Origin of the sequence: Shewanella oncorhynchi (assembly GCF_012584455.1) — a bacterium.
Taxonomy (GTDB): domain Bacteria; phylum Pseudomonadota; class Gammaproteobacteria; order Enterobacterales; family Shewanellaceae; genus Shewanella; species Shewanella oncorhynchi.
This window is the reverse complement of sequence record NZ_JABAEB010000005.1, coordinates 230,685-346,027: the sequence shown is the minus strand read 5'-3', so window position 1 is coordinate 346,027 and position 115,343 is coordinate 230,685. Positions and strand designations below refer to the sequence as shown.

89 protein-coding genes and 2 riboswitches (2 of these 91 cut by a window edge) are annotated in these 115,343 nt (G+C 45.1%); of the genes, 38 read left to right on the top strand and 51 right to left on the bottom strand.

Translation table 11 applies throughout. The features are described 5' to 3' along the window. The 14 genes from bfr to HGO26_RS10155 form a co-directional block, all read right to left on the bottom strand. Positions 1-143: the 5' portion of a bacterioferritin gene (bfr, locus tag HGO26_RS10220; RefSeq protein WP_006080475.1), read on the bottom strand. Its footprint begins 331 nt before the window's first position; 143 of the gene's 474 nt are visible here — the first part of the coding sequence; its start codon is at positions 141-143; its stop codon lies beyond the left edge, outside the window. Positions 144-396: 253 nt separating this feature from the next. Further along, a complete protein-coding gene (gene nqrM, locus HGO26_RS10215; protein WP_105250019.1) occupies positions 397-621 on the bottom strand; it encodes a (Na+)-NQR maturation NqrM in 225 nt (74 codons plus the stop codon). A gap of 15 nt (positions 622-636) precedes the next feature. Next, positions 637-1,683, bottom strand: a complete 1,047-nt coding sequence (locus HGO26_RS10210) for an FAD:protein FMN transferase (RefSeq protein ID WP_105250020.1) — start codon at positions 1,681-1,683, stop codon at positions 637-639. A gap of 98 nt (positions 1,684-1,781) precedes the next feature. After that, the gene (gene nqrF / locus HGO26_RS10205) at positions 1,782-3,038 is read right to left on the bottom strand and encodes an NADH:ubiquinone reductase (Na(+)-transporting) subunit F (protein WP_028761565.1); all 1,257 of its coding nucleotides are present in this window, start codon (positions 3,036-3,038) and stop codon (positions 1,782-1,784) included. A gap of 46 nt (positions 3,039-3,084) precedes the next feature. After that, complete coding sequence (nqrE, locus tag HGO26_RS10200; RefSeq protein WP_006080469.1) at positions 3,085-3,693, bottom strand: NADH:ubiquinone reductase (Na(+)-transporting) subunit E; 609 nt, start codon at positions 3,691-3,693, stop codon at positions 3,085-3,087. Positions 3,694-3,698: 5 nt separating this feature from the next. Next, entirely contained in the window at positions 3,699-4,331 is a 633-nt protein-coding gene (locus HGO26_RS10195; RefSeq protein WP_006080467.1) for an NADH:ubiquinone reductase (Na(+)-transporting) subunit D, read from the bottom strand. Further along, positions 4,331-5,119 (bottom strand): Na(+)-translocating NADH-quinone reductase subunit C, encoded by a 789-nt coding sequence (locus tag HGO26_RS10190; protein WP_028761566.1) that lies wholly within the window; start codon positions 5,117-5,119, stop codon positions 4,331-4,333. Before HGO26_RS10190 ends, HGO26_RS10195 begins: the two co-directional genes overlap by 1 nt. Further along, positions 5,112-6,311, bottom strand: a complete 1,200-nt coding sequence (locus HGO26_RS10185; RefSeq protein WP_105250021.1) for an NADH:ubiquinone reductase (Na(+)-transporting) subunit B — start codon at positions 6,309-6,311, stop codon at positions 5,112-5,114. Before HGO26_RS10185 ends, HGO26_RS10190 begins: the two co-directional genes overlap by 8 nt. Beyond that, positions 6,311-7,645 carry a Na(+)-translocating NADH-quinone reductase subunit A gene (locus HGO26_RS10180; RefSeq protein ID WP_028761568.1) on the bottom strand — a complete coding sequence of 445 codons (1,335 nt, stop codon included), beginning with the start codon at positions 7,643-7,645 and terminating at the stop codon, positions 6,311-6,313. Before HGO26_RS10180 ends, HGO26_RS10185 begins: the two co-directional genes overlap by 1 nt. Positions 7,646-8,046: 401 nt before the next feature. Further along, complete coding sequence (locus HGO26_RS10175; RefSeq protein ID WP_168824963.1) at positions 8,047-10,101, bottom strand: TonB-dependent receptor domain-containing protein; 2,055 nt, start codon at positions 10,099-10,101, stop codon at positions 8,047-8,049. A 164-nt stretch (positions 10,102-10,265) separates the two neighbouring features. After that, positions 10,266-10,775 carry an S-ribosylhomocysteine lyase gene (gene luxS, locus HGO26_RS10170; protein ID WP_028761570.1) on the bottom strand — a complete coding sequence of 170 codons (510 nt, stop codon included), beginning with the start codon at positions 10,773-10,775 and terminating at the stop codon, positions 10,266-10,268. Positions 10,776-10,940: 165 nt separating this feature from the next. Further along, on the bottom strand, positions 10,941-12,059 hold the full coding sequence (locus HGO26_RS10165; RefSeq protein ID WP_113939872.1) for a TRAP transporter substrate-binding protein: 1,119 nt from the start codon (positions 12,057-12,059) through the stop codon (positions 10,941-10,943). Positions 12,060-12,312: 253 nt separating this feature from the next. Beyond that, on the bottom strand, positions 12,313-12,633 hold the full coding sequence (locus HGO26_RS10160) for a BolA family protein (protein ID WP_028761572.1): 321 nt from the start codon (positions 12,631-12,633) through the stop codon (positions 12,313-12,315). Between the two features lie 152 nt (positions 12,634-12,785). Then, entirely contained in the window at positions 12,786-13,400 is a 615-nt protein-coding gene (locus HGO26_RS10155) for an alpha-ketoglutarate-dependent dioxygenase AlkB family protein (protein WP_168824961.1), read from the bottom strand. A gap of 83 nt (positions 13,401-13,483) precedes the next feature. Here HGO26_RS10155 and HGO26_RS10150 point away from each other — a divergent pair, with 83 nt between their 5' ends. Further along, entirely contained in the window at positions 13,484-14,620 is a 1,137-nt protein-coding gene (locus tag HGO26_RS10150) for a methyltransferase (RefSeq protein WP_168825082.1), read from the top strand. A gap of 203 nt (positions 14,621-14,823) precedes the next feature. Further along, positions 14,824-18,054 (top strand): DUF2339 domain-containing protein, encoded by a 3,231-nt coding sequence (locus HGO26_RS10145; RefSeq protein ID WP_168824959.1) that lies wholly within the window; start codon positions 14,824-14,826, stop codon positions 18,052-18,054. A gap of 120 nt (positions 18,055-18,174) precedes the next feature. Here the strand turns inward: HGO26_RS10145 and HGO26_RS10140 are convergent, their stop codons facing one another. Continuing rightward, entirely contained in the window at positions 18,175-19,473 is a 1,299-nt protein-coding gene (locus HGO26_RS10140) for an O-acetylhomoserine aminocarboxypropyltransferase/cysteine synthase family protein (protein ID WP_168824957.1), read from the bottom strand. A gap of 123 nt (positions 19,474-19,596) precedes the next feature. Beyond that, positions 19,597-21,036: an aminotransferase-like domain-containing protein gene (locus HGO26_RS10135; protein ID WP_168824955.1), complete on the bottom strand. Its 1,440-nt coding sequence runs from the start codon at positions 21,034-21,036 to the stop codon at positions 19,597-19,599. Between the two features lie 157 nt (positions 21,037-21,193). On the opposite strand from HGO26_RS10135, the gene HGO26_RS10130 reads away from it, so the two are divergent. From HGO26_RS10130 to HGO26_RS10115, 4 genes are all read left to right on the top strand, one after another. Next, the gene (locus HGO26_RS10130; protein WP_168824953.1) at positions 21,194-22,528 is read left to right on the top strand and encodes a cytochrome ubiquinol oxidase subunit I; all 1,335 of its coding nucleotides are present in this window, start codon (positions 21,194-21,196) and stop codon (positions 22,526-22,528) included. A gap of 50 nt (positions 22,529-22,578) precedes the next feature. Continuing rightward, positions 22,579-23,586 carry a cytochrome d ubiquinol oxidase subunit II gene (gene cydB / locus HGO26_RS10125; protein ID WP_168824951.1) on the top strand — a complete coding sequence of 336 codons (1,008 nt, stop codon included), beginning with the start codon at positions 22,579-22,581 and terminating at the stop codon, positions 23,584-23,586. Between the two features lie 101 nt (positions 23,587-23,687). After that, positions 23,688-23,822: a DUF2474 domain-containing protein gene (locus HGO26_RS10120; protein ID WP_168824949.1), complete on the top strand. Its 135-nt coding sequence runs from the start codon at positions 23,688-23,690 to the stop codon at positions 23,820-23,822. Between the two features lie 623 nt (positions 23,823-24,445). Beyond that, positions 24,446-24,850, top strand: a complete 405-nt coding sequence (locus tag HGO26_RS10115; protein WP_028759523.1) for a GreA/GreB family elongation factor — start codon at positions 24,446-24,448, stop codon at positions 24,848-24,850. 774 nt (positions 24,851-25,624) lie between these two features. Here the strand turns inward: HGO26_RS10115 and HGO26_RS10110 are convergent. Beyond that, positions 25,625-26,401 carry an AraC family transcriptional regulator gene (locus HGO26_RS10110; RefSeq protein WP_168824947.1) on the bottom strand — a complete coding sequence of 259 codons (777 nt, stop codon included), beginning with the start codon at positions 26,399-26,401 and terminating at the stop codon, positions 25,625-25,627. A 213-nt stretch (positions 26,402-26,614) separates the two neighbouring features. Between HGO26_RS10110 and HGO26_RS10105 the strand changes: the two genes are divergently transcribed. Beyond that, the gene (locus HGO26_RS10105) at positions 26,615-27,505 is read left to right on the top strand and encodes a DMT family transporter (protein ID WP_168824945.1); all 891 of its coding nucleotides are present in this window, start codon (positions 26,615-26,617) and stop codon (positions 27,503-27,505) included. A 153-nt stretch (positions 27,506-27,658) separates the two neighbouring features. Then, positions 27,659-29,290, top strand: coding sequence for a methyl-accepting chemotaxis protein (locus tag HGO26_RS10100; protein ID WP_168824943.1), 1,632 nt, complete (start codon positions 27,659-27,661; stop codon positions 29,288-29,290). Positions 29,291-29,571: 281 nt separating this feature from the next. Here HGO26_RS10100 and HGO26_RS10095 read toward each other — a convergent pair whose 3' ends face one another. Further along, entirely contained in the window at positions 29,572-30,417 is an 846-nt protein-coding gene (locus tag HGO26_RS10095; protein WP_168824941.1) for an FAD:protein FMN transferase, read from the bottom strand. Between the two features lie 723 nt (positions 30,418-31,140). Here HGO26_RS10095 and HGO26_RS10090 point away from each other — a divergent pair. The 4 genes from HGO26_RS10090 (at position 31,141) to HGO26_RS10070 (ending at position 37,158) form a co-directional block, all read left to right on the top strand. After that, positions 31,141-32,472: a Na+/H+ antiporter NhaC family protein gene (locus HGO26_RS10090; RefSeq protein ID WP_113939862.1), complete on the top strand. Its 1,332-nt coding sequence runs from the start codon at positions 31,141-31,143 to the stop codon at positions 32,470-32,472. Between the two features lie 888 nt (positions 32,473-33,360). Further along, entirely contained in the window at positions 33,361-34,104 is a 744-nt protein-coding gene (locus HGO26_RS10080; RefSeq protein ID WP_168824939.1) for a 23S rRNA pseudouridine(2604) synthase RluF, read from the top strand. 275 nt (positions 34,105-34,379) lie between these two features. Next, a complete protein-coding gene (locus tag HGO26_RS10075) occupies positions 34,380-35,486 on the top strand; it encodes a carbohydrate porin (protein WP_168824937.1) in 1,107 nt (368 codons plus the stop codon). A gap of 73 nt (positions 35,487-35,559) precedes the next feature. Further along, positions 35,560-37,158, top strand: a complete 1,599-nt coding sequence (locus tag HGO26_RS10070; protein WP_168824935.1) for a methyl-accepting chemotaxis protein — start codon at positions 35,560-35,562, stop codon at positions 37,156-37,158. Positions 37,159-37,316: 158 nt separating this feature from the next. On the opposite strand, the gene HGO26_RS10065 is transcribed toward HGO26_RS10070, so the two are convergent. The 3 genes from HGO26_RS10065 to gbpA form a co-directional block, all read right to left on the bottom strand. Continuing rightward, entirely contained in the window at positions 37,317-39,473 is a 2,157-nt protein-coding gene (locus HGO26_RS10065; RefSeq protein WP_168824932.1) for a S46 family peptidase, read from the bottom strand. Between the two features lie 295 nt (positions 39,474-39,768). Continuing rightward, positions 39,769-40,944, bottom strand: coding sequence for an aromatic amino acid transport family protein (locus HGO26_RS10060; RefSeq protein WP_168825080.1), 1,176 nt, complete (start codon positions 40,942-40,944; stop codon positions 39,769-39,771). A gap of 561 nt (positions 40,945-41,505) precedes the next feature. Then, positions 41,506-42,951: an N-acetylglucosamine-binding protein GbpA gene (gbpA, locus tag HGO26_RS10055; protein ID WP_168824930.1), complete on the bottom strand. Its 1,446-nt coding sequence runs from the start codon at positions 42,949-42,951 to the stop codon at positions 41,506-41,508. A gap of 123 nt (positions 42,952-43,074) precedes the next feature. Continuing rightward, positions 43,075-43,174: riboswitch (cyclic di-GMP riboswitch) on the bottom strand. 223 nt (positions 43,175-43,397) lie between these two features. After that, positions 43,398-43,501: riboswitch (yybP-ykoY riboswitch) on the top strand. An 83-nt stretch (positions 43,502-43,584) separates the two neighbouring features. Between gbpA and HGO26_RS10050 the strand changes: the two genes are divergently transcribed. After that, complete coding sequence (locus tag HGO26_RS10050) at positions 43,585-44,139, top strand: TMEM165/GDT1 family protein (protein WP_131524629.1); 555 nt, start codon at positions 43,585-43,587, stop codon at positions 44,137-44,139. A gap of 50 nt (positions 44,140-44,189) precedes the next feature. Here HGO26_RS10050 and norR read toward each other — a convergent pair whose 3' ends face one another. Beyond that, positions 44,190-45,797: a nitric oxide reductase transcriptional regulator NorR gene (norR, locus tag HGO26_RS10045; RefSeq protein ID WP_247651524.1), complete on the bottom strand. Its 1,608-nt coding sequence runs from the start codon at positions 45,795-45,797 to the stop codon at positions 44,190-44,192. Between the two features lie 226 nt (positions 45,798-46,023). Between norR and norV the strand changes: the two genes are divergently transcribed. Beyond that, positions 46,024-47,553 (top strand): anaerobic nitric oxide reductase flavorubredoxin, encoded by a 1,530-nt coding sequence (norV, locus tag HGO26_RS10040; protein ID WP_168824926.1) that lies wholly within the window; start codon positions 46,024-46,026, stop codon positions 47,551-47,553. Next, positions 47,546-48,712, top strand: coding sequence for an NADH:flavorubredoxin reductase NorW (norW, locus tag HGO26_RS10035; protein ID WP_168824924.1), 1,167 nt, complete (start codon positions 47,546-47,548; stop codon positions 48,710-48,712). Before norV ends, norW begins: the two co-directional genes overlap by 8 nt. A 115-nt stretch (positions 48,713-48,827) precedes the next feature. Here norW and katB read toward each other — a convergent pair whose 3' ends face one another. The 6 genes from katB to fkpA form a co-directional block, all read right to left on the bottom strand. Further along, a complete protein-coding gene (gene katB / locus HGO26_RS10030; RefSeq protein ID WP_168824922.1) occupies positions 48,828-50,303 on the bottom strand; it encodes a catalase KatB in 1,476 nt (491 codons plus the stop codon). Positions 50,304-50,626: 323 nt separating this feature from the next. Continuing rightward, positions 50,627-50,869 (bottom strand): YgjV family protein, encoded by a 243-nt coding sequence (locus HGO26_RS10025; protein ID WP_028761593.1) that lies wholly within the window; start codon positions 50,867-50,869, stop codon positions 50,627-50,629. Positions 50,870-50,951: 82 nt separating this feature from the next. Next, a complete protein-coding gene (locus HGO26_RS10020; protein ID WP_028761594.1) occupies positions 50,952-51,389 on the bottom strand; it encodes a PaaI family thioesterase in 438 nt (145 codons plus the stop codon). 105 nt (positions 51,390-51,494) lie between these two features. Next, on the bottom strand, positions 51,495-51,950 hold the full coding sequence (locus tag HGO26_RS10015) for a hypothetical protein (protein ID WP_168824920.1): 456 nt from the start codon (positions 51,948-51,950) through the stop codon (positions 51,495-51,497). A gap of 110 nt (positions 51,951-52,060) precedes the next feature. Then, entirely contained in the window at positions 52,061-54,673 is a 2,613-nt protein-coding gene (exeM, locus tag HGO26_RS10010; RefSeq protein WP_168824918.1) for an extracellular exonuclease ExeM, read from the bottom strand. A 618-nt stretch (positions 54,674-55,291) separates the two neighbouring features. Further along, positions 55,292-56,059 carry an FKBP-type peptidyl-prolyl cis-trans isomerase gene (gene fkpA, locus HGO26_RS10005; RefSeq protein WP_105250047.1) on the bottom strand — a complete coding sequence of 256 codons (768 nt, stop codon included), beginning with the start codon at positions 56,057-56,059 and terminating at the stop codon, positions 55,292-55,294. Positions 56,060-56,213: 154 nt separating this feature from the next. On the opposite strand from fkpA, the gene HGO26_RS10000 reads away from it, so the two are divergent. From HGO26_RS10000 to HGO26_RS09970, 7 genes are all read left to right on the top strand, one after another. Continuing rightward, a complete protein-coding gene (locus HGO26_RS10000; protein ID WP_168824916.1) occupies positions 56,214-57,164 on the top strand; it encodes a WD40 repeat domain-containing protein in 951 nt (316 codons plus the stop codon). Positions 57,165-57,173: 9 nt separating this feature from the next. Then, positions 57,174-57,386 (top strand): SlyX family protein, encoded by a 213-nt coding sequence (locus HGO26_RS09995; RefSeq protein ID WP_006080410.1) that lies wholly within the window; start codon positions 57,174-57,176, stop codon positions 57,384-57,386. A 65-nt stretch (positions 57,387-57,451) separates the two neighbouring features. Continuing rightward, positions 57,452-58,009 carry a peptide deformylase gene (gene def, locus HGO26_RS09990; protein WP_168824914.1) on the top strand — a complete coding sequence of 186 codons (558 nt, stop codon included), beginning with the start codon at positions 57,452-57,454 and terminating at the stop codon, positions 58,007-58,009. Further along, positions 58,009-59,409 carry a COG3014 family protein gene (locus HGO26_RS09985; RefSeq protein WP_168824912.1) on the top strand — a complete coding sequence of 467 codons (1,401 nt, stop codon included), beginning with the start codon at positions 58,009-58,011 and terminating at the stop codon, positions 59,407-59,409. Before def ends, HGO26_RS09985 begins: the two co-directional genes overlap by 1 nt. Positions 59,410-59,478: 69 nt before the next feature. Further along, entirely contained in the window at positions 59,479-60,072 is a 594-nt protein-coding gene (gene lpoB / locus HGO26_RS09980) for a penicillin-binding protein activator LpoB (protein ID WP_173246506.1), read from the top strand. Between the two features lie 256 nt (positions 60,073-60,328). Beyond that, positions 60,329-62,962 carry an aminopeptidase N gene (gene pepN, locus HGO26_RS09975; RefSeq protein ID WP_168824909.1) on the top strand — a complete coding sequence of 878 codons (2,634 nt, stop codon included), beginning with the start codon at positions 60,329-60,331 and terminating at the stop codon, positions 62,960-62,962. 497 nt (positions 62,963-63,459) lie between these two features. Next, positions 63,460-65,352 carry a methyl-accepting chemotaxis protein gene (locus HGO26_RS09970; protein WP_168824907.1) on the top strand — a complete coding sequence of 631 codons (1,893 nt, stop codon included), beginning with the start codon at positions 63,460-63,462 and terminating at the stop codon, positions 65,350-65,352. A gap of 134 nt (positions 65,353-65,486) precedes the next feature. On the opposite strand, the gene HGO26_RS09965 is transcribed toward HGO26_RS09970, so the two are convergent. Beyond that, entirely contained in the window at positions 65,487-66,914 is a 1,428-nt protein-coding gene (locus HGO26_RS09965; RefSeq protein WP_168824905.1) for a sensor domain-containing protein, read from the bottom strand. Between the two features lie 291 nt (positions 66,915-67,205). Here HGO26_RS09965 and HGO26_RS09960 point away from each other — a divergent pair, with 291 nt between their 5' ends. After that, positions 67,206-68,159: a DUF72 domain-containing protein gene (locus HGO26_RS09960; protein WP_168824904.1), complete on the top strand. Its 954-nt coding sequence runs from the start codon at positions 67,206-67,208 to the stop codon at positions 68,157-68,159. Positions 68,160-68,496: 337 nt separating this feature from the next. Here the strand turns inward: HGO26_RS09960 and HGO26_RS09955 are convergent, their stop codons facing one another. The 6 genes from HGO26_RS09955 to HGO26_RS09930 all read right to left on the bottom strand — a co-directional run bounded on the left by HGO26_RS09955 (position 68,497) and on the right by HGO26_RS09930 (position 77,809). After that, on the bottom strand, positions 68,497-69,345 hold the full coding sequence (locus tag HGO26_RS09955; RefSeq protein WP_168824903.1) for an isocitrate lyase/PEP mutase family protein: 849 nt from the start codon (positions 69,343-69,345) through the stop codon (positions 68,497-68,499). Positions 69,346-69,479: 134 nt separating this feature from the next. Then, complete coding sequence (locus HGO26_RS09950; protein WP_168825078.1) at positions 69,480-70,949, bottom strand: inorganic phosphate transporter; 1,470 nt, start codon at positions 70,947-70,949, stop codon at positions 69,480-69,482. A gap of 245 nt (positions 70,950-71,194) precedes the next feature. After that, positions 71,195-72,832 carry an OpgD/OpgG family glucan biosynthesis protein gene (locus HGO26_RS09945; RefSeq protein ID WP_247651523.1) on the bottom strand — a complete coding sequence of 546 codons (1,638 nt, stop codon included), beginning with the start codon at positions 72,830-72,832 and terminating at the stop codon, positions 71,195-71,197. A gap of 421 nt (positions 72,833-73,253) precedes the next feature. After that, positions 73,254-73,688 carry a PaaI family thioesterase gene (locus HGO26_RS09940; RefSeq protein ID WP_028761608.1) on the bottom strand — a complete coding sequence of 145 codons (435 nt, stop codon included), beginning with the start codon at positions 73,686-73,688 and terminating at the stop codon, positions 73,254-73,256. Positions 73,689-73,858: 170 nt separating this feature from the next. Continuing rightward, positions 73,859-76,024: a catalase/peroxidase HPI gene (gene katG / locus HGO26_RS09935; RefSeq protein WP_168824902.1), complete on the bottom strand. Its 2,166-nt coding sequence runs from the start codon at positions 76,022-76,024 to the stop codon at positions 73,859-73,861. Positions 76,025-76,336: 312 nt separating this feature from the next. Continuing rightward, positions 76,337-77,809, bottom strand: coding sequence for a carbon starvation CstA family protein (locus tag HGO26_RS09930; protein ID WP_105250058.1), 1,473 nt, complete (start codon positions 77,807-77,809; stop codon positions 76,337-76,339). A gap of 954 nt (positions 77,810-78,763) precedes the next feature. Between HGO26_RS09930 and HGO26_RS09925 the strand changes: the two genes are divergently transcribed. Next, the gene (locus HGO26_RS09925; protein ID WP_105250059.1) at positions 78,764-79,204 is read left to right on the top strand and encodes a DUF2846 domain-containing protein; all 441 of its coding nucleotides are present in this window, start codon (positions 78,764-78,766) and stop codon (positions 79,202-79,204) included. Positions 79,205-79,447: 243 nt separating this feature from the next. Here the strand turns inward: HGO26_RS09925 and lysS are convergent, their stop codons facing one another. Both lysS and prfB read right to left on the bottom strand, forming a co-directional pair. After that, a complete protein-coding gene (lysS, locus tag HGO26_RS09920) occupies positions 79,448-80,950 on the bottom strand; it encodes a lysine--tRNA ligase (protein WP_168824901.1) in 1,503 nt (500 codons plus the stop codon). Between the two features lie 28 nt (positions 80,951-80,978). Continuing rightward, a protein-coding gene (prfB, locus tag HGO26_RS09915) for a peptide chain release factor 2 (protein ID WP_168824900.1) occupies positions 80,979-82,077 on the bottom strand; the annotation gives its coding sequence in 2 pieces (ribosomal slippage) (positions 80,979-82,001 and positions 82,003-82,077; 1,098 coding nt in all). A gap of 549 nt (positions 82,078-82,626) precedes the next feature. Here prfB and fdhF point away from each other — a divergent pair. Further along, complete coding sequence (fdhF, locus tag HGO26_RS09910) at positions 82,627-86,892, top strand: formate dehydrogenase subunit alpha (protein ID WP_168824899.1); 4,266 nt, start codon at positions 82,627-82,629, stop codon at positions 86,890-86,892. A 138-nt stretch (positions 86,893-87,030) separates the two neighbouring features. Here the strand turns inward: fdhF and HGO26_RS09905 are convergent, their stop codons facing one another. From HGO26_RS09905 to ohrR, 5 genes are all read right to left on the bottom strand, one after another. Further along, positions 87,031-88,695 carry a methyl-accepting chemotaxis protein gene (locus HGO26_RS09905; RefSeq protein WP_113939838.1) on the bottom strand — a complete coding sequence of 555 codons (1,665 nt, stop codon included), beginning with the start codon at positions 88,693-88,695 and terminating at the stop codon, positions 87,031-87,033. 127 nt (positions 88,696-88,822) lie between these two features. Next, complete coding sequence (gene chrA / locus HGO26_RS09900) at positions 88,823-89,971, bottom strand: chromate efflux transporter (protein WP_168824898.1); 1,149 nt, start codon at positions 89,969-89,971, stop codon at positions 88,823-88,825. A 200-nt stretch (positions 89,972-90,171) separates the two neighbouring features. Next, positions 90,172-91,344, bottom strand: a complete 1,173-nt coding sequence (gene rlmC / locus HGO26_RS09895; protein ID WP_168824897.1) for a 23S rRNA (uracil(747)-C(5))-methyltransferase RlmC — start codon at positions 91,342-91,344, stop codon at positions 90,172-90,174. Between the two features lie 109 nt (positions 91,345-91,453). After that, a complete protein-coding gene (locus tag HGO26_RS09890; protein WP_168824896.1) occupies positions 91,454-92,629 on the bottom strand; it encodes a glycerol-3-phosphate dehydrogenase/oxidase in 1,176 nt (391 codons plus the stop codon). A gap of 137 nt (positions 92,630-92,766) precedes the next feature. Further along, positions 92,767-93,264, bottom strand: a complete 498-nt coding sequence (ohrR, locus tag HGO26_RS09885; RefSeq protein ID WP_168824895.1) for a transcriptional regulator OhrR — start codon at positions 93,262-93,264, stop codon at positions 92,767-92,769. 139 nt (positions 93,265-93,403) lie between these two features. On the opposite strand from ohrR, the gene HGO26_RS09880 reads away from it, so the two are divergent. The 3 genes from HGO26_RS09880 (at position 93,404) to HGO26_RS09870 (ending at position 95,810) form a co-directional block, all read left to right on the top strand. Next, on the top strand, positions 93,404-93,829 hold the full coding sequence (locus tag HGO26_RS09880; RefSeq protein ID WP_131524696.1) for an organic hydroperoxide resistance protein: 426 nt from the start codon (positions 93,404-93,406) through the stop codon (positions 93,827-93,829). A 275-nt stretch (positions 93,830-94,104) separates the two neighbouring features. Next, positions 94,105-95,538 (top strand): cytochrome C biosynthesis protein, encoded by a 1,434-nt coding sequence (locus tag HGO26_RS09875; RefSeq protein WP_168824894.1) that lies wholly within the window; start codon positions 94,105-94,107, stop codon positions 95,536-95,538. Between the two features lie 86 nt (positions 95,539-95,624). After that, the gene (locus HGO26_RS09870) at positions 95,625-95,810 is read left to right on the top strand and encodes a hypothetical protein (protein WP_028759392.1); all 186 of its coding nucleotides are present in this window, start codon (positions 95,625-95,627) and stop codon (positions 95,808-95,810) included. A gap of 81 nt (positions 95,811-95,891) precedes the next feature. Here HGO26_RS09870 and HGO26_RS09865 read toward each other — a convergent pair whose 3' ends face one another. From HGO26_RS09865 to HGO26_RS09855, 3 genes are read right to left on the bottom strand one after another with little or no spacing between them, the layout of a single operon-like run. Then, the gene (locus HGO26_RS09865; protein ID WP_105250069.1) at positions 95,892-96,182 is read right to left on the bottom strand and encodes a hypothetical protein; all 291 of its coding nucleotides are present in this window, start codon (positions 96,180-96,182) and stop codon (positions 95,892-95,894) included. Positions 96,183-96,212: 30 nt separating this feature from the next. Next, complete coding sequence (locus HGO26_RS09860) at positions 96,213-96,782, bottom strand: class I SAM-dependent methyltransferase (protein WP_168824893.1); 570 nt, start codon at positions 96,780-96,782, stop codon at positions 96,213-96,215. 5 nt (positions 96,783-96,787) lie between these two features. After that, positions 96,788-97,198, bottom strand: a complete 411-nt coding sequence (locus HGO26_RS09855) for a hypothetical protein (RefSeq protein WP_105250071.1) — start codon at positions 97,196-97,198, stop codon at positions 96,788-96,790. 498 nt (positions 97,199-97,696) lie between these two features. Between HGO26_RS09855 and fccA the strand changes: the two genes are divergently transcribed. From fccA to HGO26_RS09840, 3 genes are all read left to right on the top strand, one after another. Further along, entirely contained in the window at positions 97,697-99,490 is a 1,794-nt protein-coding gene (fccA, locus tag HGO26_RS09850) for a fumarate reductase flavoprotein subunit FccA (protein ID WP_113939829.1), read from the top strand. A gap of 257 nt (positions 99,491-99,747) precedes the next feature. Next, positions 99,748-100,737: a 2-hydroxyacid dehydrogenase gene (locus HGO26_RS09845; RefSeq protein ID WP_105250073.1), complete on the top strand. Its 990-nt coding sequence runs from the start codon at positions 99,748-99,750 to the stop codon at positions 100,735-100,737. Between the two features lie 68 nt (positions 100,738-100,805). Continuing rightward, positions 100,806-101,543, top strand: coding sequence for a dienelactone hydrolase family protein (locus HGO26_RS09840; protein WP_168824891.1), 738 nt, complete (start codon positions 100,806-100,808; stop codon positions 101,541-101,543). A 174-nt stretch (positions 101,544-101,717) separates the two neighbouring features. Here the strand turns inward: HGO26_RS09840 and HGO26_RS09835 are convergent, their stop codons facing one another. Beyond that, positions 101,718-102,122, bottom strand: coding sequence for a DUF1801 domain-containing protein (locus HGO26_RS09835; RefSeq protein WP_168824889.1), 405 nt, complete (start codon positions 102,120-102,122; stop codon positions 101,718-101,720). 322 nt (positions 102,123-102,444) lie between these two features. Between HGO26_RS09835 and HGO26_RS09830 the strand changes: the two genes are divergently transcribed. The 3 genes from HGO26_RS09830 (at position 102,445) to HGO26_RS09820 (ending at position 106,728) form a co-directional block, all read left to right on the top strand. After that, on the top strand, positions 102,445-105,159 hold the full coding sequence (locus HGO26_RS09830) for a TonB-dependent receptor (protein ID WP_168824887.1): 2,715 nt from the start codon (positions 102,445-102,447) through the stop codon (positions 105,157-105,159). A 136-nt stretch (positions 105,160-105,295) separates the two neighbouring features. Then, the gene (locus tag HGO26_RS09825; protein ID WP_168825076.1) at positions 105,296-105,961 is read left to right on the top strand and encodes a peptidase; all 666 of its coding nucleotides are present in this window, start codon (positions 105,296-105,298) and stop codon (positions 105,959-105,961) included. Beyond that, a complete protein-coding gene (locus HGO26_RS09820) occupies positions 105,958-106,728 on the top strand; it encodes a PepSY domain-containing protein (RefSeq protein ID WP_168824885.1) in 771 nt (256 codons plus the stop codon). The genes HGO26_RS09825 and HGO26_RS09820 overlap by 4 nt, the downstream gene beginning before the upstream one ends. A gap of 148 nt (positions 106,729-106,876) precedes the next feature. Here the strand turns inward: HGO26_RS09820 and HGO26_RS09815 are convergent, their stop codons facing one another. Further along, entirely contained in the window at positions 106,877-107,422 is a 546-nt protein-coding gene (locus HGO26_RS09815) for a mechanosensitive ion channel family protein (RefSeq protein WP_106651494.1), read from the bottom strand. A 106-nt stretch (positions 107,423-107,528) separates the two neighbouring features. Between HGO26_RS09815 and HGO26_RS09810 the strand changes: the two genes are divergently transcribed. The 4 genes from HGO26_RS09810 (at position 107,529) to ahpF (ending at position 112,627) form a co-directional block, all read left to right on the top strand. Next, on the top strand, positions 107,529-108,272 hold the full coding sequence (locus tag HGO26_RS09810) for a spermidine synthase (RefSeq protein ID WP_168824883.1): 744 nt from the start codon (positions 107,529-107,531) through the stop codon (positions 108,270-108,272). Between the two features lie 89 nt (positions 108,273-108,361). Then, entirely contained in the window at positions 108,362-109,897 is a 1,536-nt protein-coding gene (locus HGO26_RS09805; protein ID WP_168824881.1) for a leucyl aminopeptidase, read from the top strand. Positions 109,898-110,324: 427 nt separating this feature from the next. Continuing rightward, a complete protein-coding gene (gene ahpC, locus HGO26_RS09800) occupies positions 110,325-110,894 on the top strand; it encodes an alkyl hydroperoxide reductase subunit C (RefSeq protein ID WP_105250080.1) in 570 nt (189 codons plus the stop codon). Positions 110,895-111,055: 161 nt separating this feature from the next. After that, a complete protein-coding gene (gene ahpF / locus HGO26_RS09795) occupies positions 111,056-112,627 on the top strand; it encodes an alkyl hydroperoxide reductase subunit F (protein WP_168824878.1) in 1,572 nt (523 codons plus the stop codon). A 73-nt stretch (positions 112,628-112,700) separates the two neighbouring features. Here the strand turns inward: ahpF and HGO26_RS09790 are convergent, their stop codons facing one another. From HGO26_RS09790 to dsbC, 4 genes are all read right to left on the bottom strand, one after another. Then, positions 112,701-113,141 (bottom strand): GNAT family N-acetyltransferase, encoded by a 441-nt coding sequence (locus HGO26_RS09790; RefSeq protein ID WP_113939821.1) that lies wholly within the window; start codon positions 113,139-113,141, stop codon positions 112,701-112,703. A 34-nt stretch (positions 113,142-113,175) separates the two neighbouring features. Further along, positions 113,176-113,511, bottom strand: coding sequence for a hypothetical protein (locus HGO26_RS09785; protein WP_258547618.1), 336 nt, complete (start codon positions 113,509-113,511; stop codon positions 113,176-113,178). Between the two features lie 11 nt (positions 113,512-113,522). Beyond that, positions 113,523-115,247, bottom strand: coding sequence for a single-stranded-DNA-specific exonuclease RecJ (gene recJ, locus HGO26_RS09780; protein WP_168824876.1), 1,725 nt, complete (start codon positions 115,245-115,247; stop codon positions 113,523-113,525). 94 nt (positions 115,248-115,341) lie between these two features. Further along, a protein-coding gene (gene dsbC, locus HGO26_RS09775) for a bifunctional protein-disulfide isomerase/oxidoreductase DsbC (RefSeq protein WP_105250085.1) crosses the window boundary here: on the bottom strand, positions 115,342-115,343 show a 2-nt sliver of it. 724 nt of this gene lie beyond the right edge of the window; only 2 of the gene's 726 nt are visible here; the start codon falls outside the window, past its right edge; the stop codon is cut by the window's right edge — 2 of its three bases fall inside, at positions 115,342-115,343.

Genomic DNA, 115,343 nt, shown 5'->3' with positions numbered 1-115,343 from the left:
GATTTTTTGTATTCGACGTGGTTTAACTTCTCTAAGCCCCAATGTTTAAACATGCGGGCATGGAGGAAATATTGATTGATGGCGGTCAACTCACAGGTAAGCACCCGATTCAGTTGCCCAACCACTTTAGGATGACCTTTCATAAGTTACTATCCTTGGTAAGCGTGAAAAGATTGATCTAAATCAAGCTTCTAGCCTAGTACAATTTATCGACCAACTCAAATTATCTTTATATTTCACCCACTTAATGATGAAAAGCATTCTCATTCCTGCTTAGATTAACTTGCTATCCCACTCTAATCCCAAGGATAAATCTCAAATGATTAACTCGTGTAAGAAAATACGAGGCAAAAAAATAGCCCCCTAAATCGGAGGCTATGATCGAATCAAGACTATTTAGATAATGCGGTCTTTCGTTAACTTCTCACGACGCGCTTCTTCAGCGGCCATACGACGTTTACGTTTGTCACAAGGGTCATCACAATCACACGCTTTTTCAATTCCTAGAACACCTAAACCGCCACAACTTCCTTCAACGGCTTTGCGCTTGATGAGATAACCAATCGACATGAGCAAAAAGAAGACTAACAAGATCACAAATGCCGCGATAAAAGAGGTCATGGTTTACTCCAAAAACTAAATAAGGAAAGGCTTGAAGGCGTCGCTGTAATAAACCTTAAATCCGTCGCCTTGCTTTTCGATTAGCATTATCGCCAAGTGTTCCTTCTTGGCAAGCTCCAATGATGCTTCTGTGCCCAAAACCATCATGGCCGTCGCAAAACCGTCGGCCGTCATACAATTTTGATGCAATACAGTCACGGATGCTAACTTATGATTTATCGGCAAACCAGTACGCGGATCGATTATATGCGTAAAACGTTGGCCATCTTCTTCATAATAATTACGATAGTCACCAGAGGTCGCCATCGCCATAGTACCAGGTGCGATAACCTGTTGTACGGCTTCAGAGCCATCATTGGTCGGTTGCTCTATAGCAACACGCCAAGAGCTTCCATCACCTTTGGCACCTTTGATACTCAGTTCGCCACCGATTTCAACTAAATACCCTGTCGCGTGGTATTTATCAAGAATGGAAGCGATCTTATCAACCCCAAATCCCTTCGCGATTGATGATAAATCTACATATAAATGGGTGTTGTGCTTACTTAGACGGTTGCCTTCAATGGAAAGTTCACTAATCCCTGTTTTGGCTTTAGCCGCATCAATATCAGCCTGTGTCGGAACTTTCGTCGGACGCTTATCAGGTCCAAACCCCCACAGATTAACTAAAGGACCTAAGGTAATATCAAGTGCCTTATCCGTCACTTGATATAAACGTATTCCCTCTTGCACCACTTTTATGGTATCCGGTGAGACTTCAACGCTTTGCTCCAATGGCAATTGGTTGAAACGGGATAATTCTGAATTAGGCCGATACGTCGACATCTGGTCATTGACTAGCTCAAGGGCTAAATCAATCTCCGCTTGAAGTAACTGTGCCGTCGGCATCTGCTCATTCGGGACGACTTTAATGTGATAAGTCGTGCCCATAGTGCTGCCGGCCAACGAAATGACTTCGTTTTGCTTTGAACAGGCTGAAACAAAAAAGGCCAGTCCCACGAGGACTAGCCAGTTAAATGAATACTTTAACGCTGAGGTATTGATCTTTAAGGTCTGAAACATAGTGACCTACTACTCTTATTTGGGCCCTTAAATGCAAAAGTTGCAGATGAAAGGTTAACCTCAACATCTGCAACTTTTCTATCTAGGACTAATGAACATTAGCCGCCGAAGTCATCCAACAGGATGTTTTCGTCTTCGACACCAAGATTTTTCAACATACCAATTACGGCAGCGTTCATCATTGGAGGTCCACACATGTAGAACTCACAATCTTCTGGAGCATCATGGTTTTTCAGATAGTTTTCATACAATACGTTATGAATAAAACCTGTGTAACCATCCCAGTTGTCCTCTGGTTGAGGATCTGAAAGTGCCACATGCCATACGAAGTTATCATTCTCAGCCGCTAGGCCGTCGAAATCTTCTACGTAGAACATTTCACGCTTAGAACGTGCACCGTACCAGAAGCTCATCTTACGTTTAGACTGAAGACGCTTCAGTTGGTCGAAGATATGTGAACGCATTGGCGCCATACCCGCACCACCGCCGATAAACACCATTTCTGCATCGGTATCTTTCGCGAAGAATTCACCGAATGGGCCAGAAATTGTCACTTTATCACCCGCTTTTAAGCTCCAAATGTAAGATGACATCTTACCGCAAGGCAGAGTCAAGTTACGTGGTGGAGGCGTAGCAATACGCACGTTCAGCATAATAATGCCGAACTCTTCTGGGTAGTTAGCCATTGAGTATGCACGGATAGTTTCTTCATCAACCTTAGATTCAAGATTGAAGAAACCGAAGTGTTCCCAGTCGCCACGGTATTGTGCAGGTACATCAAAATCTGCATATTTAATATGATGAGCTGGTGCTTCGATTTGAATATACCCGCCAGCACGGAATGGTACAGACTCGCCATCAGGAATTTGTAGCTTCAGTTCTTTAATGAAAGTGGCTTTGTTATCGTTAGAGATAACTTCACATTCCCATTTCTTGATACCGAAGATTTCTTCGTCAAGCTCGATTTCCATATCGTTCTTAACGTTAACCTGACAAGAAAGACGACAACCTTTACGGGCATCACCTTTGCTGATGTGGTCAAGTTCCGTTGGCAGAATATCGCCGCCGCCAGACTTAATCACCACGCGACATTGGCCACATGAGCCACCGCCACCACACGCACTCGATACGAAGATACCACTGTTAGCCAAAACGCCTAACAACTTACCGCCCGCACCGGTTGTAATCGCTTTTTCAGGATCGTCATTAATGCCGATCGTGATGTCACCACTAGCCACTAACTTAGACTTAGCGAATAAAATCACTAATACCAAGATGAGGACGATAGCAGTAAACATACTCACACCGAGGTAAACCTCGAGCGGAGTAGATTTAAAAATACCAAGAATATCCATTAACTTATCCTTAGAAGGTCCAATTCAAGAAGCCGTTATGTGTCTCTTACAGAGACACACCTGAAAACGACATGAAACCTAAGGCCATCAAACCAGCGGTGATAAAGGTAATCCCTAAACCACGTAGGCCGTTAGGCACGTCGGCATACTTCAGCTTCTCACGGATACCGGCCATCAATACGATAGCTAATGCCCAACCCACTCCTGAGCCGAAACCAAACACCACACTCTCACCCAGCTTGTAGTCACGCTCAACCATGAATGATACCGCACCGAAAATCGCGCAGTTCACTGTGATCAAAGGTAAGAAAATACCTAATGCGTTGTACAAAGGTGGAAAGTACTTGTCCAGTGCCATTTCCAGAATTTGAACCAAAGCCGCAATCACACCGATAAAGGTAATGAATTTCAAGAAGCTTAAGTCAGCTTCAGGTGCGCCAGCCCAAGCAAGTGCACCAGGAGCTAGCAGCCCTTGATAGATAACTTGGTTTGCTGGGACAGAGATAGTTAACACTACAACTACCGCAATCCCTAGGCCCATGGCTGTAGTGACTTTCTTAGACACAGCCAAGAAAGTACACATACCTAGGAAGAAGGCCAGTGCCATGTTTTCAATGAAAACAGAGCGAATTAACAGGCTAATATAATGTTCCATCGCACTTACCCTTTTGCTTCAACTTGCTCTGGCTTATAGGTACGAATAATCCAAATCAAAACACCGATCAGGAAGAACGCACTCGGAGGCAGTAGTAGCAGACCGTTTGGTTGGTACCAGCCGCCATCAGAGATCTTGTGCAGGATTTCAACACCGAACAGAGAACCGTTACCAAACAGTTCACGTACGAAGCCAACAGCTAACAGAATCGCACCGTAACCTAAACCGTTACCTATACCATCCATAAAGCTCATCATTGGCGGTGTTTTCATCGCGTAGGCTTCGGCACGACCCATTACGATACAGTTCGTAATAATCAGACCGACGAATACCGACAGCTGCTTAGAGATCTGATAAGCATAAGCCTGCAGCAATTGGTCAACCACGATTACCAAAGAGGCAATAATGGTCATCTGTACGATAATACGCACACTGCTGGGAATATGATTACGGATCATTGAGATAAACAGGTTCGAGAACGCAGTTACCGCAGTTAACGCCAACGCCATTACCAGTGCAGTTTCGAGCTTGCTCGTTACCGCTAATGCACTACATACACCAAGTACTTGTAAAGCAATCGGGTTGTTGTTGACTATAGGTCCGGTCAGAACCTGTTTCAGTTCTTTAGCGTCAGACATTAGTTGAGACCTCCATTGCGTGCTTTTTCAATGAAACTCGCAAAACCTTCTTTACCCAACCAGAATGTCAGTGAATGTTGTACACCGTTACTCGTTAAGGTTGCGCCAGATAATGCATCTACACCGTACTCAGTGCTAGCAACAGTTGGGTTTTTCGTTACGCTGATAGCGAGTTTACCTTGCTCATCAAATAACTTTTTGCCATGCCATTTCGCTTTCCACTGAGCATTTTGCACTTCGCCACCTAAGCCCGGCGTTTCGCCGTGCTCGTAGTAGACTAAGCTTTGCACTGTGTTTAGGTCAGCATCCATAGCAAGGAAGGCATACATAGTAGACCATAGGCCATAACCATGGATTGGCAGAATGACACTGGTTAATTTACCTTGGCCATCACGAACAAGATAAACCACAGCCTTATCAGCAACACGTTTCACTGAAGCGATGTCATTCTCAGGTACAAATGAGGTTTTCACATCACGAGACGCTTTACGTTGATCATAAGTGTCAGCATCAACACCCTCAACCCAAGCACCCGTTTTCAAATCGACCAGTTTAGCTTCGATGTGTTTGCCGTATGTATCCAGAATTTGCGCTTTGGTCACTTTGCCAGCTTTAGTATCGATAAGACCAGCGGCTTCCAGAATGTACTTTTGCTTATCAAGCAGTTTATTTTCTGCTTGAGTCGGTCTCAGTAACACTGCTGCAGTAGACACAAATATCGCACAAATTAGACACAGGCCAACGACGATAAATAAGGTTCTGCCGAACGAATCTTTATTACTAGCCACGGGCAATCCTCCGCTTGATATTTGCCTGAACCACGAAGTGGTCGAACAATGGCGCGAACAAGTTAGCAAACAAAATTGCCAACATCATGCCTTCAGGGAATGCAGGGTTAATCACGCGGATAAACACAGCCATTGCACCGATCAAGATACCGTATGCCCATTTAGCTTGGTTAGTAAATGACGCTGACACTGGGTCTGTCGCCATGAACATCATGCCAAACGCAAAACCACCTAACACTAAGTGCCAGTACCAAGGCATTGCAAACATTGGATTAGTGTCGCTACCGACAACGTTAAGCAGCGTAGAAATGGCAATCATGCCCACCATTACACCACCAACGATGCGCCATGAAGCGATACGCGTGTAGATGATGACCAAACCACCTAACAGAATCGCTAATGTAGACACTTCACCCACTGAACCAGGAATGAAACCGAAGAACGCATCCCACCAGTTTTGGTTAATTGCGTAATCTAAAGTGCCAGACGCCGCTTGGCTCAGTGCTGTTGCACCTGAGTAACCGTCAGCCACAACCCATGAGGTATCACCTGACATGTTCAACGGATAAGCGAAGAACAAGAAGGCACGACCCGCTAGTGCTGGGTTTAAGAAGTTACGCCCTGTACCACCGAACACTTCTTTCGCCACGACCACACCAAAGGTGATACCCAGCGCCACCATCCATAATGGGATAGTTGCTGGTAGCGTTAAAGCGAACAGGATAGAGGTAACGAAGAAACCTTCGTTGACTTCATGACCACGGATAGAGGCAAACAGCACTTCCCAGATACCACCGACGGCGAAGGTCACCGCGTAGATAGGTAGGAAGAAACAGGCGCCATACCACATCAGCGCAGGCCAGCCAGAATTTGCCGTCAGTTCGGTACCGAACATGCTGAACAAGCTCACTTGCCATACGTCAGGGGTAGCAAAACCAGCCACTAAAGCTAATTGAGCTTGTAAACCTACGTTGTACATACCCACGAACATCGCGGGGAAAGCACAAGCCCAAACCGTAATCATCATACGTTTTAGGTCGAGGTTATCGCGAACATGGGTTTTGCCCTTGTTCACTTTACCTGGGGTATAAAAAATCGTGTATGCCGCTTCGAATAGGGCATAAAACTTTTCGTATTTACCGCCTTTTTCAAAGTCGGGTTCAATACGTTCGAAAAAATCTTTCAAGCTCATTAGCCTTCCCTCTCGATCGTATCTAGACAGTCACGCAGATATGAACCGTAGTCATACTTGCCTGGACATACGAACGTACACAGTGCGAGATCTTCTTCATCTAACTCTAACGCGCCTAACGTAGCAGCACCGTCAAAGTCACCTGAAATCAAGTCACGCAACAACATAGTAGGAAGAATGTCCAATGGCATTACACGCTCATAGTTACCAATTGGCACCATAGCGCGGTCTGAACCACCTGTACTGGTCGTCATGCTGAACAGACGAGAAGGAGCAAGATGTCCTAAGAATGCACGAGTAATAGAATATTTGTCTGAGCCTGGTAATACCCAGCCTAAAAATTCTTTCTCTGTACCTTCTTCTAACAGACTTACTTGAACATGGTAACGACCTAAATACCCTTGTGGGCCAACGGCTGTACGACCATTCAGAACAGAGCCTGAAATCAGACGAACATTGCCATCTAAGGCTTCACCTGCGGTTAATTCAGTCATGCTCGCGCCCACAACAGTGCGTACGAGTCTTGGCTTAGCCGCTTTAGGGCCTGCGATCGCAATAACACGTTCGGTATTGAGTTCACCCGTCGTAAATAGCTGACCAATTGCTATTACATCTTGGTAACCAATATGCCAAACGGTACGTTTTGCAGAGGCAGACAATAAGAAGTGAATGTGAGTACCGACTAATCCTGCAGGGTGCACACCAGCAAATTCTTCAACTTGGGCGTTTGCGGCAGGAATATCAGCGCCAGGCGCTTTACAAAGGTAAACTTTACCGTCAGTAAGTCTTGCTAAGACCTTAAGACCATTAGCAAAATCTTCTTTATGCTCACGGATCACCACAACGGGATCAGCGGCAAGAGGTTGAGTATCTATTGCGGTTACAAAAATACCAGCAGCAGAAGAGTCTACAGCAGGAACTTTGCTAAAAGGACGAGTACGCAAAGCAGTCCATAAACCTGATTCAATCAGATTGTCACGGACTAACTGCGAGTCGAGCGTATCAAGTGCAGTGGCATCATATTTAGCAAAGGCAACGCTGTCGTTTCCTTCCACTTCAATGACAACAGACTGCAGAACACGCTGGGCGCCCCGGTTAATGTCTAATATAGTACCACTGGCTAAAGCCGTATATTTAACGCCTAAATTCTTCTTATCTTCAAAAAGAACTTGGCCTTTTTGTACTTTATCGCCCACTTTGATCTTCATCGTTGGACGTAAGCCAATATACTCTTCACCCAAAGTAGCTACATGTTTAATGGCTGGGCCATTATGGATAACTTGCTCTGGTCCGCCTGCTATAGGCAGTTCCAATCCTTTCTTAATTGTAATCATATCCACAAGCACTACGTTTGAAGGAAAGACAATGCGCCGCGTTCCTGCTAAATACTTAGGTTTTAAACAAAACCTACTGCATTGAGCTAGCGCAGATTTATCACAGAAATGCGATCGCAATCACGCTGGTCGCGCGCATTTTACCCCAATTGACTTGGCATCGCCACGAAAATTATAGGTGATTTCAAACCTAAAATACGGATTGAAAAGAATCATGCGCTACGGCGTTCACCTTCCGACCTAGTGACTGATCAGAAAGAGAGAATATTACGGCCACTGGGTACTATAGCATTAATAATTAAAGATTTAATTTAGCAAAAAGTCGAAACGTCCACTAAACGCAGCCGAAATCGATCTTATTTGTTTCAATTGATTTAAATTCAAACAAAATAAAACTCAATTTAAAAGCGCCATTGATAACCTAAATAGCTAATACGTCCATTTTCCGATCGAATTCCGCTATTTGATGCTGTCGTAACTAATGACTCATCTAAGAGATTTTCTACCCTAAAATAAATCTCATGGTGACGGTTAAAATGATAATTCGCCGCTAAATCTACCCGCCATTGTACTGCGATAGGCTGTAATTCAGCGCCAAATTGGCCCATTTCCCGCTCGGATTGATAAAAGACATTTGCATTCAATTCATATTCGGCATATTTCATTCCAGCACTAAAATGCAATTGCTGCTCAGGTAACCAAGCCACTCTATCACCAGCCACAACGCAACCTTGGATTTCGTTACAGCTATTGGTTTGATATTCCGAATTCGAATATTGATAATTTAAGACTAATGGTAACTGTACACTACCGATATCCCACTGGTAGCCAAGATTCAGCTCAACTCCTTTGGTCAGTACATCCACAACATTACCTTGAACCCACAAACGACTGTCGGCGCATTGCGTATACGCATCACAATTCACATGAAGATTTTCAAAATCTTGGACGTAGGTTTTGATATCAGCACTAAAATGCTCGCTGGCATATTGGGCGCTGACTTGATATTGCAGCGACACTTGCGCCTCTTGCTCAAGATTCCCCGCACTCGCGGCGGTCCATGAGCGGCGAATATCCGTACTAAAGCGCCAATCTCCAGCATCATATAAAACACCGAGTTGTGGCATCCAATCGCTGTCGGAGAAATCAGCCGCATCCAGTCCTACATAAGCTAAATCGACCTTGCGATTGACGCTCACTTGTTCATAGGCAAGCGCGAGCTTTATCTGTAATTCGTCCCAATTAAACAAAGAATCGATTGCCGAAGTAAATGCTGTTGCATCGTCGGTATAGGCTAATAATGCATTTTGTGCATCACTCACTAAACTCAAGTCCTGCTGCCATAGACTCAGTTGATCGCCAAGGCGCATCTCGGCTTTATCCGTATGATAACGGGCGCTATAGATAATTTGATGGGCACCATACTGATTCACTGATTCAGTTTGTGCCCCAAAGGAGCTGAAATCATTGTCTTGCTGTAAAGAAGCCAGTTCGACGCCATCGACTGTCGGCTGACGTTCAAATGCGGCCAACGCAGCAAGACTCTGGGCATCGAGCATTTGCCCATCAAATTGATTGAGTTGGTTTAATTGCTGCGAATAAGACTGGTAGTAAAAGTCTGTGGTGACCTTATGCCCACCATTGAGCGTAACTTGGTGAGACAGTTGGTACTTATGATGTCGCCCCTGATGTTTATCCGCCGCAGTGGCCGAATACAAACTCATAGGATCTTGTTGCCAATCGGCCTGTGTTAATCCAAGTTGAGAGCGATAGCTATCATCATCGAGAAACTGGTAAGTAAACTCAGTCACCTGTGGACTTCTGGCACCGAGTAAACTCGCAGCATTGATTTTAAATAAGATGTCTGTCGTTTGATGGTCTGTGTCTTGACCATTGAGCAAGTGATCGGCGCCGCTATTATCTGCATAATTAACCGCGAGTATCATGCCATACTCTTTTTGCTTAACTCCCCAATTCATATCGACACTGTAGTCTGAATCGGTATTGCCCTCGAGAGTCGCCTTACTATTCTCGGTCTGCTCAGCAACAGGTAAGGTTTGATAACTCACCACCCCAAACGCACCTTGCCCACCGACAGCCATATTTGCCATCGGGGTGGCAGTAACACTCTGCTGCTGCAGCAGATTAGGTAAGAGTTGTAATTGCGGTGCAGAATACGGCGCAGGGGAGAAATACACTCTATCTTGTAATACCGCAATACCTTGAGTCGCACTGCGCATGCTGATGCTCGCGGGATTTCCACTCAGATCCGCAGGCAAAACCGTCAAAGCCGTCAATTGACCTAATGCTAAACGATTAGACGTTGAATGAAATGTGTCATTGAGCTTGTTCAATTCAAGCATTTGACTGTGAAGATCATCGGCGAACGTTGTGCTAGAACAGGCAAGAAATACAGAAATTGCACAAAGTGATACAGTGAAGTAACGACTAGGCATACCAAGCTCCCAAAAACTTTGTTAGCGTACGGTGTTTTTGTTATTAACTTGTAAAATAGCTGAATTTGAATGAAAAAAAAAGCGACTCTCGTCGCTTTCTCTTATTAACTTCAGGAAACTGAATTTACTAACGAAGCACTCTCATACTATAAGAGTGCGAACAATTACAGGTTACCTAGAATTTCATCGCTTAATTTTAGATCGTCATTACGATTAACACTTACGCCTGCAGCAATAATATTACGGGCGATATCTTGTGCTTGCTCTAATGAATGCATCTCATACGTACCACATTGGTATTCGTTCAGCTCAGGGATTTCAGACTGCTCAACCACTTTAAGCACATCTTCCATCGCGGCTAACCACGCATCGGCCACTTGGCGCTCTGTGGGTTCACCAATCAAACTCATATAAAAACCGGTACGACATCCCATTGGCGAAATATCAATGATCTCAACATCGCTGCCATTTAAATGGTCACGCATAAAACCCGCGAATAAATGCTCTAGAGTATGAATACCACGCTCACTGAGGATCTCTTTATTCGGTGCGCAAAAACGTAAATCAAATACAGTAATGGCATCGCCCTTTGGCGTGCTCATATGCTTAGCGATACGAACCGCAGGGGCATTCATCCGAGTATGGTCGACGGTAAAGCTATCAAGTAATGGCATAGGGATCTCCAAATTCTCAGGGCGACATCAACGCCACTGTAACTGTCTATTTATGGCTTGCAAGCATAACACCAAATGAATTACGCCGATAACAAGATAATCTAAGATGAAATCATCTCATATAAATCAGATGCTAATGTGACAGTTTGCAGTAAAAAACATCATTTAGTGTTGACGCTGCTGACTGTAAGCATCCTCAGATATTTTATGGTACTGGCGCACGCCTTGCTCATACGCGTGATAGGCATCGTACACCTTTCGCATTAAGGGATCTTGATTCGCTTGATCTTCAATCACTTGTTTAGAGATTTTCTCAAGCTCCAACAAGACGTTCGGTGGAAACGCTTTAAGCTCCACACCTTCGTCCTTCACTAACGTTTCAAGGGCGGTCACGTTACGGGTCGTGTATTCATCGAGCATATCTTGGTTAATGGCTCTAGCAGCAACTCTGACTATGGCCTGTAAATCCTCAGGTAAACTCTCAAAGGCAGCGGTATTAATCAAGAATTCCATATTTGAACCTGGCTCATGCCAACCAGGGTAATAGTAGTACTTAGCCACTTTATGTAAACCGAAGGCAAGATCATTCACTGGCCCTACCCATTCTGCGGCATCAATCGCTCCCGTTTGCAGTGCACCATAAAGTTCACGCCCCGCCATATTTACAGGTACAGCACCAACGCGTTTCAACACTTCACCACCTAAGCCCGGCATGCGGACCTTCAATCCCTTAAAATCAGCAATAGTATTGATGGGTTTATTAAACCAGCCACCCATTTGCATCCCAGTATTGCCTCCCGCGAGGGGAATAATACCAAAGGGTTGATACACTTCAGTCCACAGCTCCATACCACCGCCATAGTGAAGCCAGCCATTTATTTCCTGCGCGGTCATACCAAAGGGGATCGATGAAAAAAACTGCGCTGCGGGCGCTTTTCCTCTCCAGTAGAAAGAAGCGGAGTGGGCCATTTGAATTTTACCCTGACTCACACCATCAAATACGGCAAAAGCGGGCATCAACTCACCCGCACCATAAACGCTAATCTTTAACCGACCGTTAGACATTTCATCGACTAAATGCGCAAAACGCTCAGGAGCCATGCCTAAACCGGGGAAGTTTTTCGGCCAAGAGGTTGCAAGACGCCATTCAATAGCAGGTAAAGCGTGGGGAACATCAGTTGCAGCATGGGAAGCGGCTACGCTTTGCGCATCACTGGAGACGGGGTTACAACCGCTCAGTCCCATCAGCAGCACTGAGATAAACAAACTCCCTAACTTACGCATTTTTAATACTCTCCCTGATGTCAAACGAGCACATGGATCCAACTAACATGGAAATGCACTCAGGATGGGTATCGACAATCACATCGCCCAACCTCTTAAAATAAAACATATTGTTAACACAGAAACTAAGGTAGGGAAACTAGAAACTAAGGTCGGCAAACTCAAAAATAGTCTTAAGTTGGCCTAAAACAAAAAGCCACTCTATGAAGAGTGGCCTTGAAATCTAAGCTAAACAATATTGCTGAACGATTAATTAACCGCGACAATTTGGCGTATTAGGTACTTGTGCATTCGCATCCCACTCATTTTGAGTGAAAGTATGAATAGACAAAGCATGCACGCCATTGGCTAACTCATGGGCTAAGTGAGTGTTGACCAATCGATGACGGGCTAATAAACGTAAGCCATCAAACTGCTCGCTCACCAGCACAACTTTAAAGTGGGTTTCTGAATTCGGTGGTACATGGTGACGATTACTTTCGTTAATCACTTCTAAATGGGTCGGCGAAAAGCATTCGGTTAATTTCTGCGAAATAGTGTTAGCCACAGTGCCCTGCACATGAGTATTGGACATATTCGAGTCTCAGAATGGGAAAATCCAGTTGCCGCAGAGTACTGCTTCAAATTGAAAAGATCAAATTCACGCTTTCAATTTGTTGATGCCCTACCACTTTATATCCAGCCATATTTCGCAGTGCTTCACCATAGGCAGTTAGCGGGAGGCAATTAACCATGGAAATTAACGATGAGTTGTCTAAAGGTATAGTTCCAACGCGGCTCTTTTACTTTCAACCGTTTAGGGAGGCTATGCAGCCAATCACTTTGCATGGGCCAATGCATGATCAGTAGATCGCCACTGTTCAAACTTATGCTGTACTTGGTTTGGCTGTGCTTATGCTTAAGCACAAAATCCCGCGTGGCGCCTAAGGTAATAGAAGCAATATGACTCCCCTGAGCAATTTCAGGTTCATCATCACTGTGGGCGCCCATACAATCTTTACCATCGGCGTAGCGATTCACTAATACCCCATTGCTCTCCAAACCATAATCCCGCGCTAACTTATCCCTCAACTTGTGAGCATATTTAGGCCAAGGTAAGGCGCGGATAAACAGTCCTGAATATAAATAGTCGCAGCCCAAATCGCCAAACCACACTTGCTGGCGAGGAATCGCGTGAAACTGACCAAAGACTTGGATTTCAGGGCGATTTAAGGGATAGGTCAGCGCTTCTTTCATTAGCGCCGCTTGCTGCTCAGCATTAAGATAACCCCGCACTAAGGTGATGGGCGGTTTAATTTGAGCCTCACCCTCTGTATCAAACCCTAACTTACCTTGCTGCATTGACGTCCTCCATGCGAGCCGTCGCACTGCGCCATGAAATCTGCGATAATCTGCGCCTTAAATTTATTGGCGCAGTGTGGCACATGACAACACAATTTTCAGTAGCGGGTGTTGAACTCGAACTCTTACGGTATCCAGCTCAGCAGGAATCTAATCTTCAAGCTTGGGATGCCGCCGATGAACACTTACTCAAAAGCATTATTGAGTCAGAGCAAGCCGCCGTGCCAACCGCCATTATCAACGACAGTTTCGGCGCCTTAAGCTGCGGTTTATCTAAATTGAATCCATGTTGGCCACTGCGTGTTGAAACCGATGCCAGAACCAGCTTTTTAGGCACAGAACAAAACCATGGCCGCAATCAGTTGCCTATGGATAATCTGCAATGGTTTACCAGCCGCGATACCTTGCCAGAAAACTTAGCCTTAGTATTGATGAAGTTGCCTAAGAACTTAAGCTACTTTGCCCACCAGCTAACGCGCTTGTCGCAAGTGTTACCCGCAGGCACTCGTGTATTAGTGGCCGCCAAATCCAAATCGATTAATGGCGCCTTACTCGACATCTTTGCTAAGCATTTAGGCCTCGCAAGCGCCAGTTTAGCGTGGAAAAATACGCGAGTGATCACCTGTGTCAGTGATGGCAAACCAAGACCATTAGCCAAAAAAGTGACTTGGGCCATACCCGAATATCAACTTGAGATCAGCAATTTAAGTAATGTGTTTGCCGCCAACAAACTCGATATTGGCGCACGTATCATGCTAGAGAATCTGCCCAAAGGGGATTTTAAGTCGATTGTCGATCTCGGCTGTGGCAATGGCGTGCTGGGGTTACGCACAGCCCAGTTATTCCCAGAGGCTGACATTCACTTTATCGACGATTCTGAAATGGCAGTCGCATCAGCCAAGGCAAACTGGGCACGCAACCAATTGCCCGCAGACAAAGGCCACTTCTATTGGGACGATTGCATGACGCATCTGCCCGATGATGTTCAACCGGATCTGGTGCTGTGTAATCCGCCGTTTCATCAAGGTGAAGCCATAACCGATCATATCGCTTGGCAGATGTTTTTAGATGCTCGCCGCCGCTTAAAAGAGGGGGGGCTCTTACATATCGTCGGCAACCGTCATCTGGCTTACCATGTAAAATTACAGCGCTTATTTAAGAACTGCACCACTATTGCCTCCAACGGTAAATTTGTGATCCTACAGGCACAGAAAAAATAACCTCATCGAAATTGACACGTTAAATGAGAGCCAGCAATGTCTGGCTCTTTTTATGCAGAGCAATGACATGTTGGAAAAATAGCAGTCGGAGATTTCCTAAAAATCAACAACAACTAGCCGAAAAATACACATACAAGTACACTTCTTGCCGACAAAGGTTTATGAGTTAAGCACTTAAACACTTAAACACTTAGGAATGAGATATGCCGTTAAAGGATGACGTTGCCCAACTAAAAGCTGAGCTGGCACAGTTACAATCGCTGCATTTATCGCAGCAATCTTCGCTCGGTCGTCAATTAGCAGAATTCTCCACTAAGCTCGAGACCTTAAGTCAGCAAATTGCGACTGAAGACGCCACTGAAACCACTCTGAATATGGCAGCGAGTGCTTCATCGATTGCATCTGTGCTCACCGCCGCCGATAACGCGCCTACATTAACCTATGCGGCACAAACACCAACCCTTGAGCCAGCTTCCGTAGAACCAGCCCCAGCAGAACCCAACCCATGGCTGCAAGGCCCTATACCAGGAGAACCTTGGCAAGAAGACCCTTGGCAAAGAAAAACGAAAAATACCTCGACAGAACAAACCGCTAAAACCGAACACCTTTCTCAAGCGCAAAATCAACAGCTGAGTGATGAAGTCAAATTGCAGGCAAGCGTGCAAGCGGCGAGTCAATTTGATGAGTTGTTATCCCAAGGACTCGCGGCCGTCATGGCACCCTTTGCGGCAGTCAACGAGCAAGTCAAATCTTTCTACCATCATTATCAGGCCAAGGGATTAGGACCTGTCTTTTTAATGACTGTCGCAGGCATTATCACCCTGACCTTAGGCTTTGGTTATTTACTGCAATATTCAATCAACCATTGGTTTTCTGAACTTGGCAAAGCACTACTCGGGTTTGCCAGCGCGAACGCTATCATAGTGGGCGGGATTTTTATTCGCCAAAAACGCGCGGGCATGGCGGATTTTGGCTCAGGTATTATCGGACTCGGACTCATACTTAATTATCTCTGCGCGTACTTTATTGGGCCGTATTTTGAGTTAATTCCCAATAGCGCGAGTTTTATCTTACTGTTATTGATCACTTTGGCGGGTTATGGCCTGTCGATGCGCTTAGATGCCAAAGTGATCGCCGTGATCGCCTTAGTCGGTGGCTCGACCGCACCTATGATGCTGTTATCCCAAAGCTATGCGCCGCTATTGTATCTGCCTTATTTACTGCTTATTGGTACCGGCGCCCTTGCCCAGAGTCGCAAACTTAAGTGGCCGCTGCTACTGGAAATCACCGCCCTGTTGCACATAGGCTGCATCGAAGCTTTTAGCCATTTCATTGAATTGCCACTCAGCGACGTTGGCGGCGTCAGTCTGCTCGCGCTTATCAGTATTAATGCGTTCTTTTATCTCTACGGCATCACAGGCCTACTATTTACCAAGCAGTTTACCCATCAGGATGAAAAACATAATGCACTAAGCCATCGCATACTCGCCCTACCGATAGCATTGCTCGCCTTTGTGTTATTAGAGTTGACGCAATTTACTGAGTTCGCAGGGGAAATCTTTGCGGCCAACGCACTGATTTGCGCAGCCCTCTATTGGAAGCGCACAGGCAACCTAGAAAAAGCCCGCAACGGCTTATTGTTAGTCTTTGCAGGGAGTTTTGCGGGATTTGCCGCACTGTATTTACTCAGCCACGATTTCCTTGGATTAGTATTACTGCTCGAAGCCTTATTACTGTTGTGGATTGGCACCAAAGAAGAACTGATTTCCGTTCGCGCCGAAGCCTATGTATTGCTGCTGATGGGATTAGGGCTCAATGCGTCTAGTGTACTGACGGGCATGAGCCTTTTAGAATCAAGCTTTATCGATGGGGCGCCAATTTCTCCCTTGTCAGCTTTTGGCTTTCCACTGTTAGCACTGGCCTTAAGTTGCGCCGCCTTAGTCTTAGTGATTCGGCTATTAACACTCCATCATACGTTACTTTCGACCCTAGAAAGTCAGCTAAACAGAGTGTTAAAAGAGCTATTAAGCGGTTTTTATGTGGCGACAATTATCCTCGCGGCTTATCTTCTGAGCAGCGATTACTACCTCGCCATCTTGCCACTGGTCAGCCTATTACTGCTGTATTTGAGCGCAAAGGACAGACTCGTTCTCAGCGAGTTTGCTGCTTGGCTCTTACTATTGCCGCTGCTGTTTAAGGTTGTTGAAGGCATAACGCTCACAGGCAGTTTTAGCTTTAGTGCCCAGCCGCTTATAGCAAAACTGGCACGGTTTGAGTTATTTATCGCCCTACTCTTGGCCCATTATTGGTATCGTCGCCACTATAAAGATGCCTTATTTGCCAAAGCCGCTTATACGATGCAAATCTTCTGCTATTTGCTGCTGCCGCTTATTCTGCTGCCCAAAGTCATCCGCAACCATTGGGAATATACCGCTATTGCACTCTGGCTGAGCACCTTTATGAGCCTAGGTTTAGCCTACTTTGTTAAACATAAGAGTTTGAACATAGAAGCCAAAATCCTCACTTGGCTAGCGGTTCTTATGACAGCCTCGCAATGCCTTATTCACGCTTGGCAAGGACTCGCGGCGCTAGCCGTTGGCGCCCTGTTTATGAGCTTCACCCTGCTCCGCTACCGCCAGTTACCCGAGACATGGCGCCCCTTGCTGCAACTACAATGGCAATTGAGCCCTTATTACTTTGCACTGGTAACGGCCGTGATCGTTTATGGCTTTAATCATTCTGAGCTAGTAGGAATAGCGATGACAGCATTAGCCTTAAGTGGTTATTTTGCATTGCTAATCCAAAGAGGTTTAAGCCTGAGAGGTTTAAGTCAGAGATCTGTAGGCCAAGCCTCATATAGCGCAAAATTCCCCCTCGCCGCCGAAATCCAAGCCGCAATAAAGGAAAGCTACCATCTCGCCTATGGTCTCACTTTAGGCTTAGCCCTGTTGCCCATCATGTTCCATTTTGAGCTAACACTCGGGCTTAATCGTGATAATGCCTCGTTCATGTTAATCGAGTTTTTATCACTGGCGCTCCTAGCAAGGCTTATCTTGCAGCACGGTGCAGCAATACGCTTGCATAGACGCATCTTACCTTTACAAGGACTTAAGTGGGGTTGGCATCTGTTACTCGCCTTAAGTTACTTCATGTGGAGTTATAGCTTCGATAACATTATTGCCGCCCCACTCAGCGCGATTTTATTGGTTATCCATGGCAGTGTGTTGATGTTTATCAGCTTAAAACCACAAAATGCCGATATGATCCGCCTCGCCGCAGGGCTATTTACCTTATCGACGCTTAAAGTGCTATTACTGGATATGGCTTCATTCGAGCTAGTGCAAAAGGTGATTGCCTTTATGCTGATCGGGGTCATTTTGCTGACTGTTTCTTACTTCTATCAGAAGGCGAGAAATCGACTGCAGCAAGATTAACATCGTTTTTAAAGCACTAAAAAAGCCGCCATCAAATTGAATCGATGGCGGCTTTTTACTGTTAACGATTTAATAAAGCGATGAGGTATCGGCTATTTAATATGGACTATTCGATACGAGCTATTTGCTCGCCAGTGCCTTATCGAGCGCCTGCGCCACATCGTTAATGATGTCGTCGATATGCTCAATCCCAACCGAGATACGGATAAGATCCTCTGACACACCCGCCCTTGCGAGTTCATCGGCATCGAGTTGTCTGTGCGTAGTGCTCGCAGGGTGGCAGGCCAAGGATTTCGCATCCCCAATGTTCACTAAACGCAGGATCATCTGCAGTGCATCGATAAAACGTCCGCCAGCAAGCTTACCTTCTTCTGCTGTGACCGCTTTAATCCCAAAGCTGATTATCCCAGAAGCTTTTCCGCCAGTGATCTTGTGGCAATTATCCTGATAAGGGCTGCTCGGCAAGGCGCCGTAGTTCACCCAACTGACCGCAGGATGCAACACTAAATACTCGGCTAATGCTAGCGCATTCGAGCAATGGCGCTCCATTCTAAGGCTTAAGGTTTCAAGGCCTTGCAACAGTAAAAATGCACTGTGCGGTGACAGTGCGGCGCCGGTATTACGCAGCGGTACCACACGGCAACGGCCAATAAATGCCGCAGGGCCAAAGGCTTCGGTGTAGACCACGCCGTGGTAGGAAGGATCGGCTTGGTTAAGTAAGGCAAATCTTTCCTTATTCGCCACCCAATCGAACTTGCCTGAATCGATAATCACGCCGCCAATCGTTGTGCCATGGCCACCAATATATTTAGTTAAAGAGTGAATAACGATATCGGCGCCATGCTCAAAGGGGCGACATAACACTGGAGTCGCGACCGTATTATCGACAATTAAAGGCACGCCATGCTTATGGGCAATCTCGGCTAAACGTTGTAAATCGACAATATTGCCGGCTGGATTACCAATCGATTCGCAGAATAAGGCCTTAGTTTTGTCATCGATCAGCTCATCGAGGCCTTCAAAATCATCGAAGGCCGCCATGCGCACTTCAACGCCTTGGCGCGGCAGCGTATGGGCAAACAGATTATAAGTGCCGCCATAGAGCTGACTGGTACTGACAATATTATCGCCAACTTGAGTCAAGGCTTGAATCGCATAGGTAATCGCCGCCATACCCGATGCCACAGCCAGCGCACCTATGCCGCCTTCAATGGCTGCCAGACGTTGCTCTAGCACGCTAGTGGTAGGATTCATTATCCGTGTATAAATATTACCAGCGACTTTTAAGTCAAATAAATCAGCACCATGCTGGGTATCATCGAAGGTATAAGAGGTCGTTTGATAGATAGGTACTGCGGCCGCCTTCGTGGTCGCTTCTGACTCATAACCATGGTGTAATGCCAGTGACTCTAATTTCATTTTCCCTTCCTTATCCGTAACAGCCCAGTATTCAATCGACATTGAGAATTGCACAAGATTTGTGCATGTTCAACAAGCTAACAGATAGACATCTAGAAGTCTAAAATTTTTTTAGACACATCTTTAACTTCGGCGCGAATAGTTACGGATAAGTTCGGCCAGCACCACGACCGCAGAGACTATCTCTGGCAAGCACTCGTATGAGGCATTCAAACGCATAAAATGGCGGAATTCGACCTGATTACTAAAGAGATTTCCGGGTGCAATACTGATCCCACGCTCAATCGCCTGATAATAAATTTGTGTAGCGTCCATGTGTGATGGCAACGCTAACCAGAGAAAATAGCCGCCCTGCGCGAAGTTGACCCCCACAGATTCGGGCAGATGCGCGCACAATAATTGATACATGGCCAATTTACGGCTGGCTAACTTTTTACGTAACTGTTTCAAATGCCGTTCATATTGCGCCGACTGAATAAAATCAGCGATGGCGAGCTGCATCGGCGCACTGGTCGATAATGTCGACATGACTTGTAAACGTTGTAACTGCGGTGCATGGCATCCCGCCGCCACCCAGCCGACACGATAACCAGCAATCAAAGACTTAGAAAATGAGCCGCAGTGCAACACCCGTCCTTCTGTATCGAAGGCTTTTACTGGCCTTGGCGCGCTCGAGTCGACATAGAGTTCTTGATAAACATCATCCTCAATCAGACTGACCTTATGCTCGTTTAGTAGCTGATAAAGCGCCTGTTTTTTAGCATCCGATAAACTGCAACCTAAGGGATTTTGATGTTGGCTCATCAACCAGCAGGCTTTCACTGGATAGGTTTTTAATACTTCTGCCAACGCCTCGAGATCAATCCCCTGTTGTGGATCGGTAGCAACCGCAATCGCCCTGAGTTTAAGCCGTTCAATGGCTTGCATCGCGCCATAAAAGGTCGGTGATTCAATGACAACCCAATCACCCGCTTGAGTCAGCGTCGCTAAGCTCAAGTTGAGCGCCTCCATGGCACCCGAGGTAATGATGATTTCGTCGGGCGAAATGCTCATGCCCAATTTGGCATAACGTTGGGAGATAGCCTTACGCAGTCCCGCATTGCCTGGCGGTAAATTATCGGCGGCAAAAGAAGGTGACATGTGCCGAGTCACCTTAACTAAAGATCGCGCCAGTGCTTGTTGCGGGAATAAACTAGGATCGGGAAATCCTGAGCCAAAGGGCACTATATCCGCCTGCTTTGAAGCCTGCAGAACATTGAATACAAACTCATTAATATCCACGCTATCGGAAAGATAAATCGGCTTTTGTCGCTCGGGATAACGAAAGGCTTCTCCCTGCCGCGCGATTAATTCCGGCTTTGGCGCCACTAAATAGCCAGACTTAGCCTGCGCCGAGATCACGCCTTGGCTTTCCAATAACTGATAGGCATTGAGCACTGTCATCAGACTCAAACCCGAATCGGCCACAGTTTGGCGCAGCGACGGCAACTTGTCCCCCGCCTGCCAGACACCTTGGGCTATTCGTGTCTTTAATTCCTGCGCTAACTGCTCGTACTTCGTCATCTGTTATAGCCAAGTCAAGATATTCTGTGTCTGTTATAGCCAGCATATCCCATGGTCTAATAGCACACAAGCTTTCACCGTGGAGCCAATTTAAGGCTTAGCGGACACTGCATTAATGAATGCCTTTGTAACGAGACTCTTATCTCTCGAGGAAATTATGTTTGATTTTGATGCCACTGTACTTGCTAGGATCCAATTTGCTTTTACCATCTCTTTTCACATTATTTTCCCCGCCATCACTATCGGCCTCGCCACTTATCTGGCGGTATTAGAAGGCTTATGGCTGAAAACGGCGAATCAGGTGTACCAACAACTCTATCAATTTTGGTCGAAGATTTTTGCCATAAACTTTGGCATGGGCGTGGTCTCAGGCATAGTGATGGCCTACCAATTTGGTACCCATTGGAGCGCTTTTTCCGCCTTCGCGGGCAGCGTAACTGGGCCGCTACTCACCTATGAAGTCCTCACCGCCTTCTTCCTCGAAGCGGGTTTTCTGGGGGTCATGCTATTTGGTCAGCAGAAGGTAGGTAAAAACCTGCATTTCTTCGCCACTTGTATGGTCGCCACGGGCACGATTATCTCGACCTTCTGGATCTTAGCTTCAAACAGCTGGATGCAGACGCCCCAAGGTTTTGAAATCGTGAACAATCGCGTTATTCCAGTGGATTGGTTTCAGATAGTGTTTAACCCTTCATTTCCCTATCGTTTAGCCCATATGACAGTGGCGGCCTTTATTTCATCGGCTTTCTTTGTGGGCGCATCGGCGGCTTGGCACTTACTCAAAGGTAACGACACGCCCGCGATCCGCAAGATGTTGTCTATGGCGATGTGGATGGCGTTAATTGTCGCACCGCTGCAAGCTGTGATTGGCGATTTTCATGGTTTAAATACCCTTGAATATCAACCTGTAAAAGTCGCGGCGATGGAAGGCCATTGGCGTAATGAGGGTGACAAACCCACACCGCTTATCTTGTTTGCGATTCCTGATATGGACGCAGAGAAAAACCACTTCAGTCTCGAAATCCCAGGGCTGGCGAGCCTGATCTTACAGCATGATTTAAGCAAACAAGTGCCAGCCTTGACTGAGTATCCCGCCGAGGACAGACCCAATGTGTTGTTAGTGTTCTGGAGTTTTAGGCTCATGGTTGGCTTAGGCTTATTGATGATTTTTGCTGGACTGTGGAGTGCTTATCTCAGGTGCAAAGGCAGCCTCTACAGCAACAAACACTTTCTGCGATTTGTATTGGTGCTCGGCCCCGCCGGATTGCTCGCCACACTAGCGGGTTGGTTTACCACCGAGCTTGGCCGTCAACCTTGGGTGATCCAAGGATTGATGCGCACGCAGGATGCCGTGTCTTCCCACAGCGTTACCCACCTAAGTATCAGCCTAGGGATTTTTATCGTCAGTTACTGTGGCATCTTTGGCGTTGGTTATCGCTATATGATGCGACTCATCCGCAAAGGGCCAGATAGCGCAGCAACAAGCCATTAATTTTAATCTAGTTTTACTTATTCAATCTTAAGCATATTTAAGGGCTCACCATGGAATTCGATCTACCCTTGATTTGGTTCGGGATCATCATTTTTGCCACCTTAATGTATATCGTGATGGATGGCTTTGATCTCGGCATCGGCATACTGTTTCCCTTCATTCACGACGAGGACGACAGGGATATTATGGTCAATACCGTCGCCCCTGTTTGGGATGGAAACGAAACTTGGTTAGTGCTTGGCGGCGCCAGCCTGCTCGGTGCATTTCCCCTCGCCTATGCCATAGTGCTCGAAGCGCTAACCATACCGCTGCTCATCATGCTGCTGGCATTGATTTTTCGCGGCGTGGCATTTGAGTTTAGATTTAAGTCGGGCGCAGAAGCTAAACCATTCTGGGATAAAGCGTTTATGTTCGGTTCTATCACGGCCACCTTTTCACAGGGCGTAGTGCTGGGGGCGTTTATCTCCGGCATTTCGGTGAGTAACCAACAATTTAGCGGCGGTAGTTTCGATTGGTTAACGCCCTTCTCACTTTTCTGCGGTTTTGGCCTTATGCTGGCCTATGCTCTGCTCGGCGCAACTTGGTTAGTAAAAAAATGCCAAGGCGAGCTTAAAACGACCATGCAACAACTCGGCAGAGCACTGACCTTATGCCTGTTGATGACCATAGGTTTAGTCAGTTTATGGACGCCTTTTGTGCAACCCAATATTGCCCTGCGCTGGTTTAGTTTACCGAATTTATTCTACTTCGCCCCAGTGCCAATACTGGTATTAGCCTGCAGTTGGGCCTTGATAAAATCCCTAAATCGTGATGATAACTATCAGCCATTTCTACTCACTCTAGGGCTGATTTTCTTAGGATTTAGTGGCTTAGGGATCAGCATCTGGCCACACATTATTCCACCCAACATCAGCCTTTGGCAGGCAGCAGCCCCCGACAGCAGTCTAAGCTTTATGCTCGTCGGCGCCCTGATGATCATCCCGCTGATTTTGGTTTATACCTTTTGGAGCTACTACGTGTTCCGCGGCAAAGTAACCAAGGATGCTGGCTATCACTAGCCATGACTCAGGTAAAAGAGGCTTCCCACAACACGACTGAAGCTAACTTGGCTTAGGTCGCTGATTCACTTTAGATGACTTTACATATGCAGGAGATCAACATGACGACCCAAACGAAATCCCTCGCCCATCGACTCGGCTGGTTAGTGCTGATTTGGTGTACAAGCGTAAGCTGTCTGTTCCTCGTCTCTATGTGTATCAAAATACTTTTAAAAGGTGCGGGCTTAACAACCTAAGTAAATATTGACTTTAGAAGCTTATATTAAGGCTTAATTCAGTTAGTGCCCATAGCATCTAGCGACATTGCACTAGAACATTCAATGGTTGAATTAATTTGGCTTTCAGTTCCGCCAAATTAACAAGTGCTCAGTTTACTTTACGAGTGCTAGCATTAAATTGACGAAGACTAGCCTCAATGTAGCAAAGTTAAAACTATGTTAAATCTAGCTTTGCTGTTATCAGTATATTCAGCAAGATTAGCTTAGTTAGGCTTGCTTTATATTTTTACTTGACCTATGGTATCAGCCAAGCAATTACTTATTTAGTTAATGGCAAGATTTAGTTAACAGCAAGGCCGATATACTAAATCGATATACAAAAAATAAATAATCAATCGAATATCAACTTTTGACTGGAGATGTAACACTATGTTTAGCACTGCATTTTCATCACTATTTTCCCATGTGTTAGCTAACACATCTAGTTCAGTAAGCTCAATCCGCCTCTCGCTCAAATTCCCAGTCTAAGCCGAGCGTCACTCGCGCTCGGCAGAATTATAACTTCTTGTGAAATAAGCACAGAGTAATACTCATTTTAATTTCTATGCTTATATTTTAACTTTGTTATTTCAGAGGCGGCAATGGCATATTCTTTTTTTAGTGGTCTTTTCCAGAATTTTATTCTAAAAACTGAAACCTATTATTTACAAAACAGTTTTAATGCCTCTCTACGCCCAACGGCTTTGGCAGGCGTGATTAGTAAGCTTGAGCAGCTAAAGCATGATACGACGAGTGATAAAGTGACTGTGGGACGAGAAATTCACTTAGTTAATCTGCAGGATCAGCAAGAGTACCAAATTGAACTCGTGTATCCACCAAGGCATAAACCCAGTGCAGGACGTTTCTCTGTCATATCAGATTTAGGCGTCAGCTTACTTGGGTTATCAAAGGGCGAACTGGCAGAGGTGAGCATTTTAGGCAAACCAGTTCTGTTTATGATTAAAGATGTCAGTTTAACGAAAAAACAACCTAAAAAGTCTGTATAGAAAAAATCATTTGGGCATACTTTTTGTAAATAGCTATTGAGTATTGCTACTTGACAACATTTCATAAAATTTTAAAGATATGATTATTAGGCTGTAAGCATTTTAAAATAAAGCATGTTCAATTCAGTGGCAACATGCTTTGAACTCGCTATTAGCGGCGGCTTATAGCGGCATTTTCAACATAATATAATAAGAGGGAATGTTATTTTGAAGTCATTAACTGGCCGCGATATTTATTAAAGAGACACTTTAGATAAGTTTAACACTGCAATTAACGACTCTTTGCAACTATTTACGTATAAGTCATGGCAGCGCTTTAGAGTAAACAGCAAAGGGGTTAAGAGGTTTAGCACGGCGCCTCAATCGTTAAATTTATTTTTATACTCTTTATAAATAAACCGTCTCAATTAAAGCCTGAAATAAAAAATTGAGCCCAACTATCGAAACCGATTTGCGGCGCGGGTTCGGATAGTAACCTTCACTTTGGAGTTTATATCTATGAGTAAAGAAAAAAACAAAAAACCGCCAATGAAAACCTTAAAAGAGAAGCGTCAAGATAAACGGAACCGCCAAAAGGCTTCCGACTAACTTATCTAACTCTGTAAAAAACCTTAAATCCTCTCTTTAAATAGGCCGAAAATAGGGTGTTAATACTTTAGCACCCTATCTTATTTCACAGTTTCCCCCAATATTTTTAGTGCATCATCTAGCGCGACTTTCGCATAGGATCTCATTATCTCGCCTTTATTAAGCCTTGCTCCATCAGCCACTCAATCACAATCGGCGGCGATACTGCTCAGGTGAGCACTGAGCATATTTTTTAAACATCACGATATAAGGCGAAGTTTGGTTATAGCCGAGCGTCAATGCCACTTCTTTGATCGCAAGTCCCTGACGTAATAGTTGTAAGGAATAGATAAACTTATGCCTTTGTCTTAGCTCAGTAAAACTCATCCCCAGAACCTCTTGGCAGCGACGAGCTAAGGTACGCTCTGTGGTATGTAATTCACTGGCCCAAGATTTAAAGGTTTTCGAACTCGCAGGGTCGGCTTCAAGTGCCAGCAACAACGGCTGTAACAGTTTATCTGAAACGGTGGGCAGAAATTGCGGTAGAGCTTTACCCAAGGTCAGCTGATCGAGCAAAACCTCAACCAGTCGCTTATCCGCCGCAGTTTCTGCCACAGTGACTTGCCGTTCCCGCAGATCGTTCACGATCGATTGGGCAATGGATGTCACGGCTAAAAGACAGGTCTCTATGGGAAAAGCCGCAGCTCGCTCGGCAACTATATTCATCGAGCAATAATGAATACTGCGCCGAGTATAACTTTCATGTTCTATCCCCGCAGGAACCCAAATCGCATATTGTGACGGCGATAAAAACCGTTGCCCTGCAGCATGTAACTCCATAATTCCACCGCTGATTAACTGCAGTTGTCCCCAAACATGTTGATGTTTTGGCGTTACCGTATTTGGCAGGAAAGCTTCATAGTTGAAGAAGATATCTGCAGCAGGCTCTTGCTCTGCCGTGAGCGGATAGTAAACCGTGCGCATTTTGATGCCCTCAAAGCTATGGTGGTCCAAAAAACTCAAACGAAATCGCTAACCCAGATTACGCTTGTCCGTAGAGGAACTGACCTTGTCTGATAAGCGATATTTATATCATAACCGACCATGGATAATAGCCACTAATCTATTATCTGGATGCTTAAGTGATAAGCCATAAGCTAAGGCCAGTCACTTTAGCCAGTACCTAAAGGCAAGACCATGCTGTATTTGTTTCCCCTGTTGGCCGTATTAATTTGGGCAGGCAATTCGATAGTCAACAAGCTCTCATTTGGGATTATCGATCCTGAAGCAATAGCGTTTTACCGTTGGTTTTTCGCTATGTTATTGTTAACACCCTTTGTCGCAAATCGCGTCTGGCAAAAACGCCAAGTGATACTACCTTTGTTACCTAAGTTCGCTACTTTGGCTTTGTTAGGTATGGTGCTAAACCAAAGTCTGGCCTATTTTGCGGCGGCAACCACCACGGCAACAAATATGGCATTAATCACCTCTCTCGTGCCGATGATCAGTCTGTTTTTAGCCGTGCCATTACTCAAGCAAAAATTATCACCGTTAGCCTTTGGTGGCACCTTAATCTCGCTATTTGGATTGATTTTTATGCTCAGTCACGGCGATATGATGAACCTTGCCATCGGCGTGACTCAAGGTGATTTACTGTTGCTCTTTAGCGCCTTTGTGTATGCGCTCTATGGCGTATTACTGAAACGCTGGCAACTGCCACTACCGACTTGGGAATCGGTTTATATTCAAGGACTCATAGCCGTATTCATGCTGACGCCACTGCTGTTTACGAGTCCCAGCATAGCGATCAGTGCCCAATCAGCACCACTGATACTTTACGCTGCTATCGCTGCCTCACTTTTAGCGCCGTGGGCTTGGATCAATGGCATAAGCAAACTCGGCGCCGATCGCACCAGCGTATTCTTTAATTTAATGCCTATTATTGCGGCGATACTGGCGGCCATCATCCTAGATGAAACCTTAGCCATTTATCATTATATTGGCGGTTCTATGGTCATTATTGGCGTCATGCTAGTGCAGATAAAACCTAAGCCTAAAGTCATCCCTACCCTAGCTTGTCCTGAATAATCCAAAGTAATGCGTCAACGCCTTGGTAACTGTGACCAAGGCGGTTTCGCTTATTTCAATGTGTACAAAATCCCATCGCAATCTGCTGCATGCAAAGGCAATTCTATAAATAACGGCTAAGCTATTTATTAAGTTATTAATGGAGATCGTCCTATGTTTAACAGTATTCGCGTTAAGTTTTCACTGATGTTTGCCATTATGGCGACAGCCCTCATTGTCATGGCGGTCACCGACGCTATGCAAAGCCGTGCCACTGTGAAACAGATGCAGGAATTTAGTCAGTTATTTAATCCCGCAATTTCGGCAATTCTCAATGCAGATCGCGACCTTTATCAAGCGCAGCTAAGTGAAGAAGTGTTACTCAGGGAAGAATTATCTGCCGATAATCGCAAAAGTGAGATTGATAACTGGCAAGAGAATGTCGATCAAGCCCGTGACAGAATGGGAGAATTTAAACAAATCCTGACAGATCACCTGCAAGTACTGCAATCAACCAGTGGCTTTGAGGCGCAGTTTTCGCTCTGGTATCAAGCCTCATCAGAGGTCATTAATGCAGTCAAAAGTAATGACTTTGAACGCGCGAAACAACTCCACGAAACCAAATCCAAGCAAGAATTTAAGGCATTAAGAGATATCTACAATGCCGCGGGCGAAGCCGCCGATAACAGAGTAAAAGAGCTAGATTTACAAGCAACGGAACAGGCAACCACCCAAACCCAAATATCCTTAACGATAGCGAGCTTAGTCGCCATTGTGGCGCTGTTGATTGCCTACTTCGGCCCTAAAATCATAGTCAATGCAATTGAAGATATCACTAGCAGGATCAATGACATTGTCGATGGTGACGGTAACTTAACCCAAAGGATCCCTATCACACGTCAGGATGAAATCGGCGAGCTCGCCCATGCATTTAACTTATTTGTAGAGCAGCTACAGCAAATGGTCATCTCGATTATTGGTCAAACTAAAGATGTGAGCCAAACCGTTGAAAGCCTTGCAACTAAGTCAGCTACCACAATCAACATCAGCCATGAACAAGAGCAGTTTGTCGATACCATTGTCACAGCAGTGAATGAAATGAGTGCAGCCGTAAGAGAAGTCGCCAGTAACGCTCTTCATACTGCCACCGAAATCACTAAGGTGAATGACCAAACAGTAGAGGGTAAGAATATCCTCGCCCAGTCCGTTAATCATATTCAGCAACTGTCTGAATCAGTTAAAAATGCCGTGACTGTTATTGAAAAACTTTCAGTCAATTCTGCCAATATTGCCTCAGTGCTTGATGTGATCCGCTCAATCGCTGAGCAAACTAACCTCCTTGCCCTTAACGCGGCCATTGAAGCGGCGCGTGCTGGCGAACAGGGCCGTGGCTTTGCCGTAGTTGCCGATGAAGTACGTACACTAGCGAGTCGTACCGAAACCTCAACCCAAGATATTCAGCGCATGATTGAAGAGTTGCAACGCGGAGTAAATGATGCGGTTAAAAGCATTGAATCGGGAGCTAGCCTGACCACATCAACCGTGACCCTCGCCAGCCAGACCCAAGATGCATTAGATGAAATTCTAAACTCCACCTCTAAGGTCAGTGAGATGTCCACTCAAACGGCGACTGCGACCGAAGAGCAAACCCATGTGACCGAAGAAATTAATCGTAACTTGACCGAATTATCCGATAAAACAAGATACTGCAACTTAGTGATCCAAGAAACGCAGCAAATAGTCGTCAACACTAAGGCTATTTGCAGCAATCTACAAAAAGAAGTTGCGCGATTTAAAGTCGCTTAAGATAAATGACTAACGACACATGGTTAGCGATAAACCATTGAAACGAAAAGAGTGCCCAATGTAGGCACTCTTTTTAATGGAAATAATACCAAGAAAAGCTTGAAGACAATAAAAGCCCACAACCGTATGCAAGTTGCAAATAACGGTAACAAAACCCAAGTTGTATCGATTCACCCGTTAAAGTGCGAATAACAGTACTAACTGTTTAATGTTAACTCACAGTAATGATTGAATTTCTAATTCAATCATCTGCAAAAGCTGTAAAACAGCCAAAAGATACATCAATCAAAACTGACTAATTGACCACCCAAGTGAGCAATTTTTTCAGCGGCAAAGTCGGGATTAAGATAACCTGCGACTTTCGTTAACGCATCGGCACGCCAAGCAAAAGAAGCTCTCACACTAACAATACGCTCGCTTTCAGCATCGACGTTCGTATCGGCAACATTGCCAGTTGGTAGTAATAGTGCAGGGTAATCATGACTTAAGGTTTGTGAGACCCTTGAGCTGGCGAGCGCCATATTGCTAACGCAGAGCTTTTGGCTCGCTCCTAATGGACCGCGGCACACTACATTTAAAGATGCACTGCCAAAAACTTTTAAATCGCCACCCGCATTGACCCAACCTCCGCTCACGCCAGCGCGACGCAGCTCACTCACTGCCATATCAACCGCATAACCTTTAGCTATACCATCTAAGGTTAAAATTAGCGGTCTAGCTAATCGCGCTTGATTACCTTTTATTTCAATATCTTGCCAGTCACCTTGCAATAACAATGGCATACCAAGGTAAGCAGGCAAAGCGCCGCGAGACATCATTTCGCCGCCAACGGTACAATTGAATAAGTTGTTGCTCGCCTTACCCAGTCCCTTAGCCAACTTGAGCACTCGTAAACTATCTTGGCTTAACGTTACCCAAATTCCCGGCTGCCGATTTAACTGATTTAACTCGCTGTCCTGTTGATGGAAGCTCAGCAACCGCCCAATATGGGTCACACGCGAAAAAGCCGCGCTAATAGCCGCTTCCAATACTTTATCTTTAAGTTGTACCTCACCGCTTTGATTTGGCAGTGACTCGGCAGCGATTTCCACCAGCGTTCCGAGTAATGGCTTAGCGCGACGTATCATGATAATACCCACTGTAGTAGGAAGATCTGAGGGATCAGCAATAAACGCTTCATCCAGTTAAATTTAAACAAAGCACTAAGAGTAATTAACATAATTTGTGCGGATTCTATTAAAGTCTCTACTTCAATACAAATTGTTGCCATTAGTTTTTATGGGGATTTTAGATGCTTGAAACTGTTTTACATTTAAAAACAATAGATTGCTTATTAAGGTTTTATTAAAGTTATTTGACGTACCATGGCTATCACAACGCTGCACAAGCGAACTAAGTCAATACGTCCCCAAATGAGCCCTATTGATTAATGCCACTCATCATTTACGTTATTTATGCTGGCTTACCCACCAACAACTCACACTAAATGGAGCAATAAATAGCCGGCTTACTCCATCACACCAGTCATTCGCTTAAATTTCACGCTATTCCGTTCAGTTGAAATACACGCTAAATCAGATATAAACCCTCTAAGCCAACCTGAACAAAAACTATTAAAGTATTGATTAATAATTAAAATAAAGACTAATTCTCATCTTATACAACCTATTAATAACCTATCGATCACAACGGAAGTAAAAACATCTAGACGTCTAAATTGACAGGTTATCAGGGATCAAATATGCTTTGCCTCAAGTTGCTAGGATACGATGCCGCGGCAACACTGAATTTAAGCGAGTTTGACTGCCAAGGATCCTGCGGAAAAACCCTAAGCGAAAGAGAGATAACATTTGAGCAATCCAACAGCAACACAGCACAGCCCGGCATCTTTTATTGCCCTGTTGCCATTATTTGTTTTCCTTGGTCTTTTCATTGGCGCGGGTGTATATTTCCAAAGCCAAGGTGTCGACTTTGCCTTCTATCAATTACCCAGCGTTATCGCTATTTTACCTGCAATCATTCTGGCGTTGATTTTATCAAAACAGAAATTAAATCAATCGATTGATACCTTTATTGGCGGTATTGGTCACAGCAATATTATTGCAATGTGTTTAATTTACTTACTTGCAGGCGCCTTCGCTGCAGTCGCTAAAGCCACTGGCGGCGTCGATGCTACTGTTGCTCTTGGTTTATCGTTAATCCCATCGAACCTGTTACTACCTGGTTTCTTCGTGATTGCCGCTTTTATCGCAACGGCTATGGGAACCTCTATGGGGACAATCGCTGCTGTCGCTCCAATCGCCCTAGGCGTAGCCGACCAAGCGCAAATCGACTATGCACTGATGGCGGGAGCCGTGATGTCTGGCGCTCTATTTGGTGACAACTTGTCGATTATTTCCGATACCACTATTGCAGCTACGCGCACCCAAGGCTGTGATATGAAAGATAAATTTCGTGAAAATTTGATTTTCGCTATCCCCGCATCACTGCTAACTTTAATCGCCTTTGTATTTGCCGGACAAGGCCAAGCAGAATTAGCAACGCAGAATATCGATCTTATTAAGGTCATTCCTTATCTGACCATTTTGATCTTAGCTGTGGCAGGTCTGAACGTATTTGTGGTCTTGACCTTAGGTATCTTATTAGCGGGCGCAACCGGCCTGTTTACTATGGATTACGGCGTGATCCAATTTGGTAAAGATATTTATGCAGGCTTTAGCAATATGCAGGAGATTTTCATTCTATCTATGCTAGTGGGTGGTTTAGCCGCACTCATGCAGCAGCAAGGTGGTCTTGCCTTTGTGAGTAAACAGATTGAAAAGCTGATCACTCGTTTCTCCAAGGCGCAAGGTGAAGCTTCATGCCGCGCTGCTGAGCTAGGCATGGCAGGTATAGTCGCAGTGACTAACTCTTGTGTGGCTAACAACACGGTTTCTATCGTGGTGACGGGGGATATTGCAAAAGACTTAGCAGAGAAGCATGGCGTGAGTCCAAAACGTGCCGCCAGCATACTCGATATTTTCGCCTGTATTATCCAAGGTTTGATCCCGTATGGTGCACAGGCACTCTTAATTGCTTCGACCTTTAGCATCACGCCATTAGCAGCGGTATCACACGCTTGGTACTGTATGATTTTAGCCGTAGTGGCTGTTGCGATTGTAATTTTCCGCAAACGACACTAAATGATATTTGAATGCATGAGTAGAATCTAACGTTTATGACAAGGAACGCACTAGGCGTTCCTTGTCATTTTAAAGCCCTCTTTTGACGAAAAAGCATCAACTCGCTTGCCTTCATTAAACAATTCAGGCAAGTTACCGCATTCAATGTGGTCATATCCCGTCAGTATATTTTTAGTCCCCCATGAATCCTCTTTATCACCAAGAACCAAGTTATTACGATCTACATCGTCTTATTACATGGTTGATTGTAGGCGCAGCCTTTATTAGCGCTTCTGGAGTTTTAATTGCTATTTATGCTGAATATCAAAACGTTGGAGTTCAAGTCTTACAAATACGAGCTGATTTTTTAGGTAACTATATCAACTCACCCCTCGCTTATGTGTTTAATTTAAGCTTATTGGCTGCAGGGCTCTGCATACTCATTTCAATGACCGGGCTCTACTTACTAAAACTGGATACGTTCAGCCAATGCATAGCACTTACAGGTGCTTGGGTAGGAGTCTCTGTGATTTTGATGGGAATATTCCCCATTAATTTTTTGAGCATACACAGAATAGTTTCAACGAGTTATCTATTAAGCACCCTCATCTTACACAGCCTTGTGATTATAGCGGGGATAGTGCCTCGGTTTATTTGCCCAAAGCCACTGTTCTATTTGAGCCTGATCAGCTTTTGTAGTGCAGTGAGTTTAACCCTGCAATTAGATTGGACCATATTGGATTTCCCTCCCTGTGTGCCCCAAACACACTTTTGTACTGTTTCAGCCAATATGTGGCTCCAAACTAACTTGAGTATTATTTGGTGTTTAAGCCTAGCCTTTGCAATGCGGCGCCTATCAAAAATACTGTATCATCGCGCCCAAGAACGCCAAATACTTTAGGGTAATCCATGCGCTTAGCAAAATACCTCGCCCAGTGTGGCATAGGCTCACGCCGTGAAGCCTGCCGTTTGATCGAGGCCGGGCGCATCACACTCAATGGCGGTATCGCCCGCCACACAGATCCCATCTGTTTAGACGAGTCATTAAACTGCCTCGACCGTATTGAGTTTGATGGCAAACCTATCACTAAAGCCGAAACGCTCGCCTATTGGGTATTTAACAAAGCTGTGGGCACGGATTGCCGTTTACTTGAGCAAGATGAAACGAGCCTTATACACCTGCTTCCCAAAGCGCCAAGACTCTACCCCGTCGGCAGGCTCGATAAAGATTCCCGCGGCCTACTGCTGTTAACTAACGATGGTGAGCTGACCCATAAACTGATGCACCCCAGTTTTGCCCACAGCAAAACCTACCATGTGCGTCTCGATAGGCCATTCGCAGATGATTTTGTTGAGCAAATGGCCAATGGAGTGAATTATAAAGATGTGCAAACCCTGCCCTGCCAAGTTCGCCGCCTCAGTTCGGACAGCTTTGAAATCGTGCTGACGCAAGGCTTAAATAGGCAAATTCGGCGTATGGCCAGCGCCTTACGCTATAAGGTTATCGACTTACAACGCGTCGAGCTAATGACGCTAAGGTTAGCGATAGAGGCGGAAGACTCTTGTACTGAAGCAGCATTAGCAGAGGGAGAAATGCGACCACTCACACTAGATGAAATTGCAACGCTAAAAGCCGCGCTGGCAATAATATAGGCGGTTGTATGCTTCACCCTAGCGGCACTCAGAGAAGTCTTGCGCTCTTTTCACATCAGTCTTTAGTATCACTGTAGCCACTTCGTACGATGTGCCTTACTGTTCTTAAAAAGTGGGAGCATTACCAAGTGTCGCACTATTTTGGTGATAAGACGTATTTGGCGATAAGAGGTAGACAACTCTTTCATTGCTAGAATCACATCCGTCTCATTTCTCTGCATATTTTACAATCCTACCTATACTTTTAATTCATATGAAGCGAATGGATTTGCCTTATGCTGAAAAAGTGCTTTTTTACCATAATGTTGCAGTTGACGATTGTGAATGCGATGGCGGAAGAAAACTCCCCGTATACCTGGTCGAATGCCCTTACACTGGAGTCTGTCACCAATCTTAAAGGAGGGATCGCAGAGGGAACACGCAATCTCGCAAATTTGGATTTAACCTTAGCGATCGATACGCAAGCTGCCAATTGGTCGAATAATGGCAACATCTTTATTTATGTCTTAGGTAATTATGGAAAGGCGCCCTCTGATTTGACTGGCGACTTACAAACCATTTCGAATATTCAAACCGATAATCATCTTAAACTCTATGAATTGTGGTATGAGCATAGTTTTGCAAATGGCGCGGTTAATTTATTGGCAGGCCTGCATGATTACAACTCAACCTTTTACACACTTGAATCTGCGGGACTATTCACAACGTCATCTTTTGGTATTGGTCCAGAAGTCGCTCAAGTAGGCCCTTCCATTTTTGCGACAACCGCGGTAGGAGTTCAACTAACACTTGTTGGTGAACATCAATATCTCTTACTTGCGACATACGATGGCATTCCCGGCGATCCTGAGCATCCGCATGGTACTCACATTAAATTTAAACAATCTGATGGTTTATTCAATGCCATTGAATGGGGAATAAAAAATGAACATTCCTATAAATTTGCCATCGGTGCATGGCACCATTCTGCAGAAATAGAAAATCCCGTTGACGAGAATATCAGTGATTCAAATAGCGGTTTTTATTTAATTGGCGAAAAGAATATTAACGATAGATTGACCGCTTTTTTCCAATATGGACGAGCTGATGCCAGTAAAAATCAATTAGCATCCTATCTAGGTATCGGGTTCACTCTAAATAATATTTGGTTTGAAGAAGATACCATTGGTTTAGCCTATGCTTCTACTCAAAATAGTTCGCCATTCTTACGCGTAAATACTGATTTACTCTTCAATGAGAATATTTTAGAGCTGAGTTATTTATGTCCAGTCACATCTTCAGTGAGTATGCAAGCCAGTTTGTACGGTATTGATAATCCAAGTATGTCATCAGTGCTAGATAACGCATTAGCATTTGGAGTGCGAGCTTATATTGAATTTTGAGCTAATAAATTAATCGTAGATGACGCTGTAAAATTAAAGTTTGTGGATCTATTAAGGATTTTAGGGACAGCATATGAATATTAAACAATCAATTATCGCGGGTTTAGTGGCATTTTTAATATCTATCGGTATTAATACCTATGTGGGTTACTCAGCGACAGTACAAATGTCAAACATGCTAACCTACATCACAGGTCCGGCTTGGAATACGGCCGATGGTGCCATGGAGGGGCAGATAGAGCTTGAAAAACAAATTATTGTTATTAACCGTTTACAACAAAAACAAATTGATCCAGCCGCAGCTCGAACTGAAATGGATGCCGCCATTGAAGCCGCAGAAGAAGCCTTAGGGCGAATGAAATCACAAAACTTGATAGAGCCTCAGCAAGTTAACTCATTAAACCATCGTTTAGAGAGTTTTAATCATATCCGCGAAGTCATATTTTCAGCCTTGCAAAGCGGAGATGTACCAGAAAATGATATTAAACAATTTAATCAACAAATAAGTGAACTGTTAGCATTTATAACCAGTTTAGAGGAAGCTGCTGATAGTAAGGTAGAGGGGGAATCTAGCCAAATTGATTCCATTGTTACCAGTGCAAACACAAAGTTAATATTAGGTTTTATCGCCTCAGTGCTTGTCGCTGTATTTGTGTATTTCATGGCGCTCAAATTAATATTGACCCCGATAGCGGTAGTAACTGATAAGTTGGCTGATTTAAGCATAGGGTCTGGCGATTTAACAGTGCGATTACCCAATGCCAATGCAGAAACTGAAGTTGGACGCTTAGCTGACGCATTTAATGGGTTTATACAAAAATTACAAGCCTTGATTAGTAAAGTCCAACTCAGTAATCACTCTCTCATCACCGCTAGCACGCAAATAAGCCAGTCCATTACCACAAGTTCACAGGTTGCTGGCGCACAGTTACAAGAAATAACTCAAGTTGCAGATGCAGTAGAAAAAATTTCTCACTCCCTCAATCAAGTAGGTGACTCCGCCGAGGGTGCAAATAAAGCCTCTGAACAAGCAGTCTCAAGCACTTATACAGGTAATCAGATTGTCGTTTTGGCTCAACAAGGAGTCGCTCTCGTTGCCAGTGAGGTAGATAAAGCCTCACAAGTCATTTCAAGTTTGGTTGCCGACAGTCAAAATATCAGCGCCATGTTAGATGTTATTCGAAGTATCGCAGAGCAAACCAACTTGCTAGCACTCAATGCAGCTATTGAAGCCGCGCGTGCAGGAGAAACTGGGCGCGGTTTTGCCGTAGTCGCGGACGAAGTTCGCAACCTTGCATCGAGGACACAGGAATCCACCAAATCCATTGAAATCATCATCACGAATTTATCTTCCGGTTCAGCTAAAGCTGTAGATGTAATGAATAGTGCACAGAAGCAAGCGTTAATGATAAAAGAACGGATCGGAGAAACTTCTGATGCGTTTGCAGATATCATCCGCGTTGTTGATCAAATAAAAATCATGAATGGAGATATTGCCCGCGCTTCAGAAGATGAAAAACAAGAGATGGCACATATAACTTACAGCATTTCAAATATTCTAAAACAAGCCAAAATAAATCAGCAAGCGGGAGAGTTAGCACAAACATCACAGCAACATCTGGAAGAACAAGTGGAGATGATTGAGGGGTTACTAAAGCAATTTAGAACCTAAAGTTACTGCGCTCTAGGAATAAAAAATAGCGATAAACATTATGAGTCTATCGCTATTTTATTGTCTTGTAATTCCTGCGTGCTAATCGAACAAAAACACGCTTAAATGCAGCTCATCTAAATCGTCCTAAGCCACAGTATTCAAGATGCGGCAATGGATTACTTAACGATTTCCATCTCAGCTAATAAATTGTCGGCATGATCTAAATACTTCATTACCCACAGCATATAACGGCTGTCGACATGAATAGAACGGTTAATCTCGTTATCAAATGCCCAACCGCCGATAATGCTTTCATACACACCGTCGAACAATAGGCCCACTAATTCAGCACGGCCGTTTAAGGTCGGTGAGCCAGAATTTCCGCCAGTAGTATCTAAAGTTGATAAAAAGTTTACTGGTACAGAATCTATTGATTTCATATAGAAATCACCATATTGCTTCTGCTTAATCAGCTCTAACTCTTTCTTCGGTGCATCGAATGGGTCAACACCCGTGTCCTTTTGCACTATGCCTTCAAGGCGAGTGAATGGCACGGCCACTAAACCGTCTTTTGGCGAATAGCCTTTCACATGGCCAACTGTGACACGCAGGCTAGAGTTAGCATCGGCATACACAGGCTTACCCTGCTCAAGGTTATAGGCAATAATGGCATCCATATATTGCGGACGCACCTTCATTAGTTCACCCGCTAATTCTTTTTCTTTCTTTTCTTCGGCCATATCGGTGTCATACATAGCGACAGCGAATTGAATGAAAGGATCTTTAGAGGCTTTAAAATCGGCAACGGATTTGTCCATCCACGCCAGACGAACGTCTTTCTTACCTAACTCAGTTTTGGCGTACATTTTATCTAAGGTTTTCGAAAGCTTAGCTTCACTAAACTTTTTATCGATACCAAAGGCTTTATCCAATGCGGGTAGGCGCTGATCTTCTGGCAGTGCGGCGTAGCGTTTTAGCATGTCGAGCAATACCGCTTTATCAACGCTTGGCGCATAACGACGGTCAATACGCTCCATGCTGGCTTTTAGACGTGTCATATCACGATCTTGGAAGCCCGGTTCACGCTGCATATCTGGCAGTTGTTTCTCGTTCGCGAGGCGATATAAGCTGCGCGCCGTCGGCAACATAGTCGTGCTGCCTATGTAGCTTAAGATCATGTCACGCTCTTGATGCGTTTTGCCTTTGGCAATCAAGGCATCTAATTCCGCTAAGGTTTTACCGTATTTCGCTTCACGACTGCTGTCTTTGGCTATCCACGCCGCAAGCTTAGCTTCGAGGGCTTTACGGTCGGCCAACATGGTCGATTTGCCGTAAAACTCGATCATCGAAGTGAAGTTTTTAGCATAATTGGCCAGACCTGCGATTTGACTCTCGTACTTAATCCGCTCGTCGCTGCCCTCTGGCGCAGTTTCTTTAATGATCTCAATAAAGCGTTCACGCAGCATTTTGCCTTCGGGATAAGCCCACTCAAACTCATTTTGAACTTCAGTGGCTGTGCGATATCTGTTGGTGCGACCTGGGTAGCCTGCAACCATCACAAAATCACCCTCACTCACGCCTTTAGCCGATACTTTTAAGAAACTTTTTGGCTCGTATGGCACGTTGTCGCTGCTAAATTCTGCGGGTTTACCCGCTTTAGATACATAAGCACGGTAGAAAGAAAAATCGCCTGTGTGACGTGGCCACATCCAGTTGTCTACGTCGCCGCCGTATTTACCCACGCTCGCGGCTGGGTTATAGACTAAACGCACATCACGGATTTCCAATTGCTTAACCAGATAATATTCGAGACCACCGTGAAAGCTATACACTTGGCAACGGTAACCATCTTCTTTTTCACATTCAGCAACTAAGGCTTTTTCTTGGCTTTCAACGCCTTGATAGAAGGCGCTGCCCACTTTACCTTCAAGCCCGTTTTTAACTCGCTCAGTGACATTAGTTACATCTTCAGTCACATAGACACGTGAGCCAGGGGTCGCAGGTAATTCATCGGCGAAAGTCTTAGCTAAAAAACCATCCTGCAGCAGATTTTTCTCAGGAGTGGAGTTGTATTGAATCGCCCCATAGGCACAGTGATGGTTAGTCACGACTAGGCCCTTTGGCGATACAAATGATGCAGTGCAACCGCCAAGGCTTATCACGGCATTCATCGGGAATTCGGTGAGTTTAGAAATCGATTTTGCATCAATTTCAAGGCCTTTTGCTTTTAGCTCATCAGCCATTGCAGGCAGTTGATGGGGCTGCCACATACCTTCGTCAGCCTGTGCGCCAAAACTAGCGGCCACGGCAACTGTGAGTAACCATTTTTTCATTGTGTTAAGTCCGTTTGATGTGAATGAAGCCACGCGCAAGCTGGGCCATTTTCTCGTTTTAATAGCGTTGTTTTAATTTTAAATAACTGTGCTAAAACCCAGCATCACTCGCTTTAAAACCTAAAAAGCAAAAAGTCAGGCCGGGGCCTGACTTTATCACATGCGACACTCTCTATAACAGACTCTGAAAAACTCGCTTACAAAGCAAATACATTTAATCAAAGTTACCCAGATGTATTCGCTAAAAAGCCCTCATCTATCGCAATGAAATAACAATAAGCTAAATTGCAATGAATTAGAGCCCAACAAATAGCTGGGCACCCACAATCACGGCACCTAACAAGCCTGCAATAACTAATGCAACAGATCCACCAGACACTTGATAACCACCGAGCTGCGACTGACGTTGACGCAGTGCCATAACAATTGGCAAGAAGATGATCATCACGACCAATGGTACGGCCGCAAATCCCAGTACCGCCACAAAGCCTTCAGGCAAATACAAGGCACACAAGACAGGCGGAATAAAGGTCAGTAACCAAGTTTGAATACGGCCAGCAAACGTTTCTTTGGCACGAGTTAATTCGGCGATAAAGTCATATAAACTTAAGGTCACACCGAGGAATGAGGTCACTAAGGCTAAATCAGCGAATAATGAAATACATTTGCTGATCCAAGGTGTATGAGCAATATCCTGTAATGCCGTGACGAGTGAAGGTAGTGAACCTTCAAAACTATTCACCTCATATCCGCCTACTGTGCCTAAAGTCACCAATAACCACAGAACATAACAAGCAAGTGGGATCGTCGAGCCGATTAACAACACTTTACGCAGTGATACTGCATCGCCATCGAGATAACGCACTAAAGTGGCGATACAAACGTGGAAACCAAACGAAGTAAACACTACGGGAATTGCCGCCATCCAATTGCTGGTCATAGACTCGGCAATCGCGCCAGTTGCCATGCTAGCAATACTGACTTCGGGCAATAAAAATAATACCACCACCACGAGCAATAGAATCATTAACGAGAATAGGAAACGTGAAACTTTATCGACCCAAGCAACACCTAGCGCCGCAAAGCCACCGAGCACCAGTGTAAATAACAACACTGCGACTTGATTATCGAGCACGATATCGAACATGTTCTTCGCTTTAAGCACTAATAACGAAGAGCCGCCGGTGAGATAAGCCGCGGTCAAGGCAAATAATAAACTCAGGAAAGAAGCACCTTGAATTATTTGACCTTTTTTACCCAGTAACTTACCCGTAATAGCATGCACGTTATCCCCCACGCCAGTGCGTAAGTTAATTTCGAGCATAAGTAATGAGGTATAGGCGGACACGCCCCAAATAACGACGAGTAACACTAAAGCAGGGATAATACCTAAAGCCGCTGTGGCTAAAGGTAACGCTAACATACCTGCGCCAATGGCCGTCCCGGCAACGATGGCGATCGAGCCTAACATTTTTGAATTCACACAATAGTCCTGTTCAATAATTAATTATTATTTTATTTGAGTAAGATTTGAACCGATAAAGCCTTGCGTCTTAAATCGAAATAAGCGACACATCACTTAAAGCATCCAATCAGATCTCGACCTAGCAGATCAATTGGCCCCAATAGCTTTTGAATGTTTCAACCCAGTAGCCATTGAGGCTAACTAAATCGATTATTGAAAAATGGCATGACTTTCAATTGTGATAGCCCAAATTAATGTACCGATATAAGCATCGATTAAATAGATAGTTTGGGACATTAACAGAGCCAAACCCAGTGGGCAAGCCAGTTGTGAACAAAGAAGGGCAGCAAACGGTACGGTAACAACTTAATAGCGCTGTGATAAACGAAAATATACAAGCCAACAAAAGCGCTACCTTTGTTGAGAATACCTGTAATCTTGTATTAGGCTCGAATCAAAATAAAGCCGGTCTTTTTCCATCCGATGCAGACAAAAAGGGCTTAAACACACGGATATGTTTAAGCCCAATCACATCATGTTGAGAATTGATTAACTCAAAAAGTTAATTTACAGCTCAGTCCACGCCATAGCCCAAGAAGCGCCAACACCTGGTTCAAATCCAGTGGCAGAAGCCGACCACTGCACGCAATAGCCGCTATAAGGGAATGGCTTACATTGATACACTTTGCCATTTTTAGGCTGTAACACTGTAGTACCTGCAACGTAACCTTTCACGCCTGCTGGGAATACAAAATCAGCTTCTGGTGCAGGAGCTTGGTCCTTTAAGAAGAGATCAAAGTTCTGCTGAATAACATCACCTTGTTTAGGCTCAGCTTTTACCTGCAAATGATAATGCCCAGCTTTAGGCTCAACGACGTCTAACACTAAGCTAGCACTGGTATTGTTAACAGTTTGGCTCACAAAACCTGCCGCTGTGCCATCATGGCTAAACAAATACGCTGACACTAGCATCTCGGCGTTACTGGTCACATCAAAGCTGACCTTCGCCGCACCATCGATAATTTGATAATCATCGGCAAGTGAAGTGACTTCTAAGCTGTTGCCCGGAGCAGGAGCTAAATCAAATCCTACTTCGACACGCTCAATACCTGAGTTTTTCGCTGTAAAAATGTCGTTTTTGCCATACACAGGCTCAATCACACCCGATGCATTTTTTTGTCCCGCTTTTAACTGGGACTGCTGGGCATTAATCGCGCTTGCTAATAGGAAAGGCCAATTTTGTTTATCACCTTGAGTCGCATCGCTAATGGTAATGACTGTTTGCTTAGCCGCTTGCTCACCATTGGCGTCAAACACCCGGGTCATCACTTTATCGCCTGCTTTTAGATCGAGTGACGGATTGATATCCCCCACATCTTGCCATTCACTCGGCACAACAGGACCCGAGCCCAAGTTCACATCGATAGCATTGTAGAAACTATTCGTCGTATCTCCCACTTCCCACACGGCCAAGATCACTTGATAACCACTGCGACCTTCTGGCACGTAGCAGTCATGGGTCACTAACTTAGGCGGCTGTTCCATACCACCATCAACTACGCAAAAGGGTGCTAAGTCAAAGCTCGCTCGACTCAAAGCTTGGTTTGGGTTCCAATCTTGGCGAGTTAAATAGTAACGCCAATTACGGGTGACATGGTTTGCTGTGAACTGCCAACTGAACTTATTCCAGCCCGCTTTAATATCCGTCTTTGCCCAACGGCTCGGACTTTGTTCATCCAAAGGTGAAAAAGCACCATTGCCAGCACTCGCCAATTTGCCATCAGCAGGACCTGATTCAGGAAAACCCGATGGCCCCTCAACACTTTGCGGCTCCCATTGCACCGCACCACAATTGGCATTTTTACCTGTTTTACAGGCATATGAACGCGATTCAGGTGCCACAACATAACCGTGCGCCTGCGCAGAGATACTCACAAACGCATTCGTCGCCATTACTGCCGCGGCCAATAAACTCAATTTAGAAATAGGGGAAAAAACAGTAGGATTTGCCACTTTAATGCACTCCATTGATTGCCTATCATCCTAAACATAATGATAGGCTTAGATATAAAAGTGGTATTTGGGCAAACAACAGCATTAAACAGCAGTCGTTTATCTTTCACAGAAATCGAATTCTGCGGCAACTCCGCTATCTTAGTTCACTAAAAAATCCATTTACAACCTTAGACCGGAAGCTTTGCGTCCTAACTTTTCAATTAGTTTGCCAAATACAGTCGTTATCATTGAGTCACTACGAGTTAACAGTATGTAACTAAGTAGAAATGACTTGGCTAAATTAGCAACAAAAGACAACGTTGTCAAAAAATAATTCATTTATATTCATTAAGTTACAGAATGTGAATCGGTATTTTTCTGACACCCGTCAAACATTTATCAGCACCTACTGTTATAAACTCGTGCTTGAAACTAAATCTTACCTAGGTATAATGCCCACCTCGCTTCGGGGGAGTAGCTAACTGGATTTCGAACCATCGTCATCTAGGGTGAACATCAACATACTTGGCAACATGCCATGGTGTTCACAGCAAATCATAGATTTGCCCAGCAAGACCTGAGCACAATTACCGCACCTAGGGGTGGACGGTTTATTGTGCTTATGTCATAACCACCCCTAAAGGATCACACTTGGAAGCCCTACTTGCCTCAACCTTTACGGTTGCTATCGCCGAAATTGGTGATAAAACTCAATTACTTGCACTAATCCTCGCCGCAAGATTTAAAAATAAAACCGCCATTATTTTAGGTATTTTGCTGTCGACATTATTTAACCATTTTGCCGCCGCTTGGATTGGTCAATGGGCCATTAACTGGGTAAGCCCAGATCTTGCACGTTATTTAGTGGCTGCGTCCTTCTTCGCGATCGCTCTTTGGGTGTTAATCCCAGATAAAGTCGATGCAGAAGAGAGCCGTTTCTATAAAATGGGCCCCTTTCTCGCTACCTTTATCCTGTTTTTTATCGCCGAAATGGGGGATAAAACGCAAATCGCAACTGTGGTATTAGCCGCAAAATACGATTCATTAACTATGGTGGTTGCAGGCACAACCTTAGGCATGCTGCTTGCTAACGTACCCGTAGTGATCGCAGGCCACTTCAGCGCCGAAAAATTACCTATGTTGTGGATACACCGTGGCTGCGCGGTATTGTTCGCACTCTTAGGCGTAGCAACACTGTTCTTCTAAGAATCGAGGCTGTGGTTTTGCTGCAGAATAAAATTTCTTCACGCAATATTTTATTCTTTTAAACCTAACCGTTTTGCAAGTCGGTGCAAATTACCTGTATCGATTTGCAATATTCTTGCACACGCAGCCCAATTTTGTTGATTCGCGGCTAAAACTTGACGAATAAGTTGACGCTGATATCTCTCAGTCGCCGCCTTAAGCCCCAGTATAACACTGGAATTATCTTGCGATTGTCGCTCACGACAGGCCGACTCAGACCTAAATGCTAATTCACTGGCTGGCGTTGCGGCATCTGATGGCCTATCTTCGTCGACTGTTCTGTGTGCTTGATTCATCAAAGAATCGAGCTGAAAATGTTTATCACTTAAGCTGATGTAAGCCGTTTTTAGCTCGGCTTTCGCCAACACCGCAGCCCTGTGTATCGCATGCTCTAGCTCACGCACATTACCCGGCCATGTGTATTGCTCTAATAACTGCTGCGCTGCGGGTGTGATATTGATATGGGTGAGTCCTAACTTCGCTTTACAACGTTCAAGAAAAAAACCTGTCAGCATAACAATATCTTGCCCACGCTCTCTTAATGGTGCTACGTGGATAGGAAATACGCTCAACCTATGGTAAAGATCGAAACGAAAGCGCCCTTCCGTTGCCTCTTGGTGCAAAATTCGATTAGTGGCGGCAATAATCCGAGTATTAACTTTTAGGCTCTTATCACTGCCAACTCGCTGTAATTCACCGTATTGTAAAACCCTCAATAACTTAGCTTGCAGCCCCAAGGGAAGCTCCCCGATTTCATCTAAAAACAAGGTCCCCTTGTCAGCGAGTTCAAACTTACCTTGCCTATGACTGATTGCTCCCGTAAATGCCCCTTTTACATGCCCAAATAACTCGCTTTCGGCGACGGACTCCGGCAGTGCAGCGCAGTTCAAATAGATAAGTGATTTATCGGCTCTGGTCGATTGATTATGTATCGCCGCGGCCACTAACTCCTTACCCACGCCAGTTTCGCCGGTAATTAATACCGATAAATCAGTGCCTGCCACGGCACTTATCTGCTGCTTTAGCGATTGGATCTGTGTGGATTGCCCTATGATCTCCTGCTGACTAGCAGGACGATTGAGCACCTCTGTGCCATTGGAAACTTCAACAACTTGGGATTCTAGCTGTTGCATCAATAACGCAGTATTAAGACTGGCTGCGGCCAGTGCGCTGATCACACGCAACTCGCTATCACTAAAATCATCAAACTGATGAGGGTTGAAACCATCAATGGTGAGCGCCCCAATTAAGCGATCGTTCGCGATTAGTGGTAAACCAATGCAAGCATGTACATGTAAGTTCGCACTATGATGTGGAATTAAACCATCATACGGATCAGGAAGTTCACTGTCGGCCGGGAAACGAACCACATCGCCAGCACGGGCGATAGCCTCTAATCTCGGATGTTCACTAATTTGAAAGCGCCGCCCTAACACTTCGGCAAAGAGCCCATCTATCGCCAAGGGGACAAATTGCTGCTCCCGAAATGCCAATAATGCCGCAGCATCACAATTGACACGCCGCCTGACCACTGCCAACAAACGCTCAAATCTGTCTTGCGTCGACACGCCGACAGTTAAATCTAAGGCTAACTGAGTTAAATCAGCATGGGCACTCATAGCACATCCACAGTCAAATAAAGTCATATTGACAACAGTGTAATGTCAATTTGACCAATATCAAATTGTCATTATGACACCAATAAGTGATTCCAAATGTTGAAATACGTTAATGTCAATAAAAATCAACACGTTAGAATGTTGGCATAGTGAGTGCAATAAGAGATTTAACTAAATAAGCAAGATTTACGTAGCGCATTCATTATTAATTATCACAGGTGTATTTATGACTATTCATGTAAAAAACAATATCCACTGGGTGGGCCAACGCGATTGGGAAGTGCAAGATTTTCATGGTACTGAGTACAAGATAACTAAAGGCACAAGCTACAATAGCTACCTTATCCGTGAAGAAAAAACCGTGTTAATTGATACAGTTGATCATCGGTTTAGCCAGCAATTCTTACAAAATCTTGAAGCTGAAATTAATTTAACCGACATAGACTATATTGTGATGAACCATGCAGAGGAAGACCACTCAGGCGCCCTGACTGCATTAATGGCCAAAATTCCTAACACACCAATTTACTGCAGTGAAAATGCGGTCGACTCCATTGTAGGACATCACCACCACCCAGAATGGAATTTCATTACCGTAAAGACAGGGGATAGTTTAGCGATAGGCAATGGTAAGCAACTGATATTTATCGAAGCACCTATGTTGCATTGGCCAGATAGCATGATGACATACCTCACCGAAGATGCGGTTTTATTCAGTAACGATGCCTTTGGCCAACACTATTGCGACGAACATTTATTCAATGATGAGGTTGATCAAAATGAATTAATGGAACAATGCCTACGGTACTACTCAAACATTTTAACGCCCTTTAGCAGCCTAGTGACGGCTAAAATTCACGAAGTATTAAGCTTTAATTTACCTGTAGATATGATCGCAACTTCACACGGCATTGTGTGGCGTGATAATCCTGCCCAAATTATTCACCAATATTTAGCTTGGGCCGACGCTTATCAAGAAGACCGCATCACGATTCTCTACGACTCTATGTCCAATAATACTCGCATGATGGCCGACGGTATTGCTCAAGGTATTCATGATGTTGACCCCAATGTAGCAGTAAAAGTGTATAACGTCGCACGTCATGATAAAAACGAAATCCTTGCACAGGCATTTAGGTCAAAAGGTATTTTAGTCGGCTCATCCACCATGAATAATGTAATGATGCCTAAAATTGCCGCCATGCTTGAAGAAATCACGGGCCTGCGTTTTCGCAATAAAAAGGCGGCAGCTTTTGGTAGTTATGGCTGGAATGGCGGCGCAGTCGATAGAATTCACACTCGTTTGATGGATGCTGGTTTCGAAACTTCAGTGGGATTAAAAGTCAAATGGCGTCCCGATCGTGATGCGATGCAAGAATGCCGTCAGCACGGCCAGCGAATCGCGCGAGAATGGGCATTGCGTCCCCTCGATAGCGCTAATAGTCGCTCTATCATTAATCAAGTCATGTCAAAACCTAGCCAAGCCACCACGGCCAGTCAAACAGCTGAAAATACTGCTACTAATAACGTCCCTATGACTGCACCGATTGCAACAAAAGCGTGCGAATTAAATGATACACAATCAATGATTTGCACCGTTTGCCAATGGGTTTACGACCCTGAAAAAGGAGAACCTAATCAAGATATCATTGCTGGCACACCTTGGACTCAAGTGGCCGAAGACTTCCTCTGTCCCGAATGTGGCCTAGGTAAAAGCGTTTTCGCTGTCATAAAAAATGAGGTGACTAATGCCTAAGCCAATCGTCATTATCGGCAGTGGATTCGCGGCATATCAGCTAGTCAAAACACTGCGACGTTTAAACCGCGAACAACCGATTACAGTTATCACAGCCGACTCTGGTGACGAATACCATAAACCAGATTTAAGCCATGTGTTTAGCCTTAAAAAAATGGCGTCAGATCTCATAAAATTGACCGCGACTGAATTTGCACATGAGCAACAAATTGATGTGATAAATCACTGTGAAGTCATAAAAATAGATAAAGTTCGTCAGGTAGTATGTTGCCATCAAGGACGCGAAATTGCGTACAAAAAATTAGTGCTTGCCACGGGTGCACGGCCCTTTATTCCACCTATAGAGGGAGATGGCGTCGATATCATCCACACAGTTAACAGCTTAATAGAATATCAGGCCTGCGAAGCAGACATCCATGGCGCGAGGAGAGTACTGGTTATCGGTGCTGGTTTGGTCGGAGTTGAACTGGCAATGGACTTAGCAACTGCAGGTAAGCAAGTGTTTTTGGTCGATCCACAAGCGAGCTTAATGCCGAATATGCTACCCGAAATGTTAAACCACAAACTGACCGCTGTACTAAAGCAGCATAACGTCACAGTGCAATTGCAAACCCGAGTCAGCCAACTGCAACACCAAGATGGCAGTATCTCTGTGTGCCTAGATAATGACCAACGGTTTATTTGTGATGCGGTTATCTGTGCAGCCGGACTGATCCCTAACAGTCAACTTGCCCAGCATGCGGGGCTAGAGGTCAATAAAGGTATCGTCGTTAACGAATGCTTACAAACCAACGATGCCCATATTTATGCGCTAGGTGATTGCGCCCAAATCAACGGCCAAAATAGGGCCTATTTGCAACCTGCGTTACTGAGCGCCAATGCGCTGGCGAACACATTACTGAACCAACCGACAGCAGTGAATTTTCCCGCCATGCTCATTAAAGTGAAAACGCCACTGTTACCTATGCAGCTCAGCGGTATAACAGTGAATGGCGTCTATCGCTGGCAAGTCGATATTGATGCTCAAGGAAGCTGTATTAAAGCATTCGACGTGGATGAAACATTTATAGGATTTATCGTAACCGAGGATAAAATGCAGCAAGCATTTGGATTGTTAAAGCAGCTAAATAGCCCTAATGCAGCGCTCATCGCGGCCTAAGAGCACATTAACGAGAATGTTAATATTGTTGTCGCTGATAATAAAAACTGAGTAGAGGCTTTCTACTCAGTTTTATCGTTTCCACTATTATTCAAACATTCGCAACAACAACAGTTTAAAGACCTAATGCCGCTTTAATACGTTGTCCGTAATCCGCATCGGCTTGAGTAAAATGCGCCACCATACGTTGCTGCACATCTAAACTCGCTTGACTTAATGAACCCGAAATTGTTGCCACTAGGCGCGCTTTCTCAGCTTCAGAGAAGATGCGATACAAATTACCCGCTTGGGTATAATCGTCTTGGTTATAACGACTGTAACGCGCCGCTTCACCTTCTAAACGCAATGGTGGTTCGCTAAAGTTTACTGGCTCAACCAAGGCATCAGCAGTGCTGTTCGGGCCATAGTTTGCCGAAGCGTCGCCACCAGTTTGACTGCCATGATAAGGACATTGTGTACCCGCCATCGCACCTGCACGTTGATGGTGATTTGCCTTAGCGGCATGCGGGCAATTCACTGGCAATTGGTTGTAGTTAGCACCAATGCGGTAACGCTGCGCATCGGCGTAGGCAAATAAACGTGCTTGTAACATCTTGTCTGGTGAAGCCCCGACGCCTGGGACCAAATTACTAGGTGCTAATGCCAATTGCTCAACTTCAGCAAAGTAGTTTTGTGGCAGACGATTCAGCTCTAATACACCAATCTCAATTAATGGATAGTCGCTATGCGGCCAAACCTTAGTTAAATCAAATGGATTGATATGGTAAGTATTGGCATCCGCCTCAGGCATAATCTGCACATTAACCGTCCAACACGGGAAGTTACCATCAGTAATAGCAACCACCATATCGCGCTGTGATGAATCGGGATCAATCCCTTTTAATTTATCAGCCTGTTCATTGGTTAAGTTGACCACGCCTTGCTGCGATTTAAAGTGGAACTTCACCCAGAAACGCTCGCCCTTGGCATTCCACAGCGAGAAAGTGTGTGAACCATAACCATGCATTTGACGGTAGTTCGCCGGAATACCACGATCCGACATCAAAATGGTTACTTGATGCATAGCTTCAGGATTCAATGACCAAAAGTCCCACATAGCCTGCGGATCTTTTAAGTTTGTCTTAGGATTACGCTTTTGCGTATGAATAAAGTCTGGAAACTTAATCCCATCTCGCAAGAAAAAGGTCGGCGTATTGTTACCCACGATATCGTGATTACCACGGGCAGTATAAAAACGTAAACCAAAGCCACGTGGATCGCGCTCTGCGTCGGCAGAACCCATTTCTCCACCTACGGTTGAGAAACGAATAAAGGTTTCGGTTTGCTTACCAACACCATTGAAATGGTCAGCAATGGTGTAATCGCTTAAATCTTTAGTCAGCGTAAATGTGCCGTAAACCCCTGTACCTTTGGCATGCACGATACGTTCAGGAATACGCTCACGGTTGAAATGGGCTAACTTTTCAATTAAATGCCAATCTTGTAATAGCAAAGGACCACGTTCACCCGCCGACAGTGAGTTTTGATCATCGGCCACTGGGGCACCGTTTTGGCTCGTTAAGTACTGACTTGTTTGATGTTGTTGACTCATGCCCTGCTCCTTAGTCTTGATTGCTGGTTAACCAGGTTTCAATTAAATCGTAAATGGTGGCCATGGTTTATCTCCTTGGCTGCGACGTGTTGTCGATGGAGCAAGAATAGAGAATTACCACTTTAGAATAAAACGATTAAACTAGATTTTCATAATCTAAAAAAAAGATTAAGAATGGGTTTGGCAAGACAGTTAATGAATTACACGGACTCACAGCCAATGGTCCGCTCACATCACTTAAGATGCTGTTGAAAAACCAAATAGCTGCTCAGGACAATGGAGCGAAGTGCGGTGCGAGAAAGCGGAGTTAAGCTGATACACCATTAACTGCTGGATAAGTCAGCTTCACGATAAAGCTTAACCAAATAATAAGTATCAATCAGCACGATAAAAAAGTTAACTAAGGCAACAGGATAAGCCCCAATTGCCACACCGTAGGCCACAAATAAAGCCGCACCAATGAGATTCCACCAGCGCAGTTTCTTAATGTTTGACATCATCAGTGATATTGCAACGACCACTGAAGCTAAATAACCAACCCATTCCCAAATTGTAGCGTTATCCATATCCAATCCTTATCTATATATTATTTAAATCAAACGATTGATACGCCAATCACACCACAGGTAATAAGCTGGCTCATTGCATTTAGCGTTTAACGACAGCCGCCGTCATCCGTGAAATACAAGTCAGTTCACCCGCACTGTTGTGGATTAAAATCTCCCATACAGAGCTGCGCTTCCCTAAGTGGATAGGCTTAGCCGTGGCGGTTAATACCCCATTACGGGAAGCCCGTAAGTGGTTAGCGTTAATTTCTTGACCGACACAATAGTACTGCTCAAAATCCACCGCGAAATTTGCCGCATAGCTAGCAACGGTTTCAGCAAGCGCGACATTCGCGCCACCATGCACTATGCCCAAAGGGTTATGCACCGCCGGACTGGCTGGCATAGTGGCCTTCATGTAATCGTCGCCAATCTCACTGATCTCAATTCCTAAAGTCTGCATCAAGGTGCCTTTGCCACCCATACCGGCGTCTAAACGCGCGCAATCCTCTAACGTTACAGCTCTAAACCAAATACTCATTGCAACTTCCTAGTCAATAAAACCAATCAGCAGTTTACTGTGAAGTGGATGAAGTTCAACTAGTTTACTCTCAGCTAGTCACATCTATATCGGCAAAAATAAGGCTCAAACTAACCAAGATTTAGTGGTACTTAGCTGACTAAACCAGACAAGAAATAATCCCCACACCACGACTACACTTGGCATAATTAACGCGTCGGCTCCTAGCACCACAGCCGCTTGCTGAATGCAAAATACATAGGTCATTTGCAACAAAATAGCGATAAGCGAGGCGACCAACACTTTATAAGCAATTAATTTTCTGAATAACAATAATAGACATCCTAGAACCCCTGAAACTACGGCAAAGCCAAACACAGCATCAATCCAAATTGGCGTTGTTTCATAGAGTGTAATTTGATCTGGGCTCATCTGTGCCAGTGCATCTGGCGTCATAGTCATTTGCATAACAAAAGCCATCAGCCCCATGATATTCCACAACAAACTGAGCGTTGCGACAAAGTAAAACCACAGTGGCGCCTTGATATTCATGGTTTTCAGCGGATTTGAGGTGGTATCCATACTCACTCCTAATAAAAACTGAAAAAAAGAGATAAAAAAGGGATGGTTAACCATCCCTTTGTTTCAGTCTAGCTCACAAATTGCACTTGTGAGTTAACCCCATATACAGGTTAACGGCGACGACGCTGCAAACCAAACAAGGACATCAGTGCTAAACCTAAATAACCTAAAGCACCGCCATCATCTTTAGGCTTTGGCTCAGGTTTTGGCGGCACTACTGGCGCAGGATAACTTAAAGCAACAATCACAGGATCATGATCCGATGCAGAAAAAGCATTTTCAGATTTAGCCAGATCACCAGAGAACTTCTTACCGTATTCAAACAGGCTAGATTCCACTGAGTTGATATGCCAATCTTCAATATCCACTAAACGTTTGGCTAAGCTAGCATTGGCTAAAGCATGATCTAAGTTACCTAACTCGCCGTTATAGCTATAAGAGAAAGTGCTTGCACCGTGGGCTTTCGTGTTCAAGTTGATAAAGCCATAACCTTTTTCAATCTTGCTGCCTTGGCGTTCAAACACTTTGCCGTCGAGCGTCGTCCACGAAGCGGTCAGGATGTCACGCTCTGACTTGCTCGCATCGAAGTCGGTTAGTACACGGATAGGATCCTCCATACCATAGGCATTCATATCACCGATGATCAGTAAGTCGCCTTTCACGTCTTTTAGCGTTTCACCCAAGACTTTGGCTGCAGATACGCGGAAAGCATTACACTTGCCCTGTTGATCGGCCGGATCAACTGACTCTTCGAAGTTAGCCCAATCTTCTAAACAGCCTGAGCCTTTAGATTTCAAATGGTTAACGACTACGGTCAGAGACTCATCATGGATTTTAAAGGTTTGCGCTAAGCTGTGACGTTGATAAGCATCATTGCCAGGGTTAGTCTCAGTTTTGCCATCTTTTGTGCGAGTCACGCTGCCAGCACTGGCGTGCTGTTCTGGAGTACCGATAACTTGTGCTGCCCCCGCTAAAGCCACTTTACCACCACGGTATAACATGCCGACAGTAATCGCATCTGTGCCAAAGTACTTGCCGTCATACTTATCAGCATCGGTGATTTCAACAAAGCTATAGGCGTTTTCAGGCGTCTGCTTGTCATTTAGTGCATCGACTAAATCCTTAATCGCACTCTTCTCACCAAAACCGTTGTTAGCAATTTCCATCAAACCGACGATATCGGCGTTCATGGCGGTAATAGCGCTAACGATTTTAGTACGTTGTAGCACCATTTCTTCCAGCGTTAGGGCGCCACGGTTACTGCCTGATGGATTGGTATCGCCACCATCAACATCGTTAAAGAAGTTCAGCACGTTAAAGCTAGCCACGCGCAGATCTCCCTTAGTTGCAACACTTGGGGCTTCGGTTCTATCGTCACCACGGATAAAATCACCCGCTGTAATAGTATTAGTCGCCACTAAACGATAAGCGCCGTAGCTGTAACCAATCACACCTTGCAGGTTAGTCAGTTGATCGCCAACACGGATGTAACCCGTTTCCACATTGAAATCAGGGAAGTATGGAATAACACCATTGGCAGGCTTGTAATCGGATTCGATAAAGAGTTGGTTTTCGCGGTTAGATTTAACTAATGCCGTTGCTTCAGCAGAAAGCGCTGGATACAGCTGTGTCGGCTTCATCAAAGGTGCTTGATATGACACTAGCATGTTATTGCGACTACCCGCATAGTCGAAGCTGAAGGTGCGGCTGATTTTAAGATCGCTGCCCGCATCTAAGGCCACATTCATGCCTTCATAGCGCTCTAATGCTTGCGCTAAGGTTTCGCCATCGGCCACATAGAAAGGTGCGGCAACAGGGACTTCACCCTTAGCGCCAACATCAAATTTCTTATCGGCTTTAATATCGATTTGAGTTAGGCCAAAGTATTCTTTCACTTTACCCTGCACACACACTTCAACCCCTGGTTGAATCGCTTCAGGTGCAGCTTCACCTAAGAATACAAATACACCATCAGAGGTATACGGTGAGTTATCACCCTTAACTTCTTGTAAGTAAAAACCTTTAAACAAGCTTTCACCACGGGCAGTCACTACGCCACGCACAGTCACTTCGGCTTCAGATTCGAATGCCCCTGCTGGTACAAATGGGCTCGACTCGCCCGCACCTTGTACTTGATAAATAGGCACAATTTTAGCGCCAGTACAGCTAAAGAGCGGCACTTCTGGCTCAGCAGGCGTTTCTAGAGAACCTAAACCAGAGAAGGTATCTTTAGGTAATTGTTCCCACTGGGCGGCATTAAATACTGTATTCGCCACTAACGCATCTAATTTACGTTTTAAGGTAACGTCTAATCCCCAACCCGTTGGCGTCGGCACATCACCAATAATATCGATGACTGCATCATCTTTCATTAAGGCAACCGCATCACCGCCATTAAAACTTAAACTACCAGAGTAACTATCAACCCCTTGAGCAACAGTAATAGTACCGCTAGTATTTAAAATAACTTTTGTCGATTTTGCCGCAATAGTTTGACCACCTAAAGCCACCATATCCGACGCAACAGTAGCACCATCTTTATAACGAACCAGTTTATAACCCGCGAGATCAATTGCCGTATCGCCGCTGTTATACAGTTCAATCGCTTTATTATTTGAGCTACCTTCAACATATTCGGTGATCATCACATCTGCGCTTGCCATCATAGGCAAAGCCGCTGCAACAGCTAAAGAAATAGCCGTTAATTTATTAACATTATCCATATCATCAACCCCATTATTATAATATTGCCGCTAACTTCTATTAACGTGCGAGCGGATTATTTCAGAGTTGAATGCGTAAAAAAAGAGGGCAAGATCGCACATTGCCAATGTAACACATTGATGAGTAACTAATTATAGACTTCTCACTGTTCACCTAACAGAACAGGATGGTAAATCAAAAGTATTAGCCATGTAAAAACAAACAGTAAGAACAATACACATAAGCTCAAAGCATTTGGCATCCTGCTTAAATAACAATCAATATTTTAATGTGATATTTTGATGATATTATTCAGTATGCAATACCCAATAAAATATAAGGAACACGGGTCCTTAAAAGGTAATGGATATAATTAAAACTTAATTTAGCATTCATTATTTTGAAATAAACATAACAGTCAAACTGCTAAAGTGGATGATTTATACCCTTGGTTATTGCAGCAGATTAATGTTGATGATGGGTATAAAAATGAAACACAGAGCCAGTCTGAGAACCAACGGCTGTAAGATAGTGAGCTCAATATTAAAACAATAATGCGAATTTTACAGACAAAAAAATACCGCTCATTTAGGAGCGGTATTTTCAATTGCGGCGTATTACACGTCGCAGCTAATCAATTACTTTTTAGCAGGTTCAGCTACTGGCGCCGCAGAAGCTTTCTCGATTGATTTCAACTCAACTTCGAAAATCAACGTAGAGTTTGGTGGAATAGTACCAGTATCACGTACGCCATAGGCTAATTCTGATGGGATCACAAACTTGTACTTAGCGCCAACAGGCATTAATTGCACGCCTTCAGTCCAACCTGGAATAACGCGATTCAAAGGGAACTTAGCCGCTTCGCCGCGTTTATAAGAACTATCAAACTCAGTACCATCAAGTAAAGTACCGACATAATCCACTTCTACAGTGTCTTCTGCGGCAGGCTTTTCACCCGTGCCTGGAGTTAATACTTCATATTGTAAGCCAGACTCAGTTGTCACTACACCAGGCTTAACCTTGTTTTCTTCAAGGAATTTTTTACCATCTTCGATATTTTTCGCAGAAATCGCTGTTGCTTGTTCCTGACGTTTATCGTTTAACTTTTTATCTAGACCTTGAAGAATGGTTTGCATTTCTTCTTCGGTTAAACTTAATTGGTCATTCAGACCATTAGTGAAACCAGTGACGATCAGAGTGCGATCAACTGGCAGGCCTAATTCTTCTTGCTCTTTGATATGGCCAGACATATAACGACCGATTGAAGCGCCTACACTGTAAGCTTCTTTTTGAGCTTCAGTCGTTAATTCAACATTTGTACTCGTAGCTGCTTTTTCTTCTTGATTACAAGCAGATAGGCCAATAATAGCCAATGCAACTAACGATAATTTATAAATCGATTTCATTAAAGCTTCCTCAGCATCCTCAAGCGGTTACAATAACCTAAGCGTGACAACTTTATACTAGTTATCTCGGTTATACCAACTAGATTCTTTATGGGTTAACAGTGATTAATGTCACTTGATCAAGTCTAAAGACAACAACTTAGGGAGCAAGTTCATGAAGAAAAATCTACTGCTGGTAATTTGCACAGTTTTTCTAATCGCTTGCCACCCCAAAGCAGAAGATATCAGTGTTCTCACGACAGAACCCAGCTATAGCGCGAGCCTATCAAGTAATGGGCAATTCGCCTTAGTTGCCACTCAAAGTAGTGGAGTTCAATGCTGGGATCTCAGCACCCTTACCCTCAAATACCAATGGATACATGGCGATATTAATACTGGCGTCACAGGTACAGCGATTTCTCCCAACGGGATATTTGCAGCATCGTTAAGCCGAGATTCAGTTGCTATGTGGAAAATAGCCGACGGTAAGCCTTTGGGCTGGTGGTCCTTACCTTCATCCGGTGAAAGTGTCGCGGTAGCAGATAATGGCGCACTACTTATTGGTTTAAATGATGGTTCAGTCATGTCGCTTAATGCCGAAAAATCTGCCTTAATCAAGTTTCTTGGACATAAAGAGCGCGTCAATAGTGTTGCCCTCTCTGCTGATGGCCGATTAGCATTAACGGGGTCAAATGATATGCAGGCGATTCTCTGGCAGGCACAAACTGGCCAACCGCTTCATACGTGGACACTCGGCAGCCGTATAACCAAAGTGGCACTCAACGACAGTGGTAGTTTAAGTTTTACCAATGGCAGCACAGATGAAGCAAAAATCTGGGATAACACAAGCGGTAAGCTGTTAAATAAGCTGGATATTACCCGTCGCCAAATGAACTTTTCAGCGGTGAGGTTTATCAAACAAGACAGCCAGCTATTAACAGGTACGCCAGCGCGGGAAGTTATACTCTGGCAACGTGACTCGGGTAAACAAATTGAAAAATGGCAGGTTGCACTCACTAAAAACAGCCAAAATCGAGGAGCCGTTGTATACTCTGTGGCAATTCGAGATACCAATAAAGTCGTTAGTATCAGTAGCCAAGGCTTAGTTGAAACTTGGCAGAAATAGAGGTTAGCCATGCAAGGCGTACAAGCACAGATTGAAGATCTAGAAACCAAATTGGCTTTTCAAGAGCTCACAGTCGAAGAATTAAACCAAGAGGTCATCAAATTAAATCGACTGGTGGCTCACCAGCAACACCAAATTCACATGTTAATTGGTAAGTTGCAGGACATGGAACCGAGTAATATGGCGACTCAGGCTGAAGAAACGCCACCACCACATTATTAACACTGACGCTTTAGATGTTAACTTTGATTAAAAAAACAGTTACTGCAAAATATCCAGGGAATGCGATGTTTAAACATTTAATGCCAAAAGAAACCCCAACTCTATTACCCATAGCGTTAGTGGGTGAACCCATTCTAAGGCAGACTGCAATCACAGTGCACCATTTCGATGCCGAGCTCGTGCATCTTGCCGAGCAAATGTCTGCCAGCATGGACGCTGCCAATGGCGTTGGTATCGCAGCCCCCCAAGTTCACAGCCCTTTAGCCTTATTTATTATGGCTTCTCGCCCTAATGAGCGTTATCCCGACGCGCCTAATATGGCGCCTGTGGTCGTGGTTAATCCGCAAATCATTAATGCATCAAGCGAGTTGGTCAGCGGAGAAGAAGGCTGCTTATCTGTACCGGGGCAAAGATTTACGATACAAAGACATCAAGCCATTGAAGTACGCTATCAAAATTTACAAGGCGAGTGGCAACAAACCGAATTAACGGGCTTTATTGCACGGATTTTTCAACATGAATTTGATCACCTTCAAGGGATCACATTACTCGAGCGTTCACTTATGCCAGAACAGACTCAGGCGATTTCAGCCCAATCCATCAAAAAAGGTGAAGCGCAATAATGAAACTGTCCTTCGTTACACCTTTTCGCGCATTTATTGCACCAACCTTGGCAATGGGATTGGTTTTAAACTTATCGGGCTGCGCTTATAACAGTATTTTCATTAATTATCCTGCGCAGATTGAACCACTCAAACAAGAGCTTAATAGTGCGACTCCCATGGCCGATATCGACAAACTTGCCAGCAATATCAATGGCAATGACGGCTTACTCTATGCCCAAGAAGCGGGACGAATTGCTCAAGTCGCCGGCGATTTTGCTGCCAGTAAAACATATTATCAGCAAGCAGTAGATGCTTATACCGCCTTTGATGATAAGGCCAAAGTCAGCGTTAGTGACATTGGCGCAACAGCCAGCAGCTTAGTGTTAAACGACAATGCGATTCCGTACCGAGGCCCTGGGTATGAACGCATTATGCTGCACCAATACCAAGCTCTTAACTATTTGTTTAGTGGCGACTATCAGGGGGCTCTAGTCGAAGTTCGTCGCAGTAACGAACTACAGAGCAGCGAGCAAGAACGCTATCAAAAATCACAAAAGTCAGTTCAAGCCATGGCAAACGGCACCATAGATGCCGAGGTTAACAAACTAGGACAAGCTGCGGGCACAGTCACCAGTTCTTTCTTAAACGCTTACAGTTATTACACGACTGGCGTACTGCACGAAGTGCTGGGTGAGCCGAACGATGCCTATATCGATTATCGTAAAGCAGCACAAATCACTCCAGATAACACCTATTTACAGCAAGATCTGGTTCGCCTCGCCAAGCAGCTCGGCATGCCACAGTATGATGAGTTTAAGCGCCGTTGGGGCGATGCTAAATTGCCCAACCCCAAAGATGGTCAAGTGATTTTGATGGTCGAGCGCGGCTTTGTGCCTGCAAAACAAGCTCTCACGGTACCTTTTACTATCCATGGTAACTGGCAGACAGTGTCACTCGCTACCTACATGCCAAACAATACTTTTGTGCCAGAGACGCAAGTGCAAGGTTTAGGTACAGTGCTGAAAACTGAACCTATTGCCAATATCGATGCCTTAGCCATCACAGCACTCAAGGAAGATCTGCCCGCGACGCTAGTTCGTCAAGTCGCTAGGGTCTATGCTAAATCTGAGATGGCCTATCAGATTGAGAAGAGTGGTAAACCAGGGAACAATGCTGCCGATATTGGCAGTATAGCGATGCAGATTTTTAACGTAGTAACAGAACAAGCGGATCGTCGCAGTTGGCTGACGCTCCCTAAACAAGCACAGATCGGGCGGCGTTATTTGAGTGCAGGTGAATACACTTTGCAGTTAGACAAAGCGCCACCGGCTAAAATTGATGTTGCAGCAGGCAAAACCACCTTAGTCTGGGCAATTGATACTGGTAATTACACCCGAATTTATTCAATAATCATTTAGCCTAGCGGTTGTGGTATTTGAATAAGACGTGTGTCATTAAGTTTATACAATCACAAAATGGAACTGACTATGAAACAATTTAAACTGATTTTTGTACTGGCTGCCGTTATGGGTCTAGCTGCATGTCAATCTAAAGTCGAATATGGCGATGCCACAGAAGTTGAAACCGTCAATGAGAACTTTGGCTCGACGGATCTACAAGCTATTGCAGCCAAGATGGTGGATAGCATGATGACTTTCCCTCCTATCGTGGCAATAACAGCCAATGACCGCCCGATTTTATTTGTTGATAGCATCAAAAACAAAACCTCAGAACATATCGACACTGAGTCTGTCACTGACTCTATCAGTAACAAATTATTGCGCTCAGGCAAGTTCCGTTTTATCGACATGACTAAAGTAGATTCAGTCCGTAAACAACTGGATTACCAAAACAACACTGGCATGGTTGACCCATCAACCGCCATCAAGTTTGGTCGTCAAATTGGCGCTCAATACATGTTATATGGCAATTTATCTAGCATAGTGAAGCAAGACGGTAGCACTAAAGATGTCTACTATAAGATGACAATGCGTTTAATGGATTTAGAAACAGGCCTTATCGAATGGTCTGATGAAAAAGAAATCCGTAAGATGAAGTCTAAGTCTTTCTTAGGCATGTAATTGTCCTATTGGCACTTAATTCTGCCAAGCAGTAATCTCAAGAAGCCAGCGTTAACGCTGGCTTTTTTTTACATTTTTAACATTGGTAATCCAAGGTAAATAAGGTAGTGTACTCGGCCAAAATACACTGCGATGATGATGCTCAAAATTGGCGCTGGCGCGAGGGATAATTTGCCACAAAGGCAAACCTACACACACGATATTGAATGCAAACATCCAAGCAGAAAACAAAACAAATCGTTGAAGGATTTAAGTTGTGAACTTGTTTAAAGCCAGTCTCGTTGCCCTTACCTGCGGCACATTAATGTCGTGTGCAACCCAAAGTACACTCAATACGGGTCCACGTGATGCTAGCGCTTATATTAGCCAATATCAGGCTGCGCTTCGCTCGCAGGTCATCTCCGATATTCACTATGACTTGGATTTTCAGCTCACAGGGGACGCCGAGTTTTCAGCCACCTCCAAAGTGACATTTCAATTAAGTGAAGTGCCAAAACAACTGAGCTTAGATTTAAACAAGGCGCAGATAAAACGCTTTATCATCAACGGTACCGCCGTATACCCCAATTACAATGGCGCTTACATCAGCTTAAATACGCGTTTGCTCACCTCAGGTGAAAATATCATTGAAGTGCAATTTAGCCGTGCCCACAGCACCAATGGTGAAGGTTTACACCGTTTTAAAGATCCAATCGATGGCAAGGTCTACCTCTACTCTCATTTTGAACCCGCTGCAGCTCAGCAGATGTTCGCAGTGTTCGACCAACCGGATCTCAAGGCTAACTATCAAATTACGGTAACAGCGCCCAAAGACTGGCAAGTCATTAGCTCGATGCGTGAAAGCCAAATCACCCCAGCGGGTGCTTACAATCGTTGGACTTTCCCACAAACACCTAAGCTAAGCCCATATAACTTTTCAATGCACGCGGGCCCTTATCACATGTGGCAAGACAACTCAGGCCGCTATCCTATGCGCCTGTTCGCCCGCCAATCCGTTGCTAACCAAGTCACGGAGCAAGATTGGTTTACCTATACGAAACAAGGGTTAACTTTTTTCGATAATTACTTTGGTATTCCTTACCCCTTTAAGAAATACGATCAAATTCTAGTGCCAGACTTCCTTTATGGCGCGATGGAAAACGCGGGTGCAGTGACCTTTTCCGAAGATATCTTCCTTCATAAAGCGGCTATGACAGCAGATCAAAAGCAAAATCTTGCGGGCGTGATCATGCACGAAATGGCGCACCAGTGGTTTGGCGATCTCGTCACCATGAAATGGTGGAACGGCTTGTGGTTAAATGAAAGTTTTGCTTCATTTATGGGCACACTTGCGACTAAAGAAGCCACAGAGTTCACTAATGCTTGGCGTACCTTCTACGCTAAAGGCAAGCAAAAAGCCTATGAGCAGGACAGCTTAGTCACCACGCACCCCATTGAAGTACCCGTAGCAACAACCCAGAACGCCTTCGACAATATCGATGCTATCACTTACCAAAAAGGCGCATCAACGCTGAAACAATTACGCCATTTACTCGGGGACATGGTGTTTCGTCGTGGCGTCAGTAACTATTTAAAACAATACAGTTATCAAAACGCTGAGTTAGACGATTTTATCAATAGCCTAGGGAAAGCCGCTGGCCGCGATTTAAGTGCATGGACTCAAGAATGGCTCTACAGCGCGGGCGTTAACACCATCAAGGCGGAATATCGTTGTGAGGGCAACCGAATCAGCGAATTTAACCTACGGCAGCTCCCTGCAAGCGCAGAGCTACCCACATTACGTGAACAAAAAGTCCAAGTGGCTTTATTTACCCAAGGTCGCTTTGATCTGCGAAATGACATTACAGTGCCAGTGACTTACAAAGGCGAGCGTACTGAAGTTAAACAACTGATTGGTGAGCGCTGCCCAGACCTAGTCTATCCAAACTTTGATGATTGGGGCTTTGTGAAAGTCGAGCTTGATGACAAGTCATTTAATACCGCAAAACAACAACTGAGTAACATTTCCGATCCACTACTGCGATCTATGCTGTGGCAAAGTCTGTGGGACAGCGTCCGCGAAGGTAAATTGAGCTTAGATCAATACCTAAGCACAGTGTTTGTTAACGCGCCAGCTGAGACGGACTACACGATTGTTGGTCAGATCATCGATAGCATGTTGCGCTCGAAGGAATATCTCGCGCAGATCGCCCCTATTCAGCAAAACTACGCTGAAAATGCAATTAAAGGCTTAAGCCAAATGAGTCTGAGAAAAGCAATGGAAAATAAAGGCGATAATGACTTCCAACGGATCTGGTTCAATGCCTATGTCAGTTTAGCAAGCGACAGAGATTCACTGCGTCATTTAGCACAACTCATTGACGGTGAAACAAAAATTAAGGGGTTAACTTTAGATCAAGATTTACGATGGGCAATCATCACCCAGCTTAATCGCTATGATTTTCCTAACGCGCTGCAGCGCTTAACCAAAGAAGCTGCCAAGGATAATTCAGACTCTGGTGAAAAAGCGGCACTTGCGGCACAAGTGATCCGCCCTGAAGCGGCCGCAAAACGTCGTTGGTTAAGTAAAGTCCATCTAGACAGCCTGCCTTTCTCCAAACAGCGGATTATTATGCAAAATCTTTATCCTGCTGAGCAAAAACTATTAAGCGCAGCTACAGCGGAAGAGCGTCTGGCGAGCTTAATGGATATGGACAAAAAAGGGCCTGTATTTATGCGTAATTATAGCCATTTCCTCATCCCAACCGATTGTAATTACACTAGCATAGCGGCATTGGACAAAGTACTTGATCGCCAAACTGGGCTATCTAACCTTACCCGCCGTAATCTACTGGAAACCCGTCAAATAGAGCAGCGTTGTGTGCTGATCAAAAATAAGATGACTCACTAATATTAAGGTCATTTTAAAATTAACAAGGGGCTCCTAGGAGTCCCTTTTTTATGTTCTGTTACAGATGAGTCTTAAACTTGAACCAGCACACAAGATGCTACCCGCGCGAAATTATGCTCACTAACCTTTGATATAAACAAGCCAGCATTCTGAATAATGAATTAATCACACTCACAACCAGTGACATATTTAATTAAATTGTTAGCTTGAGCTTATGTATTTTAACGGCTTACTGACGATAACTAATGTTATTTATCACCTGTAAAATATTATTCATCTCTTCAGTTTAGTCTGCTAAGTTCCATCAGCTCATCAAATAAACAACCGCTGACGCAATCGTTATTGATATAAAAATCATGTAATTATTAAATTCATAAATTATGGGCGTCACTTCTAAATTTATTACTATAATTCTTCAATGATTTAATGTTTTGCCCCGTACTGCCGCTATACTAAAACAACGTTAGAGAGCTAACGGAATATAAAGGATATAGATTATGCGATCGACACTCAAAACGCGGCTGCTGTTTAGCAGTCTTTCCGCTGTACTGATCACTATTGCTGTACTCGTGAGTATCTCTAGTTATTTCATTAGAAATAATGCGTTAGAAAACACCCAACATGAAATTGACCAACTGGCGAAGACTTTTTCATCCGGCATAGGTCAGTGGATGCAAGACAGAAAAATGGCCATTACTAGCCTAAAGCAGACCATTGAAGCCGATCCTAGTGCCAACGTTACCCCTCATTTGTTGCAAGCGCATACTGCGGTTGACTTTGCCCTCACTTACTATGGTGACGAGCAAGGCAACATGTATCGCCAAGATCCGTCGCTGAATACCGCAAATTATGATCCCCGCGTTCGCCCTTGGTATATGGATGCTAAAACGGCGGGTAAAATGATCATGACGGCGCCCTACGTCAGCGCCACATTGAAAAAACAAGTCGTAACTATAGCAGAACCTGTGATGAGCTCAGGCCAGCTCATAGGCGTAGCGGCTGCGAACTTAACCATAGATCAGTTAACAGATGCAGTGCAGCGCCTCCAAGTACCAGGCAAAGGTTACACTCTGATGGTCGATAATGCAGGGCTCATTATTAGTCATCCCAATAGCCAGCTAAATACTCAACAGCTCACTAAAATCGATAGTAATTTTAGCAATAACTGGTTATCACAGCGCACTAATGCCAATACCATGGAAGAGCGAAACCTCGATGGTGCCACTAAATTAGTTTACGTTGCGGCAATACCCTCAACTGACTGGGCACTGATTTTCGTGATGGATAAGCAAGAAATCATGTCACAGGCAACCGATCTCGCTTGGTGGATGTCTGCCGTAGGTGTTGCACTATTGGTGCTGTTTGGTTTGATTTTAATCGCCATCTTTAAAATTCAATTCAAAGATCTCGAACGCGTTGCCCAAGCACTCAATGATATTGCCGAAGGCGATGGCGATCTCACTGTGCGCATTCATACTGCCAACAGCCACGATGAAATTGGTATGTTAGCTTCGGGTTTTAACCGCTTTGTAGAACGTCTACACGGTATGATTTCCCGCATGCACAAGATTGCGGGTCAATTGGAATATCAAGCCAAAGGAAGTAGTGCATCGGCAACGGATAACAGTCAGCGCATTGAAGTACAGCAAGATGAAGTGACTATGGTTGCCACTGCGGTGACCGAAATGGCCAGCGCCACCGAGGAAATTGCCAGTAATGCTGAGCATACAGCGCAGACCGCTCAAAATGCGGTCGGACTTTCAAACCATGGCCATAAACAGGTAATGCAAAGCCAGCAATCTATCCGTAATTTAGCCAGTGAAGTCGAAACTGCAGGGCGAATTATCGGTGAACTGAACGAGCACTCACAAAAGATCAACAGCATTTTGTTGACCATTAGTGGCATCGCAGAGCAAACCAACTTACTTGCACTCAATGCAGCCATTGAGGCGGCACGTGCAGGAGAACAAGGTCGTGGCTTCGCTGTAGTTGCTGATGAGGTGCGTGTACTGTCACAACGTACGCATTCATCGACACAAGAAATTCAAGCGATGATCGAAACCCTACAACAAACCGCAGGCAAAGCCGTTAAGTCTATGACTCAAAGTCATGAAATGGCAGAAACCAGTGTGGCCGATGCTAATTCAGCCAGCGAAAGTCTGTTGCAAATCAGCAAAGCCATTAATGATATTTCAGATATGGCGAGCCAAATTGCCACAGCAGCCGAGGAGCAAACCTCAGTCACCAGCGAAATCAACCGTAATACAGAATCGATTCGTGAAGTGTCAGAGAATCTCTCGATTGAGGCACAAACGTCTATGGTCCAAGCTCAAGAGCTCGCCCATTTAGCCGCATCATTGCAGCAGGAAGTTAATCGCTTTAAACTGTAATCAAAAGCCTTATTTTATATAAAGATTACATCAACAGTTCCATACAATAATGCCCGCAAGTGTCAGTGACATTTGCGGGCATTACTTTACATATTATTTATTCAAAGACTTACAATGGCTCGCCTAAAGCGAGCTTAAATGATCTTCATCGCTTTATTTTCAGGAATATTGGCCTCAGGCCGAAGCTCAGCATGTAAGTTTCTTAATCCTTGGTAACCCATTTCAATTCGATTTCCGCCATTCTTTTTAGCTTTATACATAGCAGTATCCGCACAGGAAATAAGCTGTTTCTCATCTTCACCGTGCTCTGGATACAGAGCAATACCGATACTCGGCAGAATATGGATCTGCTGTTCGGCAAGCTCGAAGGGTTGCTCGAATACTTGCAATATTTTTTGTGCGGCCAGCAGGGTATTATGTGCTGAATCGACTCGTTCAAGTAAGATGACAAACTCATCCCCCCCAAAACGCGCAACGGTATCTGAGCCCCTCACACAACTGACTATTCGCTGTGCTGTCACTTGCAGTAATAAATCGCCCACGCTATGACCAAAAGTATCGTTAACCCACTTAAATTTATCTAAGTCTAAATAAAGCAAAGAGAAATAACTTGATTCCCTATGGGCTCGAGATAACGCCTTTTGAAATCTATCGTAAAAAAGCTCACGATTGGGTAACAAGGTTAACTGATCATAAAGTGCAATATGCTCTAATCGCGCGAGCATTTGTCGACGCTCAATCGCAAAGGCTATTTGCGTAGAAACAAACTCCAATAACTCACGGTCTTGGTGTGTATATGAAGCCGAAGTGGGCAAGCTATGCATAATCAAAGCGCCGATAACGCCTTTCTGTAGCTTTAGCGGCACACCCAGCCAACTTAAACTACCATTACCCAAATCTTCACGAATCGCTTGGGGATAATCAGTTAAGGTCACGGGACACAGGAGTAAAGACTCAGCACTGCGGATCACTTGGTCAGTGAACACACTGAAACTTGCAATATCGATAAGTGAATCCTTGCCAGTAGCGGCTTTATAAGGAAAACTTAATTCATTTAAATCTTGATCGTACAATGCAATAGCAAAGTTTACTGCAGGCAATAATTTAGCAATAATTTCATGAATTCGACGATATAGGGCTAGCAAGTCCTCAGCGACATGCACAGCCTCTGAAATCTCATATAAGGCTGCTTGTCTACGTTCGGCATTTTTGCTCTTAGAAATATCTCTAGCGACTGCGACACGTTGTTGATAAGCATCGGACCAACGTGCAGACCAAAGAATATCGACGATAACACCATCTTTACGCACATAACGGTTTTCAAAATCGACTTTAAAGCGACCTGCCATAATTTCATTGGCCGTTGCGAGAGTGCGTTCCCTATCCTCTGGAATGACAAGATCTAGCATCTGCATACCCATCATTTCTTCTGGGGTATAGCCAAAAATACGTTCTGCCCCTGCACTGACAAATTCAAACCTCCCCGCTTTATCGACGACACAAATAGCATCCAAGAGAAGGTCGATAAAATTGCTTAAGGAAGTGTAGCCATCATTATTCACGTAATTCTCCAATAAACGTCCGTCTTTGGCTAAGTCCTAAGTTTGATCATAAGCATAAAAATAATAATAACGCACTATTAGAGTAGGTTAATTTTCAATGTCATTCCAGAGTTGGCTAAGTTAAGTCCGACTTTTACAGAGTTAAATTCAAACAAAATCAAACACAATACTTAAGGCCATCGGTGGCACTATTTGACTCTGGACGACAGATATCGGCACAATGCCCTAAAATGTTGGTCAACATCAGGGCGCAGCTTTGGTACGCGCAAATCGCATTAAAGGAATTTATTTTTGGACCGATTGTGCTCTCCGTTACATCAACCCAACCATTTTCGCCTTGGGCTTGCCATGTGGTCGCACTCGAATTGGCAAGAAAGTGTGTATGGTCACGGAACTAAACAAGCGGAGCGACTCGCCCGTTACGCGACAATATTCAATACTGTCGAAGGGAACACCAGCTTCTACGCAACGCCTGCACAGCAAACGGTAATGAATTGGCACAGTGCCACGCCCGATAGCTTTCGTTTTACCTTCAAACTACCGCAAACCATCACTCACCAAAGATTATTGCAACACTGCGGCCAAGAATTGAAAGATTTTTTCCAGATAATGACACCATTAATCGATAAAACAGGGATCTGGAAAATTCAACTGCCCGCCCATTTCGGCCCAGAAAACTTGCCTGCGTTAGCGCAATTTCTAGATCAAATCCCCCAAGGGTTAACCTATGGCGTCGAAGTCAGGCATGCTGCGTTTTTTGCTAAGGGAGATGCCGAGCGTGCGCTTAATCGATTACTCATCGATAAAAAAGTGAATCGCATCATCATGGACAGCAGGCCCTTGTTTGCACTGCCGCCCTGCAATGTCGCGATTATCGACGCTCACAAGAAAAAACCTCGAGTGCCAGTGCATGCAATTGCCACCGCCAATAATCCAGTGGTGCGCTTTATCGGCCAACCAGACGATGCCATCGCACAACTCGCACAGCAAGGCGTTGCTGTTTTACCTAAGGATAACGATACCTTTTTTGATAATTGGCTCACCCAACTCCCGCAGTGGCTCGCAGAAGGTCGAGAACCCTATCTGTTTATCCATACTTCCGACAATGAAGCCGCGCCTGAACTAGCCATCCGTCTCTATCAAAAATTGCGCAGCCAAATTGCAGCGCACATTCACCTCACCGAGCTAAGACTACTTGATAAGAAACCTGAGGAGACAAGCACGCAGATGGGACTTTCTTGGTAAAAAGGTCGCTAAGTAAAATGGACGTAAGAAGAAACCCACGGCAAACTCGCCGTGGGTATATACCCAAACAACCTGAAGATGCAGGATTCAGCGGGAATTTAACGCACTTTAGGCAAGGCGGTTATTTGCAGGCCTAGCGGGCTAAGTTAAAAATAACCAACGCAGCATAAAGTGCGTTAAAACCCGCCGGGACGGAGCGCCCAGGGCACTCCACTTCCGTGTTGCATCAATTCAAAAGGTGGCCGACATTCTGTCATTAATGCGCCTTGAATTGAAGCACCCTGGGCGCTCTGAAACTCGTATCTTCAGGTAGCTTGGGTATAGATGAAAAACAGCTTTAACTCGGGATAAATAAGTTATTCATTTGCTCAAAACCAAGGGAAATGGCTTTAGGTATTGAATCCTTATCAACGGCAATAACAGCATCATTTGACTCTCGCTGAAACGGTTTTGCCTTAATTGAATTTAACAAAATTGGATTAAGCAAAGTGCTATAGGCCTGTAAAAATGAAGCTGGGCCAGTGGAAAAACGCTGCACACCTGCGGCAAATAACTCGCCGATATCCATCTGCTCATTCAATAGCATAAAATTCAGTGGCATATCCACAGCGGCAGACAAGCGCTTAGCGGTCTCGACCTGATTCGCGCCAGGGATAAAGCCACCATCAGCACCCGCAGCCTGATATTGAGTTAACCTATCGATAGTCATAACAACAGCGGCCTCACCACTGGCTAAACCCAGTAAATACACATCAGTTCGCGCATTAATAAATAATCCTTGGCAACGAGGATGGGCGCGAATAGCTTTAATTTTTGCCACCATCTCAGCAACACTTGCACTGCCATCCTCAATATTAATTCCTGCTACGCCAAGCTCAGCGAGCTGCGCAACAAAAGCAGCAACCTCATCGGGATCTTGGCTATAACCAGATTCAATATCTATCGTCACGGGCACTCGGCTCAGCCGTAGGATATTGTTCACTACGTCCAATAAAGCCGCTTTAGGTAGCGCTTGCCCATCGGGATAACCGAGCGACCAAGCCAATGCCGCGCTACTGGTCGCAATCGCACGGGCGCCAGATGCTTGGATGATGGCCGCACTGGCGGCATCCCAAGCGTTAGTTAATATCAGCGGCTCTGATTGTTGATGTAGTGCTTTGAAAAGTATTCTAGATTGCTCAGCCATCTTATGTCCTTGTTGGTGTTGAAGGCTCAACTCTAACAAGATGGCTTAGGTAATTATCGCGGGAAACGGCACTGAACCGAAAAGCCAAGCCCTCAAGGCTTGGCTATGTGAGCATTCAACTTGAGTATTCTTGGCTAACCCCAAAGTGCATTGGCAAGGATAAACACACTCGCGGAGAGCAACATAGTAATAGGTAGTGTCAGCAGCCAAGCAAGCATGATCTGCTTAATGGTTTGGATCTGAAGCCCTGAACGATTAGCCACCATAGTACCCGCTACAGCGGAAGACAAAATATGAGTCGTCGATACAGGCATCCCCGTCATACTAGCAATCCCAATAGAGACGGCAGCGGTGGCCTGCGCGGCAATACCCTGGCTGTAAGTCATACTCGATGAACCAATTTTTTCCCCCACGGTATATACAATCCGCCGCCACCCCACCAACGTGCCGCAACCCAGCGCAGTAGCAATGGCAATAATCACCCAAATGGGCGCATACTCAGTAGTTCTAGTGAGATCTTTTCGCCATTTAGCCAATGAACTCAAATCCTTAGCAGGAAGATCCAATTTAGCCACTTGGCGAGCAGTATCATCGATGCACAACAATAAACGTCGCACCTCGCGTCGCTCTTCTACATCCATATCTTTGTAAGTTGAGACTTTTGCTAAGCGACGGTCAAGCAACGACATCGCAGGTAATACATTGGCAGATGAGCAATGGGCCAGCATATATTCGGGAACGTTGACCAAGGCTTTAAAGTCGATAACATCCGCAATAACGGCTTGGTTACGGTCATAAATCGCCATAATGCGACGATTAGCATCTTGAGTTCTTTCTAAATCATAGGGTTGACTGCCCATGTCCAAGGCAAAATAAGCCGGTGCCATACAAATCAGCACTAGCATCACTAAACCTATCCCCTTCTGTCCATCGTTAGAACCATGGGCGAAACTCACCCCCATAGCAGAGATAATTAAACTCGCTCTTGCCCAAAATGGAGGGTGTTTTTTACCATTAATCTGCATCTGCTCATCGGGGGTACGGTGAATTTTATGTTTCTGCCAAACATATTTCATGATGAGCAAAAAAATCCCTGCCATCACAAACCCTAAGGTCGGCGAAATAATCAAGGACAGCATGATCTGCGTTGCTTTAGAGACATTAATGCCCTGCAAGATAGGCTGATGATTTATCCAAGCGAACGCGCCACCCACACCCATTATCGAACCAATCAAGGTATGGGAGCTCGATGCCGGAATACCAAAATACCAAGTACCTAAGTTCCAGATAATTGCCGAAAATAGCAGGGAAAACACCATCAGCAAGCCTTGGATTGAGTCCATACCGAGCAAGGAGTCTACGGGTAATAAATGCACTATCGCATAGGCCACCCCTAACCCCCCTAACAGCACACCCGCAAAATTAAATAGTGCAGAGGTAACGACCGCCAGATTTGCCGGCATAGCCTTGGTATAGATCACCGTCGCCACCGCATTTGCCGTGTCGTGGAAGCCATTAATAAATTCGTATGCCAGTACAAAAAGTACGGCAAGGACTAAACCCACCGACCACGCAAAGCCTAACGTTGTGAACATTTCAAACATAAAATACTTACCCATGGCGAGAACGCCCACAGGTTACGCCCAAGTTTGGGGTCTTTTACAGTGAAAAATTGTTTAGATTGTCAAAAAGTGAATTAGCCCCCAATAACTCAGTAGCATGCTTGCAATTACAACTGGCTTGATTTTTTAGATGTCAAATGAGCGGCATTCCCCGCATCTTGTTAATCATCAAAACAAAAACGCCAGCTAAGTTAGCTGGCGTTTTAGATTAATGACTCACAAATCGCTTATTGCAGATGACCTGCATTGTGCAATTCACGATCATCCTTTGCAGGCGGATTCCACTGATACATCCAAGTTTCAGACAATGGCTGACCATCAACCTCCAAATAGACTCTCAGGTTAATCGGCTCAGTACCGTCTCCGGGTGGCACTACGTCAAACATAGCGCGGTAACCATTAATCGAGGCTAAAGGACGGGCTGATTCAATTTCCACTTTGCCTTCAGATGCTGTGATCACGGCTTTAACTTGGGTGTCTTTACCTATCATAGGTAAAGTTCCGCCCGCGAAATCAACCACAAAACGCTTACTGTAGTATTTGCGTTTCTGGCCAACTACACCGCCAATCCCGGTGAAGGTATCGACAACCCGAGCACGGGGTGATTGAACCGGTGGAATGCCACCCCAGTACATGTTGTAGCTGTACAGCAGCTCTTGACCAGGAACAATCGGCTCAGCAGGATTCCAGAAAGCCACTATGTTATCGAAGGTTTCATCCAGTGTTGGAATTTCAACCAACTGCACTGAACCTTTACCCCAACTGCTGGTTGGTTCAATCCATAGGCTTGGGCGTTTATCATAAAACACGCCGTCGTCCTGATAATGATCGAAGTTACGATCACGTTGCAGTAAGCCAAAACCTTTTGGATTTTCATCGCTATAGGCGTTGAATCGCAGGTTTTCAGGGTTACCTAGCGGACGCCAAATCCATTCACCATTCCCCGTGTGCATGGCTAAACCATCGGTATCATGGATTTCTGGACGCCAGTCATAACCGGTGCGGCGATCGTTCTCACCCACCATAAACATACTGGTCAGTGGCGCAACGCCTAAACGTTCAATCGCTTTACGTGGATAAACAGCCACATCCACCTTCATTTTTAAACGTTCACCCGGTTCGATATCAAAACGATAAGCCCCCGTGACACTCGGAGAATCTAACAAGGCATACACAGTGGTGATATTCGATCCTGGTTTAGGTTTTTCTAACCAGAAATTGGTGAACATTGGAAACTCTTCAGGTTTTGGCAGTGCAGTATCAACCGCTAAGCCACGAGCCGACAAACCGTACTGCATTTCTTGCCCCACTGCGCGGAAATAACTAGCGCCAAGGAAGGCAACAATGTCACGCTGCCAATCGGTATTAAATTGCATACGGAAACCCGCAAAACCAAGATCCTTAGGCAACTGACTACCTTTGACCTTTGACTTGCCGTAATCGAACATTGAAGGTGAATATTCGATTAACTTAGCCTTACCCTCATTTAGCTCATAAATATGAATAGGGGTATCGAAAAACAGCCCAAGATGGAACAGTTCGGCACGAAACTCCGAATCTTGATCACGCCATAGTGCGGCTTTCTTCTTGAAGTGGAATTGTTGGTAATCATCCCAACTCATGCCCTGAAGGCTTTTAGGTAATTCGCCTTTATGACTCTCATAGGGTTGTGCAGCCATAGTACGGGCATAACCCTTAAGCCAAGCGTAACTAAACTCTTCACCTTCTTGTGGTGACGCCTGCTTACCTGCCGCACATGCTGAAAGACTCAGCAATACACTACAGGTTAACAATACGCCGCCAACCATACGCTGCAAACGGCCGCGACGAGAGGAAGATTGGGCTTCAATCGAGGGTTGTGTCATCCTCGATTCTTGATAAACGTTTCTTTGTTCGGGAAATAAATTGGGTTGCATAAGCAGACTCTGAATTGGTGTAACTTCCTGACACTTCCCTGCAAATCTGACTCAATTGCAGCGATGGCCCTGTGGAGAACTGTTGATGACAGAGGTAACAATACAGCGATCAGCAACAATTCGCCAGAATCTAGCATACTTTCTGTCGAATGGAATATGGCATGCTAGCTATTTTCAATCTTGAGGCCTATTTATGAAAATATGATTAAAAAATTCCGTTATTTACTGAATTCACGCCCATAAAAACTTCACTGCCAGCAAGAAGGCCGTCGACTTAATATCTGAAGATAAAGTGCACCTTCGGCATAGGTTAATTATCTGCTCAGCATGTTAACTCGAAGAGATAATATCGCCAGCCCGCAAAATCTGTTTATGGCCTTAAAATCATACAAGTCGCCGTAGCAGTGGCGAGCAGTTTTCCATCCTGCGTTTTTAGCGTACCTTCCGAAATACCTAAAGACTTAGATAAATTGATCACCTTGCCCTCAGCCACTAACACTTGATGTTTAGGCACAGGTCGAATCATTTTAATATTCAAATCGATAGTGCCGTAACCGACACCCGCTTCAAGCAATGTATGCACGGCGCAACCTGTAACCGAATCCAATACAGTCGCGGCAAAACCACCATGAACACCGCCCAATGGGTTGAGGTGCTTATCATCGGCAGTCGCATGGAATGTCACCGTTCCTTCGTCGGCTTGAACCAGCGACATTGGCATAGTGAGAGAGATAGAAGGTGCGGGTAATTCACCCCTTGCCATTGCCTGTAAAATGGCTAAACCCGACATTTGCTGAATATTCATATTCCACCTAAATTGATGAGCGTCAAATCACATGAATAAAAATGACCGCTTAACCACTTTGGATTAGGCGATCATTTAACTGAAAATCCACTTAAACGCTCAGTCTGCATTAACCCCAGCTGCGCCTAAATTGGGCCAATCTACTACTAAAAAGACTAATAAATATAAGCTCAGCGAAGATCGAATCTATCTAAGTTCATCACCTTAGTCCAAGCGTCGATAAAATCATCGATAAATCGCAGCTGTGCATCACTGCTCGCGTACACTTCTGCGAGTGCACGCAGCTGCGAATTAGAGCCAAAGATCAAATCAACACGACTTGCAGTCCACTTTTGCTGGCCGCTGACGCGATCAATACCCACAAACATATCCTCCGCTTTGGAAGTGGGTTTCCACGTCGTCCCCATATCGAGCAAGTTAACAAAAAAGTCATTGGTCAAAAACTCAGGACGCGCAGTCAAGACACCCGTTTTTGACTGATCAGAGTTAGTATCTAACACCCGCAGACCGCCAATAAGCACTGTCATTTCCGGCGCAGTTAAGGTCAGTAATTGCGCCCTATCGACCAATAACTCCTCCGCCGAAACAGAAAACGGAGTGGGATGATAATTTCTAAAGCCATCTGCGACAGGTTCAAGTACCGCAAAAGACTCCACATCAGTTTGTGCTTGCGTGGCATCCATACGACCCGGCGTAAATGGAATCGTCACTTCAACCCCCGCATTTCTAGCCGCTTGATCAATACCGACACAACCTGCTAGCACAATCAAGTCAGCAAGGGAGATTTTCTTACCTCCTTGATTGAACTCAGACTGAATACTCTCAAGCACTTTGAGCACCTTAGCGAGCTGTTCAGGCTGATTCACTGGCCAATCTTTTTGCGGTGCGAGTCGAATTCGAGCACCGTTCGCACCACCGCGCATATCAGAACCGCGATAGGTAGAAGCCGAGGCCCAAGCAGTGGCAACGACTTCTGAAATCGTTAATCCAGAACCAATAATCTTCAGTTTGAGATCAGTAACATCCTGCTCATTAACCAGGGGATGATCAACCGCAGGAATGGGGTCTTGCCAAAGAAACGTTTCTGCAGGCACTTCAGGACCCAAATAGCGTGTGCATGGCCCCATATCTCTGTGTGTCAGCTTGTACCAAGCTTTTGCAAATACATCGGCAAACTCATCGGGATTTTCAAAGAATCGACGTGATATTTTCTCGTAATCAGGATCGAAGATCAGTGCAAGGTCGGTGGTCAACATGGTTGGCACATGACGTTTTGAAGCATCGTGCGCATCGGGGATCACCCCTTTACCCGCGCCATTTTTAGGTATCCACTGATGGGCACCCGCAGGGCTCTTAGTCAGTTCCCATTCATATCCAAATAGATTTTCAAAAAAATTGTTACTCCATTGGGTTGGTGTTGAGGTCCAAGTCACTTCGAGGCCACTGGAAATAGTATCGCCACCTTTACCGCTTTTATAGCGACTCTGCCAACCTAGCCCTTGCTGTTCAATACCTGCGGCTTCTGGCTCAGGTCCGACTAATGCTGCGTCACCTGCACCATGGGTTTTACCAAAAGTATGACCTCCGGCAATCAAGGCTACGGTTTCTTCATCATTCATCGCCATGCGGGCAAAGGTTTCGCGGATATCAACGGCGGCAGCGAAAGGATCTGGGTCGCCATTGGGTCCCTCAGGGTTAACATAAATCAACCCCATTTGGACTGCGGCGAGGGGATCTTCAAGATCTCGCTCTCCCGAGTAACGCTTATCGTCTAACCATTTATTTTCCGCACCCCAGTAAATATCAGCTTCGGGTTCCCAAATATCGACTCGCCCACCAGCAAAACCTAAGGTTTTGAATCCCATAGATTCCAGCGCGACATTACCCGTGAGGATCATCAAATCGGCCCAAGAGATTTTATTGCCATATTTTTGTTTAATCGGCCAAAGGAGCCGGCGTGCTTTATCGAGGTTTACGTTATCTGGCCAGCTGTTTAACGGTGCAAAACGTTGATTACCGCTCCCCGCTCCGCCACGTCCATCACCGGTACGATAGGTGCCGGCACTGTGCCATGCCATACGAATAAATAGCGGCCCATAGTGGCCAAAATCTGCAGGCCACCAGTCCTGTGAATCCGTCATTAATGCAAGGAGATCTTGCTTTACAGCAGCTAAATTGAGGGATTTAAAGGCTTCAGCATAATTGAAGTCATCACCCAAAGGATTAGATAAAGAAGAGTGTTGGTGCAGAATATCGAGCCGGAGCTGTTTAGGCCACCAATCTCGATTCGAGGTGCCACCAGCAGAATGGTGCATAGGACATTTGTTCTCAGACATAACGTGCTCTCCTTCTGTTCGCAAAAAATATTCAAGTAAATAAAATCTAAATGACTTTTGCCGCAAGTTTGTACTGCTTAACGCTCTCTACCACAGACTAATCGTTTCAATAGAGAAATAAAAACCAGTCTAACGACCTTACCTTACCTCTAGATGAAACGCGATGAATCCGCTCATTAAAAAATATTCAGCAAAAATTACCCTTTCTAAAATAAGCTATTAAAGGATAGTAGAATGATACCAATCATAAAAAAACAAGGGCTGCAAAATGCAGCCCTTGTTTGTTATTGGGTAAAACTATGGAATAACGGACTATTTAACTTCTGCCACAGGTTTGCGTCTATTGTGTGCAATGATCAGGGCAACTAAACAGATAACCCCGACTGCAATACCCACTGGCTGGCTCAAAGGTTGCGGTAAGCCTAGTCCAATACCCGCTGTCATAATATAAGACACAGTAACGCTGGTGCCGCCAATCGCTGGTAAGCTAACAATCCAATGGAAGGTCCCGCGATCGAACAAATACTTAGTCGCTAACCACAACACACTGGTTGATAGCAGCATATTTGAGAAGGCAAAGTAACGCCAAATCAAAGAGAAATCGATCTTCGTCATAAAGTACGCAATGGTCAGAATAGGCACTGCAACCAATAAACGATTACGCATACTTTGCGGAATATGGAAGGCATCGATAATTGTCAAACGCAGCGAACGAAATGCGGTATCGCCAGAGGTGATAGGGAAGATAGCCACGGCCACAATCGCCATAATACCGCCCGCAACACCTAAATACGTAGTTGCCACTTGATTAACCACTAAACCTGGGCCCCCTTGGTCGAGCAAACTCTTAAGCTCAACATAACCGCCAGGGAAAGCTGCAATACCCGCCGTTGCCCATACACAAGCAACGATACCTTCAGCAACCATAGCGCCATAATACACAGGGCGAACATACTTCTCATTCGTCAAGCAACGAGCCATGATGGGCGCTTGAGTTGAATGGAAACCGCTAATCGCACCACAGGTAATAGTCACAAATAATAGTGGCCAAACAGGTAGTCCATCTGGATTTGGTTCGAGTAACTCATTGTTGTAATGGCTGTGGTCGAAATAGGCAAACACATCACCCATTTCAGGTAACTGCGGCGCATTGATCATTAGAGCAACGGCGATAGAAACTGTCATGACTATCATCAACAAACCAAATGCGGGATATAATTTAGTGATGATTTTATCAATCGGCAGCATAGTCGCTAAAAAGTAATAAACTAAAATCACTAACACCCAGAAGGTATTATTGCCAAAGATGGTGTCTTTAAAATAATCGAGATTACTCAGCAAACCTGCGGGGCTCATGATGAAGACCACGCCCACAAAAAACAGCAGCATAGCCGTAAACAGCAACATCACGCCTTTAAAGTAAATATTAAAGTAGTGGCCCGCAATCTCTGGCAGACTCTTACCGTCTTCTTTTATGCTGAGCACGCCAGAAAAATAATCATGTACTGCGCCGCCAATAATATTCCCCAGTACAATCCACACTAAGGCTATTGGGCCGTAAAGTGCACCGAGGATCGGGCCAAATATCGGCCCCACACCAGCGACATTGAGGAACTGGATCAGAAACGCTTTAGCCGGATGAACCGGAACGTAATCGACGCCATCTTCGAATCTCGCCTGTGGTGTAATCGCTTTAGGATCTATACCCGCTTGCCGCTCAACAAAGGGGCTATAGAACTTATATGCAAGCACTAAGAGTGCGATACAAATAAAGAAAATTAACATTATTTAATTATCCATACTTTAGTAGGAGGTGATTTAATGGAGAGTTTCATTGAGTTAGCGACTGAGGTCAAGCAACACACTATTAGACTAATGTCGGGTTGATTATCTGAAACAGCCGTACGAGTGGGTATAGATGAACAAACGCGTTTAAAAATAATCCCTATGAAGTATTCAATTTATCTGCAACAGTACTTATCATGCTAAAACTGAGTTCCTCTCATCGTCCTTATTCTATTCCACGATTTAGTAGTACTAAGCTAGTCAGTCAACACCTACTAAGTTAACCATGGGCATACAAGTAACCTTAAGTATAATAATTAACTCATTGCTGATTTAAAACTTCTTTATAAATTGAGCTAAATATCAGACCACTTAACTCCTACCCAAGTAATAAACCTAATCCATTCTATAACTTCATATTGCAATAGAGTCTAAATTAGTTAATCAGCAACATAAACAAAACTACCTTAAGCGCTAGCGACTTATTACTTAATCATTTTACGATTTATAAAAACCGTAAAACCGCAAGAAAAAATCAAAGACCAAAAACAAAAAACTCACTAGCTTTCAAAAATAACAGAAAACAAAGAAAACTACTATTTGACATCACAAAATTTAAAATAAACCATTAGCAAACCAATAAAACTTAAGTTATATTTAGCAAGAATAAAAACACCATTAACCTGCCTCTTAATGACTTTATAATAACTTATTTTTGGCCGAGCGCTCTTGCACAAAAATGATAATAGCTGACTTTACCAACATGACATTCCATACATTCTGCCCATGTTATGGCATTCATGTTGAATGTTCAAACGATCCCAAAGGAGATAACACATTTAATAACTTTAAAAGCTCAATAAATTAAAGCGTTATAAATAAAGATAAATTTATCTAAATAACAAAAGCTTATATTTTTACAATTAAAATAAGACACTTATTTAAGGACAAATCATGTTAAAAAAACTTCTAACGCCTATGCTGGCCATTTTCCTTCTACTCTCAGGTTGTGCCACAGTACCAATGGCTTCACAAGAGGAAGATGCAAAGCTTAAGACATTCCAGAAGCCAGCTGACAATAAAACAGGGATTTATATATACCGCAATAGTTTTGCGGGTCAGGCTCTAAAGAAAAATATCTATATTAATGGTGAGATGATTGGCGAATCTGCTAATAAAGTCTACTTCTACAAGGAAGTCGAACCAGGTGAGCAAACACTTTCTACCGAATCAGAATTCAGTGAAAATAATTTAAAACTATCGACAGAAGGTGGTAAAAACTACTTTATCGAGCAATATATAAAAATAGGTGTTTTTGTTGGCGGTGCGGGGTTGCAGTCAGTAACTGACGGTGAAGGCATGAAGAATGTTAAAGAATGTAAACTTGCCAAATAGTTTATAGCTAATTTGTGCTTTTATAAAAATTCAGCTGTAACAACATAGCTTATCCAGTTGTATCTTTAATAATCACGCCTTTTAAAAAGTTCTAGAAAACAAAAAACCAGCCAAATGGCTGGTTTTTATGGTGCATTTTATCACTATGATTGTCAGCTAATGAGTAAACCTTTTACTGTTTAGCCAATTCCCACTCATTCATCGTCGATAAAATGACTAACCGAAATACCTTGTTCGACTGCATTACGCCTGTGGGCGCATAGCAGGGAACAGGATCACGTCACGGATAGTATGAGTGTTAGTGAACAACATCACTAAACGGTCGATACCAATACCTTGACCTGCCGTGGGTGGCAAACCGTGTTCCAGTGCAGTGATATAGTCTGCATCGTAGAACATAGCTTCATCGTCACCTGCATCTTTCGCGTCAACCTGTGCTTTAAAGCGGTTGTCTTGATCTTCAGCATCGTTCAGCTCGCTAAAGCCGTTAGCCACTTCGCGGCCACCGATGAAGAATTCGAAACGGTCAGTGATGAAATGGTTGTCATCATTACGACGTGCCAATGGCGAAATGTCCGCTGGGTAGCCAGTGATGAACGTTGGTTGCATCAATTGCCATTCAGCAGTTTCACCGAAGATTTCTTCAAGCAGCTGACCACAGGTCCAGAACTTCTCAATCTTCATGCCTAAGCTTTTCGCTAAATCGCGCATGAATTCAACATCTTTCACTTGCTCATAGGTCATAGCTTGGATAGTGGCGTTATCAGGATTGTACTTCTGAATCGCTTCTAACATGCTTAAACGTGCGTATGGGCCACCGAAATCGACTGTGTGCTCACCGTAGGGCATTTGCGCACTGCCAAGCAGTTCGATAGCAATCGAGCTGAGCATTTCTTCGGTAAGGTCCATCAGATCTTTGTAGTCAGCATAAGCCATATAGAATTCCATCATAGTGAATTCTGGGTTATGACGTGGCGACAGACCTTCGTTACGGAAGTTACGGTTGATTTCAAACACACGCTCAAAACCACCTACCACTAAACGCTTCAGATATAATTCTGGCGCGATACGCAGGTACATTGGCATGTCTAAGGCGTTGTGATGAGTGATGAAAGGACGGGCCGAAGCACCACCAGGGATCACGTGCATCATAGGGGTTTCAACTTCCATGAACTCTTTTTTGATCATGAAGTTACGAATTGCAGAAACCACTTTAGAACGCATGATGAAGGCATTGCGCGAATCTTCGTTAACGATGAGATCCACGTAACGTTGACGGTAACGCATTTCTTGATCGGCTAGACCATAATAGTCCGCAGGCAATGGACGCAGCGCCTTGGTCAGTAACTCGTACTGTTCCATGTTGACGTATAAGTCGCCTTTGCCAGACAAATGCAGCTGACCGGTTACACCTATGATGTCACCGATATCCAGACCTTGAAAACGCTCTTTCAAATCAGCTTGTACGCTTTTTTCAGCGTAAGCTTGAATACGGCCAGACACGTCTTGGATCACTAAGAAAGGACCACGTTTTGCCATGATGCGGCCAGCGATGCTGGTCTTAAAACCTAAGGCTTCGAGTTCTTCTTTAGTGCTTTGACCATACTGTGCTTGTAATTCAGCCGCTTTATGGGTGCGACGGAAGGTATTTGGATGGGCATTAGCACTACAATTTGGGCGGATGCTTTCTAGCTTGGCACGGCGCTCGGCGATCAGTTTGTTCTCATCAATTACTTGTTCAGTCATCTTATTTCTCGTCTATACCTTGAATTAATTACAGCCCAGATTTCAAACTGGCTTCGATAAACTTATCCAGATCGCCATCGAGTACCGCTTGAGTATTGCGGGTTTCAACGCCTGTGCGTAAGTCTTTAATGCGGGCATCGTCTAATACATAAGAGCGAATTTGACTGCCCCAGCCGATATCAGACTTAGCGTCTTCTGCGGCCTGTTTGTCGGCATTTTGCTTGAGCATTTCTAACTCAAACAGTTTTGCTTTCAGCTGCTTCATCGCAGCATCTTTATTTTTATGCTGTGAACGGTCGTTCTGGCACTGCACAACGGTATTCGTCGGTAAGTGGGTAATACGAATCGCCGATTCCGTTTTGTTAACGTGCTGACCACCCGCGCCCGATGCGCGGTAAGTATCAATACGTAGATCCGATGGGTTGATATCAATCGTAATATCATCATCGATTTCTGGATAAACGAACACAGAGCAGAATGATGTATGACGACGACCCGATGAATCGAATGGCGACTTACGTACTAAACGGTGCACGCCAGTCTCAGTGCGTAACCAACCGAACGCATATTCGCCAGTAAACTTAATGGTTGCGCCTTTAATACCGGCCACGTCACCATCGGTCACCTCCATCAACTCAGGGCTAAAGCCATGGGCTTCGCCCCAACGTAGGTACATACGCAGCACCATGTTGGCCCAATCTTGGGCTTCGGTACCACCACTACCAGACTGAATGTCTAAATAACAGTTTGACGCATCTTGCGGGCCGGAGAACATACGACGGAATTCAAGATCGGCAAGGCGGCTTTCGAGATAATCCAGCTCTTTACTGGTTTCATTGAAGGTATCTTCGTCTTCCTCTTCAATAGCCAGCTCGAGTAAGCCTTCAACATCTTCAAGACCTGAGTCCATATCGTCTATGGTTTTGACCACAGCTTCTAGGCTGGCGCGCTCTTTGCCTAAGGCTTGGGCGCGCTCTGGGTCGTTCCACACTTCTGAACTTTCAAGCTCACGGGTAACTTCTTCTAGACGCTCATTTTTGGCATCGTAGTCAAAGATACCCCCTAAGAAGCTCCGTGCGCTCGGCAAGCTCCTTAATTTTGAATTTTACTGGATTAACTTCAAACATGAGTTTTCAACTTTCTTTATTTGGCCGCTTTAATTGATCTTCCACTAAAAGGGGCAGTGATTAACAGTATTTGCAACCGCGCATTTTAACCTAACCAGACTGGTAAACCTAGGGGTGCACTGTTCATTAAATGGGATAACAAGGATTATTTTCCAAGCTAAAAGACCACAGCACTAAAGCCGAGACTAACAAAAAGCAATGAGTTAAGACTGTGATCTTACTTAAATTTAGCCAAGAATTTAGCCAAGATAGTGCTATGCGCGAGGCCAATGGCTGACACACAAGCGCTCTCCTGCCTAAAAAATCCCCATAATATCAAAGGAAACACAACTAAAAAGGCCTGATAACGCCAACCCCATCACGACTAAATCAGAACAAACATTCACCAGCGCACAATCTGGGCGGGTTTGTGATTCAAGCTGCAATTTTGCAGCAAACTTCACTTGCCCATAAGCGTCTTCTAAAGCTGTCTAGGTATACTCGAAACAACCTAAGCCTGCAGCCCCGCGCTATAGCAGCTAAGCACCCTACATATAAAAAGGCCATGGGATGATAGAACTTCGAATTGATGACCAAGTGTTGTCGGTTAATCCGACCGATAACCTACTGCAAGTGGCGCATGCTGCTGGCATAGCAATACCCAGCTTATGTGATCCCAGCGCAGCCTCGCAGCAATTAGGCGTTCACGAGCATGCAGACAAGCAAGCCTGCAATTTGTGTGTCGTCCAGATTGAGAATTCTGACGCCAGTTTGCGCTGCGTACGCGCCTGTGAAACGTCCGCCACAGTCGGCATGCGAGTCATAACTCAGTCTGAATTCTTAAGTCAAAAACGCAAACAATCGCTGACTGAGATCTTGAGCGATCATTTTGCCGATTGCGAAGCCCCCTGCCAACAAGCATGCCCCGCGGGCGTCGATGTGCAGAGTTACCTGTATCACATAGCCCAAGGCAACCATACTGAAGCCGTTAAAGTCATTAAACAAACTTTGCCGCTGCCACTATCCATTGGCCGTGTCTGCCCTGCTTTTTGTGAAGCACAATGTCGCCGCGGGCTGGTCGATGAGCCCATTGCCATACGTCAATTAAAACGCCACGCCGCCGATCTCGATTTAGCTGATGGCGAAAATGGGGGCATGAGTTATGTGCCGCCACGCCAAACCGACACGGGCAAAAAAGTCGCGATTATCGGTGCGGGTCCAGCAGGGTTAAGTGCCGGATATTACTTATCAAACCAAGGCCATAGCGTTGAGATATTCGAATCTATGCCACAGGCTGGTGGTTGGCTACGTTATGGCATTCCTGAGTATCGTTTACCTAAGGCGATACTAGACAAGGAGATCGCACTCCTGTGCCGCAATGGCTTAACCATACACACAGAAACACGTCTCGGTCACGAGATACATTTAAATCAATTAGTTGAAGATTTTGATGCCGTCTGTCTCGCCATTGGCGCCCAAAAAGCTGTGCCTATGGATTATCCCGGCAGCACACTCGCGGGTTGCTACTTAGGTGTCGATTACTTAAAAGATCATTGTCTCGAAAAGACACTTGTTTTAGGTAAGAAAGTCGCCGTCATTGGTGGTGGCAATACCGCTATTGATTGCGCCCGCACAGCAGTGCGTGAAGGTTGCGATGTCACCCTAATTTACCGTCGCACCCGCGCAGAAATGCCCGCCGAAGCTTACGAGGTACATGAGGCCGAAGTCGAAGGGGTGAAGTTTCATTTTTTAACCAATCCGCTTGAAAACCATAGCGATGTGCAAGGTAGAGTCCATTCAGTCACCTTCGCTAAGATGGCACTCGGCGAAGCCGATGCCTCTGGCAGACGCGCTCCCGTTGATACTGGTGAAACCTTTACTCAAGATTTCGACACTGTGATAGCCGCAGTATCACAAACTCCCGATATGAGTTTTATGCAAGATCCCGCGAGCCACTTAAGCAATGGTGAACTCGCTCTCAGCCGCTGGAATACCTTTATTGGCTGCGAGCACACTATGTCGTCCGGGGTTGAAAAACTCTTTGTGGTGGGGGATGCACGCCGCGGCCCTGCTACCGCAGTCGCCGCGATAGGCGACGGCAATAAAGCCGCAATTGCCATAGATAAATTGCTCAAACAAGGCCTAAGTTGCGAGCTGCATGCCACTGAATTTAATTCATCAAAAGCAGTCGGTAACACAATAAAACAAGGCTTGCCAACTACCGAACTCTACCCCTCTGTCGCACGTAAAGCCCGTTTAACCATGCCCGAATTGAACGCGGTGCAACGTTTACTCAATTACGGCGAAGTCGAGCTAGGCTTTGCTCCCGATGCCGCCATGCAAGAAGCTGCTCGCTGCCTCGAATGCGCCTGCCAAGCCAATACGGATTGTAAATTAAGGGACTATGCGACCGACTACCATGTCGAACCTAAGTCACTCAGCACTCAAAGCGCGCGTAAGTTTTCGGTCGATAAATCGAGTCCGTTCATTCAATTTGATGCAAATCGTTGTATTAGCTGCGGTAAGTGCGTCGATGTGTGCCAGTTGCAGAGTGGCCATTGTGCGATTCAATTTGCCCATGATTCCTATCAAGCGCTGCCGCAAGACATAAGCGAAACCGCCACGCGCCGTGCACCGAGAGTCGGCTTTAGCGCTAGCATGGCCGACAGCAAATGTGTGCAATGCGGCAACTGTGTGCAGGTTTGCCCAACAGGCGCACTCGTCGATGCGCGGGACAAACGCCAAGGCGATGAAACGCCACTCAAAACCGCCTCAACGATTTGTACCTATTGCGGCGTAGGCTGTCGGCTTGACCTTAAAATCGATACCAGCACGAATCAGATCCGTCATATTGAGGGCAATAAAGAGTCTGTGGTTAACCAAGGCATGCTCTGCGTCAAAGGGCGATTTGGCTTCGATTTTATTCACAGTGAAAAACGCCTCACCACGCCACTCATTCGTAAAAATGGCCAGCTCACGCCGAGTAGTTGGCCTGAAGCTATCGCCTATGTGGCCGAACATTTACTGCAAATAAAACAGCAATATGGCAGCAATGCACTGGCAAGTTTGGCCTCGGCAAAAGCCACTAATGAAGAAAACTTCCTCCTGCAAAAATTTGTCAGAAGCATACTCGGCACCAATAACATCGACCATTGTGCCCGTCTGTGTCATTCATCTACAGTCACTGGGCTACAGCAAAGTATCGGCAGTGGCGCCATGACCAATGACATTCCGAGCATTCAAGCATCGGATGTGATTTTTATCATAGGCTCAGACACCAGCAGTGCTCACCCGATCATCGCCTCGAAAATTAAGCAAGCCGTGGCTTTGCATGGCGCGAGACTAATGGTGGCCGACCCTAAACGTGTTGCCATTGCCGACAGTGCACAGCTTTATGTCGCCCACAGACCCGGCACTGACGTCATGCTACTCAATGCGATTATGGCGGAAATTATCCGCAACGACTGGCAGGATAAAAGCTACATTGCCGCACGCACCGAAGGCGTGGATGCTCTCTATGCTGAACTCAAAAAAGTAGATTACAGCCTAGAAAACGCAGCCTTGATAACAGGTGTTAAAGCCGAAGATATCGCCCGCATCGCACGCACCATAGGTACTGCAGACAAAACCGCAGTCTACTATGCTATGGGCATTACCCAGCACACGACGGGACACGACAATGTCACCGCCATATCTAATCTACAACTTCTATGCGGCAATATTGGAGTTGAAGGAGCGGGGATTAATCCACTGCGGGGACAAAGTAATGTGCAAGGTGCCTGTGACATGGGCGCACTGCCTAACTTCTTCAGTGGTTACCAAAAAGTCACCGACATTCATGCCAGAATGCGTTTCGAGGCACATTGGCAAACGCCGTTATCGGGAGAAATTGGCGTGACCGCAACCCATATGATGCATGATATTTCCAAAGGGAAAATCAAGGCTTTATATGTAATGGGCGAAAACCCCGTATTAAGCGACCCAGATCAAGCCCATGTGCTTAGGGCGCTTAATGCAATCGACTTTTTAGTGGTGCAGGACATCTTCCTCACCGAAACCGCCGAGCTTGCCGATGTGGTTCTGCCCGCCGCAGCCTTTGTCGAAAAACGCGGTCATTTCACTAATACTGAACGACGAGTGCAGCGACTCGAACAGGCCCTGCTACCGCCAGGTGAAGCCCTGCCCGATTGGCAAATTGTCCAAGCCATTGCCAATGCGATGGGTGCCGCTTGGGATTACCCTAATGAAGAAGCGATTTGGCAGGAAATCAATGAGCTGACACCACAATATCGCGGCATTACTTGGCAGCGATTAAGCACTGGAGTTGACGGTAAAATTCCCCAAGGCATTCAATGGCCATGTCCAGATGAAACCCATCCGGGAACGCCCATCATGCACCAAGGTCAATTCACCCGCGGCTTAGGCAAGTTCACGCCAGTAAGTTATCGCTTACCCGCAGAAATGCCCTGCAGTGAGTACCCGCTCACTCTGTCGACCGGACGTTTACTGGAACAGTTCCACACAGGCACCTTAACCCGTAAAACGGCTGGACTCGACTTACTCGGCTCGCCTAAAGTAATGATATCAGTCTACGATGCCGAGCAACTCGGCATAGGCAATGGCGATAAAATCAAACTCACAACCCGTCGCGGTGAAATTGAAATCGACGCCTTTGTGACGAAAAGAGCCCAAGCTGGCGTACTATTCCTGCCCTTCCACTTTGTGGAAGCTGCGGCGAATAAACTCACCATCAATGCACTCGATCCTGTCGCTTTTATCCCTGAATATAAGGTCTGCTCGGTAAGGGTTGAGCGGGTTGCCGAGAAAATTGATTAGAATGAACTGACTAGGCTGGATTGACTAAAGTAAATGGATTAAGTGCTCTTCAAAAAGATAAATAAGCCAAATAAAACGGGAGACCTTAAGTCTCCCGTTTTAATCAAGATTGCTGCAATTAAATCTTAAACTGTCCCACTAAATCTTAAACTGGCCCACTAACTTGCCCAAGTTAATGCCTTCTTCCGAGACTGTCATACTGATCCTAGCGGCATCTTCGCTGGAATGAAGCAGCTCGTTTACAATCTCTTGGATGGCATACACGTTACGGTTAATTTCTTCGGTTACTGAGCTTTGCTCTGTCGCCGCGGCCGCAATTTGGGTACTCATATCATTAATAGCCGTTACCGCTGAAGTGACTGAACCTAAACTATCGGAAATCGTGCGAGAAGAATCCACCGAACGTACACAGCTTTGCTGACTCTCTTCCATGGCTTTCACGGCTTGGGTCACTAGCTTATGCAGTGCCGATAACATCTCGTTGATTTCTAACGTGCTGGCTTGAGTTCGACTGGCTAAATTACGCACCTCATCGGCGACCACAGCAAATCCACGACCCTGTTCACCAGCACGGGCCGCTTCGATGGCGGCGTTTAATGCCAACAGGTTGGTCTGCTCGGCAATACCGCCAATGACAGAAAGCACGCTGTTGATCTTCTGTGATTGCTCGCTGAGTGATTTTATACTGCCTGCCGCATTGTTGATTTGCGACATTAAAGACGCAATCTCCTCAAGCGAAGCATCAACACAGCGCTGTGCATTCGCCACATCACCAGTAGCAGCGTGAGTCGCTTCGGCTACTTGAGTGGTATTCTTAGCCACTTCGTTCGCAGTGGAGGACATCTCAGTGATTGCAGTCACCACCTGATCGGTTTCATTGTTATGACTCACCAACTGGCTCGACATGACTTTAGTTTGATCATGAATCGCATTGGCTGCCGTTTTTACTTTAGCCGTCGCGGTCGCGACATCGCCGATAATATGCTGAAGTTTATCGACAAAGAGGTTAAAGGAGCGCCCAAGTTGGGCAATTTCGTCTTCACCTTTTACGGTAAGTCGCTTGGTTAAATCCCCTTCGCCCTTAGCAATATCATTTAAGTTATCGGCCATATTCTTGATTGGCACAACCATACGATGGGCGGCAATCATAATAATAAAGCCAGTAATACCCGTAAGGAAAAGCGCTATCAGCAAAATCGCGAAGGATTTTTCTGCCATTTGCTCAGTCACTGTCTCGCGATAATCTTCAACAACAGCTTCAATATCATCGATATATGCCCCAGTACCTAACATCCAGTCAGTACCAGGGATCATCATGGCGTAACTGATTTTTTCAATCTGTTCATTAGTATTAGGTTTTTGATAGTAATAGGAAAAACTACCATCGCCACGTTTAGCGGCATCGAGCAGACCGACGATAATTTTAGTGCCGCGAGGATCTGTCATATCCATTTTATTTTGCCCTTCTAAACTCGGTATGAGGGCATGAAAAATATTTTTCCCTTGAGAGTCATACATGAAGAAATAACCCGCACTGCCAAAACGTATGTCTCTTAGCGCTTGATTCACATTCCCTTGTTCTTTTAACGATAATTGGTAATTCACTATACCAGCGGCAATTTCGGTAGCTTCTTTAATTTGTTGTTTACGTTCACCGACGAGCTTAGATCTAAAGGTAACCACCTCATCGGCAAGCGCATTTTGCTCGACATAATAAGAAACCGACATCAACACCAATAATGCGAGGATCAAAGGAAATAGCGATAGCAATAATAATTTATTGCGCAAACTCAACTTAGACATACTTGAATGCTCCAAAGGATTACAACTTGTATCTTCGGAGTATAGCTAAGATTGTTGTATTTCTATGCGCTTAAAGTAACAAAATCTTAATCTTGCTCAATAAACATTCGATTAATAACGACTCAGTTCAAAGCATATTAAGCAGCACACCACATACACTAAAGCCTAATACCAGTTGTAGCATGGGTGGTTTAAATAACTTTAATGCACCAAAACCGAGCAATACCAAGGCCATATCTTTACCTGAGAATACCGCCTGAGAAAACACGGGTTGATAAAGTGCTGCAGCAAGTAAGCCAACAACACAGGCATTCACTCCCGCTATCGCGCCAGCAATTTTTGGTCTTGCGGCAATCGCATGCCAACTTTTCAACCCCACCAGCATGAGTAAAAAACCGGGTAAGAAAATGGCTGCGGTTGCGATGCAAGCTCCCATGAAGGGCTTATCTAACATCACTTCAGCGCCTAAAAAGGTCGCAAAGGTAAACATAGGTCCTGGCACTGCTTGGGCAAAGGCATAACCTGTCAGAAAACGATCGCCACCTATGGTATCACCCACCGCAGTTTCTAGCAGAGGTAGCACAACATGACCACCACCAAATACTAAGCTCCCTACGCGATAAAACTCACCGAAGATCCAAGCTTCAGAGCCTAAATCCACGATAAAAAAACTGCCGATGAGCAACACAAAAAAGAGCAGTAAATATATATAATTCAATTTGATAGGTGCAAGCGGTGCGGTGTCATCTTGCGTCGCACTCAATTTATAGATGCCGATAGTCGCAGCGCCGAGTAACAGCAGGATTTGCGTCCACATCGATGGCGCAATCAAAATTGCCGCGGCACTGACTAACATTAATAGGCGTGCGGATTTGCGTTGGCAGAACTGTTTAAACATGGCGAGAACGGCATCGGCAACCACAACAACGGCCATTAATTTAAGCCCATAAATCATCCCTTGAACATAATGATTGGCGAGCCATGCCGACGTTGTTACCGCCAGTAAGTACATCAAAATAAAGGAAGGTAGTGTAAAACCGGCAAAAGCAGCAAGCGCGCCAACAAGCCCGCCTCTTTGATAACCAATGGCAAAACCCACTTGGCTCGACCCTGGCCCCGGCATAAATTGGCTTAAGGCAACCAGACTGGCGTAACGCTTATCATCGAGCCAACCGAGTTCATTTACGAAGGTCTGGCGAAAATAACCAATGTGCGCCGCAGGTCCGCCAAAACTCATCAAGCCCAAGGTAAAAAAGCGTAGGAAAATCTGTAGCATAAATCGCCGCCCATCAATGCATAAAGTGCTGAAGATTATGCCACTAAAAAGACACTTTGATGAAGTTTCACGCGAGCAGCACAGATAAAAGTATTGCAAAGACTCCACATGGTAGAGTCCTTATGATTGTTTGAGCGGACTTCAAGAGTCGTAAAGCGAGTGAACACAAATGCTTAGTGATAAATTGATGAGCTAAAAAATTAATCCTTCACCAACATGACTAGTACTTCGAAGTGATCCGTGTGGGGGAATAAATCAAATAGCTGCACTTTGGTTAAGTGATAGCCTTGAATATGTTCGAGATCTTTCGCTAAGGTTTGCGGATTACAGCTTGAATAGAGAATGGCCTTAGGGGCAAACTCGCTTAAAGACTGACATAGCGCCTCGCCAATACCGCGCCTCGGCGGATTAACTATGATCAAATCCGGCTTATCGGCAGCGCTTTTACCCTTAGCAAAGTCGGTGGAATCGAGCGCCATAAATTGCACGTTTTCGAGCCCCATCATCTGCGCTGACATTTGCGCGCAGGCAATCGCTTCAGCTTCAATTTCAATCCCTGTGAGTGTAATGTCATTGGATGCGCAGTGCAGTCCGAAACCGCCTACACCACAGAAGAGATCCCATAACGAATGAGGTGAAAACTCGGCAACCCATTCACGGGCCGTTTGATATAACTGAGCCGCAACGTGTGGATTAGTTTGGAAAAAGCTTTTAGGCCGAATGAACAAAGGCACATGATTAAAACGTTCTTCAAGCCTAGTATTCTCAGTTAAGAAAATCTCTTCATCCCCCTCAAGTATTGCCATATGAACCGGTTGGATATTGACTGACACCACTTTTATTTGCGGATATTCAGCTAATAATGCAGGTAATTCACGTTCGATACGTTCGATACTATTGGTGGACCGCAGTACAAACCGCAGTAGATATTCACCACGCACTTGGCTGCGGGTCAGCAGAATAAATTTAAGTTCACCCTTGGCTCTATCTACCCGATAAGGAGGAAGTCCAGCCTGCTGCACAAAGCGTGTTAAGCGATGTAATAAATCTTGCATATCAGATGGATATAAAAGGCAGTCGCAAAGATCTACCGCCTCGCCACTTGGGCCCACAATCCCCAACACAGGCGCATGGGCGGCGCCTAAGGCCACCATTTTAGCTTTATTACGAAAGCCGCTGTCCTCGCCAATTACCGGCGGCTGAAAAATATCGGGCAAATTAGCTGGGATAAAAGGCGCGAGTAGTTGCTGTAAAATTTGAGTCTTAACCGCCACTTGCTGCACCATAGGTTGTTGTATATGCCGGCAAGAAAGGCACTGACCTTGGTTAAAATAACCACATTGCTTGGCGGTATTTACAATAGCAGCATTCACGGCAGATCCTAGATATCAGTAAAAAAGCGCCACACTGTAGCGGTTTTACAGGTAAAAATCACCTTGAAGCATATTCAAATCAGCATCAAGTGCATAATTCACGGCGCACTCAAGATAGGGTGAGTTTATCAACATCAGCAATAGACTGCCGCTTACCTATGGCCTTTTCAATCCATTCAAGCACTTCGGCTGAGGTACTGCGAAACGTCGTTAACTTACCGCCATATAAACTGAGTATTCGCGGATGGGAAATTGATGTTTTCATCAAGGTATCCCGCGGTCGCTCAAAGGCTTGGCTATTTTGCTTAGGTAAAACCCGAATACCGCAGAAGGTTTGGGTAATTAAAGCCTTAAGCTCATCAATCTCCGACGTTAGCGGGAAGTAATGCTTATAAATACCAAGCAGATAATTAATTTCAGACTCGGTCGCTTGGGGCGGCTTATCTAAAGAGGTTAATTCAGTTTCTGTGGTGCCGACTAAGGTTTGACCATACCAAGGCATCACAAATATTACCCGTTTATCGAAGCATGACTCTAAGTACAAGATGCCATCGGGCGCAGGAATATCCAGTAACACATGGGCGCCTTGCACCCAATCGAGTTCAACACCCGCAAGTGGGGGCAAGACTTTGCTTAAAACAGCATTCACCCAAGGACCTGCAGCATTAATCACAAGCTTCGCCTCGGCTTTATGGATTTCGCCCCTGTGGCTAAAACTCAGCTCACAAGCCTCGCGCTTATGTTCCAGCTCAAGAAACTCAGCCTCGGCATAGACTTCAGCGCCCAGTGCCTGCGCGCTGCGCGCCACCGCTTGAGTGAGCAATTTATCGTCGGTCTGCGCATCCCAGTACTGAAATACGGCTTTTAATCCAGAGAGTTTTAATCCCTTGAAACGATGCCAATGCACAGCAGGTACTGACACAAATTGGCCTAAAGGATCAAATTCACTCAGCAGTGCATACATACTCAGTCCTGCGCGAATGGTCCAAGGACTGCGCTGACTGTTGTCGTACACGGGAATATAAAAGGGCACAGCTTTAACAAGTGATGGTGCAAGATTGAGTAAATGTCGCCTTTCAAGCAATGATTTGCGGACTAAATTAATTTGTCCAGTTTCTAAATAGCGTAAACCACCGTGGATAAGCTTGCTGGAATTCGCCGAGGTTTGGCCGCCAATTTCGCCCTTTTCAATCAGCAAGGTGGAATAGCCCGATGCTGCTGCATATTGGGCAATGCCGACACCGCTGATCCCACCGCCAATAATGGCTACATCGAAACAGGCCATAACTTACTCTCGCTAACCTTAAATAGACGACTGACCCGCTGAGCCTCAAGCATACAACCCATTACACTCAGTCGAACCGCTAATAAGCGTTAATATGTCAATAAGTTAATCTTAGATCAAATCTTGACGATAAGTGTTTAATCAATACTGGCATGTAATTGCTTAAGTGCTTGATCGCACATAGTCTTTAAGGCTTTTAGTTCGCTCGCCTCGCCGCCGACTTTGCAACGCATCAAATGGGGAATTTCACTTGCCTGTGTTTTGAGGGCAAGCCCCGCTGGCGTTAAGGCCAGCACTCTCACGCGTTCATCCTGCTCGCTACGCCCGCGAGTCACTAATCCTTTAGATTCTAGCCGCTTCAGCAATGGCGTTAATGTGCCTGAATCGAGGAAAAGTTTATCGCCTAAGGTTTTGACACTAATCCCCTGCTCTTCCCATAGCACTAGCATGACTAAGTACTGCGGATAGGTTAGATCTAATTTGTCCAACAAAGGCCGATAGGCACGCACCATAGCATTTGCAGCACTATAAAGTGAGAAGCACACTTGATTCTCAAGACATAAGGCATTCTCTGTGCTGGTATTTTCTGCCATATCGACAGTATTAACACGGGTGTTGGGTTGAGTTGTTGCCATAGGAAGATCCGACAAATTAAATATATTGCGCACAATATACTTGCATTCACACCAAAGATCGAATTATAGTTTATCACAATTGAATTGCGCACAATTTAAATCGATTTACTTAATCCTTAACCTCAGAAGGTCTAATACTATGAAAACACTTTATGAAACACGTGCCACAGCAAAAGCGGGTCGTCAAGGTCAAGTCAGCACTGATGATGGTTTACTTGATGTCGCTTTAGCCTATCCAAAAGCCATGGGCGGTAGCGGTCTCGCCACTAATCCTGAACAACTGTTTGCCGCAGGTTATGCCGCCTGTTTCTCAAACGCCGTTCTGCACGTCGCAAAAATCGGCAAAGTGGATATTACCGAAGCGCCAGTCAGTGCGGTTGTTGGCATAGGTGCCAATGACGCCGGTGGTTTTGCATTAGCGGTTGCCTTAGAAGTCAGCTTAGATTTACCGCAAGAAGCCGCAGAAGCCCTCGTGCGTCATGCACATCAAGTTTGTCCATACTCGAACGCCACGCGCAATAATATCGACGTGAAACTTAGCGTAAATGGCGTAACGCTAGGCTAACCATAACCCATCATCGGCACCTGTTGATAACGTCAGAAATAGAGCACCCTCGGGTGCTTTATTCTTTATTAGCCAATAACGACTCAAGCTGAGAGTGAGTGTGCATCACCCCATTTCACAGGGAGATAAACTGGTTTCAGTTCCCAAAAAATTATTATTCGCGAGTTAACTAACACTTCTTAATATCTAATTTAATCAAAATGATTGATTTAAGTAGAGTAAGAGATAATCGAACCGTTTGACGATACTTAAACCCACTCTCTGTGGGAGGCGCTATGACAAAATATCTATCGAAATTATCTCTCTTTTGCTCGCTATTATTCCTCTTTGCCTTTTCTATCCCGAGCTGGGCCGAGACAACACCCTCAAGCTCAGCGGATCGAACGTGGCATTATGTGAATGATCAGGGTGAGCTCAAAATTAAGCTGTATTTCTTTTGGTCAAAAACCTGTCCGCACTGTGCAGAGGCCCATCCGTTCATTGATTCATTACCGCAAAAATACCCTTGGATAGAACTCGAATCCCATAGGGTGTCAGATCCCGGCGTACAGGATATTTGGCAAAATGTTGCCTCCAAAACCAGTACTGAAGCACGCTCAGTACCCTATATGGCAAGTTGTGAAAAGGCCATTGTGGGATATTCAAGTGAAGCGGTAACGGGTGAGTTTTTAGTCAATCGACTAAAGAATTGTTATTTAGCCCTTGGCGGTAAACTGAGCGACGCTGACCTCCCCACCAAAGGAGCCACCAGCACAACCACAAGCGCTCAAACTGATGCACCGCTCTTTGGCACTTGTGGCACGGATACTGGTGAAGGCACCTGTGATGCCACCAGCTTAAGCGAGTCCGTTGCAGAGGCAGAAGTTCAGCCCGTTGAATTACCTTTAGTGGGAGTCGTGACACCTGAGACTATGTCTCTGCCGTTACTCACCTTAGTGCTCGCAGGTGTCGATGCTTTTAACCCTTGTGCCTTCTTTGTGTTGCTATTTTTACTGTCGATAATGGTTAATGCCAAGAGTCGCAGCCGCATGTTACTCGTCGGCGGGATTTTCGTATTCTTCTCCGGCTTTATCTATTTCCTGTTTATGACGGCATGGCTAAACATCTTCCAACTGCTGGGGGCAGGCAGTGATGGCGGTATGATCATTTTAGCGGCGGGTTGTTTAGCTTTGATCGCAGGAGTCATCAATATCAAAGATTACTTCTTTACTAAGGGAGAAGTGACACTATCAATGTCGGCAGAAAATCGTACGAGTCTGATAAAACGCATGGGAAAACTATCCAATTCCAGTAACTTAGGCGCGTTACTCATAGGTTCTACCGTATTAGCTATCCTCGCCAACGCCTATGAATTACTTTGCACCGCAGGCTTCCCAATGATCTACACCAGTGTGCTATCTATGCACAATCTGCCAGACATTGAACGCTATATGTATCTGGTTTTATACAATATTGTATATGTGATCCCGCTGGCTATTATTGTTATCGTTTTCAGTGCGACCTTAGGCAAACGTAAGTTAACCGAAAAAGAAGGCCAAACCCTGAAACTTATGTCAGGCGTGATGATGTTAGGTATGGGTATCGCACTGGTTATTGACCCAACAGCACTGCAAAATGTGAGCCTGGCACTTGGATTGATTTTAGGCTCACTAGGCGTTACAGCAATAATTGTCATCGGCCGCAAACTGTTCACGGCCAAGGCAAAATAATTGCAGATTGGCAAATTCATGTGTAACGACTAAAGTTAACCGTGGGTTTGCCGATAAAGGGATCCAGCTTACAATCGAGGTTAGTTATGTCAATTTCACTGAATACCCAAGCTATCGCACCGAATCTAGAAAATGGTGCAATTGGCGTTAAGGTTGCTCAGTTAGCAAAAGAGCAGCAAAAAGCCGAAGGTAAAATCGCGGTAGATTTAATTGCAGCTGCGGCGCCAAAACCCGTAGGCAATGCAGGCCACAACATCAACACCACGGCCTAATTGTTAGCAATACAAAATCAAAAAAAGCGCTCTGATTATCAGGGCGCTTTTTTGTTATTTTCTCTAAAACGTCAGGCGAATTTAAGAAAAAGCGTTACCATTCACGTGCATAATAGTGAATGTCCACACCACAAACGCCAGTGGGATATGCACTAAGGCATAGAAACACTGATCGAGTCGCCCCATTCCTTTTGCTAACAAAATCAAATATAAGTGTAATCCAATCACCAAAGGAAATAGCGCTAACAGCGGATAGAGTGCGACAGGGTTTGCATCGGAAAATAAGCTGTGACTGAATAAAGCCCACGCCACCATAAAGGCGGTCGTCAACGGCGGCGTTGCAATGCGATATTGCTCTGGATAGGGAAACATCCTACGACCTCTGAGTCTCAATCAATAAATTTACGTTGTAGGTTTTCGCGCAATCAACTGGGCTTTATAACTGCTTTGAGTGGACTGCGGATCACATAATCGACCTTCAAAGTAATGTAAAGATTGCCAGTTAGCAAACACTGATTTGAGTTCATTTTCAGTAAGTAAGAAATCTGGGTTGCGTGGCCTACCTATCTGCGCCTGTTGCGTTGTAAAGGTTTCATAGACAATAAGGCCTGTGCTCTTAACCGCCTTAGCAATTTGTGGCAGTAATGGGCGATGCAGATAATTAAATACTAAGACAATATCGTACTCTTCAACCGGCAATAATGGTCCTGCCTCAGCTTCTAAATCCCTTTGTAATTTGTAAGCATTAGCCTGAACAATGTGTGACATGGCTGACAAATCTCTGTCTATAAACGTCACTTCAGCCCCTCGCGCTAAAAACCACAAACCATTACGCCCAGAACCGCAAGCGAGATCGAGTACCTTAAGCCCATCGAAACAACTCAAGTCTAAGTTAGACACAGATGGATTAGGCCAAGCGAACTCTGTGATTAACGCGGCAGGCGTTAAAGTTGACGTATGGGTTACAGACATATCAATTAGCCCTTAATTTCTTTTTTCGAGTCAATTTGCCGACGATGCACAATAGAATAATGCCTGAGCCCTGCAGGACCATGGGACACGATCACTGACAAAAAAAGTATCACGATTAACAGCTCAGGTTTGTAATGAGCCAGCGGCACAAACAGGCCAAGCAAGCCTATTTTTACTAAAGTTAACACTCCCTTAAGCTGGATCAGCCAGCGCCAATCCCGTGCGATTTCCCACAACATTAATATGCTGCCCGTCGTCATCGCGAGATACCAATAACTCAACCATTGCACTTTATTTACATCTAATAAAATGCCACCACCGACACCTACTATCCCTAAAATATGTAATGCCCTTAAACTGGTTTTACTCAAACGTTGAAACCAAAAACGTTTTTCAGATATGCCTTGTTTGTGCATTACAACCCCTTAAGAATCAATTGCGTAACATTTAATTAAAATTGAAATATAATTTTATACAATAAAGGCTTTTGAAATAACATTATTTATAGAATACATAAAAATAAATAAGCCATCACCTCAATATACAAGATTAAATTATAATATCTATAAAATACAAATAGATAAAACACACTACCAAAACCATAATTCATACCATTTTTATTTTATAAAGTTAAAATCAATCCATTCAATATGTTAACTAACGCATGTTATACCGTATTGAAGCAGTGATTAGTCTCAACTTCATTAATATTTCCCATCCGATTGCACATTTTAAATATGTTATTTTCGCTGTAACAAAGGTTATGTGATCTGAGCACACATATACCTCTTTAGATAGTGCTAAATTTGCAAATGGAGAATGCTCTAACAGTGCGTGAGCTGCGTAAAAAATAAATATCACGCCACGATGAATAACCCTTATTAAGTAGATGAATGTACGGCGGAGGAACTATCATGTTCACAAGAAAGATTCAAAAAACAGCACTAGCCATGCTGATCTCTGGCGCTATGGCAGGTACTGCCTATGCAGCACCAGAAGTGCTAGCCGATTTTCACGGTGAAATGGGTAGCTGCGACAGCTGCCACGTATCAGACAAAGGTGGCGTCACCAACGACAACCTTACCCATGAAAATGCTCAGTGTGTTAGCTGCCACGGTGATTTAAAAGAACTGGCCGCCGCTGCACCTAAAGATAAAGTATCACCCCATAAATCTCACCTAATTGGCGAAATTGCTTGTACTAGCTGCCATAAAGGTCATGAAAAATCAGTCACCTATTGCGATGCTTGTCACAGCTTCGGCTTCGATATGCCTTACGGTGGTAAGTGGGAACGTAAGTTTGTGCCTGTTGATGCAGACAAAGCTGCTCAAGATAAAGCCATTGCCGCTGGCGCAAAAGAAACCACTGATGTCGTGATCATAGGTTCAGGTGGTGCAGGTCTTGCTGCAGCCGTTTCAGCCCGTGATGCAGGCGCTAAAGTTATCCTGCTTGAAAAAGAACCTATCCCAGGCGGAAACACTAAACTTGCTGCTGGCGGTATGAACGCTGCAGAAACTAAGCCACAGGCTAAACTAGGTATCGCAGACAAGAAACAAATCATGATCGACGACACCATGAAAGGTGGTCGCAATATTAACGATCCTGAACTGGTCAAAACCTTAGCCAACAACTCATCAGACTCTATCGATTGGTTAACCTCTATGGGTGCCGATATGACTGACGTAGGTCGTATGGGTGGTGCAAGTGTTAACCGTAGTCACCGTCCAACAGGCGGCGCTGGCGTGGGTGCACACGTAGCACAAGTTCTATGGGACAATGCAGTGAAACGTGGTACTGACATCCGCTTAAACAGCCGTGTAGTACGTATTCTTGAAGATGCGAGCGGTAAAATTACCGGCGTATTGGTGAAGGGTGAATACACAGGTTATTACGTTGTCAAAGCTGACGCTGTCGTTATCGCAGCGGGTGGTTTTGCGAAAAATAACGATCGTGTAGCTAAGTACGATCCTAAGTTAAAAGGCTTTAAAGCGACTAACCACCCAGGTGCTACAGGTGATGGCTTAGACGTGGCATTACAAGCGGGTGCAGCAACTCGCGACTTAGAATTTATTCAAGCTCACCCAACTTATTCACCTGCTGGTGGTGTGATGATCACCGAAGCGGTACGTGGTAACGGTGCAATCGTGGTTAACCGTGAAGGTAACCGCTTTATGAACGAAATCACCACCCGTGACAAAGCGTCTGCCGCGATTCTGCAACAAAAAGGCGAAAGTGCTTATTTGGTATTCGATGACTCTATCCGTAAGAGCTTAAAAGCTATCGAAGGCTATGTGCACCTGAACATTGTTAAAGAAGGCAAAACAATTGAAGATCTGGCTAAACAGTTAGATATTCCAGCAGCCGAACTCGCTAAAACAGTGAAAGCTTATAATGGCTTTGTTAAATCAGGTAAAGATGCTCAATTTGAACGTCCTGATTTACCACGTGAATTAGTTGTTGCACCTTTCTACGCTCTCGAAATCGCGCCAGCAGTTCACCACACTATGGGTGGTGTTGTGATCGATACTAAAGCCGAAGTGAAGAGTGAAAAAACGGGCAAGCCTATTGATGGTTTATATGCAGCAGGTGAAGTCACAGGTGGCGTTCACGGTGCTAACCGCTTAGGTGGTAATGCTATTTCCGATATCGTTACTTATGGCCGTATCGCGGGTGCATCTGCAGCTAAATACGCTAAAGACAAAAAGTAAAATGCAATAACAGAGGGTTAAAGGACTAACCCTCAGCTCATATAGTACGACTTTCAATATGAGAGCTCTAGCTTGAACACTTCAAGTAAAAGCAGTCAATCAATAAGCGAGCCGTCAGGGGCTCGCTTTTTTATTCCCAATTGATGATAAAGCTCACTCTTTTAACGGGGAATTTTCTAAGGCTAAGGACAAAAAGCCCTAACTCACTTACACTCTTTGCCAGATAATGACATCAGCAAACCCGTTAGGTGACTGAAATGAGAATTGGATTTTTTAGCGCAAAACATTACGACATGCAGCACTTTAACCGCACAAATGCTGCGTTTGGTGCACAAATTGAGTACTTCGATTATCGCCTCTGCATGCAAACAGTGAAGCTTGCCGAAGGTTTTGAAATTGTCTGCGCCTTCGTCAACGATTCACTCTGTGAAGAAGTTCTGGTCGAACTCGCTAAGGGTGGCACAAAAATTATCGCCATGCGCTGCGCTGGCTTTAACAACGTCGATTTAGTTGCCGCTAAACGCTTAGGCATGCAAGTCGTTAACGTACCAGCTTATTCTCCTGAATCCGTGGCCGAACATACAGTCGCACTGATGTTGACACTGAATCGAAAAATCCACAAAGCTTACCAACGCACCCGCGATGCCAACTTCTCCCTCGAAGGCTTAGTCGGCTTTAACATGTTCGGCAAAACCGTCGGCGTGATTGGTACAGGTAAAATCGGCGTAGCAACTATCAAGGTATTGCTCGGTTTTGGCTGTAAAGTCATTGCCTTCGATCCCTTTATCAATCCGGCTGTCATCGCGCTGAATGTTGAATATCAAGATCTCGACTCTATTTATGCCAACAGCGATATCATCAGCTTGCATTGCCCGTTGACCGCAGATAACCGTCATTTACTAAACCAAGCCAGCTTCGCCAAGATGAAACCCGGTGTCATGGTGATCAACACCAGCCGCGGTGGTTTACTCAATGCTTTCGACGCAATGGAAGCATTAAAACTGGGGCAAATCGGCTCGCTTGGGCTCGATGTATACGAAAACGAAAAGGGCCTGTTCTTCGAAGACAAATCGAATGAAATTATTCAAGACGATGTATTCCGTCGTTTATCAGCCTGCCATAACGTGATTTTCACGGGTCACCAAGCCTTCCTCACCGAAGAAGCCCTAGGCGCCATTGCCAAAACGACCTTGAGCAATATAAAAGCACTATGTGCAGGTGAGCTATCTGGTAACGAATTGTTTTAACTGACAGATAAAATCCTGACTGCTAAAGTGAGGCTTCAACGTTTGAAGCCTCATAGAGGAATATAAATATGTTAGTGACTCAGGAAATTCAGGATATCTCCACACCTTCAGGGCTAATGCGCACCTATATCTATCGCCCAGAAGCACAGGGAATATTCCCAAGTCTCATCTTTTATTCCGAGATATTTCAGCAAACTGCGCCCATCGCCCGCACTGCGACAATTCTTGCTGGCCACGGTTTTGTGGTGTTAGTACCCGAAGTGTTCCATGAACTGAATCCTTTAGGCACTGTGCTGGCCTATGATGAATCGGGTAAAGATAAAGGTAACGCCGATAAATTTGCCAAACCCCTAGAACATCACGATAGCGATACCCAAGCACTGATCGATTTTGCCACTCAACAAACTTACTGTAATGGCAAAGTTGGCTCTATGGGCGTGTGTATCGGCGGCCACTTAGCCTACCGCGCCGCACTCAACCCCGCTATTTTAGGTGCATTTTGCCTCTATCCAACCGACATTCATTCCAATACCCTACCCTGCGCTTACGGCAATGACTCACTGAGCCGCAGCGGTGATATTCAAGGGGAATTAGTGTTAGTGTTCGGCAAGCAAGATCCCCACGTATCCGCGGAAGGCCGAGTACTAATCCACCAGCAATTAATGGCGCTGAACCGTAACTTTACTTGGCTTGAAGTCAACGCCCAACACGCCTTTATGCGTGATGAAGGCGAACGCTATGATCCCGTACTCGCACTGCAAATGTACCTGCAAGCGGTAGCTTTTTTTCAAAGAGTGCTTCGATAATTGCCTTTGAAGAATCCTACCGCCACAAGTTAGAAGCCTTTATTGCATAATTCAAATAATGCAGCAGGTTATCCAAAACACACTTAACTAGCAAAATTCACGCTTAATGAAACAGACTAAAACCTTAACTCGCGTTAAGGTTTTAGTGATTCATCATCTTTTTATTCAATGAAACTAAGCGCCTAGTAAAGGTAGATGTTTGATACTTTTGTATTTCAACGATAATTCAATACATTGGGAAATCGCAGATTCTGGTAGGGGATCATGAATATTTAACACTATGGCTCGATTCCCTTCAAACTGCAGCACGTCGGAATGCAGCTCTCGAAATGTATCAATCAGCTTAGTTTTACAATTAAAGAATAGGTAATATTGTTCGGGATATTTAGGCTTCCAGTCAAACCTTACTGTGCTCCCATTTTTAACGAAATAACTCGGCTCGCCCCATTTTAAGCTCTCTTCCACCGCGCCTAAATCTTGCGCTTCGGCAATCGAAAAAATCAAAATTCGAATCCGCAATAGCAAGGGCGTTATATGCTCAGGGTAGCCTTCAAACTTTTTCAGTACTTGCGCTTGCATGCTCTCATCCTCCCATTTACGCAATGCCGAATCATCATATCTGTAAAACAAAAAACTATGCAGCGGGCCCACATGGTTGAACTTCCAAACCCTTAGTCATCGGTGATTTATCACTTAGTGGAAATATAGAGAGAGGAAATAAGCAGAAACAAGCGTAATTTTATTTTTCCATATCAAAAGTGTCGATTATATCAGCACTTTATTATAAACCGCGTATTAGGGGTGTGACACAGTGTCGCAGGTAGTTTAGTTTTTATTGAGATATCAGCTTAATCCTTTATAAAACATCTCATTATTTAAACAAACCTTTCATAGGCTTATTATGTCCCGCTCTGCAGTAATGGCTTCAATTGCAATATCCCTAACAAGTATGGCCACTGTTTCAGGGATAGCAGCCGAAGCCGAAACTGAAGTAATGTTTCCAGCATCTGCAATTAAACCTCAATTATCGACTCCCACTGCTATCGAAAGGATTGCCATTACAGGGAGCCGAATTCAAAGGGAAGAGATGGCCTCCACCGCGCCTATGACCGTTTTTACCGCACAAGATATCGAGAAAACTGGTGCCACCTCAGTTGAAGTATTGCTGCAAAGAATGACGGCCTCTGCGGGGTTTGCGGGTAATCAAACGAATGCCTATTGGACTGAGGGTGGCTATGGTTCAACCCAAGTTAACCTGCGCGGATTAGGGGTAAATCGTACACTCGTACTGCTCAATGGTCGACGTATGGTGAACAGTGGCACAGGGGCAAACTCCTCCGTGGATCTTAATACTATTCCCATTAGCGTGGTTGAACGAATCGAGGTATTAAAAGATGGTGCATCCGCCATTTATGGTGCAGATGCGGTTGCTGGCGTGGTCAATATCATCACTCGGCAACAAATCGAAGGGGTTGAATTTCAAGCGAGAACGGGCATAACCGAGCAAAATGATGGTGAACAGTACAAGCTCGACCTTGCCCTCGGTCATATAGGTGAGCGTGGCAGTGCATATGTGGCGATGAGTTACGATAAAACCCAAGCCGTCGATATGCTGAGTCGCGCACCTTGTCCGCTTGAGGAAGTGAATGGTGAGCTAGTGTGTGGCGGTAGCTCGGCGCTGCCGGGAGGCAGAGGCCATTTCATTGATGCAAATGGCAATCAAATCGGCAATGAATTAATGCTATTGCCAACAGGAAGTGCCCCTTACACCAGTAGCCATAAGGATAATACTTATCAGTATTTTAATGCGGTTCAACCTAACGAGCGAGTCAATCTGTTTGCCTACGGTGAATATGACTTAACGGCGAGCAGCCAAGTGTTTGCTGAGGCTATGTACACTCACCGTAGCTCACAATTACCCGCTACTCCGCAATCGGTGTCAGGTATCGTGATCCCTGCTTGGCATGAATCAAATCCGACCGATGCAGACTTCCTTCTCCAGAGTCGCAGACTGGCAGAAGCTCCCCGACAATTTAATATTCAAGCGGATACTTGGCGCTTAGTGACAGGTTTTAGAGGTGATTTAGACAACGGTTGGCAATGGGATGCTGCCGTTAACTTCGGCAGTAATCGTGGTTCCTATGAAGTGACCAATGTCATTAATAAGGTTCGTCTTGCCGACGCGACAGACTATAGCAATTGTAATCTTGATCCTAATGTACCTTGCGCAGACTTTTGGGGAGCAGGCTCACTCACACCAGCAATGCTGGACTATTTTCTGTTTAATATGCGTGATAGCGGCGGTAATGAGCAGTTTAGTCTCACAACGAATATCACGGGCGATCTATGGCAGTTACCCGCAGGCATGATGAGTTTTGCTGTAGGACTAGAGCACAGAAACGAGAAAGGATGGAATGATCCTGACCCACTTAAAATCAGTGGTGAAGCAAACACTGCCCAACAAGATCCGATTGATGGTCGTTACACTGCCGACGAAATTTATCTTGAAACCTTGTTACCTATGTTAAGCGGTCTGCCCTTTGCTAAGTCGGTCGAATTAACTGCGGCGCTGCGATATTCCTATTTTGATACCTTCGGTGGCGATACCAATTATAAAATGGGGCTACTGTGGGTCGTCAATGACGCAGTGACACTGCGAGCCACACAATCCACGGCATTCAGAGTACCGAATATTCCTGAGTTATTTGGTGGTATTGATCAAGGTTCCATGAATACCACAGATCCTTGTAGCGAGTGGGCTAAGCTCGACCCAAGCTCGAATCGATATGCTAATTGTATGGCATCAAACGTGCCAACGAATTATAAGCAAGAAGGCACAATTTTAACCGACCGTGGTGGCAATGCCGAGCTAGAACCAGAAGAGGCCAATACCTTTACTGCCGGTATTGTTTGGGATCTGGGATTTATTGAAGGGCTCAATATCACGCTCGATTACTACAAAATAGAGATTAATAACGCCATTAACTCAGTCAATGGTTCGAGCAAATTAGCCGCCTGTTACGACAGTAAAGGGATGACGCATCCTTTCTGTAGCGACGAGCACTTTGTGCGAGACGCGATGACAGGCAACATCACCTATTTACAAACACAACTGGGCAACGCCGCCAACGAAGTGGTTTCAGGTGTTGATATGGCGATGTTTTACCCAAAAGAGATGGGCAGCGTTGTGACTAATACGACTTGGGAGCTGAGCTATTTAGATCAATACGATCTACAAACCTACGCTGGCGCCCCCGTTGAATCACGAGCTGGCACCATTGGTTATGATGGTAGCTACACCAAATGGCGCTCAAACCTCTATTTTGATATCACGAATGACAATTGGCGCTTTAGCTACAACATTCAATATATCGGCGCGGCGGATGATCAATATGCCAATGCCGGAGATATAGGTGACGCCGTTGATGCGGTCACTTACCATAACGCACAGGTTCATTATCAAATGGACAGCAATATAGCCTTAACGGCAGGTATCGATAACCTGTTCGATAAACCAGCGCCATATCATCAAAGCTATACCGACGGTAATACCAACACTATGACGTACGACCTAATGGGACGTCGTTACTATGTCGGAATGAAATGGGCTCTGTAGTGCTTTGGGCTTAAGGGGTAATCCCCTTAAGCAAGCAGGCTAAATTAGTTAATAAAATAAAAGGTGAGTCATCAACTTGAAGCGGGTTAACACACTAAAACGAGTCTCATCGGCGCACTTTCTGCACCGATGGTTGATGCTATTGCTGGTACTGCCGATTGGGATCTGGTCAGTCACCGGCAGCTATTTTGTATTAATGGATCTTGGGTTTATCCGTGGCGATCATATTAAAGTTCAAGACATCCAGCATATCGATCCCAGCCAGATCCAGTACCCAATCGCAGCGGTTTATGCGCGTTTCCCTAAGGCTCAAGCAATCGCGTTAACCTCAATCACTGATACTCTCTATTACCGGATTAAACTGAACGATAAGTCCATTCTAGTGGACGCAGATTCGGGTGAATTATTGCCTTCGATAACGGAGAAACAAGCCCGAATGATAGCTTCAAACTATCAGCATAACGGGTCTTTACCCTTAGAGGCTAAGCTTGTTAGTGCAACTCTGCTCACCGATATCGCCCCAGCTAAACTAGCGCCGCAATACCTACCAGTTTGGAGAATGGATTTTAACGATAGTGCAGCCACAAGCCTTTATCTGTCAGCGACAACGGGTGAGTTAGTCACGCGCAGACATGACTATTGGCGTTTATTCGATCTCTTTTGGAAATGGCACATTATGGATTACGACGAGGGTGAAGCCATCGACAATCTTCTACTGCTGAGCACGGCTCTAATCTCTATTGTGGCTGTATTAGCTGGCTTCGTCTTACTTTGGCAGCGCAGAAGGAAGTATCTGAAATGATGCCGAAACTTAAACCTAAGCTCCAAAGTAAACACTTCAAACGCTGGGTCAAAATCGCCCACTATTGGCTCGGTGCCATAGTAAGCATTCAACTGCTACTTTGGCTTGTTACTGGGGTCTATTTCAATTTAACGCCCCATGATGAACTCAAGGGAATGGAGTACCAGCTTAGCCATAGTCCTGCACCGCAAAAGCAAGAGTTTGATCCACAAAAGCTCGTGGATATCGCTCCCTTACTGGCTAAGCATACTCAGGTAGAAAGCCTGACATTAATGGCGCTCGCGGGTAAGCCCGTTTATGTACTCGATGCAAAGGTGCAGCGCTATGCACACCAGTGCCAGCAGCAAACCTTGATTGATGCCTACACAGGCAATTCCTTACTCATTGATAAACAAAGCGCGCAACAACTGGCGCTTGAAAGTTATACCGGGCCAGGGAAAATTACCCAAGTTAAGCAAATATCAGCCCCCATTAGCGAGTGGCCAACCCAGTGCAATTCACTTTGGCAAATAGATATGGATGATGACCTGTCGACGCGAATTTATATCAATACAGTTAATGGCGAATTAGTTGGCCATAAAAATGACCACACAGACATCGCCGACTTGATGTTTAAATTGCACTTTATGGATTACCTCAATCAAGGTACTTTTAACAACCCCTTTAGCTGGCTGCTGGGGATACTGACCTTGTTGTTATCCCTATCTGGCCTGTATTGGGTTATTGATAATCTTGTACTCAAGCGCTATCGGTTAAGTCTGAGTTGAATGGCTAGAACGGCAAGAGCTATTTTATTCATCTCATCGTACGCCGCGATGGGTTAATAGACCCTATAAGCCTGCCAAACGACTCAGACACGCCCACGAACGCTCAGCACAGTTTGATAATCAATATAGCGCTGCGCAACTATCCAAACTACTCAGGATCAAACTTCTTTTTGCCTTCGAGTAAGGCCTGACGTTCGGCTAAGGGAGTTTGATCGGCGAGCTTTAACACTGCCTTTTGCAGCATGAGGTTATTAGGATAAGTGATGGTATCGCCGTTATCGCGGTGAATAAGCACATGGAATAAAGCGATTTCGATGATCACGCCGCTAATATCTTCATCCTTATCTACCACCCGAATGCGCTCGCCGATACGGTAAGGAAACACGAAAAAGATCAGCACGCCAGCAGTTAAATTACTCAATATCGACCATTGAGCAACCAATGCAACGCCCATCACCGCAAAGGCAGATGACACAAATAGCGACACATCCTGATAGCCCAGTCCGAGCGAGACCGCCATCAATGACAGAGTAATAAAAAACATCACATAGGAAATAAAACGGGTCACTAAACTGGTCCGTGCAACACTCACTTGCTTCATTTGCGCGAGTTTTCTAACCCAATGGGTTAAGGCGCGCTGTAAAAAGATAAACACTGCAAGATAAATACAGGCAAGCAGGATTTGATTTGTCATAATAGCGGCTCAATTAACTAAAACTGTCTGAATTCTAACTTTTTTGCGCGAGCAGTTATAGCCCGTGCAAACAAGCCAAACAGCTAAACCGAGTAATTAATCCAATATGGCCGATTCTACCCTCTTACATGAAACCCAAGACGCACTAGGCCCGATTCGTGTAATCGATTACGACGACTCACGGATCCTGTCCTTTGGGGATAACGATGAGCAGAGTAAGATCCTCAAGGCGGCGCCCTATATTCCCCAGCACACTTATGTGCAAGCCATGTTGTTGGTTTTACTGTTTTGTAAGCCTAAGAGCGCTATTGTTTTAGGTTTAGGCGGTGGCTCGATTATTCACTCACTGCGCAATTTCGACGCGGCAATAAAGTTAACAGCGGTGGAATTACGCCCCGCGGTGATTGAGTTAGCTAAGCGCTATTTTCAGCTGCCGATAGGTAAAAAGCTCAATCTTATCAATGATGATGCTATTGCTTTTTTAGCTGCTGGCGATCATAAAAAAGTGGATGTAATTTTTGCCGATATTTACACAGCCAAAGGCGTTGAAACAGGGCAGCTTTCGCCAATATTCCTTGAGCAGTGCACTAACCTCATCAAACCCAATGGGTATTTAGTGCTGAACTGCTGGAAAGAACATAGCCAAAATCGCGAGTTGTTAGCCGACTTACAACAACACTTTGCCCATGTGAACGCTTGTCTCACAGGCGGCGGTAATTGGGTGATTTTTGCGAGCCAATCGCCACAGCTTTTAGGCACCTCGGCCCTTAAAAGTAGTGCTCAATCTTTATCGCAACAATTGGGTTTTGCCCTTGATCGATCATTGACACGCTTTGGCCCTTGGATTTAATACTAATATCAGCAAAATAGCGTAAATTAGTTAACCCTAAGGCTGAGCTTTGATATTCTTCTCACACTTCCATGATATGAGCTGTCACCATGAAAAATAATAATAAATTGATATTAAGCGTTATGGCTCTGGCGTGCCTTAACTCTCTCACTGCTAACGCCGAAAGTTTTAGTTTTGACACTCGTAGCTCACTGAATTCAGATACACTAGTGCTATTCCAAAGCGCTGATTCTACTACCTATGGGATCGACTTTTTACCTCAGTCGACCCAAGATCAATTAAACCTAGCAACGGCGGATAATATTTTTTCCGGCAAACGGGGAGAAATCCTCGAGATTTTGGTACCCAGCGAAATTGATGCTAAACGGGTCTTACTGGTCGGTATTGGCGATGCAAAAAACTTAACGCCCGGCGACATTAATACCATCGGTGGCAATGTTGCGGCTAAACTCGATACGGTTCCCCAAGCCACTGTGCGTGTACTCACCCAAGGCTTAACTGCCGCGCCGCTATTTGCCTCTGAGCTTGCCCACGGAATTGAACTACGCAGTTATCGTTATACTCAGTTCAAAGCGAGCCCCCGTGCCGAGAAGAATTACCAAATCGCTGTCGATGATTTAAGTCGCAACCAAAAACACCATAAAAATCTGCAAGCGGTTGAAGCAGGTGTGTTTTTAGCGCGCGATCTGACAAACGCACCTGCAGACATTATGTATCCCGACAGCTTTGCTAACGAAGCCAGAAAACTCAAATCCCTCGGCGTTAAAGTCACGGTATTAGAAGCCAAAGATATCGAACGTCTACAACTGGGCGCCTTAGCTGCTGTAGGTAAAGGCAGCGAGCGCCCACCTAAGTTAGTGGTCGCCCATTGGCCTGGTAGCAAAGACGCGCCAATCGCACTGGTCGGTAAAGGCATCACCTTCGACTCGGGTGGTTACAATATTAAGGCGACAGGTACTTCAATCGCGCGGATGAAGTCAGATATGGCAGGTGCAGCCACAGTGCTTGGCACTATTAAAGCCATGGCGATTCAAAAAGCGCCAGTCAACGTAGTGGCGATTATGCCCATGGCGGAGAACATGGTATCGGGTCATGCAATGATCCCTGGTGATGTGATTAAAACCGCCCAAGGTCTCACCGTTGAAGTGCTCAATACCGACGCCGAAGGTCGCCTAGTGCTGGCCGATGGCCTCTGGTATGCCAGAGAAAATTATAAGCCATCTGTGATTATCGATGTTGCGACACTGACAGGCTCAAAAGTGAGTGCATTAGGCAATGTTTACGCAGGCTTGTTTACCGATTCTGAGCCTTTAGTGCAGCAGCTAACTTATGCAGGTCAACAGGTTGGCGAAAAAGTCTGGCGCTTACCGTTAGATCAAGCCTATGCGGATGAGCTTAAATCCACTATCGCGGATCTCACAAACACAGGTAAAGAAGGCAGCGCGGGCGCTTCCTCTGCGGCCATGTTCTTAAAACGCTTTGCGGGCGAACAGCCTTGGGCACATATCGATATCGCGGGCAATGCCTTAACCGCCACCGATACCGCTGTTGTGCCTGCGGGGGCAACAGGTTACGGCGTGCGCTTACTCAGCACTTGGTTAACTCAACCCAAAGCACAGAACTAGAACCTAGGACCTAGAACCTAGAACCTAGAACCTAGAACCTAGAACCTCAGTATCTTGTTTTAATTGTATTTACACTTTAAGGGATATCATTGATATCCCTTTTTTATGCTCGAAATTTATCTTATCTCAATCACCAAAGACCAAAGACCAAAGACCAAAGACCAAAGACCAAAGACCAAAGACCAAAGACCAAAGACCAGCAGGCTAAACCCAAACTACACCCAGTCACGCCAAACCCGCAGCAGTCACAGAAAAACCGATTGAGTCCGACCTAATCGCATCGTCATTCGACCAAACCGATTAAGATAATAGTTTTTATCCGTTATCTTAATTTTAATCGAGTCGGTAATATGCTTCACATCGACAGGACGCAAGCAAATGTCCTCGTTATGAACTTAAGCCATCATCAACTAAATGGAAGCATAAAATGACTCAATCAATTATCAACAGCACAATCAAACCATTCAAAGCCACTGCATTCCACAATGGTGAGTTCGTTCCAGTAACTGAACAAGACCTGTTAGGTAAGTGGTCTGTTGTCTTCTTCTACCCAGCAGATTTTACCTTTGTTTGCCCAACTGAATTAGGCGACATGGCTGATCACTACGAAAAACTGCAAGGTATGGGCGTTGAAGTTTACTCAGTATCAACTGACACACACTTCACTCACAAAGCATGGCATGACACGTCAGACACCATCAAGAAGATCAACTTCCCAATGCTGGCTGACCCAACAGGCACTATCAGCCGTAACTTCGGCGTGATGATTGAAGAAGACGGTTTAGCACTGCGTGGTACTTTCGTGATTAACCCAGAAGGCCAAATCAAGGTCAGCGAAGTTCACGATTTAGGCATCGGCCGTAGCGCTCAAGAGCTAGTTCGTAAAATTCAAGCAGCTCAATATGTTGCTACTCACGATGGCGAAGTTTGCCCAGCTAAATGGCAACCAGGTGACGAAACATTAGCACCGTCTTTAGACCTCGTTGGCAAAATCTAATTTAGCCTGCAAAGCGTCAACCCCGCCAGTCTAGCATCCCAAGCTGATTGGCGTTACAGCCAACACAGTTGTAGCGCCACGCAGCAAAGGATTAAGCCCGCCCCTGCAAGGGCCTAGACTGGCCCCCTTTTCTCCCTTTTAAGCTATTTTGGAGTCATCAAATGTTAGATGCGAATTTAAAAAATCAACTGCAAACCTACCTGCAAAACCTCAAGAGACCAGTTGAACTTGTCGTGTCTGCAGATGAGAGTAGAAAGTCTCAAGAATTAAAAAGCTTAGCGCAAGACATTGTCAGCCTATCTTCTCTGGTGAGCCTGAAAGAAGTTCAGGGCGAACGCACCCCGGCAATGACAGTGATTAACCCAGAGCTTAATACGCAAATCAGCTTTGCTGGTCTGCCTATGGGTCACGAATTTACGTCACTCGTGCTGGCATTACTGCACACGGGTGGACACCCAATCAAACTCAGCGATGATATTATTGAGCAGATCCGCAATCTGCCAGGCAAATATGCCTTTGAAACTTACGTCTCACTGACCTGCCAAAACTGCCCAGACGTAGTACAGGCACTGAATATGATGGCGGCCATTAACCCGAATATCACCAACGTGATGATCGACGGTGCCCTGTTCCAAGAAGAAGTGACCAGCAAAAACATTATGGCTGTGCCTTCTGTCTACTTAAATGGCGAAGTGTTTGCCGCCGGCCGTATCAGCATTGGCGAGATCCTCAATAAACTGGATACCAATGCCGCAAGCCGTAAGGCCGATGAAATTAATGAAAAAGCGCCATTCGAAGTCTTAGTCGTCGGCGGCGGCCCAGCCGGCGCAGCAGCCGCTATTTATGCAGCACGTAAAGGACTTCGCACCGGTATTGTTGCCGACAAGTTTGGCGGACAAGTGGCTGAAACCGTCGGTATCGAGAACTTTATTTCGGTCAAAGCGACCGAAGGTCCAAAACTAGTAGCAAACCTTGAAGCCCATGTAAGAGACTACGAAGTCGACATCATGGACAACCAAAAAGCTTTGTCATTGACGACTGACGGTTTGTTCGAGCTTGAACTGGCAAGCGGCGCTAAATTACGTAGCCGTACCGTATTGTTAGCCACAGGTGCCCGCTGGCGTGAAATGAACGTCCCCGGCGAGAAAGAATACCGTGGCAAAGGCGTCGCATACTGCCCACATTGTGATGGCCCGTTATTTAAGGGCAAGCGTGTGGCGGTGATCGGCGGCGGTAACTCAGGTATCGAAGCGGCTATCGATCTTGCCAACATAGTAGAACATGTGACTGTGCTGGAATTTGATAAAACCCTGCGCGCCGACGATGTACTGCAACGTAAAGCGGCTTCTATGGGTAACATTAAAATCATTACCCAAGCCATGACCACTGAAGTGACTGGCGATGGTACTCGGGTTAATGGCCTGAACTACACTGACAGAGCCACTGGCGAGAGTCACCATGTCGCACTTGCAGGTATCTTCGTGCAGATTGGGCTAGTACCGAATGCGGAATGGTTGAAGGGCACGATCGATTTAACCCCAAGGGGCGAGATCATAGTCGATGAGCGCGGGCAAACCTCAGTTCCAGGTATTTTTGCCGCAGGTGATGTCACTAACTCACCCTTCAAGCAAATTATCATTGCCATGGGCAGCGGCGCGACCGCATCACTGGGCGCATTTGATTACTTAATTCGCCACAGCGATGAAGAGACCGCCGCGACCAAAGCCGCTTAAGGCTTAACTCATCAACAGACATCAAAGCTAACGCAAAAAAATAGCCAGCATTTGCTGGCTATTTTTTTTGATGTTAACTAAGGCATTGATAAGGCTTAGCAGGCCTAATTTGCATGAGCATTTCAGGGGTATCGACCGCTTTAAATCCAAACTGGGCGTAGAGTCCATGGGCATCGCGGGTGGCTAACATTATCCGTCTTAAACCTTGTAATTCAGGATGTTCAAGAATCGCTGTTATCATCAACTTACTTAAACCTAAGCCGCGGTGCGACTCAAGTACAAACACATCGGCAAGATAGGCAAAAGTGGCTTTATCTGTGATTAAGCGGCCAAAAGCCACTTGTTGATTGTCCTTATCAAATACCCCAAAACACAGGCTATTGGCTAACGCTTTTTGTAGCAGCGCCTTTGGCATGCCCTGCGCCCAATAGCTATTACTAATAAAGCCATGAATAACCTCAAGATTCATTTCAGCTTGATCTGTACTGACTCTGTATCCTGTTTCCTGCTGCATTTTCCTTTCTCCGAAATTTTCCGTTAACGTCAGTTCAGGTGTTATTGGCACTCATAAATATCATAAATGCCATCGCTAATAACACCACTTTAGCTAACGAATACAAAGCCCCCGCTAAAGTGCCACCGCCATGATAACTAAAAGCTAAGTGGCGATTGATTTCATACTTAAAGGATTTAGCTAAATAACGGTAAGCGAGAAAGTAAAACAAGGAGGCTGCGGGCCAAATCCCCATAAGTAGCATTTGCCCCTGAGCCTTAGTGGTGAGTAAAGTTGAGATAAACGGAATGCTTAAGCAGACAACATATATCCAAGCAAAACGCTTAAGTAGCTGGCGGATTTTTTTATCGGATAATGATTTCAACTTCACTCCTTGTCATCTTACATAGCTTCGATTTGCTCAACCATAAGTTGCAGCGAAAAATTGCCGCGATACTCATTCACATCGAGTTTATACACAACACGAGCATGATTAATCGTCGCATCTGGCCAAGTGTGCAAATCCACATTAAAGGCAATGGCATCGAGCATCACAGTGCCGCATTGGGTTTCGAGTACGAGCTTAAGGTGGCGCTCACCGACAAGACGTTGTTGCACTATCGTAAAGTAACCATCGAATAACGGCTCTTCGAAAGCTTGTCCCCAAGGTCCCGCATTACGCAGTAACTGAGCCATTTCAAGATTCAACTCTGCTGGAGTGAGTTCGCCATCGGACCAAAGCTCGCCCGTTAACAACTCAGGTTTAAGCTGCTCACGCACCGCATTATCATAGGCTTTAGCAAATGTAGCAAAACTGCCCGCTTTGAGCGATAAACCCGCCGCCATTGCATGACCACCAAATTTGATAATCAGTCCCGGATGGCGAGTGTTCACTAACTCCAATAAGTCGCGCATATGCAAGCCTTTGATCGAACGCGCAGAACCTTTAATTTCACCATTGCCCGCATCGGCAAAGGCAATCACGGGTCTATGGTATTTGTCTTTAATGCGCGAAGCCAAAATCCCGATCACGCCTTGATGCCAATCCTCTTGAAATAAGGCAATTCCCCAAGGCAACTCGGCTTCGTTAAGCTTTAAGTGCTCAAGGCTTTTTAAGGCTTCCTGCTGCATGCCGACTTCCAGCTCACGGCGTTCTTGGTTTAACCCATCGAGTTCCGCTGCCATACGCCGCGCATACATCATGTCTTCACAGAGTAAGGTTTCAACCCCAAGTGCCATTTCATCCAGCCTGCCTGCAGCATTAAGCCTTGGGCCCACGGCAAAACCAAAGTCGGATGCGACAATCCGCGCCGGATTTCGCTTCGCCACTTCAAGCAACGCAGTAATCCCCACACGGCAACGCCCGGCTCGCACGCGCTGTAAACCTGCTTCAACCAAAATACGATTATTGGCATCGAGTGACACCACATCGGCAACGGTGCCAAGGGCAACGATATCGAGTAGTGTGCCTAAATTAGGCTCAGCAATACCATGGGTTTGATACCAGTTTCGCGTCCGTAATTCAGCCCTTAATGCGGTCATCAAATAAAAGGCCACGCCGACACCCGCTATCGATTTACTGGCAAATGGACAGCCCGGTTGGTTAGGGTTCACTATCGCATCGGCAGCGGGTAACTCATGGCCGGGTAAATGATGGTCGGTAATCACCACTTGCATACCAAAGGCTTTGGCCGCTGCAACACCGTCAATTGATGAAATACCGTTATCGACAGTGATCAGCATTTCAGCCTGTTTAGACGCCGCAACTGCAACAATTTCAGGGCTTAAGCCGTAACCATAATCGAAGCGATTGGGGATCAAATAATCCACTTTCACCGCGCCCATCATCCGCAGCGCCAACATACACACACTGGTCGATGTGGCGCCGTCTGCGTCAAAGTCACCCACGATCAGAATCGACTTATTCGCCTGCATGGCATCGGCGATAAGCACCGCGGCTTCGGGCAACCCTTTCATAGTTTCAGGTCTTAATAGACCCTTAAGGACAAGCTCGCATTCGTGGGTTAGCGCACCACGACGAGCGTAAAGCTGTTTCAATAGCGGCGAAAGATGAGCGGGTAAATGGCTATCATCAACGGTTGGGCGACGGACTATCTTATGGATCAAGGGACTCAAACTCTCATGAAATCGTGGCAATAAGATAACAAAAAGGTGAGCCTTAAGCTCACCTTTCGTGGGAAAAATTTTACATTTTAGGCTGTT

Bases quoted from the DNA above. Each gene is read 5' to 3' on its own strand.
- nqrM (WP_105250019.1), bottom strand. From the start codon at position 621: ATGACCTCTTTTATCGCGGCATTTGTGATCTTGTTAGTCTTCTTTTTG.
- HGO26_RS10210 (WP_105250020.1), bottom strand. From the start codon at position 1,683: ATGTTTCAGACCTTAAAGATCAATACCTCAGCGTTAAAGTATTCATTT.
- nqrF (WP_028761565.1), bottom strand. From the start codon at position 3,038: ATGGATATTCTTGGTATTTTTAAATCTACTCCGCTCGAGGTTTACCTC.
- nqrE (WP_006080469.1), bottom strand. From the start codon at position 3,693: ATGGAACATTATATTAGCCTGTTAATTCGCTCTGTTTTCATTGAAAAC.
- HGO26_RS10195 (WP_006080467.1), bottom strand. From the start codon at position 4,331: ATGTCTGACGCTAAAGAACTGAAACAGGTTCTGACCGGACCTATAGTC.
- HGO26_RS10185 (WP_105250021.1), bottom strand. From the start codon at position 6,311: ATGAGCTTGAAAGATTTTTTCGAACGTATTGAACCCGACTTTGAAAAA.
- HGO26_RS10180 (WP_028761568.1), bottom strand. From the start codon at position 7,645: ATGATTACAATTAAGAAAGGATTGGAACTGCCTATAGCAGGCGGACCA.
- HGO26_RS10175 (WP_168824963.1), bottom strand. From the start codon at position 10,101: ATGCCTAGTCGTTACTTCACTGTATCACTTTGTGCAATTTCTGTATTT.
- luxS (WP_028761570.1), bottom strand. From the start codon at position 10,775: ATGCCATTACTTGATAGCTTTACCGTCGACCATACTCGGATGAATGCC.
- HGO26_RS10165 (WP_113939872.1), bottom strand. From the start codon at position 12,059: ATGCGTAAGTTAGGGAGTTTGTTTATCTCAGTGCTGCTGATGGGACTG.
- HGO26_RS10160 (WP_028761572.1), bottom strand. From the start codon at position 12,633: ATGTCCAATACTCATGTGCAGGGCACTGTGGCTAACACTATTTCGCAG.
- HGO26_RS10155 (WP_168824961.1), bottom strand. From the start codon at position 13,400: ATGCAGCAAGGTAAGTTAGGGTTTGATACAGAGGGTGAGGCTCAAATT.
- HGO26_RS10150 (WP_168825082.1), top strand. From the start codon at position 13,484: ATGACAACACAATTTTCAGTAGCGGGTGTTGAACTCGAACTCTTACGG.
- HGO26_RS10145 (WP_168824959.1), top strand. From the start codon at position 14,824: ATGCCGTTAAAGGATGACGTTGCCCAACTAAAAGCTGAGCTGGCACAG.
- HGO26_RS10140 (WP_168824957.1), bottom strand. From the start codon at position 19,473: ATGAAATTAGAGTCACTGGCATTACACCATGGTTATGAGTCAGAAGCG.
- HGO26_RS10135 (WP_168824955.1), bottom strand. From the start codon at position 21,036: ATGACGAAGTACGAGCAGTTAGCGCAGGAATTAAAGACACGAATAGCC.
- HGO26_RS10130 (WP_168824953.1), top strand. From the start codon at position 21,194: ATGTTTGATTTTGATGCCACTGTACTTGCTAGGATCCAATTTGCTTTT.
- cydB (WP_168824951.1), top strand. From the start codon at position 22,579: ATGGAATTCGATCTACCCTTGATTTGGTTCGGGATCATCATTTTTGCC.
- HGO26_RS10120 (WP_168824949.1), top strand. From the start codon at position 23,688: ATGACGACCCAAACGAAATCCCTCGCCCATCGACTCGGCTGGTTAGTG.
- HGO26_RS10115 (WP_028759523.1), top strand. From the start codon at position 24,446: ATGGCATATTCTTTTTTTAGTGGTCTTTTCCAGAATTTTATTCTAAAA.
- HGO26_RS10110 (WP_168824947.1), bottom strand. From the start codon at position 26,401: ATGCGCACGGTTTACTATCCGCTCACGGCAGAGCAAGAGCCTGCTGCA.
- HGO26_RS10105 (WP_168824945.1), top strand. From the start codon at position 26,615: ATGCTGTATTTGTTTCCCCTGTTGGCCGTATTAATTTGGGCAGGCAAT.
- HGO26_RS10100 (WP_168824943.1), top strand. From the start codon at position 27,659: ATGTTTAACAGTATTCGCGTTAAGTTTTCACTGATGTTTGCCATTATG.
- HGO26_RS10095 (WP_168824941.1), bottom strand. From the start codon at position 30,417: ATGATACGTCGCGCTAAGCCATTACTCGGAACGCTGGTGGAAATCGCT.
- HGO26_RS10080 (WP_168824939.1), top strand. From the start codon at position 33,361: ATGCGCTTAGCAAAATACCTCGCCCAGTGTGGCATAGGCTCACGCCGT.
- HGO26_RS10075 (WP_168824937.1), top strand. From the start codon at position 34,380: ATGCTGAAAAAGTGCTTTTTTACCATAATGTTGCAGTTGACGATTGTG.
- HGO26_RS10070 (WP_168824935.1), top strand. From the start codon at position 35,560: ATGAATATTAAACAATCAATTATCGCGGGTTTAGTGGCATTTTTAATA.
- HGO26_RS10065 (WP_168824932.1), bottom strand. From the start codon at position 39,473: ATGAAAAAATGGTTACTCACAGTTGCCGTGGCCGCTAGTTTTGGCGCA.
- HGO26_RS10060 (WP_168825080.1), bottom strand. From the start codon at position 40,944: ATGTTAGGCTCGATCGCCATCGTTGCCGGGACGGCCATTGGCGCAGGT.
- norR (WP_247651524.1), bottom strand. From the start codon at position 45,797: ATGAGTGCCCATGCTGATTTAACTCAGTTAGCCTTAGATTTAACTGTC.
- norV (WP_168824926.1), top strand. From the start codon at position 46,024: ATGACTATTCATGTAAAAAACAATATCCACTGGGTGGGCCAACGCGAT.
- norW (WP_168824924.1), top strand. From the start codon at position 47,546: ATGCCTAAGCCAATCGTCATTATCGGCAGTGGATTCGCGGCATATCAG.
- katB (WP_168824922.1), bottom strand. From the start codon at position 50,303: ATGAGTCAACAACATCAAACAAGTCAGTACTTAACGAGCCAAAACGGT.
- HGO26_RS10025 (WP_028761593.1), bottom strand. From the start codon at position 50,869: ATGGATAACGCTACAATTTGGGAATGGGTTGGTTATTTAGCTTCAGTG.
- HGO26_RS10020 (WP_028761594.1), bottom strand. From the start codon at position 51,389: ATGAGTATTTGGTTTAGAGCTGTAACGTTAGAGGATTGCGCGCGTTTA.
- HGO26_RS10015 (WP_168824920.1), bottom strand. From the start codon at position 51,950: ATGGATACCACCTCAAATCCGCTGAAAACCATGAATATCAAGGCGCCA.
- exeM (WP_168824918.1), bottom strand. From the start codon at position 54,673: ATGGATAATGTTAATAAATTAACGGCTATTTCTTTAGCTGTTGCAGCG.
- fkpA (WP_105250047.1), bottom strand. From the start codon at position 56,059: ATGAAATCGATTTATAAATTATCGTTAGTTGCATTGGCTATTATTGGC.
- HGO26_RS10000 (WP_168824916.1), top strand. From the start codon at position 56,214: ATGAAGAAAAATCTACTGCTGGTAATTTGCACAGTTTTTCTAATCGCT.
- HGO26_RS09995 (WP_006080410.1), top strand. From the start codon at position 57,174: ATGCAAGGCGTACAAGCACAGATTGAAGATCTAGAAACCAAATTGGCT.
- def (WP_168824914.1), top strand. From the start codon at position 57,452: ATGTTTAAACATTTAATGCCAAAAGAAACCCCAACTCTATTACCCATA.
- HGO26_RS09985 (WP_168824912.1), top strand. From the start codon at position 58,009: ATGAAACTGTCCTTCGTTACACCTTTTCGCGCATTTATTGCACCAACC.
- lpoB (WP_173246506.1), top strand. From the start codon at position 59,479: ATGAAACAATTTAAACTGATTTTTGTACTGGCTGCCGTTATGGGTCTA.
- HGO26_RS09970 (WP_168824907.1), top strand. From the start codon at position 63,460: ATGCGATCGACACTCAAAACGCGGCTGCTGTTTAGCAGTCTTTCCGCT.
- HGO26_RS09955 (WP_168824903.1), bottom strand. From the start codon at position 69,345: ATGGCTGAGCAATCTAGAATACTTTTCAAAGCACTACATCAACAATCA.
- HGO26_RS09950 (WP_168825078.1), bottom strand. From the start codon at position 70,949: ATGTTTGAAATGTTCACAACGTTAGGCTTTGCGTGGTCGGTGGGTTTA.
- HGO26_RS09945 (WP_247651523.1), bottom strand. From the start codon at position 72,832: ATGACACAACCCTCGATTGAAGCCCAATCTTCCTCTCGTCGCGGCCGT.
- HGO26_RS09940 (WP_028761608.1), bottom strand. From the start codon at position 73,688: ATGAATATTCAGCAAATGTCGGGTTTAGCCATTTTACAGGCAATGGCA.
- katG (WP_168824902.1), bottom strand. From the start codon at position 76,024: ATGTCTGAGAACAAATGTCCTATGCACCATTCTGCTGGTGGCACCTCG.
- HGO26_RS09930 (WP_105250058.1), bottom strand. From the start codon at position 77,809: ATGTTAATTTTCTTTATTTGTATCGCACTCTTAGTGCTTGCATATAAG.
- HGO26_RS09925 (WP_105250059.1), top strand. From the start codon at position 78,764: ATGTTAAAAAAACTTCTAACGCCTATGCTGGCCATTTTCCTTCTACTC.
- lysS (WP_168824901.1), bottom strand. From the start codon at position 80,950: ATGACTGAACAAGTAATTGATGAGAACAAACTGATCGCCGAGCGCCGT.
- fdhF (WP_168824899.1), top strand. From the start codon at position 82,627: ATGATAGAACTTCGAATTGATGACCAAGTGTTGTCGGTTAATCCGACC.
- HGO26_RS09905 (WP_113939838.1), bottom strand. From the start codon at position 88,695: ATGTCTAAGTTGAGTTTGCGCAATAAATTATTATTGCTATCGCTATTT.
- chrA (WP_168824898.1), bottom strand. From the start codon at position 89,971: ATGCTACAGATTTTCCTACGCTTTTTTACCTTGGGCTTGATGAGTTTT.
- HGO26_RS09890 (WP_168824896.1), bottom strand. From the start codon at position 92,629: ATGGCCTGTTTCGATGTAGCCATTATTGGCGGTGGGATCAGCGGTGTC.
- ohrR (WP_168824895.1), bottom strand. From the start codon at position 93,264: ATGGCAACAACTCAACCCAACACCCGTGTTAATACTGTCGATATGGCA.
- HGO26_RS09880 (WP_131524696.1), top strand. From the start codon at position 93,404: ATGAAAACACTTTATGAAACACGTGCCACAGCAAAAGCGGGTCGTCAA.
- HGO26_RS09875 (WP_168824894.1), top strand. From the start codon at position 94,105: ATGACAAAATATCTATCGAAATTATCTCTCTTTTGCTCGCTATTATTC.
- HGO26_RS09870 (WP_028759392.1), top strand. From the start codon at position 95,625: ATGTCAATTTCACTGAATACCCAAGCTATCGCACCGAATCTAGAAAAT.
- HGO26_RS09865 (WP_105250069.1), bottom strand. From the start codon at position 96,182: ATGTTTCCCTATCCAGAGCAATATCGCATTGCAACGCCGCCGTTGACG.
- HGO26_RS09860 (WP_168824893.1), bottom strand. From the start codon at position 96,782: ATGTCTGTAACCCATACGTCAACTTTAACGCCTGCCGCGTTAATCACA.
- HGO26_RS09855 (WP_105250071.1), bottom strand. From the start codon at position 97,198: ATGCACAAACAAGGCATATCTGAAAAACGTTTTTGGTTTCAACGTTTG.
- fccA (WP_113939829.1), top strand. From the start codon at position 97,697: ATGTTCACAAGAAAGATTCAAAAAACAGCACTAGCCATGCTGATCTCT.
- HGO26_RS09845 (WP_105250073.1), top strand. From the start codon at position 99,748: ATGAGAATTGGATTTTTTAGCGCAAAACATTACGACATGCAGCACTTT.
- HGO26_RS09840 (WP_168824891.1), top strand. From the start codon at position 100,806: ATGTTAGTGACTCAGGAAATTCAGGATATCTCCACACCTTCAGGGCTA.
- HGO26_RS09835 (WP_168824889.1), bottom strand. From the start codon at position 102,122: ATGCAAGCGCAAGTACTGAAAAAGTTTGAAGGCTACCCTGAGCATATA.
- HGO26_RS09830 (WP_168824887.1), top strand. From the start codon at position 102,445: ATGTCCCGCTCTGCAGTAATGGCTTCAATTGCAATATCCCTAACAAGT.
- HGO26_RS09825 (WP_168825076.1), top strand. From the start codon at position 105,296: ATGCTATTGCTGGTACTGCCGATTGGGATCTGGTCAGTCACCGGCAGC.
- HGO26_RS09820 (WP_168824885.1), top strand. From the start codon at position 105,958: ATGATGCCGAAACTTAAACCTAAGCTCCAAAGTAAACACTTCAAACGC.
- HGO26_RS09815 (WP_106651494.1), bottom strand. From the start codon at position 107,422: ATGACAAATCAAATCCTGCTTGCCTGTATTTATCTTGCAGTGTTTATC.
- HGO26_RS09810 (WP_168824883.1), top strand. From the start codon at position 107,529: ATGGCCGATTCTACCCTCTTACATGAAACCCAAGACGCACTAGGCCCG.
- HGO26_RS09805 (WP_168824881.1), top strand. From the start codon at position 108,362: ATGAAAAATAATAATAAATTGATATTAAGCGTTATGGCTCTGGCGTGC.
- ahpC (WP_105250080.1), top strand. From the start codon at position 110,325: ATGACTCAATCAATTATCAACAGCACAATCAAACCATTCAAAGCCACT.
- ahpF (WP_168824878.1), top strand. From the start codon at position 111,056: ATGTTAGATGCGAATTTAAAAAATCAACTGCAAACCTACCTGCAAAAC.
- HGO26_RS09790 (WP_113939821.1), bottom strand. From the start codon at position 113,141: ATGCAGCAGGAAACAGGATACAGAGTCAGTACAGATCAAGCTGAAATG.